Source organism: Streptococcus sp. 2018037, assembly GCF_019754195.1.
In the GTDB taxonomy this organism is placed as follows: Bacteria; Bacillota; Bacilli; order Lactobacillales; family Streptococcaceae; genus Streptococcus; species Streptococcus hashimotonensis.
Genome location: NZ_JAIJZQ010000005.1, coordinates 1 through 108872, shown reverse-complemented (window position 1 = coordinate 108872; position 108872 = coordinate 1). Strand labels below are relative to the sequence as shown.

The 108872-nt window shown below is 40.8% G+C and carries 119 protein-coding genes, 3 pseudogenes and 1 CRISPR repeat array; of the genes and pseudogenes, 104 read left to right on the top strand and 18 right to left on the bottom strand.

Annotated elements, in window-relative coordinates; genetic code table 11:
- Nucleotides 1-224: 224 nt before the first annotated feature.
- A complete protein-coding gene (tnpA, locus tag K5Q29_RS03510) occupies nt 225-701 on the top strand; it encodes an IS200/IS605 family transposase (RefSeq protein WP_024400212.1) in 477 nt (158 codons plus the stop codon).
- Nucleotides 702-783: 82 nt separating this feature from the next.
- Here the strand turns inward: tnpA and K5Q29_RS03505 are convergent, their stop codons facing one another.
- From K5Q29_RS03505 to K5Q29_RS03490, 4 genes are all read right to left on the bottom strand, one after another.
- A complete protein-coding gene (locus K5Q29_RS03505; RefSeq protein ID WP_105139750.1) occupies nt 784-2016 on the bottom strand; it encodes a chloride channel protein in 1233 nt (410 codons plus the stop codon).
- Complete coding sequence (locus K5Q29_RS03500; protein WP_024401825.1) at nt 2006-2284, bottom strand: chorismate mutase; 279 nt, start codon at nt 2282-2284, stop codon at nt 2006-2008. The genes K5Q29_RS03505 and K5Q29_RS03500 overlap by 11 nt, the downstream gene beginning before the upstream one ends.
- An 81-nt stretch (nt 2285-2365) precedes the next feature.
- Nucleotides 2366-2635 carry a 30S ribosomal protein S14 gene (rpsN, locus tag K5Q29_RS03495; RefSeq protein ID WP_002940393.1) on the bottom strand — a complete coding sequence of 90 codons (270 nt, stop codon included), beginning with the start codon at nt 2633-2635 and terminating at the stop codon, nt 2366-2368.
- A gap of 138 nt (nt 2636-2773) precedes the next feature.
- A complete protein-coding gene (locus tag K5Q29_RS03490) occupies nt 2774-3235 on the bottom strand; it encodes a flavodoxin (protein ID WP_105139751.1) in 462 nt (153 codons plus the stop codon).
- A 94-nt stretch (nt 3236-3329) separates the two neighbouring features.
- Here K5Q29_RS03490 and K5Q29_RS03485 point away from each other — a divergent pair, with 94 nt between their 5' ends.
- The 8 genes from K5Q29_RS03485 to serB all read left to right on the top strand — a co-directional run bounded on the left by K5Q29_RS03485 (nt 3330) and on the right by serB (nt 12767).
- On the top strand, nt 3330-4274 hold the full coding sequence (locus tag K5Q29_RS03485) for a bifunctional oligoribonuclease/PAP phosphatase NrnA (RefSeq protein WP_105139752.1): 945 nt from the start codon (nt 3330-3332) through the stop codon (nt 4272-4274).
- Nucleotides 4261-5289 (top strand): FAD:protein FMN transferase, encoded by a 1029-nt coding sequence (locus K5Q29_RS03480; protein WP_105139753.1) that lies wholly within the window; start codon nt 4261-4263, stop codon nt 5287-5289. The genes K5Q29_RS03485 and K5Q29_RS03480 overlap by 14 nt, the downstream gene beginning before the upstream one ends.
- Nucleotides 5290-5407: 118 nt before the next feature.
- Nucleotides 5408-5650, top strand: coding sequence for a type B 50S ribosomal protein L31 (locus K5Q29_RS03475; protein WP_012027466.1), 243 nt, complete (start codon nt 5408-5410; stop codon nt 5648-5650).
- A 700-nt stretch (nt 5651-6350) separates the two neighbouring features.
- Entirely contained in the window at nt 6351-7580 is a 1230-nt protein-coding gene (locus K5Q29_RS03470; protein WP_012027447.1) for an FtsW/RodA/SpoVE family cell cycle protein, read from the top strand.
- Between the two features lie 13 nt (nt 7581-7593).
- A complete protein-coding gene (locus K5Q29_RS03465; RefSeq protein ID WP_105153441.1) occupies nt 7594-8133 on the top strand; it encodes a DJ-1 family glyoxalase III in 540 nt (179 codons plus the stop codon).
- Between the two features lie 181 nt (nt 8134-8314).
- The gene (gyrB, locus tag K5Q29_RS03460; RefSeq protein ID WP_002939427.1) at nt 8315-10267 is read left to right on the top strand and encodes a DNA topoisomerase (ATP-hydrolyzing) subunit B; all 1953 of its coding nucleotides are present in this window, start codon (nt 8315-8317) and stop codon (nt 10265-10267) included.
- 88 nt (nt 10268-10355) lie between these two features.
- On the top strand, nt 10356-12080 hold the full coding sequence (gene ezrA / locus K5Q29_RS03455) for a septation ring formation regulator EzrA (RefSeq protein ID WP_105153440.1): 1725 nt from the start codon (nt 10356-10358) through the stop codon (nt 12078-12080).
- Between the two features lie 51 nt (nt 12081-12131).
- A complete protein-coding gene (serB, locus tag K5Q29_RS03450) occupies nt 12132-12767 on the top strand; it encodes a phosphoserine phosphatase SerB (protein WP_105153439.1) in 636 nt (211 codons plus the stop codon).
- Nucleotides 12768-12797: 30 nt separating this feature from the next.
- Here serB and K5Q29_RS03445 read toward each other — a convergent pair whose 3' ends face one another.
- Complete coding sequence (locus tag K5Q29_RS03445; RefSeq protein WP_044694110.1) at nt 12798-13448, bottom strand: HAD family hydrolase; 651 nt, start codon at nt 13446-13448, stop codon at nt 12798-12800.
- A gap of 107 nt (nt 13449-13555) precedes the next feature.
- Here K5Q29_RS03445 and K5Q29_RS03440 point away from each other — a divergent pair, with 107 nt between their 5' ends.
- Both K5Q29_RS03440 and K5Q29_RS03435 read left to right on the top strand, forming a co-directional pair.
- Nucleotides 13556-14683, top strand: coding sequence for a glycerate kinase (locus tag K5Q29_RS03440; protein ID WP_105153438.1), 1128 nt, complete (start codon nt 13556-13558; stop codon nt 14681-14683).
- On the top strand, nt 14674-14904 hold the full coding sequence (locus K5Q29_RS03435) for a hypothetical protein (RefSeq protein ID WP_002939617.1): 231 nt from the start codon (nt 14674-14676) through the stop codon (nt 14902-14904). Before K5Q29_RS03440 ends, K5Q29_RS03435 begins: the two co-directional genes overlap by 10 nt.
- A 6-nt stretch (nt 14905-14910) precedes the next feature.
- Here the strand turns inward: K5Q29_RS03435 and K5Q29_RS03430 are convergent, their stop codons facing one another.
- Nucleotides 14911-15363 carry a DUF1694 domain-containing protein gene (locus tag K5Q29_RS03430; protein WP_105124120.1) on the bottom strand — a complete coding sequence of 151 codons (453 nt, stop codon included), beginning with the start codon at nt 15361-15363 and terminating at the stop codon, nt 14911-14913.
- 149 nt (nt 15364-15512) lie between these two features.
- Here K5Q29_RS03430 and eno point away from each other — a divergent pair, with 149 nt between their 5' ends.
- Together eno and K5Q29_RS10855 are read left to right on the top strand one after the other, a co-directional pair.
- Nucleotides 15513-16820, top strand: coding sequence for a surface-displayed alpha-enolase (gene eno / locus K5Q29_RS03425; RefSeq protein WP_002935704.1), 1308 nt, complete (start codon nt 15513-15515; stop codon nt 16818-16820).
- A 337-nt stretch (nt 16821-17157) separates the two neighbouring features.
- Nucleotides 17158-17805: pseudogene (locus K5Q29_RS10855) on the top strand (HAD family hydrolase).
- Between the two features lie 27 nt (nt 17806-17832).
- Here K5Q29_RS10855 and K5Q29_RS03415 read toward each other — a convergent pair.
- Both K5Q29_RS03415 and K5Q29_RS03410 read right to left on the bottom strand, forming a co-directional pair.
- Nucleotides 17833-18018, bottom strand: coding sequence for a hypothetical protein (locus K5Q29_RS03415; protein ID WP_002935693.1), 186 nt, complete (start codon nt 18016-18018; stop codon nt 17833-17835).
- Nucleotides 18019-18081: 63 nt separating this feature from the next.
- Entirely contained in the window at nt 18082-19086 is a 1005-nt protein-coding gene (locus K5Q29_RS03410) for a lactonase family protein (protein WP_105153437.1), read from the bottom strand.
- Between the two features lie 135 nt (nt 19087-19221).
- Here K5Q29_RS03410 and K5Q29_RS03405 point away from each other — a divergent pair, with 135 nt between their 5' ends.
- The 3 genes from K5Q29_RS03405 to budA are packed head-to-tail and all read left to right on the top strand — an operon-like array spanning nt 19222 to nt 22327.
- Entirely contained in the window at nt 19222-20388 is a 1167-nt protein-coding gene (locus tag K5Q29_RS03405; protein ID WP_105116404.1) for an AI-2E family transporter, read from the top strand.
- Nucleotides 20378-21607, top strand: coding sequence for a tetratricopeptide repeat protein (locus K5Q29_RS03400; protein ID WP_221877005.1), 1230 nt, complete (start codon nt 20378-20380; stop codon nt 21605-21607). Before K5Q29_RS03405 ends, K5Q29_RS03400 begins: the two co-directional genes overlap by 11 nt.
- 3 nt (nt 21608-21610) lie before the next feature.
- Nucleotides 21611-22327, top strand: a complete 717-nt coding sequence (gene budA / locus K5Q29_RS03395) for an acetolactate decarboxylase (protein WP_024385953.1) — start codon at nt 21611-21613, stop codon at nt 22325-22327.
- A gap of 25 nt (nt 22328-22352) precedes the next feature.
- On the opposite strand, the gene K5Q29_RS03390 is transcribed toward budA, so the two are convergent.
- On the bottom strand, nt 22353-24011 hold the full coding sequence (locus tag K5Q29_RS03390; protein ID WP_105122015.1) for an NFACT family protein: 1659 nt from the start codon (nt 24009-24011) through the stop codon (nt 22353-22355).
- A gap of 793 nt (nt 24012-24804) precedes the next feature.
- On the opposite strand from K5Q29_RS03390, the gene trpX reads away from it, so the two are divergent.
- Genes trpX through K5Q29_RS03375 form a run of 3 tightly spaced genes read left to right on the top strand, consistent with a single transcriptional unit; the run spans nt 24805 to nt 27450 of the window.
- Complete coding sequence (gene trpX / locus K5Q29_RS03385; RefSeq protein ID WP_079396498.1) at nt 24805-25806, top strand: tryptophan ABC transporter substrate-binding protein; 1002 nt, start codon at nt 24805-24807, stop codon at nt 25804-25806.
- Nucleotides 25807-25828: 22 nt separating this feature from the next.
- Complete coding sequence (locus tag K5Q29_RS03380) at nt 25829-26695, top strand: ABC transporter permease (RefSeq protein ID WP_105139765.1); 867 nt, start codon at nt 25829-25831, stop codon at nt 26693-26695.
- Nucleotides 26692-27450, top strand: a complete 759-nt coding sequence (locus K5Q29_RS03375; RefSeq protein ID WP_002935681.1) for an ABC transporter ATP-binding protein — start codon at nt 26692-26694, stop codon at nt 27448-27450. Before K5Q29_RS03380 ends, K5Q29_RS03375 begins: the two co-directional genes overlap by 4 nt.
- A 64-nt stretch (nt 27451-27514) precedes the next feature.
- Here the strand turns inward: K5Q29_RS03375 and K5Q29_RS03370 are convergent, their stop codons facing one another.
- On the bottom strand, nt 27515-28750 hold the full coding sequence (locus tag K5Q29_RS03370) for a DNA cytosine methyltransferase (protein ID WP_029186778.1): 1236 nt from the start codon (nt 28748-28750) through the stop codon (nt 27515-27517).
- Nucleotides 28751-28862: 112 nt separating this feature from the next.
- On the opposite strand from K5Q29_RS03370, the gene K5Q29_RS03365 reads away from it, so the two are divergent.
- The 12 genes and pseudogenes from K5Q29_RS03365 to K5Q29_RS03310 all read left to right on the top strand — a co-directional run bounded on the left by K5Q29_RS03365 (nt 28863) and on the right by K5Q29_RS03310 (nt 38659).
- Entirely contained in the window at nt 28863-29045 is a 183-nt protein-coding gene (locus K5Q29_RS03365; protein ID WP_105139766.1) for a hypothetical protein, read from the top strand.
- The gene (locus K5Q29_RS03360; RefSeq protein WP_105139767.1) at nt 29029-29847 is read left to right on the top strand and encodes a HaeIII family restriction endonuclease; all 819 of its coding nucleotides are present in this window, start codon (nt 29029-29031) and stop codon (nt 29845-29847) included. The genes K5Q29_RS03365 and K5Q29_RS03360 overlap by 17 nt, the downstream gene beginning before the upstream one ends.
- Nucleotides 29848-29964: 117 nt before the next feature.
- Entirely contained in the window at nt 29965-30450 is a 486-nt protein-coding gene (locus tag K5Q29_RS03355; RefSeq protein ID WP_105139768.1) for a prolyl-tRNA synthetase associated domain-containing protein, read from the top strand.
- 5 nt (nt 30451-30455) lie between these two features.
- Nucleotides 30456-30860, top strand: coding sequence for a hypothetical protein (locus K5Q29_RS03350; RefSeq protein WP_024410982.1), 405 nt, complete (start codon nt 30456-30458; stop codon nt 30858-30860).
- A gap of 255 nt (nt 30861-31115) precedes the next feature.
- Nucleotides 31116-32777 carry a ribonuclease J gene (locus K5Q29_RS03345; protein WP_024406880.1) on the top strand — a complete coding sequence of 554 codons (1662 nt, stop codon included), beginning with the start codon at nt 31116-31118 and terminating at the stop codon, nt 32775-32777.
- 63 nt (nt 32778-32840) lie between these two features.
- The gene (locus K5Q29_RS03340; RefSeq protein ID WP_105139769.1) at nt 32841-33617 is read left to right on the top strand and encodes an alpha/beta hydrolase family protein; all 777 of its coding nucleotides are present in this window, start codon (nt 32841-32843) and stop codon (nt 33615-33617) included.
- A gap of 65 nt (nt 33618-33682) precedes the next feature.
- Nucleotides 33683-34288, top strand: coding sequence for a protease (locus K5Q29_RS03335; RefSeq protein WP_239515184.1), 606 nt, complete (start codon nt 33683-33685; stop codon nt 34286-34288).
- Nucleotides 34289-34392: 104 nt separating this feature from the next.
- Nucleotides 34393-34530 (top strand): annotated as a pseudogene (locus tag K5Q29_RS03330) (matrixin family metalloprotease); the annotation flags it as partial.
- Nucleotides 34531-34540: 10 nt separating this feature from the next.
- On the top strand, nt 34541-34906 hold the full coding sequence (locus K5Q29_RS03325) for a hypothetical protein (protein ID WP_105139771.1): 366 nt from the start codon (nt 34541-34543) through the stop codon (nt 34904-34906).
- A gap of 100 nt (nt 34907-35006) precedes the next feature.
- On the top strand, nt 35007-36905 hold the full coding sequence (locus K5Q29_RS03320) for an ABC-F family ATP-binding cassette domain-containing protein (RefSeq protein WP_105139772.1): 1899 nt from the start codon (nt 35007-35009) through the stop codon (nt 36903-36905).
- A gap of 448 nt (nt 36906-37353) precedes the next feature.
- Nucleotides 37354-37830 (top strand): DUF3955 domain-containing protein, encoded by a 477-nt coding sequence (locus K5Q29_RS03315; RefSeq protein ID WP_105139773.1) that lies wholly within the window; start codon nt 37354-37356, stop codon nt 37828-37830.
- Between the two features lies 1 nt (nt 37831).
- Complete coding sequence (locus K5Q29_RS03310; protein WP_105139774.1) at nt 37832-38659, top strand: putative RNA methyltransferase; 828 nt, start codon at nt 37832-37834, stop codon at nt 38657-38659.
- Between the two features lie 140 nt (nt 38660-38799).
- Here K5Q29_RS03310 and gatD read toward each other — a convergent pair whose 3' ends face one another.
- A complete protein-coding gene (gene gatD, locus K5Q29_RS03305) occupies nt 38800-39588 on the bottom strand; it encodes a lipid II isoglutaminyl synthase subunit GatD (RefSeq protein WP_105139775.1) in 789 nt (262 codons plus the stop codon).
- Entirely contained in the window at nt 39588-40931 is a 1344-nt protein-coding gene (murT, locus tag K5Q29_RS03300) for a lipid II isoglutaminyl synthase subunit MurT (protein ID WP_205032612.1), read from the bottom strand. Before murT ends, gatD begins: the two co-directional genes overlap by 1 nt.
- Before the next feature lie 181 nt (nt 40932-41112).
- Between murT and cdaA the strand changes: the two genes are divergently transcribed.
- The 12 genes from cdaA to K5Q29_RS03240 all read left to right on the top strand — a co-directional run bounded on the left by cdaA (nt 41113) and on the right by K5Q29_RS03240 (nt 54208).
- Nucleotides 41113-41967, top strand: coding sequence for a diadenylate cyclase CdaA (gene cdaA / locus K5Q29_RS03295; protein WP_024399762.1), 855 nt, complete (start codon nt 41113-41115; stop codon nt 41965-41967).
- Nucleotides 41957-42661, top strand: a complete 705-nt coding sequence (locus K5Q29_RS03290) for a YbbR-like domain-containing protein (protein WP_105139777.1) — start codon at nt 41957-41959, stop codon at nt 42659-42661. Before cdaA ends, K5Q29_RS03290 begins: the two co-directional genes overlap by 11 nt.
- 12 nt (nt 42662-42673) lie before the next feature.
- Nucleotides 42674-44023 carry a phosphoglucosamine mutase gene (gene glmM / locus K5Q29_RS03285; protein WP_024382006.1) on the top strand — a complete coding sequence of 450 codons (1350 nt, stop codon included), beginning with the start codon at nt 42674-42676 and terminating at the stop codon, nt 44021-44023.
- Between the two features lie 163 nt (nt 44024-44186).
- Nucleotides 44187-45731: an ABC-F family ATP-binding cassette domain-containing protein gene (locus K5Q29_RS03280; RefSeq protein ID WP_009910410.1), complete on the top strand. Its 1545-nt coding sequence runs from the start codon at nt 44187-44189 to the stop codon at nt 45729-45731.
- A gap of 131 nt (nt 45732-45862) precedes the next feature.
- Nucleotides 45863-46639: a class I SAM-dependent methyltransferase gene (locus tag K5Q29_RS03275; protein WP_105139778.1), complete on the top strand. Its 777-nt coding sequence runs from the start codon at nt 45863-45865 to the stop codon at nt 46637-46639.
- A gap of 192 nt (nt 46640-46831) precedes the next feature.
- The gene (gene sstT, locus K5Q29_RS03270; RefSeq protein WP_239515183.1) at nt 46832-48007 is read left to right on the top strand and encodes a serine/threonine transporter SstT; all 1176 of its coding nucleotides are present in this window, start codon (nt 46832-46834) and stop codon (nt 48005-48007) included.
- A gap of 314 nt (nt 48008-48321) precedes the next feature.
- Entirely contained in the window at nt 48322-49722 is a 1401-nt protein-coding gene (pepV, locus tag K5Q29_RS03265) for a dipeptidase PepV (RefSeq protein WP_105139780.1), read from the top strand.
- 482 nt (nt 49723-50204) lie between these two features.
- Nucleotides 50205-50663 carry a GNAT family N-acetyltransferase gene (locus K5Q29_RS03260; protein WP_105139781.1) on the top strand — a complete coding sequence of 153 codons (459 nt, stop codon included), beginning with the start codon at nt 50205-50207 and terminating at the stop codon, nt 50661-50663.
- A complete protein-coding gene (locus K5Q29_RS03255) occupies nt 50650-51228 on the top strand; it encodes a uracil-DNA glycosylase family protein (protein ID WP_105139782.1) in 579 nt (192 codons plus the stop codon). Before K5Q29_RS03260 ends, K5Q29_RS03255 begins: the two co-directional genes overlap by 14 nt.
- Before the next feature lie 71 nt (nt 51229-51299).
- Entirely contained in the window at nt 51300-52079 is a 780-nt protein-coding gene (locus K5Q29_RS03250; protein WP_105139783.1) for a YgcG family protein, read from the top strand.
- 72 nt (nt 52080-52151) lie between these two features.
- The gene (locus K5Q29_RS03245) at nt 52152-52733 is read left to right on the top strand and encodes a LemA family protein (protein WP_105139784.1); all 582 of its coding nucleotides are present in this window, start codon (nt 52152-52154) and stop codon (nt 52731-52733) included.
- Between the two features lie 11 nt (nt 52734-52744).
- On the top strand, nt 52745-54208 hold the full coding sequence (locus K5Q29_RS03240; RefSeq protein ID WP_105139785.1) for a flotillin family protein: 1464 nt from the start codon (nt 52745-52747) through the stop codon (nt 54206-54208).
- 507 nt (nt 54209-54715) lie between these two features.
- Here the strand turns inward: K5Q29_RS03240 and K5Q29_RS03235 are convergent.
- The 6 genes from K5Q29_RS03235 to K5Q29_RS03210 form a co-directional block, all read right to left on the bottom strand.
- The gene (locus K5Q29_RS03235) at nt 54716-55792 is read right to left on the bottom strand and encodes a hypothetical protein (RefSeq protein ID WP_105139786.1); all 1077 of its coding nucleotides are present in this window, start codon (nt 55790-55792) and stop codon (nt 54716-54718) included.
- A gap of 202 nt (nt 55793-55994) precedes the next feature.
- Nucleotides 55995-57368: a tRNA uridine-5-carboxymethylaminomethyl(34) synthesis GTPase MnmE gene (gene mnmE / locus K5Q29_RS03230; protein ID WP_221877003.1), complete on the bottom strand. Its 1374-nt coding sequence runs from the start codon at nt 57366-57368 to the stop codon at nt 55995-55997.
- A gap of 58 nt (nt 57369-57426) precedes the next feature.
- A complete protein-coding gene (locus K5Q29_RS03225; protein WP_221877000.1) occupies nt 57427-58485 on the bottom strand; it encodes a site-specific integrase in 1059 nt (352 codons plus the stop codon).
- A 122-nt stretch (nt 58486-58607) separates the two neighbouring features.
- Complete coding sequence (locus K5Q29_RS03220) at nt 58608-59432, bottom strand: hypothetical protein (protein WP_221876998.1); 825 nt, start codon at nt 59430-59432, stop codon at nt 58608-58610.
- 14 nt (nt 59433-59446) lie between these two features.
- Nucleotides 59447-59824: an ImmA/IrrE family metallo-endopeptidase gene (locus tag K5Q29_RS03215; RefSeq protein WP_044768010.1), complete on the bottom strand. Its 378-nt coding sequence runs from the start codon at nt 59822-59824 to the stop codon at nt 59447-59449.
- Nucleotides 59811-60170, bottom strand: coding sequence for a helix-turn-helix domain-containing protein (locus K5Q29_RS03210; protein ID WP_024387645.1), 360 nt, complete (start codon nt 60168-60170; stop codon nt 59811-59813). Before K5Q29_RS03210 ends, K5Q29_RS03215 begins: the two co-directional genes overlap by 14 nt.
- Before the next feature lie 305 nt (nt 60171-60475).
- On the opposite strand from K5Q29_RS03210, the gene K5Q29_RS03205 reads away from it, so the two are divergent.
- From K5Q29_RS03205 to deoD, 61 genes and pseudogenes are all read left to right on the top strand, one after another.
- Entirely contained in the window at nt 60476-60667 is a 192-nt protein-coding gene (locus K5Q29_RS03205; protein ID WP_074412301.1) for a hypothetical protein, read from the top strand.
- Nucleotides 60668-60674: 7 nt separating this feature from the next.
- Complete coding sequence (locus tag K5Q29_RS03200) at nt 60675-61178, top strand: hypothetical protein (RefSeq protein ID WP_221876996.1); 504 nt, start codon at nt 60675-60677, stop codon at nt 61176-61178.
- 14 nt (nt 61179-61192) lie between these two features.
- Nucleotides 61193-61429 (top strand): hypothetical protein, encoded by a 237-nt coding sequence (locus tag K5Q29_RS03195; RefSeq protein ID WP_074389229.1) that lies wholly within the window; start codon nt 61193-61195, stop codon nt 61427-61429.
- Nucleotides 61422-61700: a hypothetical protein gene (locus tag K5Q29_RS03190; RefSeq protein WP_024410610.1), complete on the top strand. Its 279-nt coding sequence runs from the start codon at nt 61422-61424 to the stop codon at nt 61698-61700. The genes K5Q29_RS03195 and K5Q29_RS03190 overlap by 8 nt, the downstream gene beginning before the upstream one ends.
- 42 nt (nt 61701-61742) lie before the next feature.
- On the top strand, nt 61743-62060 hold the full coding sequence (locus K5Q29_RS03185) for a hypothetical protein (protein ID WP_016056209.1): 318 nt from the start codon (nt 61743-61745) through the stop codon (nt 62058-62060).
- Nucleotides 62061-62295: 235 nt separating this feature from the next.
- Nucleotides 62296-63234 carry a polymer-forming cytoskeletal protein gene (locus tag K5Q29_RS03180; protein ID WP_221876994.1) on the top strand — a complete coding sequence of 313 codons (939 nt, stop codon included), beginning with the start codon at nt 62296-62298 and terminating at the stop codon, nt 63232-63234.
- Nucleotides 63235-63237: 3 nt separating this feature from the next.
- The gene (locus K5Q29_RS03175) at nt 63238-63930 is read left to right on the top strand and encodes an ERF family protein (RefSeq protein ID WP_221876992.1); all 693 of its coding nucleotides are present in this window, start codon (nt 63238-63240) and stop codon (nt 63928-63930) included.
- A gap of 3 nt (nt 63931-63933) precedes the next feature.
- A complete protein-coding gene (locus tag K5Q29_RS03170) occupies nt 63934-64956 on the top strand; it encodes a DUF1351 domain-containing protein (protein ID WP_221876990.1) in 1023 nt (340 codons plus the stop codon).
- Nucleotides 64956-65603, top strand: a complete 648-nt coding sequence (locus K5Q29_RS03165; RefSeq protein ID WP_221876988.1) for a hypothetical protein — start codon at nt 64956-64958, stop codon at nt 65601-65603. Before K5Q29_RS03170 ends, K5Q29_RS03165 begins: the two co-directional genes overlap by 1 nt.
- Nucleotide 65604: 1 nt before the next feature.
- Nucleotides 65605-66138, top strand: coding sequence for a MazG-like family protein (locus tag K5Q29_RS03160; RefSeq protein WP_221876986.1), 534 nt, complete (start codon nt 65605-65607; stop codon nt 66136-66138).
- A complete protein-coding gene (locus K5Q29_RS03155) occupies nt 66138-66314 on the top strand; it encodes a hypothetical protein (protein ID WP_170238204.1) in 177 nt (58 codons plus the stop codon). The genes K5Q29_RS03160 and K5Q29_RS03155 overlap by 1 nt, the downstream gene beginning before the upstream one ends.
- The gene (gene ssb, locus K5Q29_RS03150) at nt 66304-66816 is read left to right on the top strand and encodes a single-stranded DNA-binding protein (protein ID WP_221876984.1); all 513 of its coding nucleotides are present in this window, start codon (nt 66304-66306) and stop codon (nt 66814-66816) included. Before K5Q29_RS03155 ends, ssb begins: the two co-directional genes overlap by 11 nt.
- A gap of 15 nt (nt 66817-66831) precedes the next feature.
- Nucleotides 66832-67110: a hypothetical protein gene (locus tag K5Q29_RS03145; protein ID WP_221876982.1), complete on the top strand. Its 279-nt coding sequence runs from the start codon at nt 66832-66834 to the stop codon at nt 67108-67110.
- 13 nt (nt 67111-67123) lie between these two features.
- A pseudogene (locus K5Q29_RS03140) lies at nt 67124-67902 on the top strand (DNA methyltransferase).
- Nucleotides 67899-68102: a hypothetical protein gene (locus tag K5Q29_RS03135; RefSeq protein ID WP_105116283.1), complete on the top strand. Its 204-nt coding sequence runs from the start codon at nt 67899-67901 to the stop codon at nt 68100-68102. Before K5Q29_RS03140 ends, K5Q29_RS03135 begins: the two are co-directional and overlap by 4 nt.
- Nucleotides 68099-68578: a helix-turn-helix domain-containing protein gene (locus K5Q29_RS03130; RefSeq protein WP_105116282.1), complete on the top strand. Its 480-nt coding sequence runs from the start codon at nt 68099-68101 to the stop codon at nt 68576-68578. Before K5Q29_RS03135 ends, K5Q29_RS03130 begins: the two co-directional genes overlap by 4 nt.
- A gap of 11 nt (nt 68579-68589) precedes the next feature.
- Nucleotides 68590-69339 carry a site-specific DNA-methyltransferase gene (locus K5Q29_RS03125; RefSeq protein WP_221876981.1) on the top strand — a complete coding sequence of 250 codons (750 nt, stop codon included), beginning with the start codon at nt 68590-68592 and terminating at the stop codon, nt 69337-69339.
- A 15-nt stretch (nt 69340-69354) separates the two neighbouring features.
- Nucleotides 69355-69792, top strand: a complete 438-nt coding sequence (locus K5Q29_RS03120) for a hypothetical protein (RefSeq protein WP_024383995.1) — start codon at nt 69355-69357, stop codon at nt 69790-69792.
- Nucleotide 69793: 1 nt separating this feature from the next.
- Nucleotides 69794-70528, top strand: a complete 735-nt coding sequence (locus K5Q29_RS03115) for a hypothetical protein (RefSeq protein WP_221876979.1) — start codon at nt 69794-69796, stop codon at nt 70526-70528.
- Nucleotides 70529-70547: 19 nt separating this feature from the next.
- Nucleotides 70548-70928 carry a hypothetical protein gene (locus tag K5Q29_RS03110; protein WP_221876978.1) on the top strand — a complete coding sequence of 127 codons (381 nt, stop codon included), beginning with the start codon at nt 70548-70550 and terminating at the stop codon, nt 70926-70928.
- A 125-nt stretch (nt 70929-71053) separates the two neighbouring features.
- The gene (locus K5Q29_RS03105; protein ID WP_221876976.1) at nt 71054-71356 is read left to right on the top strand and encodes a DUF1372 family protein; all 303 of its coding nucleotides are present in this window, start codon (nt 71054-71056) and stop codon (nt 71354-71356) included.
- Nucleotides 71357-71587, top strand: a complete 231-nt coding sequence (locus K5Q29_RS03100) for a hypothetical protein (protein WP_221876974.1) — start codon at nt 71357-71359, stop codon at nt 71585-71587.
- On the top strand, nt 71580-71816 hold the full coding sequence (locus K5Q29_RS03095) for a hypothetical protein (protein ID WP_221876972.1): 237 nt from the start codon (nt 71580-71582) through the stop codon (nt 71814-71816). The genes K5Q29_RS03100 and K5Q29_RS03095 overlap by 8 nt, the downstream gene beginning before the upstream one ends.
- Nucleotides 71806-72234, top strand: coding sequence for a hypothetical protein (locus K5Q29_RS03090; RefSeq protein WP_221876970.1), 429 nt, complete (start codon nt 71806-71808; stop codon nt 72232-72234). The genes K5Q29_RS03095 and K5Q29_RS03090 overlap by 11 nt, the downstream gene beginning before the upstream one ends.
- The gene (locus K5Q29_RS03085) at nt 72209-72610 is read left to right on the top strand and encodes a hypothetical protein (RefSeq protein ID WP_221876968.1); all 402 of its coding nucleotides are present in this window, start codon (nt 72209-72211) and stop codon (nt 72608-72610) included. Before K5Q29_RS03090 ends, K5Q29_RS03085 begins: the two co-directional genes overlap by 26 nt.
- A 2-nt stretch (nt 72611-72612) precedes the next feature.
- Entirely contained in the window at nt 72613-72993 is a 381-nt protein-coding gene (locus tag K5Q29_RS03080; RefSeq protein ID WP_016056188.1) for a hypothetical protein, read from the top strand.
- 73 nt (nt 72994-73066) lie between these two features.
- Nucleotides 73067-73738 (top strand): DUF4417 domain-containing protein, encoded by a 672-nt coding sequence (locus K5Q29_RS03075; protein ID WP_221876966.1) that lies wholly within the window; start codon nt 73067-73069, stop codon nt 73736-73738.
- Complete coding sequence (locus K5Q29_RS03070; protein WP_050573092.1) at nt 73735-74118, top strand: hypothetical protein; 384 nt, start codon at nt 73735-73737, stop codon at nt 74116-74118. Before K5Q29_RS03075 ends, K5Q29_RS03070 begins: the two co-directional genes overlap by 4 nt.
- 192 nt (nt 74119-74310) lie before the next feature.
- Nucleotides 74311-74790 carry a terminase small subunit gene (locus tag K5Q29_RS03065; RefSeq protein ID WP_044767977.1) on the top strand — a complete coding sequence of 160 codons (480 nt, stop codon included), beginning with the start codon at nt 74311-74313 and terminating at the stop codon, nt 74788-74790.
- On the top strand, nt 74777-76090 hold the full coding sequence (locus tag K5Q29_RS03060; RefSeq protein WP_221876964.1) for a PBSX family phage terminase large subunit: 1314 nt from the start codon (nt 74777-74779) through the stop codon (nt 76088-76090). The genes K5Q29_RS03065 and K5Q29_RS03060 overlap by 14 nt, the downstream gene beginning before the upstream one ends.
- 11 nt (nt 76091-76101) lie before the next feature.
- Entirely contained in the window at nt 76102-77691 is a 1590-nt protein-coding gene (locus tag K5Q29_RS03055) for a phage portal protein (protein ID WP_221876962.1), read from the top strand.
- Nucleotides 77678-77926, top strand: a complete 249-nt coding sequence (locus K5Q29_RS03050; protein WP_221876960.1) for a hypothetical protein — start codon at nt 77678-77680, stop codon at nt 77924-77926. Before K5Q29_RS03055 ends, K5Q29_RS03050 begins: the two co-directional genes overlap by 14 nt.
- A 2-nt stretch (nt 77927-77928) precedes the next feature.
- Complete coding sequence (locus K5Q29_RS03045) at nt 77929-79077, top strand: phage minor capsid protein (protein WP_221876959.1); 1149 nt, start codon at nt 77929-77931, stop codon at nt 79075-79077.
- Between the two features lie 146 nt (nt 79078-79223).
- Nucleotides 79224-79781: a phage scaffolding protein gene (locus K5Q29_RS03040; protein WP_221876958.1), complete on the top strand. Its 558-nt coding sequence runs from the start codon at nt 79224-79226 to the stop codon at nt 79779-79781.
- Between the two features lie 12 nt (nt 79782-79793).
- Nucleotides 79794-80666, top strand: a complete 873-nt coding sequence (locus K5Q29_RS03035) for a hypothetical protein (RefSeq protein WP_221876957.1) — start codon at nt 79794-79796, stop codon at nt 80664-80666.
- A 10-nt stretch (nt 80667-80676) separates the two neighbouring features.
- The gene (locus tag K5Q29_RS03030; RefSeq protein WP_029751991.1) at nt 80677-80919 is read left to right on the top strand and encodes a hypothetical protein; all 243 of its coding nucleotides are present in this window, start codon (nt 80677-80679) and stop codon (nt 80917-80919) included.
- Nucleotides 80912-81139, top strand: a complete 228-nt coding sequence (locus K5Q29_RS03025; protein WP_221876956.1) for a hypothetical protein — start codon at nt 80912-80914, stop codon at nt 81137-81139. Before K5Q29_RS03030 ends, K5Q29_RS03025 begins: the two co-directional genes overlap by 8 nt.
- A 43-nt stretch (nt 81140-81182) precedes the next feature.
- On the top strand, nt 81183-81578 hold the full coding sequence (locus K5Q29_RS03020) for a hypothetical protein (RefSeq protein ID WP_221876955.1): 396 nt from the start codon (nt 81183-81185) through the stop codon (nt 81576-81578).
- The gene (locus K5Q29_RS03015) at nt 81568-81894 is read left to right on the top strand and encodes a putative minor capsid protein (protein ID WP_221876954.1); all 327 of its coding nucleotides are present in this window, start codon (nt 81568-81570) and stop codon (nt 81892-81894) included. Before K5Q29_RS03020 ends, K5Q29_RS03015 begins: the two co-directional genes overlap by 11 nt.
- Complete coding sequence (locus K5Q29_RS03010) at nt 81894-82244, top strand: minor capsid protein (protein ID WP_221876953.1); 351 nt, start codon at nt 81894-81896, stop codon at nt 82242-82244. Before K5Q29_RS03015 ends, K5Q29_RS03010 begins: the two co-directional genes overlap by 1 nt.
- A complete protein-coding gene (locus K5Q29_RS03005; RefSeq protein WP_221876951.1) occupies nt 82244-82651 on the top strand; it encodes a minor capsid protein in 408 nt (135 codons plus the stop codon). Before K5Q29_RS03010 ends, K5Q29_RS03005 begins: the two co-directional genes overlap by 1 nt.
- Nucleotides 82652-82655: 4 nt before the next feature.
- Nucleotides 82656-83114 carry a phage tail tube protein gene (locus K5Q29_RS03000; RefSeq protein WP_014736082.1) on the top strand — a complete coding sequence of 153 codons (459 nt, stop codon included), beginning with the start codon at nt 82656-82658 and terminating at the stop codon, nt 83112-83114.
- A 21-nt stretch (nt 83115-83135) separates the two neighbouring features.
- On the top strand, nt 83136-83504 hold the full coding sequence (locus K5Q29_RS02995; RefSeq protein WP_016056172.1) for a hypothetical protein: 369 nt from the start codon (nt 83136-83138) through the stop codon (nt 83502-83504).
- Nucleotides 83504-84091: a Gp15 family bacteriophage protein gene (locus tag K5Q29_RS02990; RefSeq protein ID WP_105116263.1), complete on the top strand. Its 588-nt coding sequence runs from the start codon at nt 83504-83506 to the stop codon at nt 84089-84091. The genes K5Q29_RS02995 and K5Q29_RS02990 overlap by 1 nt, the downstream gene beginning before the upstream one ends.
- 19 nt (nt 84092-84110) lie before the next feature.
- Nucleotides 84111-87473: a hypothetical protein gene (locus K5Q29_RS02985; RefSeq protein ID WP_221876949.1), complete on the top strand. Its 3363-nt coding sequence runs from the start codon at nt 84111-84113 to the stop codon at nt 87471-87473.
- A complete protein-coding gene (locus K5Q29_RS02980) occupies nt 87470-88972 on the top strand; it encodes a distal tail protein Dit (protein WP_221876947.1) in 1503 nt (500 codons plus the stop codon). The genes K5Q29_RS02985 and K5Q29_RS02980 overlap by 4 nt, the downstream gene beginning before the upstream one ends.
- Complete coding sequence (locus tag K5Q29_RS10650) at nt 88972-92385, top strand: phage tail spike protein (RefSeq protein WP_260619119.1); 3414 nt, start codon at nt 88972-88974, stop codon at nt 92383-92385. Before K5Q29_RS02980 ends, K5Q29_RS10650 begins: the two co-directional genes overlap by 1 nt.
- Nucleotides 92386-92398: 13 nt before the next feature.
- Nucleotides 92399-94444, top strand: a complete 2046-nt coding sequence (locus K5Q29_RS02965; protein WP_221876946.1) for a DUF859 family phage minor structural protein — start codon at nt 92399-92401, stop codon at nt 94442-94444.
- 61 nt (nt 94445-94505) lie between these two features.
- Nucleotides 94506-94769, top strand: coding sequence for a hypothetical protein (locus K5Q29_RS02960; RefSeq protein ID WP_221876945.1), 264 nt, complete (start codon nt 94506-94508; stop codon nt 94767-94769).
- 12 nt (nt 94770-94781) lie between these two features.
- Complete coding sequence (locus tag K5Q29_RS02955; RefSeq protein ID WP_221876944.1) at nt 94782-95237, top strand: hypothetical protein; 456 nt, start codon at nt 94782-94784, stop codon at nt 95235-95237.
- A complete protein-coding gene (locus tag K5Q29_RS02950; RefSeq protein WP_014736074.1) occupies nt 95212-95415 on the top strand; it encodes a phage holin in 204 nt (67 codons plus the stop codon). The genes K5Q29_RS02955 and K5Q29_RS02950 overlap by 26 nt, the downstream gene beginning before the upstream one ends.
- A 129-nt stretch (nt 95416-95544) precedes the next feature.
- The gene (locus K5Q29_RS02945; RefSeq protein ID WP_221876943.1) at nt 95545-96252 is read left to right on the top strand and encodes a CHAP domain-containing protein; all 708 of its coding nucleotides are present in this window, start codon (nt 95545-95547) and stop codon (nt 96250-96252) included.
- A 1162-nt stretch (nt 96253-97414) separates the two neighbouring features.
- Complete coding sequence (cas9, locus tag K5Q29_RS02940) at nt 97415-101518, top strand: type II CRISPR RNA-guided endonuclease Cas9 (RefSeq protein ID WP_105139793.1); 4104 nt, start codon at nt 97415-97417, stop codon at nt 101516-101518.
- Nucleotides 101518-102384 (top strand): type II CRISPR-associated endonuclease Cas1, encoded by an 867-nt coding sequence (gene cas1, locus K5Q29_RS02935; protein ID WP_105139788.1) that lies wholly within the window; start codon nt 101518-101520, stop codon nt 102382-102384. Before cas9 ends, cas1 begins: the two co-directional genes overlap by 1 nt.
- Nucleotides 102381-102713: a CRISPR-associated endonuclease Cas2 gene (cas2, locus tag K5Q29_RS02930; protein ID WP_024381495.1), complete on the top strand. Its 333-nt coding sequence runs from the start codon at nt 102381-102383 to the stop codon at nt 102711-102713. Before cas1 ends, cas2 begins: the two co-directional genes overlap by 4 nt.
- A gap of 1 nt (nt 102714) precedes the next feature.
- Nucleotides 102715-103380, top strand: coding sequence for a type II-A CRISPR-associated protein Csn2 (gene csn2, locus K5Q29_RS02925; protein WP_105139789.1), 666 nt, complete (start codon nt 102715-102717; stop codon nt 103378-103380).
- A gap of 98 nt (nt 103381-103478) precedes the next feature.
- Nucleotides 103479-104241: direct repeats of the CRISPR family, unit length 36 nt; unit sequence GTTTTAGAGCTGTGCTGTTTCGAATGGTTTCAAAAC.
- Between the two features lie 353 nt (nt 104242-104594).
- Complete coding sequence (gene rpiA, locus K5Q29_RS02920) at nt 104595-105269, top strand: ribose-5-phosphate isomerase RpiA (RefSeq protein WP_002935597.1); 675 nt, start codon at nt 104595-104597, stop codon at nt 105267-105269.
- Nucleotides 105270-105597: 328 nt separating this feature from the next.
- Nucleotides 105598-106809, top strand: a complete 1212-nt coding sequence (locus K5Q29_RS02915) for a phosphopentomutase (protein ID WP_012027384.1) — start codon at nt 105598-105600, stop codon at nt 106807-106809.
- On the top strand, nt 106809-107165 hold the full coding sequence (locus K5Q29_RS02910) for an arsenate reductase family protein (protein WP_105139791.1): 357 nt from the start codon (nt 106809-106811) through the stop codon (nt 107163-107165). Before K5Q29_RS02915 ends, K5Q29_RS02910 begins: the two co-directional genes overlap by 1 nt.
- Nucleotides 107166-107176: 11 nt before the next feature.
- Nucleotides 107177-107986: a purine-nucleoside phosphorylase gene (locus K5Q29_RS02905; protein ID WP_105139792.1), complete on the top strand. Its 810-nt coding sequence runs from the start codon at nt 107177-107179 to the stop codon at nt 107984-107986.
- 32 nt (nt 107987-108018) lie between these two features.
- Nucleotides 108019-108732 carry a purine-nucleoside phosphorylase gene (gene deoD / locus K5Q29_RS02900; protein WP_014638302.1) on the top strand — a complete coding sequence of 238 codons (714 nt, stop codon included), beginning with the start codon at nt 108019-108021 and terminating at the stop codon, nt 108730-108732.
- Nucleotides 108733-108872: the final 140 nt, after the last annotated feature.

The window sequence follows — 108872 nt, the reverse complement described above, 5'->3', positions numbered from 1 at the left end:
GGCTAAGAAATTAGTCCAAGATAGTAGAAGCAGAAAGAAAAACACAGACAGTTCGGCTGAATTTCATCAGAATCAGCTTGAATCTATCTGTGTTTTTTATTTACTGGCTAGTTTTTGCCCAGTCTCTCAGTAGAGCTTCTAGCGAGGTATTAAAAAAACCTCCCAAAGTGATAAGATAGAAGTGGTTTCCCCGCCACTACATCAAATCAAATAGGAGGTACCTCATGAGAGAGGATAATGAAAGTTTATCACATACTCGCTGGAATTGTAAATATCATCTAGTTTTTGCGCCTAAATATCGTCGTCAAATCATTTACGGCAAGTATAAGGCTAGTATCGGAAAGATCATCCGAGATTTGTGTGAGCGAAAAGGAGTCACTATCCATGAAGCTAATGCCTGCCCTGATCATATCCACATGTTAGTTAGTATTCCGCCCAAAATGAGTGTTTCCAGTTTTATGGGCTATTTAAAAGGTAAGAGTAGTTTAATGATTTTCGACAAACATGCCAATCTGAAATATAGGTATGGGAATAGAAAGTTTTGGTGCAGAGGCTACTATGTGGATACGGTAGGACGCAATCAAAAAGTGATAGCAGAATACATACAGAACCAATTACAAGAAGACAGGTTAGCGGACCAGCTCACTTTGTTTGAAACGGTTGACCCATTTACAGGGGAAACCAACAGGAAAAAAACCTGATGGTGCTTTAGCACCTGCTCGGGAAAGTGGTGCGCGAGGAAGCTATTTCAGTGGGCCTTTGGCCCTGGCCGGAACAAGCGGCTTATAGCCGTAGAACAAACCACCAGTTCGACTGGTGGTTTTGATTGAATTTCCTCACCTGCACCCCATAAATAGTCTGTTTTCTGTTTATAAGATAAGCTATGGCAAGTACAGGAATAGCATAGGGCAGGATATTAGCTCCGAATACTTCATAACTAATGAAGAGAGGAGCTAGTAAGGTATTGGTGGCTGTTCCAAATACGGCACAATACCCAAGGGCTGCAACAAGTTCAGTTGGTAGACCTAGTAATCCTGCTAAAACAGCCCCAGAACTAGCTCCAATCGCAAAGAGTGGAGTAACTTCGCCTCCTTGAAAACCTGCAGCCAAACAAAGACAGGTTAGTAGGAGTTTTAGTAGCCAATCGTAAGCAAACACCTGTTCCCCAGCTAAACTGGCATCAATCAAATTGGTTCCTAGACCAGTATAACGACCTTGATGGAAGAAAAATAGTAGAACGGTCAGTCCAACTCCCATGATAGCTATTTTAATGTAAGGATTTGGAAGCCATCGAGTTGAGATGCTTTTTGCTTGCGCCAGAAACCAAGCAAATAAATTACCTACAACTCCAAAGCAGATGGCAATTAGAAGCCATTTGAAGCTATCTGTAAAATGGAATGAGGTAGTCGCGATGGCATACGAAAATTTCTCCAATCCCAGTAAATGGGAAGTAGTAGAAGCCGTGAGAGCAGCGACTAGACAATAGGGGAGACTTGTCCAAGAATATTGGCCAACGACTAAAACCTCAATGGCAAAGAAACTAGCAGCCAATGGTGTTTGAAATAGCCCAGCAAAACCTGCGGCCATACCAATCTTTGTTATCATGTCTTTGGGCAAGTGTGTGAAACCATGTTTTTGTAACCAATGCGAGAGACTGGCACCAAGTTGAACAGCTACACCCTCGCGACCAACGGAAGCGCCAAAAAGATGACTGAGCCAAGTTGTAGAGATGATGAGCGGAATGAGAACTGGAGAAATTTGCACATTCTCCCCTTGTCCAGCTTTGAAGACTAAGCCCATACCTGCTTGGACTTCCCTCCCCCATTTTTGATAAATGAAAACAATCATTATCCCTGCAAGTGGCAGAAAAGGAATTAGAAAAGTAAAATATTCAGATCGTAAGTCACTAACCCCTAGTAGAATTTTCCCAAAAAGTGTGGTAATTATTCCTGCACCGACTCCAATTAAGCTGGAAAAGAAAAGGAGTTGGATGGCTTGTTTCATCTTATTCCTCATGATTCGCTAGCTTGGAAGATTGATAGGCTCTTGATTGGGCCATCATATCACTAAAGGTTGCTTGAATGGCAGAGCGGTAATCATCCTTTTGAACTAATTTTCCAACTCTTTCAAGGACAGCATTTTCTCGGCTGGTATCCAAAACAGGCTTACCTGTTGCTCGTTTGTAGGCTGTGACTTGGTCGACCAACTCCATTCGTTTTTCAAGTAGTTCAACCAATTGGCTATCAATCGTGTTGATCTGTTCGCGGATGCAATCCAAATTCATCTTATAGACCTCCGTATATTGTTTCAGTTGTTTTTTAGTATAGCAAAAAACAAGGCAGAATACTAGCCTTGTTTGAGGAAGTTACCAACTTGCTTTTTTTACCCCAGGAAGTTGACCAAGATGGGCTAATTCACGGAAGGTGATCCGACTCACACCGAATTTTCGCATATAAGCATGCGGACGGCCATCGGTCCTGTCACGGTATTTCAGTCGATTTGGATTTGAGTCGCGAGGCAATTTTCGAAGTGCTTGATAGTCACCTTTTTCTTTGAGACTTTTTCGCAAATCTGCATAACGTTCGATTAATTCCAATTGCCTCTGATAGCGTGCCATTTTTGATTTTTTAGCCATAGAATTCTCCTTTTAAAAAAACTTAACTAGTTAATTATATATCAAAACTATTAAGATTGCAAACAATAGGTGTACAATTTTAATAAAATGCTAAAAGAAAACAGACTAGACCTATTGATAAGCCAGTCTGTTTGTCAGTTAATTCATTGTATCTAATTTTGCAACAAGGTCTGTCGCGAATTGCTCAAGGTTAACAATATCCTCATCTTCAGCGGCAAGGTCTACCTTAACATTTTCGGCACCCTTAGTTGCACCACGTGAATCCAACATGACATCAAAGTCATCTACTGCACTACAGAAGTCATCATAGAAGGTATCGCCAGAACCACAAACACCGTAGACCTTACCAGTCAAATCTAAGTCGGCTAGGTCAGCATAGAAATCAACAATTTCATCTGGAAGCTCACCGTCTCCACCGTAAGAATAGGTGTAGCTGGCTACCACGATAAGGTCAGCATCCAAGATTTCTTCTGTTTCAATAGTCGTACATTCGTGAACCTGTACTTCCAAGCCTAACTCTTCTAGCTTACTGGCGACGATGTCAGCAATTTCTTCTGTGTTACCAGTCATACTAGCGTAAACTATTTTTGCTAGTGCCATAATTTCCTCCAAATTACATAGTAATTCCATTATACCACACTCCCATCATTTTCAAAAGGGGAAGTTTATGCTAAAATGATGAAAAGGAGTTGCTATGACAATTTACAGTAAAATTATTGAAAAAATTCACGAATACGACACGATTATTATTCACCGACATAAAAGACCAGATCCGGATGCCATTGGTAGTCAAGTTGGCTTGCAGAAACTCTTGCAGAAGAATTTTCCTGAAAAAACCATCAAGGTAACCGGTTTTGAGGAACCGAATCTTGCTTGTATGGCAGGAATGGACGTAGTTGCAGACCAAGACTATCAAGGAGCCTTGGTTATCGTGACAGACACTGCCAATACGGCGCGTGTGGATGACGACCGCTATACTCAAGGAGATTTCTTGATTAAAATCGATCATCACCCCAATGAAGAGCCTTATGGCGACCTGCTCTGGGTCAATACGGAAGCCAGCTCATGCAGTGAAATGATTGCGGAACTAGCCATCCAATGCCAACTGGAATTAGATGGAGAGATTGCTCGTCTACTCTATGCAGGAATTGTGGGCGATACAGGCCGCTTTCTCTATCCAGCAACCAGCTCGCGCACCTTTGCGATTGTTGCTCGTCTCCGCCAAGAAGATTTTGACTTTGCAAGGATGTCGCGCCAGATGGATACCATTGATTTCAAGATTGCCAAGTTGACAGGTTACGTCTACGACAACTTGGAAGTGGATGAACATGGTGCGGCACGTGTCGTTTTGACACAGGATATTCTCAAAAAATATGGCGTGACCGATGCGGACACTTCCTTTATCGTAGGTGCACCAGGACGGATTGGAATCGTTCAATCTTGGGGGATTTTTGTGGAACAAACTGACGGAAACTATCGAGTACGACTACGCAGTAAGTATCTTCCAATCAACGAGATTGCCAAACGCCACGATGGCGGTGGCCACCCACTAGCAAGTGGTGCTAACTCTTATTCACTCTCCGAAAATGAGCAAATATACCAAGAAATCCAAGAGGTAGTGAGGAATGCAAGCAAGTAGTCGCTCCCTTCGTTTAATGGGCACTGTCATTGAAACAAAAATCTGGCATCCACAGGCAGAACCGATTTTGGATCAGGTAGAAGAGCTTCTCTATCTCTACAAGGATCGGTTTTCTGCCAATGACTTGACTTCTGAATTGATGGAGGTCAACCTCAATGCAGGTGTTCAGGCGGTTCCTGTTGCTGATGACCTGTATGAATTGATTAAGTTGGGCAAAGAACACAGTCTGGCTCAGGGATCTTTTTTGAATATTACCATTGGCCCCCTTGTGCAAAGCTGGCGGATTGGATTTAGCGATGCCAAACTTCCAAACCCAGAAACGATTAGTGAAAAACTCAAACTCATCAATCCAAGGGACATCGAATTAGATGATCAAATGCAGACAGTCTATTTGAGAAAAGAAGGCATGGCGATCGATCTAGGTGCTCTTGCTAAAGGATATGTAGCAGATAAGATTGTCGACTTCTTGAAAAGAATAGGTGTGGAGGCTGGACTGATTAACCTGGGTGGCAACGTCCTGACCTTTGGTCAAGCTCCTCACAATGCCGATGGCTATTGGCGAATTGGTATACAGGATCCTCAGAAGCCACGTGGTGAAAATGCCCTCGTCCTCAAAATTGGAGAAGAATCGGTAGTCACCTCTGGTATTTACGAAAGAACCCTTACCGTGAATGGAAAGACCTATCATCATATTTTGAGTCCTGAGACCGGATATCCAATCGAGTCGCAGCTGGCTAGTTTGACCATTGTGTCCAAACAATCCGTTGATGGTGAGATTTGGACGACTCGACTATTTGGTCAAGACATAAGTCGGATTTATAAGATGGTAGAAGAAACTGATGGTATCGAGGCGGTTCTGATTGGGCTGGATGGCAGTATTCTAGTGACCTCAGGACTTTCTGAGAAAGTTCTTGCTGGTAAAGAAAGGATTTCTGATAGCTTGGGCAGTCCTTCAAGAGGGGGATTTGGCGCCAGAGTAACTTCTGACCTTGCTTCAGGTGCTTCCGTACTATAACTTGAAAAAATATTAAAAAAATAGGTAAAAAGACTTGCCATAAGAACAAACTTTTGGTAAACTTAAATGGTTATAATCTATGGCTCGGAAAGAGTCCATGGCAGAAAGGAATTTTAAAATGAAAAAAGATATCCATCCAGAATATCGCACTGTTGTCTTCATGGACACAACTACTGGCTACAAGTTCCTTAGCGGTTCAACTAAGAAATCTAACGAAACAGTTGAATTCGAAGGTGAAACTTACCCATTGATCCGTGTGGAAATTTCATCAGACTCACACCCATTCTATACTGGACGTCAAAAGTTCACTCAAGCAGATGGACGTGTGGATCGCTTCAACAAAAAATACGGTCTCAAATAATCAGCGTTATAGAAGCGTTAGAAACGTTGATTTTAAGCCATTCCCGAGCTATGGGAATGGTTTTCTTTTTGAAAAAGTAACGGAAATGGTAACGGCTGGGCGTTACCATTCCCAAAAATTGGGCAAATTTTTCATACTCATTTAAAATCAAAAATAGCCACCTACCACTCAAAGTGGATATGGAGCGTTTCGATTTTGTTATTTTTTTAGAAGAAAACAGCTACTTGAAATCCACAATCCTCAACTCAAACTTATAAATTAAGGTTTCACATGTTATAAGTAGCTTAGACTTGCTATTTTTGATTTTTATTGAGTATCAGCCGTTTTTTCTTTACCTCTAGAAATTGGAGAGGGCTTTTTTGGTGCGTGATTGCCAAAATGATTGCCATTGGTTTACTTATTCATGGCTTTGGTAAACTTAGGGGGTGTGTGAAGGTAAAGCGTCATATTTCAGCCTGTTCGAAGGTATGAAGATATACGTATTTTATGATTTGTGCACTAGTAATACTCTTCGAAAATCAAAGTTATCCGTTGTCAACTTGCCTTGATGAACTCCAGTTCTATCTTCGACTTCGTTTCCTAGGCTACTTTTGATTTTCGTTGAGTATAAATCGTATCCCCGCTGATGTAACTAGATTTTTAGTTTCAATGAGAGATGATTTCTGCTATAATGGAACGAGTAAGAATTTGAAGTGAAAGTATGAGGAAATTGATGAAAAACAGGGGAACAATCGATAGTCGAGTAGACTACTCACTTATTTTACCGGTCTTTTTTTTATTAGTTGTGGGGATTATTTCTCTCTACATTGCGGTTAGTCAAGATTATCCGGATAATGTTGTACAGATGGTTGGTCAACAAATTGCTTGGATAGGAATTGGAACAGTAGCAGCTTTTTTGGTCATGTTCTTTTCCACTAAGTTTCTGTGGCAAATCACACCTTACTTGTACGTACTAGGGCTAGGACTTATGGTATTGCCTTTGTTTTTCTACAGTCCAGACTTAGTAGCGTCAACGGGAGCAAAAAACTGGGTAACGATTGGTGGAATGACTCTCTTTCAACCATCCGAATTTATGAAAATAGCCTACATCATTATGTTGTCAAGGGTGATTGTCACCTTTCATAAATATTATCCAAATCGAAAAATTCGTGAGGATTTTATGTTGATTGGTTATATGACACTGTTTACTATCCCTGTCCTGATTTTGTTGGCCTTACAGAAAGATTTAGGAACCTCCTTAGTATTTGTAGCAATCTTTAGCGGAATGCTTCTATTATCAGGAGTTTCTTGGAAAATTCTATTACCGACTGCCTTAACGGGGATCGTTTTGGTTGGTGGATTTATGCTGATTTTTATTTCTCCTGGTGGAACAACATTCCTCCACAATTTGGGGATGGATACTTATAAAATCAATCGTATTGCAGCCTGGCTTGATCCCTTTAAAAATGCCCAATCAACGACCTACCAGCAAGCTCAAAGTTTGATAGCTATCGGAAGTGGTGGCCTAAAAGGACTAGGTTTCAATAAAACAAATCTTCTTATCCCTGTTCGAGAAAGTGATATGATTTTTACGGTGATTGGAGAGGACTTTGGTTTTATTGGTGGGACGGTATTGATTGGACTATACTTGTTGCTCATTTATCGAATGCTGCGGGTAACGTTGAAGTCAAACAATCGATACTACACCTACATATCAACTGGCTATATCATGATGCTCTTGTTCCATGTGTTTGAAAATGTTGGCGCTGCAACGGGTTTGTTACCTTTAACAGGTATTCCTTTGCCGTTTATCTCCCAAGGTGGCTCGTCCATGGTTTCAAATCTGATTGGTGTTGGTCTAGTGCTGTCAATGGGGTATCAGTCACGACTAGCTGATGAGAAGGAAACAAATCGATCACGTCGCTATAGAAAAATTACGATAAAACGTTAGAAAGTTGGTTTATATGACAAGAGTTGCGGTTGTTTTAGCCGATGGTTTTGAAGAAATCGAAGCATTGGCCCCTGTAGATGTATTCCGTCGAGCTCATTTTGACTGTCAGATTGTTGGTTTAGATAGTCATGAAGTGGAGGGATCGCACGGTATTCGTGTTCAAACTGACCAAGTCTTTGATGGGGACATGTCTTCCTTTGATCTGATTGTTTTACCAGGAGGAATGCCAGGTTCTGTTCACCTTAGAGATTCAGAGTCACTGATTACGGAATTGCAAAGAGCGGTTGCATCAGGAAAATCAGTAGCAGCAATCTGTGCGGCTCCAATTGTTCTGGATAAGGCTGGTTTGTTAGATAGTCGTCACTATACATGTTTCCCAGGGAAAGAAAAAGACATTCCGTCAGGTATTCATCTGGAAGAGGATGTGGTCGTTGATGGTCCAATTATCACTAGCCGAGGTGCTGGAACAAGTTTGGATTTCGCCTATAAATTGGTTGATTTATTTGGTGGAGATGGGGAAAGCCTAGCTCAAACAATGGTTTATCATAGTTAAAGTAATGAAGAAGATGGAGCTAATGTTTCCTCTTCTTTTTTCTATCAAAATATTAGAAAATATGGTATAATAAAGGGTATTCGTTAGAATGATTTTTGCTCTAAAAATATGTTTCGCTTTTATCCAGATGGATTGGCTTTTCTATTTTTAAGGAGCAACAAATAGAAAATAAGGAAAAGAAATGACAGAAGAAATCAAAGATTTACAAGAGAAGGCTCAAGAATATGATGCCAGTCAGATTCAAGTCTTGGAAGGTCTTGAAGCTGTTCGAATGCGTCCAGGGATGTATATCGGCTCAACATCTAAAGAAGGTCTCCATCACTTGGTTTGGGAAATTGTCGACAACTCAATCGATGAGGCGCTGGCTGGTTTTGCGGATAAAATTGAAGTTTATATTGAGCCAGATAACTCCATCACGGTTATTGATAATGGACGTGGGATTCCGGTAGATATTCAGGAAAAAACTGGTCGTCCAGCGGTAGAAACTGTCTTTACAGTGCTCCATGCAGGTGGTAAATTTGGCGGAGGCGGTTATAAGGTCTCAGGTGGATTGCACGGCGTAGGTTCATCAGTCGTAAACGCCCTATCTACTCAGCTAGACGTCCATGTCTACAAAAATGGTCAGGTCTATTTCCAAGAGTATAAACGAGGTGAAGTCGTTGCAGATTTGGAGGTTGTTGGAGAAACAGACCGTTCTGGTACAACTGTACACTTTACACCTGATCCAGAAATTTTTACTGAGACGACTGAGTTCGACTTTGCAAAATTAAATAAGCGGATCCAAGAATTGGCCTTCCTAAATCGTGGTTTAAATCTCTCTATTACGGACAAACGTGAGGGAGTGGAGCAAACAAAGGAATATCACTATGAAGGTGGTATTGCTTCCTACGTTGAGTATCTTAATGAGAACAAGGATGTCATTTTTGAGACCCCTATCTATACAGAAGGTGAAATGGATGATATTACCGTTGAGGTTGCCATGCAATATACGACGAGTTATCATGAAAACGTAGTTAGTTTTGCCAACAATATTCACACACATGAAGGTGGTACCCATGAGCAAGGATTCCGTACAGCTCTGACACGTGTTATCAACGACTACGCCAAGAAAAATAAAATTCTCAAAGAAAATGAGGATAATTTGACTGGTGAAGATGTGCGTGAAGGTTTGACAGCGGTCATTTCTGTTAAGCACCCAGGTCCTCAATTTGAGGGACAAACTAAGACAAAACTTGGGAATAGTGAAGTGGTCAAAATTACCAACCGCCTTTTCTCTGATGCCTTTGCAGAATTTCTTTTGGAAAATCCACAGATTGCTAGACGGATTGTTGAAAAAGGGATTTTGGCAAGCAAGGCTCGTATTGCTGCTAAGCGTGCGCGTGAGGTAACTCGTAAGAAATCAGGTCTTGAGATTTCAAACCTCCCAGGTAAGTTAGCAGACTGTTCCTCAAATGATGCAACGAAGACAGAGCTTTTCATCGTTGAGGGGGACTCAGCCGGTGGTTCAGCTAAATCCGGTCGCGACCGTGAATTTCAGGCTATTTTACCGATTCGTGGTAAGATTTTGAACGTAGAAAAAGCCAGCATGGACAAGATTTTGGCCAACGAAGAAATCCGTAGTCTATTTACAGCTATGGGAACTGGTTTTGGTGCGGATTTCGATGTTAGCAAGGCACGTTATCAAAAATTAGTCATTATGACAGATGCCGATGTCGATGGTGCCCATATTCGGACACTCCTTCTGACATTATTTTACCGCTACATGCGTCCTGTTGTAGAAGCGGGATACGTATATATCGCTCAACCACCTATTTACGGTATCAAGGTTGGAAGTGAGATAAAAGAATATATTCAACCTGGGGTTAATCAAGAGCAAGAATTGCAAGATGCCTTAGAAAGACATAGTACGGGACGGTCCAAGCCAACGATCCAACGTTACAAAGGTTTGGGAGAAATGGATGATCATCAGTTGTGGGAAACTACGATGAATCCTGAAAATCGTCTCATGGCACGCGTTTCAGTTGATGATGCGGCAGAAGCCGATAAGATTTTTGACATGCTAATGGGGGATAAGGTTGAACCTCGTCGAGAGTTTATCGAGGAAAATGCTGTTTATTCAACATTGGATGTCTAAAAACTAAAAAAACAAGTGCATATACTAGAGATTTATGGTATAATTAAGCGATATTTTCTAGTAATTACTATGAGCTAAGGAGATTTACATGCCTACAGGAACAATCATCTTAATCGTTTCGATTGTTATTATTTTAATCATTGCCTATGTAGCTTGCCTGATTGTTCGTAAACGAAATGACAACCTTTTGGTTGCATTGGAAGAACGTAAGGAAGAGCTATTTAACCTTCCAGTTAATGAAGAAGTTGAAGCTGTCAAAGCACTTCATTTGATTGGTCAAAGTCAGGTGTCATTCCGTGAATGGAATCAAAAATGGGTTGATTTGTCGCTCAATTCATTTGCCGATATTGAAAATCATATCTTTGAGGCAGAAGGCTATAACAATGCTTTTCGCTTTGTGAGTGCAAAGAATGCTATCGACAGTATCGAAAGCCAAATTGATTTAATTGAAGAAGACATCGCCTCTATCCGTCATGGTTTGATGGAGTTGAAGGAGCAAGAAGAGAAAAACTCTGGTCGCGTAAAACATGCGTTAAACTTGTTCGATAGTTTACAGGAAGCTGTTCGTGAAAATCCAGATAGCTACGGTGAGACACTACCAGAACTTGAGAAACAATTGAAAAATATTGAAGTTGAGTTTTCTGAATTTGTGATGCTCAATTCCTCAGGTGACCCGATTGAAGCTTCTGAAATCCTTGATAAGACTGAAGAGCATATGATTGCTCTCAATCAAATCATGGATCGCATTCCAAGTTTGATTGAACGAGTTACAAAAGATTTCCCAGAGCAATTGGAAGATTTGGAGTCGGGTTATCGTAAACTGGTTGAGCAGAATTATTTGTTCACAGAAGCTAACATCGAGTCACAGTTCCAAAATATTCGTGTTTCAATTCGTGAAAATACTGCTTTGATTGTTTCCTTTGATTTGGATGCGGCAGAAGCTGAAAATGAGGGAATTCAAGCAAAAATTGATCATTTGTATAAAGTCTTCAATCGTGAAATCGAAGCGAATAAGGAAGCTGTTAAGATTAGTAAAAACTTGCCAAAATTCTTGGAGCATGTTGTCCAAAATACACAGCTCTTGGATGAGGAAAGCCAGCGCCTAAACACAACTTACTTGCTGGCAGATAGCAAACTTTCACGGATCAATCAGCTTAAAGCTCGTTTGGAATCGATTGAAATTGTTGTTACAGAAAGTGTGGAAGACATTGAAAATCCACAAGTTGCATATTCTATTCTGGAAGAGCGTTTGGACCATTCATTGGCAAGCTTGAAAGAAATCGAAGAGGATCAGCTTGTTTTAGCTGACTATCTTAAATCACAAGAATTGTCAGAGAACACAGCGCGTAGGAAAGCTACACTTTATATCAATAAATTGCATACCCTTAAGCGTTATATGGAAAAACGAAACCTTCCAGGAATTCCAGCTGAATTTTTAACAAACTTCTTTAGAACGAGCGATCATGTGGAAGCCTTAATTGCCGAGTTAGACTATAAACGAATCAACATCGAAGTTGTTAACCGTTTGTTGGAAAATGCAACGTATGATATGAATCAATTGGAAGAGTTAGCGTATTTGATTGTGCAAAATGCGACTTTAACAGAGCAGTTGCTACAATACTCTAACCGTTATCGTTCATTCGATGAAAGTGTGCAAAAAGCATTTAACCGTTCATTATCAATTTTTGAAAAGGATTTTGATTACCAAGCAGCATTTGAAGAAATTTCATTTGCTTTGGAAACCGTTGAACCTGGTGTAACAGAGCGTTTTGTACGTTCATACGAAAAAACTCGCGAAGCCATTCGCTACTAGATAAAAAGCCATTTGGCTTTTTATTTTTATACTTTGAAAGGAATATCGGAAATGACAACTGGATTATTAGTTATGGATGTTGATTCAACATTAATTTTGGAAGAAGGAATAGATCTACTTGGAGAAGAGGCTGGTTTAGGAGAGAAAGTTGCAGCAATTACCGAACGTGCTATGCGTGGGGAATTGGATTTTGAAGAAGCCTTACGTGAACGTGTGGCGTTGTTAAAGGGACTGCCTGTTTCTGTGTTTGATCGAATTATCAGAAAAATCCACTTTACGCCTGGAGCAGCAGAATTAGTCTCAGAATTAAAAATGCGAGGCTATAAGGTAGCAGTAGTTTCAGGCGGGTTTCATGAAACAGTCGATCGACTAGCTGCACAGTTAGAGTTAGATTATGTTCGGGCTAATCGATTAGAAGTAGTAGATGGAGTATTGACTGGACAAGTGTTGGGGGAAATTGTAACGAAAGATACTAAAAAAGCATGTTTAGAAGAATGGGCGACAGAAAATGGGCTGAGTCTATCTCAAACGATTGCTATGGGGGATGGAGCAAATGATCTACCAATGATTCAACGAGCAGGAATTGGAGTAGCTTTCTGTGCTAAACCGATTGTCCAAGAACAGGCACCCTACCAAATAAATGAAAAAAATCTCTATAAACTAATAGAGATTTTAGATAGTAAATAATGAGAAGTCAGCTGAGTGCTGGCTTTTCTTCTATTCTGTTGTCAGTAAAACCCTTTTCAAATCTTGGACGGTTTCAACTATCATGGTGGCCCCAGCCTTTTCAAATTCCTGCTTGCTCCCATAGCCGTAAAGAACACCGATGGCGGGAAGTTGGTGCCTGCGTGCTCCTTCAATGTCATGTTCCCTATCTCCAATCATCACAGCATTGTTTGGAAATGCTTCTAATTGATTTATAGCATAGCCGATGACGTCCGCCTTACTGATGCGACTACTATCCAGACTAGCACCGGCAATGACATCAAAGTAGTGAGCGATACCAAAATGTTCTAGAATCTGTTTGGCAAATATTTCTGGCTTTGAGGTAGCAATTACTAGTGTTTTTCCAGCTGTTCTCAATTCTTCAAGCAGAGGGATGATTCCAGGATAGAGTTGATTTTCAAACATTCCTTTTTCTTTAAAATAGACACGGAAAGCATCAACTGCACTTTGTGTATCTTCAGGGCTGAGTTGGTAGAATCGTGAAAAAGATTCATAGAGTGGCGGGCCGATGAATCGGTTTAAATTGGCTGTATCTGGTTCTTCGATTCCCATTTTTTCTAGTGCGTAGGCGACGGAGTTTAAGATTCCTTGTCCAGAATCAGTAAGAGTTCCATCTAAGTCAAATAATATAGTTTGATACATACTCATCTCCTTTCTTTCAGTATAACACAGACGATGAAAAACAGAAAAGATTTATTGAAAGCTGAATAGGAGCGTGATATACTAATAATATAAAGGAGGTTAGTACTATGCATATTCTCATTGCTCCGGATTCATTTAAAGAGTCTCTTTCAGCTACAAAGGTTGCTGAAGCGATTAAAAAAGGATTTTCTAAAGTTTACCCACAAGCAGGGTATGACTTAATTCCCCTAGGAGATGGTGGCGAAGGGACAGTTGAGAGTCTAATGCAGGCCTTATCCTTGGATGGAACCCAGACTTGGGTGACAGGTCCATTTGGAGATAAAATTAAGGTTTCCTATGCGGTTAAAGATGATCTTGCGGTTTTTGAAATGGCTGAGATTGTAGGGCTGGCAAGTATCCCGCATGAAAGAAGGAGTCCTCTCTTTATTAAGACACAAGGGGTTGGGGAGCTGATTGTGGAGCTCGTTCAAAATGGTATTAAACGCATATTTATAGGAGTAGGTGGCTCTGCCAGTCATGATGGTGGTATCGGAATGGCGGCAGGTTTAGGAGTGAAATTTTATAATCGAGCTGGAAAAGAAGTAGAGGCAATTGGAGCTCATATCGGGGAGATTGTCAGCTTTTCCACAGAGGATATGTTGGTAGATCTATCTCAGGTCAGGATTGATTTGGTAACGGATGTGGAGAATCCGCTTTGCGGACCAGCGGGTGCCACATTTGTTTTTGCAGGTCAGAAAGGTCTTGCCCCTGCTGAATTTGAACTAGTAGACAAGAAAATGGAGTCCTTTTATAAATTGGTTAATCCAATGCTACTCGATTTGGCAGGAGCGGGTGCTGGAGGAGGTATGGCAGCAGGTCTAGTTCAATTTGCAGGTGCTCGCATTCAAAAAGGCATCGACTTTGTCTTGGATCAGTTGGACTTTGATCATCGCGTCACCAAAGCGGATCTGGTTGTGGTCGGAGAAGGGCGGATGGATGCCCAAAGCTTATCAGGGAAGACTCCGATAGGAGTAGCTAGACGTACGCCGACTGGGATTCCCATCATTGCAATTTGTGGTAGCCTCAAAGACGATCTTCCCGAGTTTCCTTTTGAAAATATCTGTGCCGCTTTTCCGATAATTGCAAGCGTTGAAAGTTTGGAGGACACGCTTCAGAAAGCAGAAAAAAACCTGGTCCGCACGGCAGAGCAGGTGGCAAGAATTCTTCAATTAGGAGGCCAACAAAGATGGAATTAGTGAAATATGTGGCTATTATCTTATTTATTTTTATTTGTCTTGCAAAGCTAGTATCCGTTATGAGACTTTCCGAAAAAGAAAGAGGAACGGAAACGAATGTAATAAAGGCAAACGGAGCAATGTTCTTTTTCAATGAAAAAAATGAAAGAGGCAGATTGCTAGGAATCCTTTGTCTAACCTGTATTATTTTTGCTTTAATATTTATACTGCTTTATCGATAAATAAGTCTAACCAAATAATTTTTTCCAGAAGGAAGGTTTTGCATCTTCCTTTTTTTCTTCTGGTTTTGAGATAAGATTTGGAAATATGGATTCTAAGCTAACTTCTTCATTATCCACAGCGTGATTTGTGTGAAAGACAAGTGCGTAGGGAGACTGTCCTATTTTTTCATCGATGATAGCGGTAGTAATGCCGAAGTTCTGAGCAATTTTTAGTAGTGAAATTTGTTGCTTGTCAGACAGGGCTGGCGAGAGTTTGAGGAATAGAGGAGAGTAGCTGTTTGCTAGTTTTTGGCAAATTGTATCGAACTTATTTCCGACAACTTCATTACTCAAATCGTCAAAGGAAACGAGCAGGACAACCCGTTCGCGATAGGTTCCCATGTATAGACGTTGTTCATCTGGATTCAATCGTGTTTCGCCAGAGGCTTTCTGTAGTATGGTAGTATTTAAATCGTTCATGGTTTCAGTATAACATACTCAGTTAACTTTGAAAAGGAAGGCGTTTACATTATTTCTTTCAGTAAAATAACCTGTTTTTTCTTGAAAAATCCCTTCTTTTAGGGTATGATAGCTATGTAACAATTTTAAACTCAAAGGAGAGTAATATAATGTCAATTATTACTGATGTTTACGCTCGTGAAGTCCTTGACTCACGCGGTAACCCTACACTTGAAGTTGAAGTTTATACTGAATCAGGTGCTTTCGGACGTGGTATGGTTCCTTCAGGAGCTTCTACTGGTGAGCACGAAGCAGTTGAGCTTCGCGACGGTGACAAATCTCGTTACCTTGGTCTTGGTACTCAAAAAGCTGTTGACAACGTGAACAACGTGATTGCTGACGCTATCATCGGTTTTGACGTTCGTGATCAACAAGCTATCGACCGCGCTATGATCGCTCTTGACGGTACTCCTAACAAAGGTAAATTGGGTGCAAACGCAATCCTCGGTGTTTCTATCGCTGTTGCGCGTGCTGCTGCTGACTACCTTGAAGTGCCACTTTACACTTACCTTGGTGGATTCAACACTAAAGTATTGCCAACTCCAATGATGAACATCATCAACGGTGGTTCTCACTCAGACGCTCCAATCGCTTTCCAAGAATTCATGATCTTGCCAGTTGGCGCTCCTTCATTCAAAGAAGGTCTTCGTTGGGGTGCTGAAGTATTCCACGCTTTGAAGAAAATCTTGAAAGCTCGTGGTTTGGTAACAGCTGTTGGTGACGAAGGTGGTTTCGCTCCTAAGTTCGAAGGAACTGAAGACGGTGTTGAAACAATCATCGAAGCTATCGAAGCTGCTGGTTACGAAGCTGGCGAAAACGGCATCATGATCGGTTTCGACTGTGCGTCATCTGAATTCTACGACAAAGAGCGTAAAGTTTACGACTACACTAAATTCGAAGGTGAAGGCGCTGCTGTTCGTACTTCTGCAGAACAAATCGACTACCTTGAAGAATTGGTTAACAAATACCCAATCATCACTATCGAAGATGGTATGGATGAAAACGACTGGGATGGCTGGAAAGCTCTTACTGAGCGTCTTGGCAAACGCGTTCAATTGGTTGGTGACGACTTCTTCGTAACAAACACTGACTACCTTGCACGTGGTATCAAAGAAGGTGCTGCTAACTCAATCCTTATCAAAGTTAACCAAATCGGTACTCTTACTGAAACATTTGAAGCTATCGAAATGGCTAAAGAAGCTGGCTACACTGCCGTTGTATCACACCGTTCAGGTGAAACTGAAGATTCAACAATCGCTGACATCGCAGTTGCAACTAACGCAGGCCAAATCAAGACTGGTTCATTGTCACGTACAGACCGTATCGCTAAATACAACCAATTGCTTCGTATCGAAGATCAACTTGGTGAAGTTGCAGTCTACAAAGGCTTGAACTCATTCTACAACTTGAAAAAATAAAACAGTCTGGGAGACTGTTTTATTCCCGAGCTAGCATAGCGAGGGTTATAGTAAGAACAAGTCCGAAAATTTTCGGACTTGTTTTTCAATGTCTGGTAGACTGTTTTATCCCTGAGCTAGAATAGCGAAGGTTATAATAAGAACAAGTCTGGAAATTTCCAGACTTGTTTTTCGTAGTACAGTGTACTAATTTATCCCCAAGCTAGCATAGCGAGGGATTAGTAAAACTCTCTAGGTTTTCCTAGGGAATTTTCTTTGCCTTGATATTGATAAAATGATATTCTAAAAAGGCGGATCAACTTAAGTATTCTCATTTTGAAAAGAGATGGAGAGCGGGATGATAGAGTGGATATTTTTTGATTTGGGTTCGACGCTTTTAGATGAAGAGGCTGCTTATGGTTATTATATAGACAAGTGTGTGAAGAAGTTAGAGTCTCTGGATATAGAGGTTTCATCAGATTCTTATAAAAAGAAAATGGTGGAGTATGCTCATAAGTCGCTGGATCCCATTCGTGCGACCTAGCACTATTTTGCACCGACCGAGCCACGTCCTTTATGGACAAATGAGGGTGTGAGCCTGTATCCTGAAACAATAGATGTTCTAGAGAAGTTATCACAAAACTATCGATTGGGGATTATTGCCAATCAGTCTAGTAGTATTAGAGAACTACTTAAAGAGTGGAGAATTGAGTCTTATTTTCAACTCATCATCCTCTCTGAAGAGGTTGGTTTATCTAAACCAAATACAGCTATTTTCACACTTGCCTTGCAAAAAACAAATATCCCTGTAGATAGAGTTGTCTATGTCGGGGATAGGTATGATAATGATATTCTGCCTGCTAAATCTTTGGGAATGTGGACTGTACGGATACTGACAGGTTTTGGAAAGCATGCCAGTGAAAATGAAAAATTGAAGAGCGATTGGGTAATTCCTTCATTGCAAGAGATAACAAATATTTTTGAACAAACAAAAAAACTAGACTGAACATTCTCAGCCTAGTTTTTACATGTATTAGAACAAGCCTTTAACTTTATCTAAAAGACCGTTAACACCTTCAGAACCTGATAACAAGCCTTTTGCTTGTTCCAAGTATTCACCGAATTGGTCCTTGTTTTCTTCGATAAATTGTTTTGCACCATCAAAGTCTTTATTTGCAATCAATTCTTTTACTTGGTTAAAAAGATCTACTGGATTCATGTTGAAATCACCTCCTATGAGACTATTAAACCAAAACTGGACGGATTTCACAACTGAAACGACTTATAAAAATGTAACGCAAACTGCTTCAGGAACATAGAAATCGTGTGAAAGCTCAGTCAAACAGCCATTTTCGGCATCTCTCTCAAATATAGTTGCATTGTCAGAATCTTGATGGACAACAATCAAATGCTTTTCATCAGGACTAAGCGTGAAATCGCGAGGAGTTTTTCCATTTGTTGGGATGATTTCAACTAATTCTAAGCTGGCATCAGCAAGCGTTTTGTAGACTGCGATAGAGTCGTTTCCGCGGTTGGATCCATAAATAAATTTACCATCCTTTGTGATGCGAATAGCGGCAGTACCGTTGAAACCAGTATGGTCTTCTGGGAGAGTAGAGACAGTTTGTAGGTGTTCAAATTGTCCCCAGCCGTCATAGATAAGCACCTCAATAGTTGAATTGAGTTCACAGATGAGATAGGCGATTTTTGCGACAGGATGGAAGACAATGTGACGTGGACCACTTCCTGGCGCAGCCTGATAGGTTGCGATTTTCTCTACTTTTCCTTGGTCAGATACCTTATAGGTTACCACTTGATCACATCCTAAATCACAGGTTACTAAAAATTTATCGGGCGTCAAATCAGAAAAGTGAACGTGGGCGGAAGCTTGGTTTTCGTGCGGCCCAGATCCTTCGTGTTGAGCGACATCAGCTAATTCTAGTGAACCATTCACCAAACGTTTATAAACAAGTAGTTGCCCTTTGTGGAAATTGGAGCCATAAACTAAATCTCTTGCTTCATCTACAGCGACATAGCAAAGTGGTGCACCCTCTGATACAACATGGTTGAGTAGAGTATAGTCAGCATTAAAGGCAGCGATACCTCCTAGACCATTTTCAGCGCCAACGGAGTATAGATGTCCGGCCTTATCAAAGGCAAGGTAGGTAGGGTTAGGTTCTTCAGTGACCAATTCTAGATTGCTAAGTTGTCCTGTCTCAGAGTCAAAATTTGCTTTATAAATTCCTTTTGATTCACGTTTTGTGTAGGTACCGAAATAGATAGTCATAGGATTCTCCTTTTTGGAAATGATTGATAAAATTATACCATGTTTTTCTGAGAAAGTCGTATAAATTCTGTAGTTGATTTTTACAAAAATCCTTTCTCCATGTTACAATAGAAAAAAAGACTAGGAGTGTATTAGATGGAGGATAAGCATCAAAAATTTAGTCTGACTTGGTTTTTCCGCTTATTTTTGAATAGCCAAGCGGTGATATTTTTATTAGTAACCTTGCTGACTTTTTTGACCATATTTATTTTTAGTAAAATTAGTTTTTTATTTAGACCAATAGGAAGCTTTTTAGAAATTGTATTGTTACCGATGATTTTAACAGGTCTTTTGTATTACCTGTTAAATCCGATGGTTGACTGGATGGAAAAGCATAAAATTTCTCGTACAGTTGGTATTTCCATTCTATTTGTTTTAATCAGTCTTCTCATTATCTGGGGACTGGCGGTGGCAATTCCGAGTATTCAAGAGCAAGTGACATCTTTTGCGCAAAATCTTCCTTCGAATATCCAGAAAATCGAAGGACAGGTAACTGGGCTCCTACAGGATCAGCGCTTTGAACAATTTAGACCAACAGCTCTGGAGATGTTAAATAAGGTCAATGATCAGGTCGTTGCCTATGCTCAGAAGTTTTCCTCAAGTGCTGTGAATTGGGCAAGTAATTTGATTTCAACCGCTTCGCAGATTATTGTTGCTATTTTGATTATGCCTTTTATTCTCTTTTATCTGTTACGGGATGGTCAGTATTTGAATAAACACATCACCCAATATCTACCAACCAAGTGGAGAGAACCGATTGGAACAGTACTATCAGATGTGAATGGGCAATTATCAAACTATGTTCGTGGTCAGGTGACCGTTGCGATTATTGTTGCCCTGATGTTCTCAGTGATGTTCTCAATCATTGGTCTTAGCTATCCAATAACTTTGGGGGTGATGGCTGGTTTCCTCAATCTAATTCCGTATTTGGGTTCTTTCTTGGCCATGATTCCAGCTGTTATTTTAGGATTGATTGCTGGTCCAATCATGCTGATAAAGGTTTTAGTAGTCTTTATGATTGAGCAGACTATAGAAGGTCGTTTTGTGACACCATTGATTATCGGAAGCTCCCTAAGTATTCATCCGATTACCATTTTATTTGTATTATTGACAGCTGGTCAGATGTACGGTGTCCTAGGAGTTCTTCTGGGAATTCCAATATATGCATCTATTAAGGTTTTAGTGAAAGCGGCATTTGAATGGTACAAGGCACACAGTAGTTTGTATGAAGATGAAGAAAATGAGGTTGTGAATGAACAATAGTGAAAAAATGTTGGTTTGTTTGGATCAACAGGATTTAGACAAGGCAGATAAGTATTTCAAGCGCGCCTTGGCGCAAGATGATAGCGAAACACTTTTGTCCTTGGCAGCCTATTTAGAAGGCATTGGTTTTTTCCCACAGGCTAGACAAATCTATGAACAGGTCAAAGAAGAATTTCCCGAAGTACTGATCAATCTTGCCCAAATAGCATTTGAAGATGGCTTGGTTGAAGAATCTTTCGGATACTTGGAGGAAATTTCGGAAGACAGTTCTGTCTATGTGGAAGCCTTATTGGTTAAGGCGGACCTGTATCAGGCAGAAGGCTTGTCGGAGGTGGCGCGTGAAAAATTGTTAGAAGCAAGTCACTTATCAGATGAACCCATCATCCTCTTTGGCTTAGCAGAATTGGATATGGAACTGGAGCTTTTTAATGAGGCTATTTCCTACTATGCCCAGCTGGATAATCGTGAAATCTACGAATTAACGGGAGTTTCTACCTATCAGCGAATTGGTATTGCCTATGCAAGTTTAGGGAAATTTGAAGCGGCAATTGAATTTTTGGAAAAAGCTGTTGAGTTGGAATACGATGATCAGACGGTCTTTGAATTGGCAGCTCTGCTATTTGAACGAGAAGAATACCAAAAGGCCAATCTCTACTTCAAGCAGCTGGATACCATCAATCCTGATTTTGAGGGCTATGAATATGCCTATGCTCAGTCGCTTCATGCCGAGCATAAGATTGATGATGCCTTGGCTATGACTCAAAAAGGCCTGGCTAAAAATGACTTTGATGCCAATTTATTGCTTCAGGCTTCACAGTATGCCTATGAATTGCATGACGAGGCAGGGGCAGAAGATTATCTTCTACGGGCAAAAGAGGTGGCAGATAATAGTAACGAACTAGCTCTGCGCTTGTCCAATCTGTATCTTGAGCAGGAACGCTATGACGAAGTTCTTGCCCTCGTTGACGAAGAGGTTGAGAATGTTTTGGCTCGATGGAACATGGCCAAGGCCTATCAAGCTCTAGAAAGAGATGATGAAGCGAGTGAGCTTTACGATGAATTGGCTGGAGAATTGGCTGAGAATCCTGAATTTTTGGCTGATTACGTAGCGGTTTTACGTCAACTTGGTCGTTTGGATGAGGCAAAAGAGCAAGCTAGTCGTTATATCCAATTGGTGCCAGACGATTTAGCCATGCAAGAATTTTTGAATGAAGAGTAGGTTATGCAAGTAAATCGATTATTTCAATACAATACCTTAGGTGCCTTGATGGCAGGTCTTTACGGTGGGTCTCTGACAGTAGGTGAATTGTTAGAACATGGTGATTTGGGTTTAGGTACACTGGACTCTATTGATGGTGAGCTGATTGTCTTGGATGGAAAGGCTTATCAGGCCAAGGGAGCAGGGGAGAAACCAGAAGTGGTTGAAGTTCCAGCTGATATGAAGGTTCCCTATGCGGCGGTCATTTTCCATGAGGCAGAAGTGATTTTCAAACAACGCTTTGAAATGACTAGCGATGAATTGCACCAGCGGATTGAATCCTATTATGATGGTGAAAATCTTTTTCGTTCCATCAAAATCAAAGGGGCGTTTTCGCATATGCACGTGCGCATGATTCCAAAATCGGCTTCTGATGTCCGTTTTGCGGAGGTGGCAAGTCGCCAGCCTGAGTATACCGCTGAGAATATTTCAGGTACTATTGTTGGTATTTGGACGCCAGAAATTTTTCACGGGGTCAGTGTAGCTGGCTATCATTTGCATTTTATTTCGGATGATTTGACATTTGGCGGGCATGTCATGGATTATGTTATCTCAGAAGGAATGGTGGAAGTGGGGCCAGTAGATCAACTAGACCAACGTTTTCCTGTTCAAGACCGCCAGTATCTTTTCGCTAAGTTCAATGCTAAGGAAGTTAGAGAAGATATTGATAAGGCGGAGTAGGCTTCAATACAGAAAAATCCATGAACTAGATTTTCATGGATTTTATTTTATCTTCAGTTGGGGTGACACGGAGGGTCTTCTGACCTCGGTAGGTCACAAAACCAGGTTTGCCACCTGTCGGTTTGTGAAGTTTCTTGGCTTCAATCATATCGACTTGGACCAGATTGGAATGTCTGGCCTTAGAGAAGTAGGCTGCTAATTCAGCTGCGTCTGTCTTGACCTCGTCACTTGGGGCCAAGTTATCTGTGATGACCACGTGACTGCCTGGAATGTCTTTGGCATGGAACCAGAGTTCGCCTTTTTTGGCCATTTTAAAGGTCAACTCATCATTTTGTAGGTTATTTTTCCCGACCAGAATAATGGTTTTCCCGTCCGTCGCCAAGTATCGCTCAGGTTTCTGACGCTTATGGATTTTCTCACGGTGGCGACGTTTGAGGTAGCCTGTTTCAATCAATTCCTCACGGATTTCATCGATTTCTGCCAGACTAGCCTGTCCTAGCATGGTGTCAACGGACTCCAGATAGACAATGGTTGCCTTGGTTTCCTCAATCAAGTTGGTCAGGTGCTTGACCGCCTCCTTGAGTTTCTGGTACTTCTTGAAGTACCGCTGGGCATTTTGGCTAGGAGTCAAAGCCACATCCAACTCAATCTCCAGTTCCTTGCCCGTATAGTAGTTGTCTAACCGCACACTCGACTGGTCATTTGGCACTTGATGCAGATAGGTGGTCAGGAGCTCGCCCTTTTGCCGCACCAACTCCGCCGTCTCCGTATCCGCCAATTCCTGCTCCTGCTTGATTAGTTTCTTGCGATTTTTCTCCAACTCACTGGCTACCCGCTTGATCAGCTCATTGGCCTGCTGGGCCACCCGATCCCGCTCCGCCTTATCCTGATAGTAGAAGTCCAGCAGACTGCTCAGGCTCTCAAAGTGTGGCTGGTTTTCAGGGCTATTGGCAAATGGCAGAGCAGCATAGGATTTGTCTGTCAGGCTAGGCTGAGTTGCCTGGTCAAAAAAGGCACGGAAGTTCTTCAGGCGGTCTATCTGCAAATGATTGGCCAGTTCAGAAGCCGTATCCCGACCCAAACCTTGAAAGACCTGTTGGAGATTTTTTGGACTCAGTTCCTGAGTCGATAAGATTTCAAACAATTTCTCGTCAGACACCGTATAAGGATTGAGAGAATGCGTCTCCGGTGGACGAATATAGGTGGAGCCTGGCAAGATGGTTCGGTAGGAATTTTGCGAGAAACCAACGTGCTTGATAGCCTCAATAATCTTCTGTTCAGACTTATCTACCAAGATGATATTGCTGTGCTTGCCCATGATTTCCACAATCAAGGTTGCTTGGATATGGTCGCCAATCTCGTCCTTGTTGGACACCGAAAATTCTAAGATACGGTCATTGTCCAACTGACGAATCTCCTCGATAATGGCTCCCTGCAAGTATTTCCGCAGAATCATGGTAAAGGTATTGGGCACTTTTGGATTGGTAAAGTCCGACTGGGTCAGCTGAACCCGACCGAAAACCGAATGGGCGGACAGAAGCAATTTATGGCTCTGACGGTTGCTGCGGATGTTGAGGACAATCTCTTGTTCAAAGGGCTGGTTGATTTTCTGAATCCGCCCACCTTCTAAATTGGCCCTTAACTCAGCCGTCATGTGATGTAAAAAAAATCCGTCAAAAGACATGTTTTTCCTCTTTCTAATAGCTATAACTCAGTCTAGTATATCATATTTTGATGTTTTTTGATGAGACTGGTAGTCCCTACTGACATAAAAAGTTTTCAGAAAATTTAATCAAAAGTATTGACAAAGATTGATGGATGCCGTATAATCGTCTGTAATCAGAAGAAGTAGTAAAGCAGAAGTCTTCAGGAAGCCTGTGGTACTGGGAACAGGTGGCGGAGTTTTATGAAATGGGCTGATGTGCATTTATGTCTATTTTATGATGTCGTTAGTCGGTCTTGCCGTACCACCAGTACTGCCTTCACCCGACTGCCTAGTCCTAAAATGCCCTAAATTCACAAGGATTGTTTGGCATAGCATACTTTGCGTAGACTGTTTTGGCCGAGTACGAGGCAGGTCGTCGCAGCTTATACTGGCGGTATAGCAAGGAGAGTTAACGAAGTAACTAGCCCAAACAGTCACGCAAATGAACTTAAAACAATGATAGTTCGGTCCGCACACCTTACAGTGCAACTCCTTGTTAGAGGAGATGAGATATGGGAGGATTCTAGACAATTCCCATAAGTGAGGTGGCACCGTGTCATTGACGCCCTCGCGTACTGTTTTTCAGTATGCGGGGGCTTTTTCCTTGTCTTTGTAGATTGTAGTTTAATTGAAAAAATGAAATGCCGATAATTCATTCTACTTTGACAACGATAGATAATACGAGGTAATCAAGATGAAACGATGGCGATGGTGGGATAATATATTGATGATATAGAGATTGAATATTGTGTATTTTTAAAGGAGAATGAATATGTTGAAAAATAAAAATTTACTTGCTACGATTGTTGCCCTCACTGTTATGGTAATTGCTGCCCTGTTTTTGACGCAAAAAGAACAGAACAATTCATCTAATAGCACAGAAAAAGTTAAAATTGGAGTTCTGCAATTTGTGACACATGATTCATTAGATGAGATTTATAAGGGAATCAAGGCAGGTCTTAAAGAAGGTGGCTATTCTACAACAGACAATCTGGAGATTGATTTTATGAATGCTGAGGGTGATCAATCCCAAGTTCAAACCATGAGTAAAAAACTGGTGGACAATGGCAATGAATTATTGATTGGTATCGCAACAGCTGCTGCACAAGGTCTTGCCAATGCAACCACAGAATTACCCATTATCATGGGAGCTGTGACAGATCCAGTCGGAGCCAACCTGGTGACGGATTTGAAAAATCCTGGTGGAAATATCACAGGGGTATCTGACCAAACACCAGTAGCAGATGCAGTTTCTCTCATTAAAGAAATTACACCAGACGCTAAAACTATCGGTGTCCTCTATTCTTCAAACGAGGACAATTCAAAAATTCAAGTAGCGGAATTTAAGACTGCGGCGGAAGAGGCTGGCTATACTGTTCTTGAATATGCAGTTGCTTCTAGTAATGAAATTGCAGCGACAGTAGAGGTCGCAAGTAGTAAAGCAGATGTTCTCTTTACACCAGTAGACAACACAGTTGCTTCAGCATTTTCAACTGTCGTATCTGTGGCAAATAAAACCAAAACTCCGATTTTCACCAGCGTAGAAGACATGGTAGAAGGTGGAGGTATCGCATCTGTTACCCTTAGCCAATATGACTTGGGTGTGGCAACTGGTAAGATGGCTGCGAAAATTCTTGACGGTGCCAATCCAGCGGATACACCTGTACAAATCTTTAACGAAGGAACCGTTGTCGTTAACCAAAAAGTTGCTAAAGAATTAGGAATTACCTTGTCAGATGATGTGATTAGTAAAGCAAGCAAGGTTATCGAATAAGAGATAAGAGAAAAGGAAAAATATGATTGTATCAACAGTTTCACAGGCTCTTTTATGGGCTGTACTAGGTTTGGGAATATTCGTTACCTTTCGGATTCTGAATTTTCCTGATATGACGACAGAGGGCTCTTTCCCGCTTGGAGGAGCGGTTGCTGTTACCTTATTGACGCAAGGAGTTCATCCTGTCTTGGCAACGCTGGCAGCCGTTTTAGCAGGTTGCTTGGCGGGCTTTGTCACAGGCTTGCTTTATACCAAGGGGAAAATTCCCACTCTCCTGGCTGGTATCTTGGTCATGTCTTCCTGTCACTCTGTCATTCTATTTATCATGGGTAGGGCAAATTTAGGCTTACTGAATACCAAACGTTTACAAGATTTCCTTCCTTTTTCTGAGCAAATTAATGGTCTCTTGCTAGGTCTAGGTAGCCTAGTGGTGGTGATTGGTGCCTTGATGTTCTTCCTCTATACTCGCCTTGGACAGGCCTTTATTGCAACAGGGGATAATCCAGATATGGCACGTAGTTTTGGTATCAATACAAGTCGAATGGAGTTGCTAGGCCTTGTTCTTTCAAATGGTATCATCGCTCTTGCAGGTGCCTTGATTGCACAACAAGAAGGCTATGCGGATGTGTCGCGTGGTATCGGTGTCATTGTAGTCGGTATGGCTAGTCTGATTATCGGTGAGGTAATTTATGGTAACCTTACTATGTTAGAACGATTCTTGGCCATTGTTGTCGGAGCGATTTTCTATCAGTTCTTAATTTTGGTGGTCATTTCCCTCGGTATCAATACCAGCTACCTCCGTATCTTCTCGGCCATGATTTTGGCGGTCTGCCTCATGGTTCCTGAGTTGAAAAATAAACTTCTGAAAGGAGCCAGTCTGTCACGATGAAAGCAATTGTTGAATTAAAAAATGCCACCAAGGTGGTGACAAACGGTTTTGATGAAGAACGTGTGATTTTGGACAATGTCAATCTGACCATCTATCAGGGTGATTTTATTACCATTTTGGGTGGAAATGGGGCTGGGAAGTCAACCCTCTTTAATGTCATTGCTGGAACCCTACCCTTGACCAGTGGTTCAGTCCATATTCTTGGAGAGGATGTGACCAATTGGCCTGCAGAAAAGCGTGCCAAGTATCTGGCCCGTGTTTTCCAAGATCCTAAAATGGGAACAGCACCACGGATGACGGTAGCAGAAAACCTACTTATAGCTAAGTACCGTGGCGAGGGGCGGGGCTTAGTGCCACGCAGATTGGCCCAACAGACCGAAGAATTTGCCCAGCTTTTGCCGAGAGTGGGAAATGGTCTAGAAAAACATCTGGACACGCCAGCAGGGCTCTTATCAGGTGGTCAACGCCAGGCATTGAGTTTGTTGATGGCGAGTTTGAAACAGCCTGAACTTTTACTCTTGGATGAGCATACTGCAGCCCTCGACCCTAAAACTAGCCAATCCTTGATGCAGTTAACAGATGAATTGATTGAGACCAAGGGAATGACGGCCCTCATGGTCACTCACCAGATGGAAGATGCGTTGCGTCACGGTAATCGCTTGATTGTCATGAAAAATGGTCAGATTATTCAGGACCAAACAGCTGAAGAAAAATCCAAGATGAAACTGGAAGATTATTATAAGTTGTTTGATTAGTTTGAGGTTTATGTGTCAATAAAGATAAAGAAAGAATCCTGTGTTTGGTCAGGATTCTTGTTTTTTATAGTAGATTTTTGTAGTAAAATTCGACAATAGGTCTGGCAATTTTTTCAGCCAGCATAACAGGTACAGCATTTCCTATTTGCTTATATTGTTCATTTAATCGATGGTTCTCTGTCACATTTCCTTTATTTCCGTTAGAAAATTCAAACCAATCCGGAAAGGTTTGAATGCGGGCACATTCTCTGACAGATAGTCTACGATTATGGTTTCCTTGAAATACCCATGTTTCCTTGTCTATTTTTTTCATAGGTAATCCGTGGGGATGCTGGGGTGCCTGTCTAGCGCTGGCTTGGATTGTAAAGCTTTGCTCTTCCCATGTTTTCTTACGGTTTCGGCTCATGTACATAGAAGAATATGTTGAATCGAAGACATCGCTCGGCTCAAGAGGTAAATCTCCGATGGCATCTTTGAGTGTGACATATGCTTCTTTATCTGGACCGTGTGTTGCTGGTGGCAGTTGATAGACATAGTTGAATTTTTTCTGAATATCTTTTCTTACACCAATAATGAAAACACGTTCTCTTAATTGTGGAACTCCATAATCTCGTGCGTTTACAAGGTGAGCAGTAACGACATAGCCAGCGGCTGCAAAGTCTTCTGTAATTTGTTCTAGCACTTTTCCTTTTCCGAGTGTCATTAGACCTTTAACATTTTCTGCAATAAAGAACTCAGGTTTTGACTGCATGAGTGCACGGATGTAATGAATGTATAAGAAGTTACGCTCATCATCAAGCAAGCGTGGACCTGCAACACTAAAGCCTGGACAAGGAAATCCTCCAAGAATGATATTGGATTTTGGAAAAAGGGAAACTTTTTGGATATTTTTAGAACTTTTGTAAGTCGTATCAGGGAAGTTTTTTAGGTAAGACTGATTTGCTGATTCAAATAAATCATTTGAAAAAATGAAATTGATAAGCTTGTTTCTGTGACTATCATAGGACAACTTTGATTGGAACAGTTGATAAGCTTTTTCTTGACCGTACTGAGCAACAAGACCAGCTAATTCGACACCTAAATCAAGTCCACCACAGCCACTAAAGAGGGAAACAATATTGATTTTGCTTTCATCGTATTGAATAGTATCAATAACAGCTTGTTCCTTATCTTTTTCCTCTTGAGTAATGGCATCTTCGACTTTTTGAGTTTCTTCTTTGATTTTAGCTTGTAATATTTCTTCAATCTCTTCTACAGTGAAGGTGGATGAAGATATAAATTGCTTGTTTGTTTTTTTCATAAGAACTCCCAACTGAATATATACTTTACAAGTATAACAAAAAAAAATAAACTTGGCCAGTAGAAACTATTGTGGGATAATAAAGGTAGTAAAAATATATAGGAGTAGTAGAATGGCTAAGCAGACAGTACAAGGAAAAGGATTTGAATATGCTTGTATTACAACTTTTTACAAGGCTTTGACAGAATTGGGGATGAGATGTGAAATTGAAGAGAGCAAGGCCTATCTAACTGCACAAGATAATTTCCAAAAATTAGATGGCATTTTAGCAGGAAGACATGTTTCAAGCAGCTAAGGCGAGTCTAAATACTATTTTAAAGGCAGAACCAAATCTTTCTAATGGACAGGAATTAGTGACCTTATCCATTTTAGTTGATAAAAGTGGTGGAGATGGTGATGTTAGGGATATTGTATTTATCAAAGGGGAAACTGATTGGGAGATTGGAATTTCTTGTAAACATAATCATCACGCCCTAAAACATTCTAGGCTATCCAATGACATAGATTTTGGTTTGAAATGGTTGGGGCTTCCAGTTTCTAACGATTACTTTGAAGCCATCAAGCCTGTATTCACTAGGTTAGCAACTTTGAGGGATGAAACCAAGCACCTTGATAAAGCCGAGCAACATAAGTGGACTATGTTTGAAAATAAAGAGGTGGAGATTTATTTACCTGTTCTTGAAGCTTTTAAATTTGAGTTGCTTCGTCTATACGAGCAACATCAGGAAGTCCCCAAACTTCTAATTGAGTATCTACTAGGGCGAAAAGATTTTTATAAAGTCATCGCAAAGGATAAGGAACGGAAAACGATTGTTCAGGCATTCAACTTAAACGATACCTTATCTATCAATTATCAAACCATTCGTCCAAAGACAAAAATCAAGGGATTATCGACAGTTTTACCAACAAGAATTTTCTCTTTAGACTACAAGAGAGGTTCTAAAAATACTCTGGAGTTGATTATGGATAATGGTTGGTCCATCAGTTTCCGTATTCATAATGCCTCTTCAAGAGTGGAACCTTCCTTAAAATTTGATATTCAGCTAATTGGTATCCCTCAGAGTGTGACAAATATTGAAGAGTATTGGGAAGATTGATTATCGACATACGGCAATCTGTTTGTCTAAAGTCTGGAGTAATCCAGGCTTTTCTTATCCTTTGAATTTTTAGTTATAAAGAAGTATAATATACTAAATATATCAAGAGGTGCTGTCATGGATAAATTGGTTTTTGAAAGCTTAGCTGACTTGGGAATGGACTACACCATTGTAGAGCATCCACCAGCTCTGACAACTGAGGAAGCAGACCGTTACATTGAAGGGGTAGAAGGAGTACGGACCAAGTCCATGTTTCTGACTAATAAGAAAAAGACTGCATTTTATTTACTGATCATGGATGACCAGAAGCAGTTGGATATGGACCAGTTTCGTGATTTGGTGGGAGCCAATCGTATTCGCATGGCCTCAAGTGAAAGCTTGATGGAAAAAATGCACTTGCCTGCGGGTGTGGTATCTGTTTTTGGCTTGTTACATAATGTTGATAAGGATATTCAAGTCTTTTTTGATAAAGAAATCCTTTCTAAACCCATTCTAACCTTCCACGCCAATGTTAATACGAAAACAATTTTTGTAAAGACAGAGGATATTTTACGTTTTGTCGAAGAGATTGGCTTTTCAGCAACGATTGTTGACTTGGGGTAACAAAGATGAGAAAATGTTTAGCTATTTGTAGTCTGTTGTGTTGTCTCTTTTTGGTAGGATGTCGGACAGGAACAGCTTCTCAGGCAGAGATTGAACCGATGGAACAGTCAGAATTGTATACGGAAAAAGAGATTGAGGCGGCTATTCTTGTAGTTGAAGATTACTTTGATCACCATTTTAAAAGTTGTAAATTGCTGACTATCGGTTATAGTGGTGATAATGAAAAGGAATTTGATGAGTGGGCGGAGCACTATGGTGCAGAGGAAGCTATTATCCTAACTTCGTCTTTTAAGGTAGCAGCTGAGGGGGCAGAGCCCACCTTAGAGCCTAATAGTACCCATACGGATTGGAAATGGATTTTAGTGCGGAATGTTGGTGGTAAGTGGGAACATAAGGGACATGGTTACTAATGTATATGTAGAACTTCGTTGATTTTCAGCGGAGTTTTTTGTAAATTTTCTTGAAAAAATGTATAATAGAAGTGATAGCTATTTAGGAATTTCTATTTAAAAGTTGCTTTGATGGATGAATATAATGTTGAACCAAAGTGTGTCTTTTGCAAATAGAGCTCCGACATAGCAGACTGTAATTCGACTTGGAATTCCCAAGGACCGTTGGTAAGAAAAATAAAATGGACACCTGTGGGATGTCCAAAAGGAGTAAAGATGAGTACAATTAAAATTATGGCTCTTGGGGGTGTGCGGGAAAACGGAAAAAACCTGTACATTGCCGAAGTGAATGAACATATTTTTGTTTTGGATGCAGGGGCAAAGTATCCTGAGAATGAACAGTTAGGTGTGGATGTAGTCGTCCCTAATTTCGATTATTTGGAAGAAAATAAGCACCGTGTAGCAGGGGTCTTTTTATCTCACGGGCATGCGGATGCTATTGGAGCGCTTCCTTATCTCTTGGAGAAAGTGAAAGTGCCAGTATTTGGTTCGCACTTGACTATCGAATTGGCTAAGCTACTTGTCAAGGGGAATAATGCTACTAAGAAATTTAATGATTTCCATGTTATCAATGCTGATACTGAAATTGATTTCGGGGATTCAGTGGTATCTTTCTTTCAGACGACCCACTCTATTCCAGAGAGTTTAGGAATTGTCGTTAAGACGGATGAAGGAAATATTGTCTACACAGGTGACTTTAAGTTTGACCAAGCAGCAGATAAGTTTTATCGTACGGATTTTGGGCGATTGGCTGAAATCGGTAACGAAGGTGTGTTGGCCCTCTTGTCAGACTCAGCTAACGCAGATAGCAATGTTCAAGTAGCGAGCATGCATGAGGCTGGGGAGGAAATTCTCAATACGATTGCTGACTGTGATGGGCGTGTTATTGTGGCAGCAGTTGCCAGTAATATTGTACGTATTCAACAGATTTTTGATGCGGCAGAAGCAACTGGTCGTCGTGTCGTATTGACAGGACATGATGTGGAAAACATTGTCCGAACAGCGATTCAATTGAAAAAACTTCGTTTGGTCAGCGAACGCCTGTTGGTAAAACCAAAGGATATGAACAAGTATGAAGACCATGAATTGATTATTTTAGAAACTGGTCGTATGGGCGAGCCGTTAAATGGATTGCGTAAAATGTCTATCGGTAGACATCGCTACGTTGAAATCAAAGAAGGTGATCTAGTTTATATTGTTACCACTCCAAGTATTTCAAAAGAAGCGGTTGTTGCTCGTGTGGAGAACTTGATTTACAAGGCTGGTGGTACCGTAAAATCTATCACAAAGAATCTTCGCGTATCTGGGCATGGGAATGCGCGTGATTTGCAGCTTATGCTCAACATCATGAAACCTAAATATCTTTTCCCAGTTCAAGGGGAGTATCGTCAATTGGATGCTCACGCTAAGGCTGCGCTTGAAATCGGTATGTATCCAGAAAACATTATCATCGTTAAGCGTGGAGATGTCATGGCTTTTGAAGAGGGGGATTTTGTCCATAGCGGAGCGGTTCCTGCTGGTGATGTCATGATTGACGGAAATGCCATGGGCGATGTTGGAAATATCGTCCTTCGTGACCGTAAGATCCTCTCAGAAGACGGTATCTTTATCGTGGCTATCACTGTCAACCGCCGTGAGAAAAAAATCATTTCTAAAGCCAAGGTCAATACTCGTGGTTTTGTCTACGTGAAAAAGAGCAAGGATATCTTGCGTGAGGCATCAGAATTGGTGAATACAACGGTGGAAAATTACTTTACAAAGGATAGCTTTGACTGGACAGAGCTTAAGAGTGCTGTTCGCGATGATTTAGCAAAATTCCTCTTTGACCAAACCAAACGTCGCCCAGCTATTTTACCGGTAATTATGGAAGTCAAGTAAGCTGATTTATATACATAAGAAGAGCCGAGGAAACTCAGGCTCTTTACCATAAGGAGAAGATTTATGGCAATAATGAAAATTGAATACCACTCAGAAGCTCTAGATATGTCTAGACAGGTTACGGTTTTATATCCAGATCGCAATCGTGTGGAAAATCCTGATGACAACGACATTCCTGTCCTATATCTTTTGCACGGTATGGGAGGAAATCAGGATTCCTGGCTGAATCGTTCTACAGTGGAACGGTTGGTTCGTTATACCAATCTTATCGTGGTTATGGTCAATACAGATAAAGGCTGGTATACCAATACCACCTATGGCATGAATTATTATGATGCTATTGCAATAGAGTTGCCTCAAATTCTCAAACGATTTTTCCCAAATATGTCTGACAAGCGGGAGAAGAATTTTATCGCTGGTTTGTCTATGGGTGGTTATGGGACCTTCAAGATTGCTATGATGACCAATCGTTTTTCACACGCAGCTTCGCTTTCAGGCGCATTGTATTTTGATTTTGATAATCCAGCGGCAGCAGAATTGGGAAGTCTTTCGTATTGGCGAGGAGTATTTGGTGATATTTCTGATAAACAGAATCCAAATAATTTGTTAGAAATTGCTAAACAATCCGATAAAAAGACCAAATTTTATGCCTGGTGTGGTGAGGAAGATTTTCTCTTTGAAGGGCATCAAAAGGCAGTTGGAGAGTTAAAAGAGCTGGGATTTGATATAGAGGCAAGTTTCGGACCTGGTAAACATGAGTGGTACTACTGGAATCAGCAGATTGAGAAGGTATTGGCTTGGTTGCCAATTGATTTCAAATTGGAAGAAAGACTGTCCTAGTTTTTAAGAAAAGTTTCAGAAATTATGGCTATACTAAAACCTATTTCTAGAAAGAGGTATAGTCTATGAAACTTATTGGAAATATTCTACGGTGGATTTGGCGGATATTTTGGGGTCTGATTTGGTTATCAATGGTGTTATTGGCTTGTGGTCTAGGTCTGTTATTCTATTTTCAACAGGAAGCAGCGCCTCAGATGTTACAAACTCTAGCTCAAGAAGTGCAATTGATGGTCAAAGGGCAGTCTGAAGTGACGATTGAAGAAGGTGTTAATACCATTAAACACCTGACTACTGATACGGTCAATACAGCCGATCATGGTCGATGGGAAAGCAATACTGCGACTGTTTACCTTGAAACCCAGAATCCAACATTTGTAGCTGCCTATGAAACAGCCATTGCAAATTGGAATGCGACAGGGGCCTTCACTTTTGTGATGACAAGTGATCCAAATCAGGCTGATATTATTGCGACTGAGATGAATGATGGAAATACCCAGGCAGCAGGTGAGGTCAATTCAACGACTAACTTATTGACCAATTATTATAGCTCTGTAACGGTGCGTCTGAATAGTTTTTATTTATTAAACGACCAATATGGTTATGATGAGGCTGGGCAAAAAGCCCAGCACCGCTTCTCAAAGTTAGTGTCAACATCTCAGCGCAGTGGTTGATTGGCAGATTTGTTCGTGTTTTACACTCCAAATCTAACCTAATCAACTGTGCGGGGGTGGGAAAACGAACTCTTCTATGAATGGTTGAGTTCTTTCCCGCTCCCACAGCTGAGCATGAATTGGGTCATGCTATTGGTCTAGATCATGAAGATAGTCAGACCTCCGTTATGGAATCGGCAGGTTCTAATCATGGTATTCAGCAGGCAGATATTGATGCGGTCCTTGCCTTGTATTCAGAATAGAAGGGAAAATATGCTTCGAATAATTACAAACACAATAAAATGTTATCCTGAGCAAGCTCTGCTCTTTCTCTATAATGCTGGGATTTTTGCATGGATGCAGTCTACCAGCCATTCGATTATGGAACAAATCGGTATAGATAGCAACTGGTTTGATAAAATCCCCGCACCTATCAAGGCCTGGACAGGTGCAAGTCTAGAGAGTATGCAAACCTTACTCAATTCTTCCGCTTGGGGATGGCTGATTGTATCTATGATATTGATGTTGGTCATCCGCTTTGTCAAGGGCTTGATTAAGTTTGTCATCATGCTGATTATTATCGGCGGTGGTCTTTATCTACTCTGGCAGAATAGGGAATTGCTTAGCGGTTTGGTCTAAATATTTTTTGAGAAGGACAGTGACGGGAAAGTCGCTGTTTTTTGTTGAAATCAGAAAAAGGATTCCGCACTGTTACCCTAAATTATGGTACAATATTTTTATGATTATTCTAAGCGGAAACAAGATTGAACGCTCTTTTGCGGGCGAAGTTTTATTTAACAATATCAACATTCAAGTGGACAAGCGAGATCGGATTGCCCTTGTCGGAAAAAATGGGGCAGGCAAGTCCACCCTGCTCAAAATCCTTGTCGGAGAAGAAGCAGCGACTAGCGGTGACATCTCAACCAAGCGTGATTTGTCCCTTTCTTATCTGGCACAGGATAGCCGTTTTGAGTCGGAAAATACCATTTATGATGAAATGCTCCATGTCTTTGATGACCTGCGGATGACGGAGAAACGCCTGCGGTCTATGGAAGAGCAAATGGGCAGTTTGTCTGGTAATGAACTCGACCAGCTCATGAAGACCTACGATAGTCTGTCGGAAGAATTTCGTCTGGCAGGTGGTTTTAACTATGAGGCAGACATCCGTGCTATTTTGAACGGCTTTAAGTTTGACCAGACCATGTGGGACATGAAAATCTCCGAACTCTCTGGCGGTCAGAATACTCGACTTGCACTGGCAAAAATGCTTCTTGAAAGCCCAGAATTATTGGTGCTGGATGAGCCCACCAACCACCTGGACATTGACACGATTGCCTGGCTGGAAAACTACCTAGTACATTACAAGGGAGCCTTGATTATCGTCAGCCATGACCGCTATTTCTTGGACAAGGTGGCGACACTGACACTGGATTTGACCAAGCATTCCTTGGATCGCTATGTGGGCAATTATTCTCAGTTTGTCGAGCTCAAAGAGCAGAAGTTGCAAACGGAGTTGCAAAACTATGAAAAGCAGCAGAAGGAAATTGCCAAACTAGAAGACTTTGTCCAGAAAAATATTGTCCGTGCTTCGACCACCAAGCGTGCTCAGGCTAGACGCAAGCAGTTGGAAAAGATGGAGCGACTGGATAAGCCAACAACTGGTCAGAAGTCTGCCAACATGACCTTCCAGTCAGACAAGACTTCAGGAAATATCGTCTTGACAGTGGAAAATGCTGCGGTGGGCTACGATGGAGAAATACTTTCTCAGCCTATTTCCATTGACCAACGAAAGCTGGATGCCATTGCCATTGTCGGTCCGAATGGAATCGGAAAAACAACCCTGCTCAAATCCATCATCGGAGCTCTGCCATTTATCAAAGGGGAAGCCAAGCTCGGTGCCAATGTGGAAGTGGGCTACTATGACCAGACCCAGTCGGCCCTGACGCCTTCCAACACTGTCTTGGAGGAGCTCTGGTCAGCCTTTCCGACCACACCTGAAGTGGAAATCCGCAACCGCCTGGGAGCCTTCCTCTTCTCAGGTGATGATGTCAAAAAGTCCGTCTCCATGCTATCTGGTGGGGAAAAAGCCCGCCTGCTCCTCGCCAAGCTGTCCATGGAAAACAACAACTTCCTCATCCTCGACGAGCCGACCAACCACCTGGACATCGACAGCAAGGAGGTCCTGGAAAATGCCCTGATCGACTTTGACGGCACCCTGCTCTTTGTCAGCCACGACCGCTATTTCATCAACCGCGTAGCCACAAAGGTGCTAGAAATCTCGGAAACGGGCTCCACGCTCTACTTGGGCGACTATGATTATTATTTAGAGAAAAAGGCAGAGCTGGAAGTAGAATCCCAGCCTGACCAGCTAGAAAGTACCAGCCAATCAGTCGGAGCCATGGACTACCAAGCCCAAAAGGAAAACCAAAAAGAGCAACGCAAACTGGCCCGCCGCATCGAGCAAATCGAGGCAGAAATTGACAACATCGAAAACCGCCTAAGCGAGCTCAACCAAGCCATGCTAGAAACAAACGATATCGCCCGGCTGACCGATTACCAGAAAGAAATCGACCAACTGACAGTCCAACAAGAAAGCCTCATGGAAGAATGGGAAGCCCTATCCGAGCAGATGGGCTAGGTTGACAGGGAGTTGACAGTCTGTCAGAAACGCTATCAAATCAAGCCTGCAAGCAGGTCTTGCGAGGAAAAAAGTCTGCCGCAAAATTCTCTTGCGGTCAAAAATGTTATTTGCAAGCCAGCCTTTCTTGGCAAATGATTAGCGTCAGACTAAGATAAGTATAGAGATTAGCATCACTTCTCGAAGTTGGTGTCAACATCTCAGCGCAGTGGTTGATTGGCAGATTTGTTCGTGTTGCACACTTCAAATCTGACCTAACGAATGTTGCGAACTTTGTTCGCTTTATTCCCAACCTTAAACTGTCCCCCAGACAGTTTAAGCTGTGCGGGGACGGGAGTAAAACGGGCTGGGGATAGACCGTTTTAGCTCAACAACTAGAAATAAAGACTTGTTGACGAACTCTTTCTCATTTTTTGAGTTCTGTCCCGCTCCCGGAAAGGAGAAAGAAATGAACTTTGGACAACAAATCAAAGACTTACGGAAGAAGGAAGGTTTGACCCAGGAGCAGTTTGCTCTCAAGCTCAATGTGACACGGCAGGCTGTTTCCAACTGGGAAAATGACAAAAACCTACCCGACTTGGAACTCTTGATTCTCATGTCCTCTGTCTTTTCAATCTCCCTAGATCAACTTATCTTAGGAGGAACTGACATGAACAACATGACAGAAAAACTAGTCAAGGACGGTCGCGAAGGTCGCCGTACCCAGATGCACCTGACCATTACCATTATCGGAAGCTTTCTCATGGTCTTAGGCTTTGTTTGCTTTATCATCAAGGCCAATTCCGTCGAATATGTCGATGCCAAGGGTATCCTGCATGAAAATTTCTACCTGCTCCCAGTTGGATATTTGCTAGTTTTTACAGGAGCCATTGCCACGCTCCTATCCGGACTAGCCCTCCACCGCTTTAGAAAAGAAAACAAGTAACATGACCAAACACCCACGTTTCCTTAATAGCGACCAATTTTTCACCTGTCCACATTGTGGGCAGGCTCTTGGTCTTGACCTAAACAGCCTCCGTTGCCCCAACCGCCACACCTTCGACATCGCCAAGCAGGGCTATGTCAATCTGGCGCCCCAGGTCAAGCAGTCCGCCAACTACCACAAGTCTAGCTTTGAAAACCGCCAGGCCTTTTTGGAGGCGGGCTATTACGATCATCTCTATGAGGCTTTGGAGGGGAAAATAGCAGAGCTGGGCTTGCAGTCTGTCTTGGACATCGGCTGTGGGGAGGGCTTTTATTCCCGTAAGTTAGCCGAGAAAATGGACTTGGACATTCTTGCTTTTGACATTTCCAAGGATTCCATACTCCTAGCAGCTAGATCTGACAGCAGCAAGTCGGTCAAATGGTTTGTCGGTGACTTGACCAAGTTGCCTATTCAAGACAAGACCATTGACGGCATCTTGGACATCTTTTCCCCAGCCAATTATCAGGAGTTTGCCAGAGTACTGAAAGCTGATGGGGCTATTCTCAAGCTGGTCCCAGGTCCCAATCACCTCAAGGAGCTCCGCCATTTAGCCAAGGACCAACTCCGCAAGGAAGCCTATGATAACCAGGATATCGTGGACCATTTCAAGTCTTACCTAGGGCAGGTGGAGCAGGTGATGGTCAGTCGGACTCTGCCGATTACAGCCACCCATGCTCAAGTCCTGGCAGACATGACGCCTCTCTTTTTCCAAGTGGACCAGTCCAAGTTGGATTTGAGCCAGTTGACCGAGATTACGGTTGAGGGAGTGCTTTTGGTTGGAACGATATAAAAAATGAAACCGCCTCTGATTTCAGAAGCGGTTTTGCTTTATTTCTCATACTCTTCGAAAATCAAAGTCAGACGTTGTTGACTTGATTTGATGAACTTCAGTTCTATCTGCATCTGCGTCGCCTAGTCTGATTCTGATTTTCATTGAGTATCAAATTCTGCCTTGCTTTTTACATCGCCGTATTCTTCAGCGACTTCTTTGCTGAGGATGTTAGCGTAGCTGGCTAGTTGGATGTCTTGTCCGTATTTTTTGCGGAGGGCAGTTGTGACCAAGCGATAGGCTAGGTTGGCGTTGCGGGACAGGATTGGTCCGTGGAAGTAGCTGCCGAAGGTGTTTTTGTAGTGCAGACCTTCGCCGCCGTCTTCCTTGTTGTTGCCATTACCATAGATGACCTTGCCCAGCGGTTTTTGGTTGTCAGCTAAGAAGGTACGGCCTTGGTGGTTTTCAAAACCGTAGTAGGTTTCCTTGAATTCATCATTGTGAATTTTGATGTCACCGATGTAGCGGTTATTGGTCTGGTTGAGGGTGTAGTGGCCCATGATACCCAGTCCGTCAATCTTGCGGCCGCCAGCTTCGATGTAGTATTGACCAAGCAATTGGAAGCCACCGCAGATAGCCAGCATGACACCGTCATTTTCGATGAAGTCTGCTAGGCTGTCTTTTTTAGTTGGTAAATCCTTAGCTAGAATGGATTGTTCATAGTCCTGTCCACCGCCGAAAAAGGCGATGTCGTAGAAATTTTTATCAAATTCATCTGTCAGTGAAACGATGTCCACCTGAACACGAGCACCGAGCTTTTCAGCTACATACTTGAGCATGAGGATATTGCCATTGTCACCGTAGGTATTCATCAAATCACCGTAGAGGTGAGCGATGTGGAGATCATAAGCGTAGTCTTTTTCAGGACTTTTTAATGATGTATAGACCATTATTTCATCTCCTTTCCAACGGCTTGGCGTTGAGCCAGCAAGTCACGGAATTCCAGCATAGCCGTATAGGTTGCGAGGATATAGGCATGCTGACTGCTGGACTGCTCAATCAAGGTCATGATGTCTTCCAGTTTTGGTGTTTCAGTAATCTGGTCCTCTGGATAGCCAGTCACACGGAGGCGACGGGCAATTTCAGACGAGCGAACACCGCCTGCAAAGACTTGTGGAATGTCCATTTGAGTGATTTGTTCAAAGTCGGCGTCCCAAATCCAGCTGGTATCAATTCCGTCAGCGTAGTTGGCATTGAGAAGGACGGACAGGCTAAAATCGTAAGGAGCCAGTTTCATCATTTCAATGGCCTGGGTTGCACCGACAGGATTTTTAATCAAGACCAGAGTACAATCTTTATCGCCCAATTTAAAGGTTTCTTGGCGACCGAAAACTGCCTTAGACTTGTCAAAACCAGCCTTGATTTTCTCAGGAGATACGCCGAAAAATTCTGCTACGCTGACAGCTGCTAGGGCATTGTAGATATTGTAAAGTCCACCGATGTTGATTTTGTAATCCTGACCGTCAATGGCAAAGGTAGAAGAAGTATTGGTAATTTCCTTCAACTCTGTTAACTTGTAGTCCAGCTCAGGTCGGCTAAAGTCACAGTTGTTACAGATATAGCTACCCAAGTTAGCGTAGGTATTGAGCTTGTATTGGATAATCTGGTGGCAATGCGGGCAGAGAACGCCTTCGGTATTGTAGTGGGCCAGACGTGGCTCATGCTCTTCCGTCGCAAAACCGTAGTATTTAACTGGATTGATAATGCTCGTCGAGTTGAAAAGCGGGCTGTCACCGTTGGCGAGAATGGTCGCCTGAGGTGCCTTGGCAGCCCCGTCCAAAATCATCTGGTAGGTGGTATAAATCTCGCCGTAACGGTCCATTTGGTCGCGGAAGATATTGGTGAAGACAATCAGGTTAGGCTTGATAAAGTCGGTCACACGGGCCAGGCTGGCTTCGTCAATCTCCAAGACGGCAATCTTCTTGCCATTTTTATTTTTCTTGGCAGACAGGAAAGTAGCCGTAATCCCTGTTATCATATTGGCACCGCTGGTATTGGTTGTAATTTCTCCAAAGGCTTCCTGAAGGATACCGACTGTCAGGGCGGTGGTCAGAGTCTTACCGTTAGTACCTGTCACCACAACGACTTCATAATCCTTAGCCAAACTATCTAAAATATGTTTATCGAATTTGAGGGCAATTTTTCCAGGCAGGGTAGTACCACGTCCTAGTTTTTTCAAAATGAACTGGGAACTTTTTCCTGCTAGAATACCCAAAGCTGTATTTATTTTCATGGGACTATTTTATCATAAAGGTCACTGATTTTCTAGAATGGAGTGTGTTGGAATGTGATATATTCCTGCAGTAAATCTGTAATATTTTTAACAGGAAGGTCACTATTTTCTAAAGAAAAGGGGAAAAAATATGGTATAATGAGTACATTACTATGTATGAGTTAGAAAGTATGAGAATGATATGTTAAACCTAAACCAGTTACTGGATACAGGGTATTGGTCGAGTTTGATAGCCAGTCCTTGGACCGCACTGTTGCACCTAATTGATATTAGTATAGTTGTTTATTTGATTTATAATTTTAGTAAGGCTATTGCAGGTACTAAAATTATGACATTGATTCGAGGGGTTTTTCTCTTCATTATTGTCCAGATTATAGCTAGTTTATTCGGTCTGCAGACGATTGCTTGGCTGATTAATCAAGTAATCACGTATGGAGTTATTGCAGCAGTAGTTATTTTTGCACCAGAGTTGCGTGCCATGCTTGAAAAACTCGGCAGGACAACTCAGATTTTTGGGGCAAATACTGTGAGTGCAGAAGAAAAGCTAATTGTTGCTTTTCTCAAATCTGTTGCTTATATGTCTCCGCGTAAAATTGGTGCACTTGTGGCAGTAGAACAAGCCCAAACATTACAGGAATATAGAGCAACGGGGATTCCTCTCAATGCGGATATATCTCAGGAATTGTTAATAAATATTTTCATCCCGAATACACCGTTACACGATGGGGCCGTAATTGTCAAGGAAGACAAGGTAGCGGTTGCTTGTGCTTATTTGCCCCTGTCAGAGAGCGCAGGAATTTCAAAGGAATTTGGAACACGACACCGTGCAGCCATTGGCTTATCGGAGGTATCTGATGCGTTTGTGTTTATTGTTTCTGAAGAAACTGGCAGTATCTCTATTGCACGAAACGGGATATTCAAACATGACTTGACTTTGGATGAGTTTGAAGCAGAGTTGCGAGCGACTTTTATTTCTGAAAATGTAGAGAAAAAGTCCATCTGGAAGCGATTAGGAGGTGGCAAACATGAACGATAAGTTTAAAGCTGTAGGTCACTTAGCCCTATCTATTTTTCTAGCATTGTTGCTCTTTTTCTATGCAACAACCACCAACTATAAAAATTCAGAATCAGCTGCACAGAACACGGAGTCAGAAACCTATGTTCACACACTTAACAATGTACCGATTGAGATTGAATATGATACAAATAAGTATTTTATTTCCGGATTTTCTTCGACAGTGGCAGTTGAATTAAGGGGCTCTAATCGTGTTCTCCTACAGAGAGAATCAGATGAGTCAACTCGGACTTTTCAAGTGACTGCGGATTTGAGAGAGTTGAGTGATGGGACACAAACTGTCAAGCTACAATTGACCAATTTGCCGGCAGGAGTGAGTGCGACACTGGCACCTGATGCGATTACTGTCAAGATTGGTAAAAAAGTTAGCAAGGCATTCCCAGTAGCAGGTCGAGTCTATAGTAATCAATTGGCAGAAGGTTACAGTCTGTCTAAGGTTTCAGTCAACCTAGACACCGTTAAAGTGACAACGGATGAAGAAACAATGGCTAAGATTGATCGAGTCGAAGCTGTTGCGATGGATGTGAGCAATCTGTCTGAGAATTATAGTGGCACAGCTAAATTACAGGCTGTAGACAGCGATGGCAATGTCTTGCCAGTTGTACTGTCTCAGACGGAAGCAAATATGCAAATTATACTTACAAAAACAAAATAAGAGGTTATGAAAATGGGTAAATATTTTGGGACAGATGGTGTCCGTGGAGAAGCAAACGTAGAATTAACGCCAGAATTAGCATTCAAATTGGGTCGTTTTGGTGGTTATGTCCTTAGCCAGCATGAGACGGATGTTCCTCGTGTCTTTGTGGCGCGTGACACACGTATCTCAGGTCAAATGTTAGAGGCTGCCTTGATTGCAGGGCTTCTATCAGTAGGGATTCATGTGTATAAATTGGGAGTTTTAGCGACACCGGGTGTTGCTCACCTAGTCAAAACTGAAAAAGCAAGTGCAGGTGTCATGATTTCTGCAAGTCATAACCCAGCGCAAGATAACGGTATCAAATTCTTTGCTGGTGATGGTTTCAAATTGGATGATGCATTGGAAGCGGAAATTGAGGCTCTTCTTGATGCTGAGGAAGACACATTGCCACGCCCATCTGCTCAAGGTTTAGGAGATGTGGTAGAATATCCAGAAGGTCTACGTAAGTACCAGCAATTCTTGGTGTCAACTGGTACAGATTTGGACGGTATGAAAGTTGCACTCGATACAGCCAATGGTGCTGCAGCAACATCTGCACGTCAAATTTTTGTAGATTTGGGAGCAGATTTGACAGTAATGGCTGAAAAGCCAGACGGCTTGAATATCAATGAGGGCGTTGGTTCAACTCATCCTGAAAAATTGCAAGAACTGGTCAAGGAAACAGGTAGTCAAATCGGTCTTGCCTTTGATGGTGACAGTGACCGCTTGATTGCTGTCGATGAAAATGGTGATTTGGTAGACGGTGACCGTATCATGTACATCGTTGGTAAATACCTTGCTGATCGAGGTCTATTGGCCAAAAATACAATTGTGACCACAGTTATGTCCAACCTTGGTTTCCATAAGGCTTTGGATCGTGAGGGTATTGAAAAAGCTGTGACCGCAGTTGGTGACCGTTATGTGGTTGAAGAAATGCGCAAGGAAGGCTACAATGTCGGTGGTGAGCAGTCAGGACATGTGATTCTGATGGATTATAACACCACAGGTGACGGCCAGTTGACCGCTGTGCAATTGACCAAAATCATGAAAGAAACTGGTAAGAAGTTATCAGAATTGGCAGCAGAAGTGACCATTTACCCACAAAAATTGGTCAATATCCGTGTGGAAAACAGCATGAAAGACAAGGCAATGGAAGTGCCTGCTATTGCAGCTATTATTGAAAAAATGGAAGCAGAAATGGCTGGCAATGGTCGTATCTTGGTTCGCCCAAGTGGTACTGAGCCTCTCTTGCGTGTTATGGCAGAAGCACCAACGGATACTGAAGTCGATTACTACGTGGACACTATTGCCGATGTGGTCCGTGCGGAAATCGGGAGTTAGACAGAAATCAGTAACTCGTAGAGTTTGATTTCGTTGTCTAACCCCCGCAAGGTTGAGTAGGAATTTCACAGCTGATAGGCGAAGAAATTCCACTCAACTACTGCGAAAATAAAAGTAAAAACTGGGGTTTGTTACTCCAGTTCTTTGATGTTATGAGGAAATTATGAGTATTTTAGAAGTAAAGAATTTGAGTCATGGTTTTGGTGACCGCGCGATTTTTGAGAATGTCTCCTTCCGTCTCTTGAAAGGGGAGCATATCGGTCTTGTCGGTGCCAATGGTGAAGGGAAATCGACCTTCATGTCTATCGTGACAGGTCAGTTGCAGCCAGATGAAGGCAAGGTTGAATGGTCACGTTATGTAACAGCAGGTTATTTAGACCAGCATGCTAAACTAGAAAAAGGTCAATCAGTCCGTGATGTCTTGCGGACAGCATTCGATGAACTCTTCAAGACAGAAGCTCGTATCAATGATATTTATATGTCTATGGCAGAAGAGGGAGCCGATATGGATGCCCTCATGGAAGAGGTTGGCGAATTGCAAGACCGTCTGGAAAGCCGTGATTTCTATACGCTTGATGCCAAGATTGACGAAGTAGCGCGTGCCCTTGGTGTCATGGACTATGGCATGGACAAGGACGTGACGGAGTTATCAGGTGGCCAACGGACTAAAGTTCTTTTGGCAAAATTGCTCTTGGAAAAGCCTGACATCTTGCTACTGGATGAGCCGACTAACTATCTAGATGCCGAACATATCGACTGGCTCAAACGCTACTTGCAGAACTATGAGAATGCCTTTGTCTTGATTTCGCACGACATTCCTTTCTTGAATGATGTGATTAACATTGTCTACCATGTGGAAAATCAGCTTTTGACTCGCTACACAGGTGATTACTACCAATTCCAAGAAGTCCATGCTATGAAGCGGGCTCAGTTGGAGGCTGCCTATGAGCGCCAGCAGAAGGAGATCGCAGATTTGCAGGACTTCGTTAACCGTAACAAGGCCCGAGTTGCAACTCGAAACATGGCCATGTCTCGTCAGAAGAAGCTGGACAAGATGGAGATTATTGAGCTTCAAGCAGAGAAACCAAAGCCATCATTTGATTTCAAAATGGCTCGAACTCCAAGTCGCTTTATCTTCCAAACGACTGATTTGGAAATTGGTTATGACCGTGTATTGACACGTAAACCGCTCAATTTGACCTTTGAACGCAACCAGAAGATTGCCATTGTCGGTGCCAACGGTATCGGTAAATCTACTCTTCTTAAAAGTTTGCTGGGGATTATTCCACCGCTGGGCGGTTCTGTGGAGCGCGGGGAGTATCTGGAACTAGGCTATTTCGAGCAAGAAGTAGCTGGCGGCAATCGTCAGACCCCGCTGGAAGCCGTTTGGGATGCCTTTCCAGCCCTTAACCAGGCAGAAGTACGAGCCGCCTTGGCTCGTTGTGGTCTGACTTCCAAGCATATCGAAAGCCAAATTCAAGTTCTTTCAGGTGGTGAACAGGCAAAAGTTCGCTTCTGTCTGCTCATGAACCGTGAAAATAATGTCCTGGTCCTTGACGAGCCGACTAACCACTTGGATGTGGATGCCAAGGATGAACTCAAACGTGCCCTTCAAGCCTACAAGGGCTCCATCCTCATGGTCTGCCACGAGCCTGATTTCTATGAAGGCTGGGTGGACGATGTATGGGATTTTAATGAATTGACTTAAGGAACAAGCTATCGAAAGGTAGCTTTTTCTTTGTGCTTATACTATAATAGAATGAGCATGGTAAAGGAGGTAAAAATATGAAAAGAATAGAACGAGGTCAGATTTGCTAGGCCTCTCCAGAGGAGATAAGAATGACAGATTATGTAAACTACAATCAAGAACGTTGGAATCGAGTTTCAGCTAGGCAGGGAAATGGCTATACAATTCCGCTCAGTCCTGAGGAATTTGAAAAGTCAAAAGCAAATCCCCTGGCAGTTTCCCTGACGGTTGGAAAGATGGTGCCGCTTGACTGGTTTGAAAAGGCCCAAGGCAAGAAATTGTTGGGTCTGGCCTGTGGTGGCGGGCAACAGGGGCCGATATTTGCGGCTCACGGTTACCAAACGACCATTATGGATTTTTCCAAGGAACAGCTAGAAAAGGATCGGCTGATTGCGGAGCGGGAAAATCTGGATTTGGAAATTATTCAGGCAGATATGACCCAAGCCTTTCCCTTTGAAGACGAGAGTTTTGACATCATTTTTTGCCCTGTTTCAAATGTTTATATCGAAGACTTAGAAACTATGTGGCGGGAATCCTATCGGGTCTTGAAAAAAGGTGGACTGCTCATGGTCGGTTACATGAACCCTTGGATTTATATCTTTGATGCTGATGATGTTTGGGAGCATCCAGACAGAGCATTGGTTCCAATGTACAGCCTACCTTTCAATGCACGACAATTAGAAGAAACAGGACAAATTACAATTGACCCAGAATATGGCTATGAATTTAGCCACACCTTAGAAGAACAGATTGCTGGGCAATTACGAGCTGGTTTTGCCATGATTGATTTTTATGAATCCAAAGACAGTCGCAATCGCTTGACTCAATTTGCCTCAGATTACATAGCGAATTTATCGATAAAGTGGTAGAAACAAGCCACCGAAAGATGTCCTTTTTAACTCAGTAGGTAAAGTTGAAATGATTGTGCAAGATTTTTCAGGCTTCCGCTGTGTAATATCTCATTTTTTATGCTATTGACCAACCTTCGTTTTTCTGCTATGATTGAAAAATGTTTGTTTGGAGGTAAATGAGTGAATAAAATAATATCTGTATGGAAAAAAATGAATTTAATCCGAAAAATCGGAATTGGTGTTGTTTTGGGAGTGTTACTAGGCTTAATTGCTCCAAAAATAACGGTCATTGCTCTCTTTGGTAGTCTATTTGTAGGAGCATTGAAGGCTATAGCCCCTCTTTTGGTTCTGACACTAGTTGCACATGCTCTATCACAAGCTCCTGCTGGTCAAAAATCGAATATGAGGACAGTTATCTGCCTGTATCTATTTGGCACTTTTGCTGCGGCCTTCATTGCTGTAGGAGCAAGCTATTTATTCCCTATTAAATTGGTTCTTTCTACTACAACGACTACGGACATTACTCCTCCACAAGGGATTGCTGAAGTATTCCAAGACCTCTTGTTGAAGGTCGTTGACAATCCAATCAATGCACTTGCAACGGCTAATTATATTGGTGTTTTGACATGGGCGGCAGTGTTTGGCTTGGCCTTTCGTCATGCAAGCAAGACAACCAAAGATTTATTGCAATCTGCTGCGGAAGTGACTTCTAAAGTTGTAGGCTGGATTATTAGTCTGGCACCATTTGGTATCATGGGCTTGGTTTTCGATACCATTGCAAATAATGGTCTGACAGCTTTAAAAGACTATGGTTTACTGCTCTTACTTTTGGTTGGAAGCATGATTTTTGTCGCGCTTGTTGTCAATCCCTTGATTGCTTTTCTTGTAATGAAGAAAAATCCTTACCCGCTGGTATTTGAATGTCTTCGGGTTAGTGGGGTTACGGCGTTTTTTACAAGAAGTTCAGCAGCTAATATCCCTGTCAATATGCAGCTCTGCAAACGTTTAGGAGTGGATCCAGATACATACTCAGTATCTATTCCGCTCGGTGCCACAATTAATATGGCTGGCGCGGCTATTACGATTAATATTTTAACAATGGCAGCTGTTCATACACTTGGCATCAGTGTTGATTTCAGCTCAGCTCTTCTTTTATCCGTTGTTGCATCACTATCAGCAGCAGGAGCATCTGGGGTAGCAGGTGGCTCGCTTCTCCTCATCCCAGTAGCATGTAGTCTTTTTGGCATTCCAAATGAGTTAGCCATGCAAGTAGTTGGAGTCGGATTTGTGGTCGGAGTGATTCAGGACTCTTGTGAAACAGCCCTCAACTCATCAACCGATGTTTTGTTTACAGTTGTAGCAGAACGATCTGCTTGGAAAAAATAGAAAGAAGTTGGGAGACCAACTTTTTTTCTTCGCTTTACTTCTGAAATCTCTTTCATTTTGTGATAAAATAGACTTACTTTAATCTAGTCTTTTGGTTCACTTTTATTACTAGCTTCAAAGGTTCGGGGAACCTTTGAAGGTCGGAGATGAAACAAACGAAGTTTGTGTCAACAGCCGCAGGCATAACTGAAGTACGGCAAAACGAGTTCAAATAATGATGAAATTATTTGAAGTTGGAAATAGGGAAACGAAGTTTCCACTTGCGTCGACGTAATAAAAGATAAACCAAATGACGATACTGAAAAGGAGAAATTATGACAGTAAATTTTAGAGCAGAGTTTGACAAACGCAAAGATGAGTTTCTTGCGGACCTCTTTGACCTCCTCCGCATCAATTCCGAGCGTGACGACAGCCAGGCAGATGCCCAGCATCCATTTGGACCAGGACCAGTGCGTGCCTTGGACAAGTTCCTGGAAATCGCTCAGCGTGATGGTTACCCAACCAAGAACGTTGACAACTACGCAGGTCACTTTGAGTTTGGCGAGGGCGAAGAAGTCCTCGGTATCTTCGGTCACTTGGACGTGGTGCCAGCAGGTAGCGGTTGGAACACCGACCCGTACGAGCCGCAAATCATCGACGGCAAGCTCTTTGCCCGCGGATCCTCTGACGATAAGGGACCGACCATGGCTTGTTACTACGGCTTGAAAATCATCAAGGAGCTGGGTCTTCCGACTTCGAAAAAAGTCCGCTTCATCGTCGGTACCGACGAAGAGTCGGGCTGGGCAGACATGGATTACTACTTCGAGCATGTCGGCCTACCCCTGCCAGATTTCGGATTTTCTCCAGATGCTGAGTTCCCGATTATCAACGGCGAAAAGGGCAATATCACAGCTTATCTTCATTTTGCGGGGGAAAATAGCGGAGCTGCTAAGCTGCATTCCTTCGCAGGCGGTTTGCGTGAGAACATGGTGCCTGAGTCTGCGACAGCGATTATCTCTGGCGACCTAGCAGACCTGGACAGCAAGTTGGCAGCATTCACAGCCACTTACGGCCTAAAAGCTGACGCGGAAAAACTTGAAAACGGACAAGTACAAGTGACCGTCATCGGAAAATCAGCCCACGGTTCAACCCCAGAAGAAGGTGTCAACGGAGCAACCTACTTGGCAAAATTCCTCAGCCAATTCGCCTTTGACGGAGCAGCCAAAGCCTATCTTGACTTGGCAGGACAATTCCTTCTGGAAGACCATGACGCTAAGAAACTCGGCGTAGCCATTTACGATGAGCAAATGGGTGCCCTTTCTATGAACGCAGGTGTCTTTAAGTTTGATGAAACCTCATCTGACAACACCATTGCCCTCAACTTCCGTTATCCAAAAAATACCAACCCAGAAACCATCAAGGCTGGTTTGGAAAAACTGGGCGTGGAAGCTGTCAGCCTGTCTGAGCATGGTCATACTCCACATTATTGCCCAATCGATGACCCAATGGTTGCGACCCTCTTGTCTGTTTATGAAAAACACACAGGTTTGAAAGGTCACGAACAAGTGATCGGTGGCGGAACATTCGGACGCTTGCTCAAACGTGGTGTTGCCTACGGAGCTATGTTCCCAGGCGATGTCAACACTATGCACCAAGCCAACGAATTTATCGAAGTCGAGCAACTCTACCGCGCCGCTGCCATTTACGCAGAAGCTATTTATGAATTGATCAAATAGTACGAACCCATATTTACAGTACAGCACTTTTATCTAAGGCTAGTTTTTCAGCTACTCATCGTTCGTTTTTTGGGAGTGAGAAAGAACTCGATTGGTCTCAAAACGAGTTCGTCAACAAATTTTCGTTTCAAGTTGTTGACCTGAAACAGTCTATCACCAGACTGTTTCACTCCCACCCCCGCACAGCTCCAACAGTCAGAGTAGTGACTGTCGTAGAGGTCGGATTTGGAGTGTAAAACACGGAGTGCAGAGATTTGCTTCACAAATCCTATCTCCAACCTTTAACAGTCCACTGGACTGTTAAACCCAATCAACCACTGCGCTGAGATGTTGATACAAACTCTGAGAAGTGGGGCTGGTCTTGAGCCCAGCCCCAAAAAACTGCCTTGATTAGCGAAAAACTATCTCTTATATCAAAGTACTTTACTTGTGAATACGGGTTCATATCAAGACGGGGATGCCCGTCTTTTTTAGGAGGAAATATGGAACTGAAAGAACTCACACTTGCAGATATGGAAATGGTCAAAGAGTTGTTCTTATCTGTATTTAGTCAGGAGCCTTGGAATGATGACTGGTTTGATAAGGGACAATTAGACCGTTACATAGGTGATTTACTAGAGCACCCCAGAGCACTTTGTTTTGGATTGCTTGACCAAGGTAGCCTCATTGCCCTTTCTCTAGGGCACATTCGCTACTGGTATGAGGGGACCGAATACCGTATTGAAGAGCTCTGTATTGCTCGCAACGACCAAGGACGAGGAATTGGTAAGGACTTTCTAAAAAGAATTGAGGAGCAGTTGATTGAGAGAAAGATTGTTCATATTCTCCCGCAAACTGAACGCAATGTACCAGCTTTTTCCTTCTATAAAAAATGTGGTTTTCATGCCCTGGAAGAAGATGTGACGATGTTCAAGAAAGTAGGACGTCATGGAACTTGCTGATATTCGTCAGGCGATTATGAAGGATGCAGCTAATCAAGCTTTTACGAATCAGGGAATAGTTCCGCTTTTCCAAGCACCGTCTACTGCAAAAATCCTCATTATTGGACAGGCACCGGGATTAAAAACACAAGAAAAAGGTCGCTTATTTGATGATGCTAGTGGAGAGAATCTTCGCAAATGGTTGGGAGTAGATAGGGAATTCTTCTATGAATCTCGCTATTTTGCTATTCTTCCTATGGATTTCTATTATCCAGGAAAAGGGAAGTCTGGGGATTTGCCGCCTCGTAAGGATTTTGCGCCCAAATGGCACCCGCTCATTATGAAGCAACTACCCCAGATTGAGCTGACCTTGTTGATTGGTAAGTATGCCCAGGACTATTATTTAGGAGAATCCCATAGGACTGTGACCGAGAGAGTGGAGAATGCAGGTGTTTACCTACCCACCTATTTTCCCCTACCTCATCCATCGCCAAGGAACAATATCTGGCAAGCTAAACATCCTTGGTTTGTTGAACAGACTCTACCGTTACTGAAAAACAACATAAATATATTGTTGGGAAAATGATAATATGATATAATTGTATATATATACCTAACAAATTTTTCTTATCTTTGTTCATCGAAGGAGGTGTTCTGATGAGAAAATGGAAAAAAATTATCATCGGCTGTTTCGCTATTCTAACGGTTTGCTTGCTATTTGCACCCACACTAGCTAGAGCAAATCAGATTCCAGACCGACCCACAGGTACAACGGTAGTGGATGAGACGCAGTTACTCTCGAGTGAGACCATTGCAGAAATTGATCAACTCAATCGAAATTGGGCAAGCACCGAGCAAGCTTTACAGGTTGGTGTTTATGTAACAGAAAGTCTGTCCAGTGATATTGAAAGTTTGGCTAATGAAACCTTTCGTCACTGGCAGGTCGGTTTTGCAGGAACGGACAATGGAGTTCTTTTAGTGGTTGCCATAGCTGACAGAGCATTTCGGATAGAAACCTCAGACAATGCTGCCACAGTCATCACGGATGTAGAAGCCAAGGATATTCTAGAGAATGCAAGAGAATTCTTTCGACAGGAAGACTACAGTAGAGGAATTTCCTATATCGTCAACTCCATTGGGGATAGATTTTATGGCACAAGCATTGGTAAAAATCAGTTAGCTGCTATAGAAGAAGGTACAAGTGAGGAGGGTGACGGATTCTGGCTGTTTCTCGTAGTTATTCTGATCGCTATCCTATTTGGTATCATTGACAAATCTAGTCGTGGTGGTGGACCAGGTAATCTACTCTGGATGCTGGTTGATGACCATCATCACTATCACAATCATCACTCGTCTAATTCCTCATCGTCTAGTTTTGGCGGAGGTAGTTGGTCAGGTGGTGGAGGCGGCGGTGGCGGAGCCTCTTCTGGATGGTAAGGCATCGTATAGGGCTTCTGATAGTTGTTTGCTTTTTTACGAATATTTAATCGTAGTTAGAAAGGAAATCTTATGAAAAAGAAATGGTTGGTCATCCTCATACCAGTCCTAGCTCTGCTGTTTTTAGGAATGGGAGCAGTTGGGCAATACAATGGCTTAGTTGACAGTTATGCTGAGGTTGAAAATGCGCAAGCCAATGTAGACACACAGTTGCAACGTCGCTATGACTTGATACCTAATGTAGTCACAGCTGTCAAAGGCGCCATGGAACACGAGGAAGAAATATTTACTGCTATTGCAGAAGCGCGTGCTAAAATTGGTTCCAGTCAACAGGGAACGAGTGACTATAATCAAGCTCAAAGTCAGCTAGATGCTGCAGTATCTAGATTGTTGGTAGTGGCTGAGAATTATCCTCAATTGACAGCCAACCAACAGGTATCAGACCTGATTACAGAGCTTGAAGGTACGGAAAATCGGATACTGGTAGCCCGTAAAGACTATAATGCGGTGGCAACTACCTACAATAAAAAAATCAAGCGGTTCCCGACCTCCATCTATGCAGGTCTATTCGGATATGAAAAAGTAGAGCTCTTCCAAGCAACAAATGATGCAGCGACGACTGTACCAAGTGTTGATTTGAGTGATAAGGAATGAAGGAGATAAATATGGACTTTGGATTTGATATATTGGCAATTATGATACCAATTATTGTTGTTGTACTATTTGTTTTATTGTTTGTATGTGGTTATGTGTCGGCTAAGCCTAACGAAGCGATTGTCATTACCGGCTTGGGTAAACCTCGGACCTTAATTGGCCGTTCTGGTTTTATGATTCCCTTTATTGAAAAACGCTCCTATATCTCTATTGAGCAGTTTTCAACAGATGTGCAGACCACAGATTTTGTACCAACTCTTGATTTTATCAACGTAAAAGCTGATGCGGTCGTAAAAGTAAAGGTTGGGGTATCCGATGAATTGCTCAATGCGGCAGCTCAAAACTTCCTTAACTGGAAAACTGCAGATATTTCTGCCTCTATTCAAGATGTCTTGGAAGGAAATCTGCGTGAAATCATTGGCCAGATGGAACTGCGTGACATGGTCAATAACCGCCAGGCTTTTGCAGAAAAAGTCCAATCCAACGCGGCTCCTGACTTGGCTAAAATGGGGCTGGAAATCATTGCCTTTACGGTTCAATCCTTCACAGATGACAACGATGTCATTAAAAACCTAGGTATTGACAATATTGTGACCATCCAGAAGGATGCCGCAAATGCTCGTGCCAAAGCAGAGCGGGAACAAGCAGAAGTCCGTGCCCGTGAGGATAAGGCGGCTAATGATGCGCGTGTTGCTGCAGACTTAGAAATCGCCAAGAAACAGAATGAACTAGCTATTGAGCAAGCTAATCTAAAACGTCAGTCAGATGTCCAACTGGCACAGGCAAACGCAGCCTATGGCATTGAGGAGCAAGCTCAACGGAAAGAAATCGAGCGTGCAACTGCTGAAGCCAATATTGTCAAGCAACAAAAAGAAGCAGAAGTAAAAGCAGAGGAAGTTAAGGTCCGTGAACAAGAGCTCTCAGCTACTATCCGCAAACAGGCAGAGGCAGAAAAATATGCTCGCCAGCAAGCTGCAGAAGCAGATTTGATTGAACGTCAACGCAAGGCAGAAGCAGAACTCTACGAAACGCAGCGTGAGGCGGAAGCTCAAAAAGCGCGTGCAGAAGCTGCTAAGTATGCTGCGGAGCAAGAAGCGGCAGGTATTGAGGCTAAAGGACGTGCCGAAGCAGAAGCCATCCGTTTGAAACTCGAAGCAGAGGCAGAAGGTCTTAGCAAGAAGGCGGATGCCATGGCCAAGTTCAACGATGCAGCGGTGACTGAAATGGTGGTTAATGTTCTTCCAGAAATCGCCAAGAATATTGCAGCACCACTTGGAAATGTTGATAAGATTACCATGTACGGCGAAGGGAATACCTCAAAAATGGTAGGAGACCTGATGACGACCATGGACAAGACAACAGAAGGTCTAGGCCTCAATGTCCGTGATTTAATCAGCGCAACCCTAACTGGTCGTGCTATGTCAACAGGTTTACTGGCTGCCCAAGAAACAAAAGAAGCGGAAGGGGACAAATAAAAATAATAAGCAGTTGGAAGAGATGGGTGACTGAGTAGGTTTACACCATCATTTCCATCGCATGATTGTTTTTAGAAATGAAAATGTTTAGAAACAGTAAAAAAAGTAAGTTGTTTATACAAAAAATAAATGAACTATTATCTGATTCAGAATTAAAGTTGAGCAAAGCATTGAAATTCCAGTTGTTGGAAGCAATGGAGTTGTGTGAAAAAGGAGTAAGATTAGCTATCTTTCCTATAAAATTTATCCATTGGTATTGGAAGAACTAGCTTTGAGTAGGATTCAATCGGATAAATTAAAGATGTTTAAGCGCTATTTAGAGCAAGAAAGGTGGAAATATTATTTTGGTTCTGCTTTGGGAATGGCGTTTACTTCGATTAGATAGTGGTTCCGAGGATTTGTAAGTACATTGATTGTGCTATGCAACTTCGATAGAATATGCGAAAGTCCCAAGAAAGAGTAATCTTGGGACTTTTACAATCTTTGATTGAGATTCGTTTTTGTTTATCAGTCATTTACCCACACCCCGCTGACATAATCCTCAGATAGAATGGTTTGACTTAAAACTTTTTTTGCTTGCCAGTCATAGATGAGTGCCTTACCAGCCAGAATCAATAATAATCTATTACCGTCTAGTTGGCGGACATGGTCAATATAATAAGGACGAGGATTAAGCTCGTCTAGACGATGATAGCTCTCTTGACCTGTTTGGGTATTATAAATGGTGAAAGAGATTGCGGATAGCCAATCACTTTCGTGCTCAATGAATAATAGGTTATCTTCCTTGAGTGGTTGGATGCTTCCTGGTGTAGGCTGTGATAAGGTTATGGAGGAAAATGTACGTGTCTTTGTATTAAAGGTCAAAATATCATAGGAAGTCTCAATATCCTTGTAATCTAAAGCATGGTGACTAGTGATTGGAAGATAGAGTGTACCCTTTGCAAGGAGTCCTTCATGAGTTACTAGATTTTTGTCATATTCGACTATATCTGATGTTGTAAAGCTTGTTTTATCAATGATATAGAGAACATTTTTTTGAGAATCTGATTGACCAGTGGTTATTTGATTGCCGTTTAAATAAATGAATGTATCATCTGCATAGACATATGGAAGTGGGAAAAAATCATCATCTAGTTTTAATTGATTTTTTAATTTGAACGTATTATCAAACTGCGATAAGGCATGGAAAGGACCTGCTGTATAAAAATGTTGCCCATCAGCTCCGCTGATGTAGGTAGCGTATTTGCTTGGCTTACGAAGAATTTCTCCTGTTTTGAAATCAATAGAAACCAAATTGTCATTGGTAAATTTCTGCTGGTCATTGGCAAAAACTAAAGATTGATTGTCTAGAATGTGGTTTTTTCCAGAGCCGAAATAGTTGTCCGAATTCATTTTTTGAGTGTGAATGAGCTTTGGTTGGTCATTAGATAATTGAAAGGCTTCGATTTTACCTGGATAAACGAGATAGAAGTCAGCATTTGAATCGAGTTCTACTTTGGCGTGCTGATAGGTTTCCAATTTCCAAGCGATAAAGGAAAAAATAAGGCAAAAAGCGGCAAGTAAAGCGATTATCATTTTTTTCATAGGGTAAGCCTCCTTTCTATTCATAGTATAGTTTATTTTTTAGAGAAGGACAAGTTTTAATCTGTTAATATACAAAAAGTGTGCAAAAACTGAACCTTTCATCTTCAATCACAATTTGAATCATTAAAAATAGCTTAGAATCACGGTTTCTTACGACGTAATTCTAAGCTATTTTCTATTTTTAAGACTTGCTAGCCTCTTCTTATTTTCCAAGACAGAATTGGCTAAAGAGTTGGGTGATGAGTTCATCTGGAGCAGCATCACCAGTGATTTCTCCTAAAATCTGCCAACAGCGTGTCAGGTCAACCTGTAACAAGTCTACTGGCATGCCCATTTCCAGCCCATCGTTGACAGCTTGTAGGCTTTGGACGGCTTGCTCAATCAGGGAAATATGACGAGAATTGGAGAGGTAGGTGGCATCTTGCTCTACCAGACCAGCATTTTCAAAGAAGAGCTGGTTGATTTTTTCTTCGATTTGGTCGATATTCTGGTTTTTCAAGACGGAAATGCGAATGACATCCTCGGGCAGTTGGTCTGCTTCAATCTGCTCTTCCAGGTCGGTCTTGTTGAGTAGGACGATACGGTTGGCCAAATCGGAAATGGCTAGGAGATTGCGGTCTTGCTCGGTCAGTGGTTCGGATGCGTTGAGGACTAGCAGGATGAGGTCGGCCTCCTCAAGGGCTTTTTTAGACCGTTCCACACCGATTTTTTCAACGATGTCATCTGTTTCACGGATACCTGCGGTATCAATCAGCTTGAGGGGGACACCTTTGATGTTGACGTATTCTTCGATAATGTCGCGGGTTGTTCCTGCGATGTCTGTAACGATGGCTTTCTCTTCGCGGAGAAGATTATTGAGCAGGCTGGATTTTCCCACATTTGGACGACCGATAATAGCGGTCGCGATGCCTTCACGCAGGATTTTTCCACGGCGGGCAGTGCGGAGGAGATTTTCCAAAAGGGCTTGGAACTGGAGGGTTTTCTCGCGGACCAGCTCTGTCGTCGCCTCCTCGACGTCGTCGTACTCAGGGTAGTCGATGTTGACCTCGACCTGTGCCAGTGTGTTGAGAATCTCCTGACGGGTGTCGTTGATGAGCTGGGAAAGGGAGCCGTCAAGCTGGCGGACGGCATTGTGCATGGCCTTGTCGGTCTTGGCACGGATGACATCCATGACGGCCTCGGCCTGGGTCAAATCCACACGGTCGTTGAGAAAGGCACGCTTGGTAAACTCGCCTGGCTCAGCCATTCGAGCACCTTGGCGAATCAGGAGCTGGAGGATTTCGTTGGTAACGGCGATGCCTCCGTGGGTGTTAATCTCAATGATATCTTCGCGGGTGAAGGTCTTTGGGGAACGCATGACACCCAGCATGACCTCGTCAAGCACTTGCCCTGTCGCAGGGTCAATAATGTGGCCATAGTTGAGGCTGTGGCTAGGAACAGTCGCCAAATCCTTGCCCTTGAAAACCTTGCTGGCAATAGCAAATGCATCCGTCCCAGACAGGCGGACAATCCCGATAGCCCCCTCACCGAGAGGAGTTGAAATGGCAGTTATTGTATCGAATTCTTTGGTAATCATTTTAGTCCTTTTATATAGCGTATTTACAAGGCTTTGCCCCAAATTCGCCCCAATTTTTTTAAAAAAGTGTTTTGATTTTGTCGAAATCAGCAATCTCTTTTTCTTTGAGTAAGTGCGAATATGTGTTGAGTGTGATGGTCGGGTCTTTATGTCCGATTAACTTTGATATAGTCAGTACCTCAATGCCGTTCGTTAGCAGGTAGCTTACATAGGTATGGCGGAGGGAATGGATATGGACAGACCTACCGATGAGGGTTTTTAATCGCTTGTTTAGGTATACATGGGCATTGGCTGGAAACAAACGGTTAAATTCATTCTCTTGCCATCGGTGGGCTTTATAATCTTGTAGCAGTTCTATTGTACCATTATCTAACGGAACTGTCCTAACAGACTGCTGATTTTTTGTGGGAGCAAATCCGTCTTGATTGTATATGTTCCAAGTCTTGTTTATTGACAATTGGCAGTTTTCAAAATCAATATCGTCCCAGGTTAAGCCCATTGATTCGCCGACCCGCATACCCGTTACTGCTAGTAAGTATATTTGTAACTGACGGTGTTCGTAGGGGTTTTCTTTGGTATACTCAATGAGATTTAGATACTCTGTTTGAGTCAGGAATTTCTTATCCAGCGGGCTTGGCTCGATGTCAGAGTTTACCTTTGCCAATTCAGCAAAGTTGATTTTTATCAATCTATCCATGACAGCATACTTGGCACAGGATTTGATTTTAGCGTGTATCAGTCGCAGTGTGGACTTGCGGTAGTGTTTGCCCATCTCATTCAATGTGGCTTGATAGCTGGATGGTGTGATGTCGATGATTTTGATTTCTTGGAAGTAGCGATTGATTGCAGCGGTGGCAGTTTCATAGTGTTTGAGCGTACCAGCAGATACAGATGGTGCTCGGTGGATTTTGTACCACTTTTCAAAGTATGCGACAAGGGTAATCTGCTTATCTTCCACAATTCCGTCAGATAGTTCCATTTCGGTTTGGGATGCCGCTTGTACAGCCTCCGCCTTAGTTCTATACCCCGACTTGGATTTCTGCTTATATGAGCCGTCTGGAGCTTTGTAGGAGATACGATATTCCCAGCCATTTTCTCTCTTTCGGAAATATGCCATGTTGATTTTACCCCTTTCTTTTGATAAAATGGGCATAAGAAAAGACTTGCCCAAAAAGGCAATTTTTCTTATACGGTTTGCCTCATGCTCTCCAGTCGCCAAACACGGAGCGTGAGGTTTTTTTATTTTAGTTTCTTTCTAGCGTACTCTATTCGCTTGTAAAATACATCTTTCCACATATCACCGCCATAGAGTGGCTGTTTATCTTTGAGGAAACGCTCGCAGATTTCAATCTCTTTTTCGTATTCTTTCAAACCTCGATAGTTTATGGCGATTCTTTCAAATAACGGGGCAGACCCCATAAACTCATCATTTTCAGATAGTGGCAGTAGCAGTGAATTTGAGTCCAGGTATTTCTTTTCCTTGGATAACTTTTCCCCAGCATTGAAAATGGTATTTAGTTTCTTTGCTTTGTCATCTACTGACATTCTTTGTCTGAGTTCCTTAGCACCTTCGGTATCACCTATTTTTTTGAGATATTCAGCATACTCATTTTGCCATAATCGGTGATTTTCAAGATTTTGTTTGCTATCCTCATCACTTACCCACCCTTTTTTGTGTAGCTCAATGATATGTCGGTTTTGGGAGATAGTATCTTTACCTAATTCAGTAACAGTATAGTTTGCCGTGGCTAGTGAAACCTTAATTAGTTTGGTAATTCTCAAATCGGGTCTATCAACACCATAATTTCTTGATAGATGAATTGGGTACTTTTTGACATCACCACCTAATCTATCAACAACCCATAGAAAAATTAAATCTGAGATAAGTATCTCCGTTCCAGGTACAGGGTCATTTGCCCACTCATACACATCATCATAGCTAAAGTTTGGATAGTACCTGCCGTTGACTCTGTAAGGTTTCTTCATCGGTGGTTGTGGTACAGCTTTTTGGATTGATGGCTTTGAAGTTGGTGTGAGTTTTTTGAACAAGCTAAAAATTCCCATATTATATCCTTTCCTTATCCAACTAAATTATAAAACTCTTCAATAATCATCTCTTGTCCCCACGAAGTAGAGATATTATGAAGTTGTGCAAATTGCAACCAATTAAAACTATACACATCATTATCATTTAGATAATCTTTTATCAGTTCACGAACCATAAATCTATCAGCTTCATTTTCATATTGCAATAGCAATCTATGGTAGTGTTCTGGATTGTGATTGATATGTCCCAATTCGTGTAAAATAACCTTTTCGCGCTCTTTTGTAGATAGATTAGCGTTGACATATATTGTCCGTAAATCTGGAAAATATAAGCCATCACGTTCCCACATATCTCCATGAAAAACAAAAAGGGTGACCTGAAATTCATCTAGTAGTTCATTTATTTTCACCGCCAGTCACTCCTATTGACAATTTTATAATCTGTTCAATTTTATACACATCTTCATCTGATAATGGTTTTCCATCAAACAACACAACGCGATTTTGTAAATTAGATAAATCTACTTCTTTTCCATCTGGAGTTGTATAGAGTTTTGGATTGTCAGTCCTGCCTAATAAATAATCAGTGGATACGTTGAAGTAGTCAGCTATCTCAGCTAATCGTTCAGCATTAGGTTTTTTGGTTTTTAAGTTATAGATGGTATTTCGGCTGTATCCTAGTCTTTCTTCTAATTTATTGATTGAAATACCTTGCTTATCGGCTAATTCCTTTATCTTTTCAAACGTTGGAAACATTGTTTTATCAACCTTTCTAAGAGATTGACAAAAAATATTGAAACAAATTGATTAAAATTCTTGACAAAATTTAATCAATAGATTACAATAGTTTTTGTAAATGATTGAGTTAGTGAAAAACGAAGTCAAAAACATTCTAAAATTAAATATAACACGGTCGCCAAACTGTATTAATAAATGATTAGAAGTGTTCTAAACGTTGTTTTTATTATGCTTATATTTTAATCAATAGATTGTTAGATGTCAAGCATTTTATAAAAAATTCTAACTCTTTCACTTACACGTTGAGAGAAAGGAGATAATATATGCCAAATTCAAATAGCGGACGTCAAAAAATCTTGGATTATCTAGACGAAAACAATATCACTATGACGACGCTTGCTGTCCAGTATGGGATGGTACGTCAGGATGTCACTAATATCTTGAACGGTAAGCTAAAAAATCCACAAGCAAATCGTTTCATTGCTCGTGTGATTGAAGATTTTAAGATTAGGTAGGAGGTTAATGATGGAGGAAACAATAACCATTTCAAGAACGGAGTTAGAATTGATGATTGCAGATGCGATTGCTAGAAATACTCTTCCAAGGAAAAAGAAAGATTACAGAGATGTTCATATTACATATTCTGACATAGAGAAAGTTAACAAACAATTTCCAAATATTTCTAAATTGCTAAGTCGTAGATTTTCTTCTCAAATTACAGATTTACCATCTAAAGAAGAGATACGTTTTGGCTTGAGTGTTCCAAATTATATTTATACAAGACGTAGATTTTCAAGTGGAATTGAAAACTATGTACATCATAAGCTCTATATATCTTCTGTTCAAGAATTACTTAGAGGCCTATCGTTAGCGATTATGGGAGCATCAATAATTAAGGATTTAGATGATGATGAGTTCGAATATTCATTAGAAATTTATAATGAATTTAAAAATCTATTTCTTAAACTATATGAGGAACGATTGGTAGCTGAAGAAAGTATCTTGGAAAATATGAAAGAAAATTAGGTAGGAGGCAGTTTTTGAGTGAATCAAAAAAAGCACCTAGGGCGGCAACCCGTAAGGTACTTGCTAAAAATTATTTACTCAATTATACCATAAAAATGAATGATTTAGATGATATTCAAGAACTTTTATTAGCAAATTGGCAACGGAAGTTTCACCCATTAAGTGAGGTATTGATTAACAGCCTAGTCGGGCTAAGTCTATATGATACGCTTACGGTTTTGGCTATGGCTAGAAAGGGACATTATGGATGACATTGCTGAAAGCCTCATTTCACGGTTTATCAGTCAGCTCAAAGCACGGTTGATAGAAGTGTTTGAGGTATTTGATATTGAAATGGCACTACCATTGGTACTCAATGGCAAACAGTGCAAGAAGTTGCTGGGGATTTACAACGATGATAAGTTCCAAGAAGTGACCAACTTGCCAGGTTTTCCAAAAATTGCTGAAAGAGGCAAACACCCACGCTATCCAAGGGATGCCGTTCGTGAATGGGTCAAAGAAAATTGGAGGTTATTGGCTTAATGAAATATATCTTTCACAAATACGCATGAAAATTATACCTCGATGAACAATGCTTTTTTGCAAGATGATAGGTTGAGCTTGCAGGCAAAAGGATTGCTTGCGACTATACTAACCAATAAATCAGACTGGCGTATCTATGTTGGAGAACTTGAAAAAAGGTCAACCAACGGTAGGGATGCTCACAGAAAAGCATACCGAGAGTTACAGAATACAGGTTATATACGAGTTGTTAAAAAAAGTGATGGGAAACACGGTGTACAAACTTTCGTATTTGCTCAAGATACCCCTATCACAGATAGCTATTTTGAGTATATCAAGGATAGGTTAGAAAAAGAGTTATCCACAACTGAAAAAGAGTAAAAACCCTTTTTACTGAAAATCCAAAAGTTGGAAAACCCTTTTTACTGAAAATCCATTTTATGGAAAAACCAAAAGTTGGAAAACCCACCACTAATAAATACTAACTATATAACAAGTACTAATATTAAACAATCTAAGCCTTACGGCACTAACAGTCAATAATGACTAATTAACAACAAACTAATAGTAAATATAAATAAAAAGACAAGAGAGTTATCCACAGGAGGAAATCAAAATGACAAAAAAATATGAACTTGTCCTAGACGATACAATCAGCTTTTGGGGCTGGAAATTATTTCGTATTCGTGCCTTGATTAGCTTTGGCAGTGTTGAGGTAGGCGATTTAGGCGGATATATCCAAAAAGAGGAAAATTTAAGCCATGATGACAATGCCTGGGTATCGGGCAATGCCGAAGTATGGGGCAATGCCAAAGTATGGGGCGATGCCAAAGTATGGGGCGATGCCAAAGTATCGGGCAATGCCAAAGTATCGGGCAATGCCTGGGTATCGGGCAATGCCGAAGTATGGGGCAATGCCAAAGTATGGGGCGATGCCAAAGTATGGGGCGATGCCAAAGTATCGGGCAATGCCAAAGTATCGGGCAATGCCTGGGTATCGGGCAATGCCAAAGTATGGGGCAATGCCAAAGTATGGGGCGATGCCAAAGTATGGGGCGATGCCAAAGTATCGGGCAATGCCGAAGTATGGGGCGATGCCAAAGTATCGGGCAATGCCGAAGTATGGGGCAATGCCAAAGTATGGGGCGATGCCAAAGTATCGGGCAATGCCGAAGTATGGGGCAATGCCGAAGTATGGGGCGATGCCAAAGTATCGGGCAATGCCGAAGTATGGGGCGATGCCAAAGTATCGGGCAATGCCAAAGTATGGGGCGATGCCAAAGTATGGGGCGATGCCAAAGTATGGGGCGATGCCTGGGTATCGGGTAATGCCGAAGTATCGGAGCTAGGCGATATTATTGTTTTTAAAAATCATTGGTCAAGCGGTCGTCACTTTACTTATACAAAATCCAACAAAATGTGGAAAGTTGGCTGCTTTCATGGTACAGGTCAAGAATTGATTGAAAAAGCATACCATGATAGTGAGAAATCAGGCAATTATTATAAGGCTTATGTTGATTTTGTAGAAACACTAGAACGATTAAGCGAGGAGTAAATTATGGCTGATTTAACTTTTTCAGAGTTGCAACAGAAGATGCAACTAGAAAAAGAACAAAAACAAGGCGTAAAATATCCTTTTCGTACAGCGGAGGACATTTACAACAAATTCAAAAAGCTAGATAGCGGCTGGAGCGTGTCTTTTCCAGAGGATGATATACAGGTCATCAAGGATAAGATTTACTACAAGGCGGTAGCGGTTGCTAGGAGAGAGAGCGACGGCATCGAGCAAAAAGCTGTTGGATGGGCTAGGGAGGAAGATGTACCAGTTTTTCACACTCAAAAAGGGGATGTGAAACAGATGCAAGACCCCCAATGGACTGGAGCGGTTGGCTCTTATGCTAGGAAATATGCCTTACAAGGTCTATTTGCCATAGGTGGTGAAGATGTTGACGAACACCCAGTAGATGAAAATCAAGAACAAGGTCAATCTAACCAGCAACAGCAGCCAACACAGCAGACACAGCAACCTAATCAAGTAAAGTACATTGATAATATCCAGTATCAAGAAATCCTTAAAACTGTTGAAGAATTTGCGACAGTTAAGGGAGCGCCATTTGATACAGTTGCTAATTTTGTATTAAACAAATATCAAATTCAAGATTTCCATCAAGTACCAGTTGATGGCTATAACGTAGTGATGGAATATCTCAACACACAATTTCAAAAAGTGTACCAAAAACAAGGAGTATAGGATATGAAAGATGTAACTTTAAGTGAATTAGATAATATTAAGCCAATTTATGTACCAGGTAAAATCACTCTTGACTTTGAAAGTCTTGACAAAGCAATTACCCTTGCTGTTGCACAGTTGGAAGATAAAAAGATTGATGAGCTTGATTATAAAGAAATCAAGGCACAAATCACACGATATAAAGCCCTTGATGATGGATTAGACGCTGAGCGTAAAAAGATTGCTAAGAATTTCAAAAATCCACTTGATGAATTCGAAGAAAGACTTGAAAAAGCACGCATCCCATTGGGTGTGCTACTAACCAAACTTAGAAAAGTCAGAGATGATATTGATGAGCATAAGCGACAATTACGTTTGGATGTTGTTCGTGCGACATTTGAAAGTAAATGTTATGAGGTGGGTCTTGAAAAGACAACATTCGAGGATAAATACAATAATTTCTCTAATGCTGGACTTTTCAAGACAGGTAAGTATGAACTCAAGAAAGCAACTCTTGATGAAATGGATGCTTTGGTACTTGCGGAATTTGATGCACTTGAGCAGCATAAGGCTAATAAGCAAGCAATCGAGGAACAAGCTCAAGAGTACGATTTGCCAGCAGATGGGTATATCAGACATCTTGAGGATGGTAAGTCACTTGTTGATGTCCTGAAAATCATGAAAACAGACCGTGATGCCATTGCTTTACGCAAAGAGCAACAAGAGGCGCAAGCTAAAGCAGAGGAGGAGCGCAAGGTAGAAATTGAGCGCTTGGCAAAAGAGCAAGCTAACGAAAACATCAAAGCTATTGATACAGAAACTGGGGAAATCATTGAAAATTACCCACCAGAGATTGAGAGTGGAGCAAGATGGGTAGATAGACCACAGACTCAAAACACAGTCCCAGAAGTAGCAAAATTTGAGCCTAGCGAGCCAATAAAAGTCACAATGCTATTAACTTTGCACGGTGGCAAACCGCAACTTGAACAACTCAAAGAGTATCTGGAGGATAACTTTATTAGTTTTGAAACTTTAGGAGGCATCTAATGACATATAAAAAAAGTAATTTGCTTAATTATAGGCAACTTTGGTGGCTTGATAAATTTCTAGCTGGACATAAGGGGTTTATTGCTGGTGGTTGTTTCAAAAATATTTTTAATAATGAGCGTGTTAAAGACTTAGATATTTTCTTTGAAAGCGAAAAAGATTTTTTGGAGGCAAAAAGTTACTATAAGAAACAATTGAAAGAAAATCCTACTGATTGGAGATTTTCTTATGAGAATAAAAGTTGTTGGTCAATCTATTCAGTCAAAGAAAAAGTCCGTCTTGAACTTATTAGAAAAACATACGGAACACCCAAAAATGTTATTTCAAATTTTGATTTTACAATTACAAAATTTGCTTACTACAAGAACTATGAAAATGTAGATGAAGATGATTATATGGCTGTTTTTGAAGTATTATTTCATGAAGATTTTTTTGAGCATCTACACACAAAAAGATTAGTTGTAGATGATAGATTACCTTATCCAGTCAGCACTTTTAACAGACTAATGAGATATGCAAAGTATGGCTATCAACCATGTAGAGAAACAAAAATAAAAATAGTTACAAGTTTAGCAGAGTTGAATCCAGATAATCAAGAGGATTTTGAGGAACAACTAGGCAAAAGCTTATATGAAGGGTTAGATTGATATGACATTTAATGAATTGATTGAAAATGTAAAAGGTTTGTCAACAGCTAAAGGACTTGACAAAGCTGAGCCATTAAAACAGATGTTGAAACTATTTGAAGAATTTGGAGAGTTAAACGCTGGTATTGCCAAAAACAATACTACATTGATAAAAGATAGTATTGGCGATGTGATGGTTGTATTGACGATACTCTGTCAGCAACTTAATCTTGATGCTCGAGAAATATTTTTAACAGCAGACAGCCTTACAATACATCATCCAAAAACACTAGAAGTTGAAGTATTGAGCTTAATAACTGGAGGTTTAATAGGAAAGCTATCGACAGCAATTCTAAATAGAACAAATAGAACTCATGGAATCAAATCAAACTTGATTATACGAGAAATTGTATTAAAGTTACATTTCATATCAAAGTATTACGATTTCACAAAGGAACAATGCTTTGAGACAGCTTGGAATGAAATCAAAGACCGTCAAGGGAAAATGGTGGATGGTGTATTTGTTAAAGCAGCTGACTTAGAGGAGGGGCAATAATGAAAAAGGAGATGTACTATGTATCTGCAAACCATGACAACCTAGATTTGGGCATGAAAATTGAGGCTGAAAATCCTTATATGGCAGCTGTATATTTTGTGTCTAAAATATGGAATGATTTCAGTCTTGATGATGTGATTGTTACAGAAGTTGAGGAGGTAGCAGATGATAAATAACGTTGTTTTAGTAGGGCGACTGACTAGAGATGCTGAATTAAGATATACACCATCAAATGTTGCAGTTGCCACTTTTACCCTTGCAGTAAATCGCCCATTCAAAAATGAAAATGGAGAGCGTGAGGCTGATTTTATTAATTGTGTTATTTGGAGACAAGCGGCAGAAAATCTTGCTAATTGGGCTAAGAAAGGCGCATTGATTGGTATTACAGGCAACATCCAAACACGCCACTATGACAATCAACAAGGGCAGCGCGTGCATGTGACAGAAGTTGTTGTAAGTAGTTTTCAATTATTGGAGAGTCGCAATAGTCAACAAAACCAACAAGGTAATTACCAAAATCAAGGCAACAATTTCCAAAATAGAAACAACCAAGGTTATCAGTCTCCATTTGGAAATCAACAACAAACACCAGATTTTAGCCGTAGCAACCAACAATCATTTTTCCAAGGACAAACTACAAATCCTATGGATATTTCAGATGATGATTTACCTTTCTAGGATTGGAGATTTGAGATGAACAAAGTAAAAGTTGATTTACAATGTCCATATTGTGGGTTTTGTAAGGTTTTGAAAACAGCATCATATAGAAAAGGCATCACATGCCCTACTTGCAAACAGGCAATATTTTTAAGTTGGGCAACTGGTATTGAGGGTGAACTTGACAATCATGGATGTTATTTTCATGCTTACGAGCCTTTCAATATCCGAAAAATCAATCAAGAATTTCAAGATGCTTTTGATGATGCACCATCTAGACACCCTTTTACCATCAGAAATAAGATGAGAGGGTGATAGTGTGCAGAAAATGATAGTATGGGCGCTGTTTGATAGTGGGAATGGCTCATACACTAAAGCTATCAACACGCTTAATAGTTCGGGGGGGCGAAGATTGAAGTATATCCGATAGGAATAGACATCGAAAATAAGAACAATCATTTTATTCCCCTCAATCTTGCTGATTACTCAAGGTTATTTGGAGATAATAAGCTGTTTGATACGCTTGACAAGCTACCAAAGCCAGATTTGATTATTGCTAGCCCGCCTTGTGAAAGTTGGTCGAATGCTAGTGCAATGGCAAATGGTAACGCTTGTTGGAAACAGGAAGATTTATCAGATAGCTTATTTGAGCCTCAAATACCACCTAGCATGTTTACCATTAGGGCGAACAAAGACTATGAGGATGCATATAACAATTATCGGTATGATAGACAATTTATGAAACGTGTGAATGGAGAGCTATGTGCCTTTAACACCATTGAAATTATCAAGCGTTATCAACCTAAATATTGGATAATTGAAAATCCAGCCACAGGGCGATTGTGGAAATATATTGAGGAAATCATAGGATTTCATTTACCCCACAAAAACCCAACACGTTACAACAATTATGATTACCCATTGCAAAAGCCAACCAAGTTTGCAAGCAACCTTTTTCTAAATCTCAATAATGAGATAAATCCAGCAGAGGTTGAGTGGGGTAAATTCTCAAAATCATACAATGAGAGGTCGAACATACCTCAAAAACTACTTTTAGAGATATTTCAGACCGTACTAAACCAATTTGAAAAGGAAAAACAACCATGACATTACTTGAATTAACATTTTTGACCATCGCCCTATTATCTGTTACTTGGATGGCAGTAATTTGGGTTTGGGCTTTGCGACTTGTACGCAAATACAGGGAGCAGGTGGAATACTACCAGCATCCAAATGTACAATGCCAGATTGCACACCATGTACTCAAGCATGACTGGTACAGTAAAGGTAGCGAGGTGTTTAGATGAAACTATTTGACGGTGCAAAACTAAAGCAGATGCGGCTAGATGCCAAACTAACACAGTATGACCTAGCCCCTCTGACCAATATCACACAGACCAGGATAAGTGATATTGAAAGAAATGTGAGGCAGCCATTGCCAAAAGAAGTTGATGCCTTTATGGCAGTATTTGGCAAAACTAAGGCAGATTTTTTATCTGATGAAAGAGAGATAGTCGTTATCTCTGGCACATTCACAAAGACTAAAAAGGATGGAAAGCCACCACATCTCCCTGAATTTCTAGCGGAAACAAGACCCGCTGGCGACCGTGGGGCTACTGGAGCGCTTATTGATACAAAATCAGAACAGCTAGAGCTATTCTCTGGTACAGATGTCCAGCTTGGTAGCGATTTGGCAGGATTTGTACTGATTAGGGCTGATACATACAATGAACTTGTTGAAAGCCAAGCAAAATTGCGACAGTTGCAGTCACTTTTGAAATAGTGGGGTGTTGTATGAAATGTGAATTATATAATGACCACTTTGAAAATGCCAAACGGTATCAAATACCAAGGGCACAGCTGATTATAGCTGATATTCCTTATAATCTGGGCAACAACGCTTACGCCTCTGACCCTAGATGGTATAAAGACGGCGATAATAAGAAAGGTGAGAGCAAGTTAGCTGGAAAATCCTTCTTTGATACGGATAATGATTTCAAAATTAACAACTTTTTTGACTTTTGTAGTCGTCTGTTAAGGAAAGAGCCGAAAGAAAAAGGCAAAGCTCCAGCGATGATTGTATTTCATGCCTGGCAACAACGGGATATAGTAATCGAGTGTGGGAAAAAGCACGGTTTCAACAATGCCTATCCACTCTATTTCACGAAGAAATCAAGCCCTCAAGTATTGAAAGCCAATATGAAGATTGTTGGTGCAGTTGAGGAGGCAACGGTTTTGTATCGTGACAAGTTACCAAAATTCAATAATGGTGGGGCTATGATACTAAACCATGCCCCATGGGAAAAAGATAGCTCCTATCCGACTATCCACCCGACCCAAAAACCAGTACCAGTTTTGAAACGACTGATTGAAATTTTTACAGATGAGGGGGATGTTGTTATTGACCCCGTAGCAGGTAGTGGCTCAACACTAAGGGCGGCTATTGAAATGAATAGAAATGCCTACGGCTTTGAAATTAAGAAAGATTTTTACAAAAAAGCTAAGGAACAAATGCTTTCTACCTATCAACCCAGTTTATTTTAATATTGGAGGAAAAATATGCAGAAAAAACTAATCGGGTTAGACTTATCACATATTGCAGATGGAGGATTGCAAGAGAAGTTAGACCATGAACTTGAAAAAGTCTTTGATAACATCCTCGACCTCAACACAGAGGCTAAAGCCAAGCGGAAAGTCACAATCACACTAACTATGTCCGCCAACGAGGAGAGGACAGTAGTAGATACCGTGATGGATGTTAAATCCAAACTAGCACCACAAAATGGCGTTGCTACGACAATCCTTGTTGGACGTGACTATGATACAGGGCGGGTACATGCTAACGAACTAAAAAGCAGTGTACCAGGTCAAATGTATTTTGATGATGATGCACAGTTGCGAACTGATACAGGTCAGCCAGTAGAAGAAGTGGAGCAACAAAGTGCACCAGCCACACCAGATATTATTGATTTCAAAAAGAAAGTAGGAGGACAATAACATGACTGAAAACATTAAGGCAGCATTGGAGTATGCAGTAGAATTAAACCAACACGGGTTGGAAATCGTAACAGCAGGCGATGGCACAGAGTATTATGATGCTAACAAGACACGTATGGTAGAACTTGACCCTAAACGTTATCCAAGAACTCTTGAATTATCAACATTGACAAGTCTTGTTGATTATCTAAAAACTGACCTTAACAAATTGAAAGACCAACGCTTGATTGTGGCAGTTGAGAAAAATGATGAAGTTTGTGTTTGGTCTGAAAATGATGAGTTAGAGCACCGCACATTACTTGTTGCTGTTAAAGCACGCATCCCAGAGCTATCTTTTGGGCGTTTCCTATCATCAGAGCAATTTAATATCATGTTGCAGTCAAACTTTATTGATGATAATGACCGTAGTGCGCTACTAGAATTTGCAAGTGCTTTGAGAATTGAAAATGGTGCAGAAATAGAGGACAATGGTGTATCTCAAGTTGCAACTGTTAAAACTGGAGTGGCTAGTCTTGCTAAGGGCAAAGCGCCTAATCCAGTTCTCTTACGCCCATATCGCACCTTTGGAGAGGTTGAACAACCAGCAAGCCTGTTTGTTTTTAGAATTGACAAGCAAGCCCAGATGGCATTATTTGAGGCAGATGGCAAGCGTTGGGTAGCTGATGCAGTAGGAAACATTGCAGCCTATCTGAAAGAGCAACTAGCAGACCAAGAACACATCACAGTATTAGCTTAAAATTTGGAGGAAACAAACAATGACTAAAGAAACTAAAAACACAGTATCAGCTGAAACCATCGTAGAGAACTTGAAAGAGTTTGCTATGGAGTTACATCAACAGGCTAAGGATGGTATGATTGATAGCGTGTTTGAAAAAGATGAGGATGCCTTTGTACTAGCGAAAATCGCCCATGATATTTCCCATGGTTTAATTGATATTTTACAAGGGAAATCAGCAGATGAGGCGCTTGAAAATGTCTTTAGTGATGATGAAGATGATATACCAGTTGTTGGCTCAATCGCTGTAAATCTAAAAACTGGGCATGTCAAAGGTATCGAGGACATCAAAAATCCAAAACTAAAAGAACAGATTACAAAAGCAATTAGCAAGATAGCTGATAAGTTAGGTGGTAAGTAATGGGATGTGTATTACTTATATTTGCATTTTGGATTTTATCGAAAAATGCAGAATTAGGAGTAGCAGCATTATACATTTTGTGTGTTGCGGCATGGATAAAGGATGGCACAGATGAGAGGTAGTTTATGAAAGAGGCCATAAAATTCTTAATGGTAATGCTAGTTTTGACTTTTGCAATAAGCATGAGTGCTATCTATAAGTTACAAAAACAAGTTGATGAACTGGAGGCACGAAAACCGATTATCATCTATGATGTGGATAGTGCGGATGACTCCATTGTTGGTACTGTTACTGAAAAAGCAATCGTTGATGGGCATTATACAGTAACCATTGGTGCTTATGGCAAGTTTCTTGTCACTAAAGAACAATTTGACAGTATCAAAATTGGGGATGATGCACCAGACTATTTGAGACAGAGAGGTAGATAGATGGCATTTCTTAAAAAAATAACCAATAAGCATTTTTTCAAAAAAATCATTGCACAACATCAAGGAATCCTTGAGCCTGGATTTGGCGTTATGCGAATCCATAGTGGAGAGATTATTGTGTTTCAAGCCAATAGTTATACTAAAGACAGCAGAATAATATTCGGTGGAAAATCTGACAAAATCAACATCGATGGAGTAATACTTAATTTGGAGGAGGTAAGGTATGAATAAACGCCAAAAGAAAAAACGCCTTAAGCGTGAGAAAAAACAACTAATCAATGCTATTGATTTCTTGGAAAATAGTTTTACAAAGGCAGCCCAACAGATGCGGTTGGAATACGATAAAATGCCTTCTAGCAATGACAAAATTTATCATGATTTCTTTATCGCAGGGTTTGAGCTTTGTGTCGAGCAACTAGCCAATGTCAAAGACCTTGTAAGTAAATTCGATGAAGTTTGAATTTGTTTTACCAAGGAACACACGGCATAAAGCTCAAAACATGGTTATCAATAGCAATGACAGGTTTCATCCTCAAATAAAGGGTAAGATGACTAAACGCATCAGAGCTTTTGCCAACTATCAGACTTTTGCAACCAAGGATAAAAAGAGAGCTGCTTTTAATCCCTCAAATCCTTGTGAGGTTACAGTTACAATTTACAGCCCTACCAAATCTAAATTAGACCCACCTAATTTATACCCTACTGTCAAAGCTATTATTGATGGCATGACCGATGCGGGTATTTGGACAGATGATAATCACAAGGTTATTAAAAAGCTGTCATTTGTTTATGGTGGTTTGAGTAAAGAAAAAGGACACTATCGGTTGGTATTTGATATAGAGGAGGAAAAACATGAATTACAAAGTAATCGTAAATAGCACAGAGATTGAGTATGGGGCATTGATTGAAAAATCAAATTTTACAGAAACTGAGTGGGCGGCAATCTATGCAGAGATTGTAAAACAAAATCAGCCAGAAGTTTTTGAGAAGAAGAAAAACGATGTTGACTATATCAATGCTTTTGGCGCTCTAATTGCGCTTGAAGAACGTTATGAGGCTTTGTTGGAGTTGCTACCACAAGAAGAATTTTCATACGCTGGAACTCATCCGAAATGGGTAGCCGATGCGGTGGAAGAAAACACTTTGAGTAAAGAAACAACAATGTGGGATGTTTCGGCTATACTTGAAAATTGTGATACTTTGGATGAGCTAAAAGAGGAATTAACAAGTTATTTTAAACTTGATGAGTTGTAATTATGACTAAAAAGAAAATAGAGCGCTTATCAGTCATACACCGCAGGGAAATCACATGGCTCAAGTGGTATTTTTTGAGGGATAAGAAAAATCCTAAAAAGACCGTACTAGAGCAGATGATACATGATAGTTTCGTTAAGAATGACACAGACCAGGCAACATTTTTGGTCAATCTAAAGTTGGTGACATCTGAACATGTGGAAAATTCAGAAGAAAAGCTGATTGAGACTATAAAAGAGGTCTATGTTTATGAAAATATCAATGTCATTGGAGCGTGCCAAAAGATTTTATTCCTAAGTCCCAGCCCAGCCTATACCCACCTCAATAAATGGTTTGATGCCTATTTCTACGCCACTTATAAATACCTCCCTTTGGAAAGATAACAGTAAAAATTCCCTAGCCTATGTATCTATAATCAAGGTACATAGGCTTTTTTGCTAGGATAGGAGGAGAAACATGGGGACATTAAAACCACATCACAGGAAAAACACATTGAGCCAGTACAACCTATTAGATTATGATGCCACGCGCACAGCTGGCAAGTATAATATCCCTACTCTTGAGCCAGTAGACCATGTGCCAACCAAACTACAAGGGTTTAACTATGTTTTGAACAAGCCTAACTATTCGGCGGGTGTCCACTTCTTTTTGGATGATTACCAGTTTGAACGGGTTTGGAAACGCCCAGATTTTTATATTGATAAACTAGCTGACTTTGATTGTGTGCTTACACCAGATTTTAGCCTTTATACAGATATGCCACTTGCAATGCAGGTATGGAATGTGTATCGGTCAAGATTGATTGGTCAGATGATGCAGAACTGGGGCTATACGGTTATCCCTACGGTGTCTTGGTCACTCAAAGAAAGCTATGAGTTTTGTTTTGATGGCATACCTACAAAAAGCATTGTTGCAGTTAGTACAATTGGTATTAAAAAAAGCAAAGACCGCATAAAGGTATGGCAAGATGGCATGGATGCTATGATTGATAAATTGAAACCAAAGAAAATTTTGGTTTATGGCGGTCACATTGATTATGACTATAAAGGTATCGAGGTCTATTATTTTGCTAACGATACAACAGAAAGGATGGACAAATGGGAGGCAGAGGGGCAAGCTCTGGAATGAGCGAAAAGCAAAAGAAATATGGTACAGAGTATAGCACGGTGCATCAATCGGGTAATATAAAATACGTTACCCAAAATGCAGGTGGGTCGCAGAAAACCCCCATGGAAACCATGACCAAGGGGCGTGTGTATGTGCTTATTGACAAAAACAAGAATGCCCCTAAAAGTATTGTTTATTTTGATAAGGACAATAAGCGGAGCAAGCAGGTTGACCTAGACCATGAGCATCAGAAAATGAGACCTCACACGCATCACGGGTACAACCATGCTGAATATGAAATCAGCAAAAAAGGAGCAAGCAAACTTACCACGAAAGAGGTAAAGCTAGTTGAAAAAGTACATACAGAGTGGTATAATTATCTTAAGAAACGTAGGGAGTAGTATATAGGGATTACGCCTTGATGGAGGAGATTCCGGTTCGAATCCGGGCTACTACGTTACTTCCTAGCCCCTTAATTGGGGCTTTTTTGTTTTCTCTAGCAAAGAATATGGTAAAACATCCCCTTTTTGTGAATATACAATGAAATCATGAGTAGTTGCTACTTGTGATTTTTTTGTTGGAAAGGAGAGAGAATGAATGACAAGCAAATTCGCTTTGCGGATGAGTTTATCAAACTCGGAAACGCCACACAGGCAGCCTTAAATGCAGGGTATTCAGAAAAGACATCTTACAGTCAAGGACAGCGATTGTTGAAAAATGTTGAAGTAAAAGAGTACATCAACAAACAGATGCAAGAGTTACATAAGAGTAATATCATGCAGGCAGAAGAAGCCCTATCCATCCTATCTGACATTGCTAGAGGTAAACGAGATGAGGAGGTGTTGATACTTAACCCAACAACAGGGAAAGTTGAGAGGCACACCAAGAAAGCTGATAATGCAACAGTTATTAAAGCCATTACTGAAATTCTGAAACGCTATCCAACGGCTAAACAGTCTGAAAAACTAGAGCTTGAGATTGAGAAATTAAAATCACAATTGACAGAGGCACAGATTGAAGATGATACCATCACAATTATTGATAGTTGGGAGGTAGAGGATGAAAGTAATTGATATTCAGAAGAATGTAAATCCACACTTTAAGAGCGTTTGGTTGTCTAAGAAACCTTATAACATCCTCAAAGGTGGGCGTAACTCATTCAAATCATCAGTTATTACCCTAAAGCTAATTATCATGATGATTTGGTACATCGTTAGGGGAGAAACAGCAAACATTGTTATTATCCGTAAGGTTGCAAATACAATCCGTGATAGTGTCTATAATCAAATTCAATGGGGGCTAGGTCTATTTGGTCTTACCAGTCGCTTTAAGATGACAGTAAGCCCATTTAAGATAACTCATAAAAAAACAGGCTCAACCTTTTATTTTTACGGTCTGGATGATTATCAAAAGTTGAAATCAAACAACATTGGTAATATCATTGCTGTTTGGTATGAGGAGGCTGCCGAGTTTTCAAGTGCAGAGGAATTTGACCAAACCAACATTACTTTTATGCGGCAGAAACACCCTCTTGCCCCCTTTGTACAGATTTTTTGGTCTTATAATCCACCTATCAATCCATATAGTTGGATAAATGAGTGGTATGAAAGAATGAACACAATGGATAATTACTTGTGTCATTCTAGTACATATCTAGATGATGAGTTAGGTTTTGTAAATGAGCAAATGCTGGCTGATATAGAGCGTATAAAAGAAAATGACTACGACTATTACAGGTATGTCTATTTAGGCGAGCCAGTAGGGCTTGGTAATAATATCTATAACATGAGCACATTTCACCCATTAGATGCCTTGCCTAGTGATGATAGGCTGATTGGTATTTCCTTTGCGCTAGATGGTGGACATCAGCAATCAGCCACCGCTTGTTGTGCTTTTGGTATCACAGCTAAAGGCAAGGTAATCTTACTTGATACTTGGTATTACAGTCCAGCAGGGCAAGCAGTAAAGAAAGCACCTTCCCAATTATCACAGGACATTTACTATTTCACAACAAAGGTAGTTAGTAAGTATAAAGTCCCTATCTTGCAGTACACCATAGATAGTGCAGAGGGTGCTTTGAGAAACCAGATGTATCTTGATTTTGCTATTAGGTGGCATCCAGTAGCTAAATTAAAGAAAGTGACAATGATTGACACATTTCAGTCCCTCTTAGCACAAGGTCGGTTTTACTACCTGGACACAGACAACAATAAGGTATTTATCGAAGAACACAAGATGTATAGATGGGATGAAAAGACAATCCAATCTGATAACCCAAATGTCATTAAAGACGATGACCACACATGCGACGTTGCACAGTATTTTGTATTAGACAATGCAAAGATACTTGGTTTGCGTGTTGGTAATTCATAAGGAGGGCAAACATGAGCCTAATTCAAAAAGTAAAGGACTTTTTCAACCGTGGGAGGTATAACATGACGACATCACATTTAAGTAGCATCCTAGACCATCCAAAGGTAGCTGTTACACAAGCAGAATTTAGCAGAATACAACACAATCTATCTTACTATCAGTCTAAGTTTGATGATATTGAGTACATCAACACAGATGGCGATAGAAAGCGTAGAAAGATGCAACATTTGCCTATTGCACGTACAGCAGCTAAAAAGATTGCCAGCCTTGTTTACAACGAACAAGCAGAGATTTCAGCAGAGGATGAAACACTTAATGATTTCTTGAGTGATATGCTAGGTAATGACCGCTTTAATAAGAATTTTGAACGTTATTTAGAGAGTGCATTGGCACTTGGTGGACTTGCTATGCGCCCTTATGTTGATGGCGATAAAATCCGTGTGGCATTTATTCAAGCACCAGTTTTTTTGCCATTACAAAGCAATACGCAGGATGTATCGAGTGCTGCTATCTTAACCAAGACTATCAAAACCGAGAACAGAAAGAATGTGTATTATACCCTTGTTGAGTTCCATGAGTGGGTAACACCAGATGGAAAAGAAGTAGGTAGCACAAAAGATAAGAGCCTATACCGTATCACCAACGAGCTATATAAATCAACATCAGACGGCACATTAGGGGAGCGTGTGAATTTGAGTGAGTTATACCCAGATTTGCAACCAGTAACACCAATACAAGGGTTGTCACGCCCATTGTTTACCTACTTGAAGACCCCAGGGATGAACAATAAAGACATCAATAGCCCATTGGGGCTATCCATTTTTGATAACGCCAAAACAACCATTGATTTCATCAATCGTACCTATGATGAATTTATGTGGGAGATTAAGATGGGGCAAAGGCGCGTGATTGTGCCAGAGCAAATGACACAATTAAAGGTGCAGGATAACCATGGAGAAATTACATTCAAGCGCCGCTTTGAAGTGGAGCAAAATGTGTATATGCAAGTTGGAGCAGGTAATATGGATAGCGGGGGGATTGTTGACCTTACAACACCTATCCGCTCAAGTGATTACATTTCAGCTATTTCAGAGGGGCTTAAACTGTTTGAAATGCAGATAGGTGTATCTAGTGGCATGTTTACCTTTGATGGTCAAGGAGTTAAGACGGCAACAGAGATTGTAAGTGAAAACTCTGATACATACCAAATGCGTAATAGCATTGTTGCATTGGTGGAGCAATCCATCAAAGAGCTTTGTGTGTCCATGTGTGAACTTGGCAAGGCTGTTGGTTTGTATAGTGGTAAGATACCAGAACTTGATGATATTTCTGTAAATCTTGATGACGGGGTATTTACTGACCGTCATGCAGAACTTGATTACTGGATGAAAATGGTAGCTGCTGGATTTGCCACACAGAAACGAGGTATTGCGAAAACCCTAGGCATCACAGAAGATGAGGCAGCCAAAGAACTTGCTGAAATCAATGGAGAATTACCACCAGAGAGCGATGCAGAGCTTGCTTTATACAGTAAAGGTCAACAAAACACAGTAGGAAACAGTAAAGATACAGTAGAGGGAGAAGATGATGGCGAAGTATAAGAAAAAACCAGTTGTAATCGAGGCTATTAGATTTACAGGCTCAAATTATGAAGAAATTAGAGAATTTATTGGAAAAAATACTTTATGCTCTGATTTAAGTATCATAATACCAACACTTGAGGGAGATATGGTAGCCCAAAAGGGTGATTATATTATTAAAGGAGTGCATGGTGAGTTTTACCCATGCAAACCAGATATTTTTAATGAAACCTATGAGGTAGTTAGCGAGGCTTAATCATGAGCGATACAAAGAAATGCCCAACTATCAATGACCAGCAACTATCATTACAGATGCAAGCCGTGAGTGATATTTATGCCCAGATGCAAATAGAGTTGTTTGATAGTATGATTGAACGACTGATAAGGCGTGGCAGTGCAGACCTAGCAGAAAATCCCTATATTTGGCAACTGGAAAAGCTAAATGATATGTATATGCTAAATGAGGACAATCTAAAAATCATTGTCAAGCGTACAGGCATTGCAGAGGAGCTTTTACGGGAGGTTATAGCTAATGAGGGGCTAAAGGTTTATAAGGATACCAAAGAACAGCTAGAGGAGGATATGGGCAAGTTTCCAGATGGCAAAATCAGAAACGGTGTAACAGATGCCCTAGAAGCTTACACACAACAAGCTATAAATGACCTCAATCTTATCAATTCAACCCTACCAGCAAGCATACAGGCTGTTTTTAAGTCGGTAGTAGAGCAGACAGTAGCACAAGTGGTGGCTGGTACAAAGACTGGTGATAGAGCCTTAAATGATACAATCATGGCATGGCAGAAAAAGGGATTTACTGGTTTCAAGGATAGTGCTGGCAGGGAGTGGAGAGCGGATAGCTATGCTAGGGCAATCATTAAAACAACAACATACAGGGTCTATAATGACATGCGTACTAGACCAGCAGAAGAACTAGGCATAGATACTTTCTATTATTCAATAAAAGCAAGTGCTAGAGCTGCTTGCGCCCCATTACAGGGTAAGATTGTCACAAAAGGGATGGGTAGAGTAGAAAATGGCATAACAATTTACTCTTTGCTAGATTATGGCTTTGGTACTGCTGGTGGTTGTCTAGGTGTCCATTGTGGACATTATCTGACACCGTTTATTGTTGGAGTAAATACTATTCCAGACTTACCAGAACATCTTAAAGACCTAACACCAGAACAAGCAGAAGAAAATGCACGTATCGAGGCTAAACAAAGAGCATTAGAGCGTACCATTAAGAACCATAAAGAAAGGTTACATTACGCCCACACAATGGGGGATGATGAGCTGATACAAGCTGAAAGGCTTAAAGTTAGAGCTTATCAAGGTAAAATCAGAGTTCTTATTGATAACCATGACTTTTTAAGCCGTGATTACACTAGAGAGCGTATATACGTTTAGTTATCAAAAGGGTTACTTTTAGTAGCCCTTTTTTTGTGGCTAAAACCGTAAAAAATCCCATTTCATCCAAAGTAAACTGAAATAGTAAATAATATTTTGCTTTTTGGTGGGAGTTGTCCACCTAAAAAAGAACTAAGGAGGTACAAATGGCATTTACAACAGAGGAACTACTCAAACTTGGATTGACAGAGGAGCAGGCTAAAGATGTATTTGCTTTGCATGGCAAAGACTTAAATGCTAATAAATCAGCCTTGGAAACTATCACACAAGAGCGAGATAGCCTTAAATCACAATTGCAGAACACAGAGGCACAGATAGAAAAGTTGAAAGCTGATGCAAGCATGAGTGCTGAACAACAAAAGGAAATCAAGACCTTGCAAGCAGAATACGACAAATTCAAAACCGATGCAGCTGCTGAACTTGCACAAACCAAAAAGGTCAGCGCTATCAATCTTGCATTGAAAGATACCACCGCACACAATCCATCAACCTTGATGAAGTTCATTGATGTTGATGCCATCGAACTTGACGAAAATGGCAACCCCAAACTAGATGAAATTCTCAACGGTCTAAAGGAAAGTGACCCCTATCTTTTCAAAGCAGATGATGGCAAACCTAACCCAAACATCGTTGCTACTGGAAATCCAGCAGCGACTGACCCAGCACCAGATGCCTTTGCACAGGCTCTAGGGCTAACAGAATAAAAGGAGGAAGTTATGTCAATTAACTACATTACTAAACATGAGGGAGCGTTTGAAAAACGACTAATGCAGGGCTCTTTAACGGCAATCCTTGAAACCCCTAAAGTCAACTGGCTTGGCGCACGTTCTTTTGAACTCCCAACCATTTCAGTAACAGGCTATAAAGCCCATACACGTTCTAAAGGTTACAACGCTGGAACAGTATCAAATGACAAGAATGTTTACACTCTTGGTTTTGACCGTGATGTTGAGTTCTTTGTTGATTCAGCAGATGTTGATGAAACAAATCAAGAGCTTTCAGCGGCTAATATCTCAAACACTTTCATTTCAGAACATGCAACACCAGAAGTTGATGCGTACCGTTTTTCTAAGATTGCAACAGCAGCAATCAATGGTAGCCATTTCAAGCAAGAGGATAGCATTACCCCAGAAAGTGTTTATAGCATTTTGAAAGCTGCTATCTTGCCAATGCGTAAATTTGGTGCATCTAACCTTGTAATGTATGTTTCTAGTGAGGTAATGGATGCCCTAGAGCGTTCTAAAGATTTTACACGTTCAATTGCTACTACATCACCGCAAGGGATTGATACCCGTGTTACATCACTAGACGGAGTGCAACTTATCGAGGTTTGGGATGATGCACGTTTCAAAACTCAATTTGATTTCACAACAGGGTTTGTTAAAGCTGGTGGAGGCAAAGACATCAATTTCTTGATTGTCGCTAAGACAGCTATTGTTGCCAAAGCTAAATTTAACTCTATCTATCTCTTTGCACCGGGTCAACATACAGAGGGTGATGGATACTTGTACCAAAACCGTTTGTATCATGATTTGTTTGTCCTGAAATCACAAGAAGATGGGGTTTACGTTTCACATAAATCAGCGTAGGAGGTAACGGATGAAAAAGTACATCAAAGAAAACCAAGTCTATACTGTCCAAGAGGGTAGCGAACTTGAGGTACAGCTTATTGCGGATGGTTTTGAGGAACTGGTAGAAGATACAAAATCAGATTTGAGCAAACTAAAAATCAAAGAACTTGTTGAGATTGCACAGGCGCACGGTCTAGAAGTACCAAACAATGCCAAAAAGCCAGAAGTCCTTGAATTGCTTGAGAGTAACGGAGTAACTATTGATGAATAAATACAAAGCTACCAAAAACCTCACTCTAAAAACACCGGGTATCCATGTGGCAGAGGGAGAAGTTGTTGAACTTGAACCAGCTTATGCTGAACAAGTCAATAAAGACCTCAAGCTAACATTCCCTGATGTTGATGCCGTTTTAGAGTTGGTGGAGGAAACAAAACCAGCCTCACGCAATAAAAAAGCTAATACTAAAGCATCAGAAGATGCTGCTGAATAGATAAGGGGTGGCAACACCCTTTATTTTCAAAGGGAGGTGGCACATGCCTTATTTAACTAAAGATGAGTTTGTTAAAGATTTAGGCTTTGATGATGTGACTGACTTTGACAAGCTGGCTAAAAGAGCAGAAATTGCTATCAATCTCTATACTCAAGGTATTTACCAAAAGTACATTGACTTTGATAAAGAGATTGAGTATCGCAAATCTGCTGTCAAGATGGCTATGGCATTTCAGATTGCTTATCTGGATAGTTCTGGCATCATGACAGCCGATGAAAAACAAGCTATGACAAGTGTTTCTATTGGTCGCACAAAAATTGATTATGGTGGTCAACATCGTATTTCAGCAGGTCAGCAATTTAACCTCTGCTTGGATGCTGAAAACGCCCTAAAACAAGCTGGCTTTAGCCTAGTTGTAGGAGTTGATTATGATAGATAAACGCTTATTACAAGACGTTGTTAAAGTCCGTAAGGTTGAGGGCAAAAATGATTTTGGAGATGTAACATATTCTGACCCATTGGATATTAAGCCAGTAAGGTTTGATAGGTCGGTGGCAATTATAGGTACTAACAACTCTAAAACCAGACAGAAAGTAGGCGTTGTTTACATTTACCCTAAGTTTGCAAATGTGACAGTTGATGATAGTTGGCTGGGTGCGATTGTAAATGATGGGGAGCGTGATTACCTTGTAACAGGTTATCAACCTAATTACCTTAATGGTAAAGTCTTTAGTTATGAGATAGAGGTTATCTGATGGCTGATGTCAAAGTAACAGTAAACCTTGATGGTGTAGAGAGAAAAGTGTCGCCTCAAGCTATGCAACGTGGCAAGATTGCCGCAGGTAGCGAGGCTTTGCTTATTATGGATAGCTCAGTGCCTCTTAGGGCAGGTGGAGGGGCTTTAAGAGCCTCTGGGCGTGTAGAGCCTAACGGAGATGCGAGCTATAACACGGTCTATGCTAGAGCACAATTTCATGGCACTAATGGGATTGTTGTATTTAGAAAGTACACCACGCCAGGTACTGGTAGCCGATGGGATAAGCCATTAAAAGCAAACATAGAAAGACTGAAAAAGGCAGCTATTAAAGGAATGGGTATAAGGTAATGCAAAACAACCAAAACTTTCAAATTGTGCTATTGGCACACATTAACAACATCAAGGATATACCACTAAAGGCAAGGCTAGATTATTTTGAAGATGATAAAGATGATTTAGTTATCAATGCTTTAAGTGGTGGAGTTGTTGATAAAGAGTACATGGATGGTACTAGAGAGGTATCACTACCATTTGAAATTGCTGTAAAGAGTAAATCAAACGCAGTAGCAATTGATACTATCTGGCTTATCAACGGTGACCTATCATCATTTGATATTGACTTACCCAGTACAGACAACTCTTATACTTTCTTATCGTTGAAAGTAGATAAACCCGGTATCAACGGTAAGGATGAACAAGGTTACTTTGTTTATTCCATGCAAGTAACCGCCAAACTAGAAATCACAGGAGGATGACACAATGGTACGAAATAAAAACGCCAAGCGCAAACATGAGATTGCGCCATTTGACCCCCAAAATCCAACTAAAGTACCAGACGAGAGTGCTTGGAAACGACTAGCCAAGTACATTGAAACTATCGATGATGAAACAGATGAAGAAACGGATGATACTGGTTACTATGACGGTGATGGGACTCCAGAAGAAACCGTCATTAGTGTCTCTGGCGCATATTCTGTTTCTGGGTCATACGACCCAGATGATGCCGCTCAAGCTATGATTGCAGCGATGAAGTACGAAACTGGTGATGCACGTCGTGTATGGCATCGTGTGACAGAGTCAAATGAGAAAAAAACTTATACCCAAGTCGCAAATGTTTCTGAAATCAAAGCTGGTTCTGGAGATGCAACAAGCTACGAAGAGTTTGGTTGCACACTTAAGTGGATTAAGAAACCAATTATTGCAGGTGTGGGTGGATAAGAATTTTTGGAGGAAATAGAAATGGCAAATACTTTTAATCTGTTAGGAAATGATGAAAGTATCATTTTCAACATCGGTGAGCTTTCTTTGAAGTTCGTTCCAACCGACGCAAAATCACAAGAAGTGTCTGAAAAAGCTATCGAGTTGCAGACTAAAGCTGACAACATAAAAGAGGGCGATGAGTGGGAAAATCGTAAGAACATCAAAGAGTTGCTGGATGAATACTTTAGCACAATGTTTGATGCGGATGCCCCAGCCAAAATCTACCAAGAAGCAAGTGAAAACACTTGGGCTTATCTCAAGGTATTCTTGCAGATTTCAGAGGCTATCATGGAAACTAAGAAAAAACAAGAAAACGATGAAACATTTAAGAAGTATCTTGCTGAATAATGTTTGATATTTCCAAAAAAATGGATGACAAGCTGGTACTCAACAACATAGAGTATCAGCTTTTATTATCGTTTGATAGGGTCTTATGGGTCTTTGATATGTGGGGAAATAAAGAAATACCACCACAATTAAAACCTAAGTTAGCGCTGGCAAAACTAACTGATGATGTGACTTTTAAAGATATGGATACAGAAGAGGCTTTAGCAATTTATGCAGAAATATTTGAAAAGCACATACAAGTCACTAGAGCTATTGATGAGGTTGATAGATATGACATTGAGGGAAATGTGATGCCTAAAAAACCAAAAGATGACCTAGAAAGCGATGATAAACCCTTGTTTAGCATCAAATATGATGGCGAGTACATTTTTTCATCGTTTATGCAAGCCTATAATATTGATTTGATTGAGGAACAAGGTAAGCTGCATTGGAAAAAATTCAATGCTTTACTATCTGGATTGCCAGATGGCACAAAGTTTGTTGAAGTGATGAAAATTAGGGCTTGGAAACCCTCAAAAGGGGATAGCACTAAGGAAAAACAAAGGATGCGTGAACTGCAAGAAGAATACGCATTACCCGATATTTAACAGGGAAAGGAGGTAACACATGGCAGATGGAAAAGTAACCATTTCGGTTGACCTAGACGGTAAACAAGCACAGGGAGGCATTGAAAAGTTAAAAGGTGCATTAGGTGGGCTTGGCTCAACATTCAAATCAATGTTGGGTGCAAATCTAGTTAGCGGTGCTTTAATGGGTGGATTTACAGCCCTTGGCGGAGCTGTCAAAAGTGTTTTCTCATCAGCTATTGATGAGGGAGCGAAACTGCAACAGTCTCTTGGAGGTATCGATACTCTTTTCAAGAACTCAGCAGATACCGTAAAGAACTATGCAAGCAATGCCTATAAGACAGCAGGGCTTTCAGCAAATGAGTACATGGAAAACGTAACCTCGTTCTCTGCTAGTTTGATTTCTTCTTTAGGCGGAGATACGGCGGCAGCTGCTGAATTGGCAAACAGAGCCATGACAGACATGTCCGATAACGCAAACAAGATGGGTACTGATATGCAGGCTATTACTGGCACATATCAATCTTTGGCTCGTGGTAACTACGCTATGCTAGACAACTTAAAACTAGGGTATGGTGGTACTAAGGCAGAAATGGAAAGGCTTATTAAGGATGCCTCCTCTTATAAAGATATACAAGATGAGCTTGGTATATCGGTTGAAGAAGGCAATATGTCTTTCGCCAACATGGTAAAGGCTATCTCTGTTGTCCAGAAAAAACTTGATATTACAGGTACAACAATGAAAGAAGCCTCCACAACATTTTCTGGCTCTTTGTCAATGATGAAAGGGGCTTTTAACGATTTCCTCGGAAACTTGACAACAGGCGGTGATATTACTAAGCCATTGCAGGCATTGGCAGAAAGTGCCTCAACGTTTTTCTTTGGGAACTTTATCCCAATGATTGCTAATGTTTTTAAAGGTCTCCCAACGGCTCTGTCTACCTTTATAGCCAGCGCTAAGCCTGCTCTTGTTAACGGTTTAAAAGGTCTATTACAAGAAGATGCTTTAAATAGCGTTACAAAGGTCATTGACCTAATCACTTTTTCGATTAGTGACATGGTGATGGCTTTTCAAGGCTTTTACCAAGGTTTTGAGAAAACGGGGGCTATCAAGGCGGTATCAAGCGCCTTGTCAGAGTTACTAACAGCAGGGCTAGATTTGTCAGAAAAACTATCTGGCATTATTCCGTGGGAAACCATCGGAGTAGCCGCTGGGCATGTTGTTAAGTTTATCGCTCAAATCATCCAGGCAGTAGCTAAATTCTCCCAATCCATGAGTGGCGACACTTGGCGTGGTGTTGTAACTGGTATCGGTGGTGCATTGGTAGCCTTTAAGGCTTTTAACTTCCTAAAAACTTTCAATCCATTCAGCTTTTTCAAAAAAGGAGCAGAAGAGGCGATAGATGGTGCAACAGGCGGTATCAAGAGAGCCAAAAGTACTATTTCACAGGTTTTTAGCGGCATCTCTAATGTCATTAAGACCGCAGGAAATGCCCTAAAGTCCACTTTTCAAGGTATGGGTAAGATGTTTCAGGGGTTGGGTAAAACCTTTGAGGGTGTCGGGAAAGGGATAGGAGCAGTTCTAAAAGGTTTGATGCAAGGGTTGAGAGGTCTAAACCCAGCAACTCTATTATCATTTGGCGCAGCAGTTGGTATAGCCGCAGTTGGTATCGGTGCAGGTATAGCTATCATTGCAGCAGGTTTTGCCCTACTGGCAAGTCAAGGAGAGGGTGTAGCTATCATCATTGAGGCAGTTGGAACAGCCTTTGGCACATTTGCCAGCATGGTCATAGGGGCTTTTGCAGAGGCGATTGTTACCGTTGCAGGGGTGCTACCGATTATTGCTCAGTCATTTAACATGATGACCCCAGCCATCATTGCGGTTGGGTCAGCAATTAGTATGATTATCCGAGCTTTTAGCTCACTTGCTCCCGTGATTACAGCACTAGGTACAGCGATTAGTGAGATTGTAACAGCAATCACAACAGGCGTGGCAAATATTGTTACAGCAGTTACACCGATGGTTGAAATCCTTTCAAGTGCCTTTGTACAGGTCGTAACAGTTGTATCACAATCTATTGTGGAGATTATACAGGCTCTTTCTCCATTTATCCCAGCAGTTAGTGAGATGGTGCAGGCGGTAGCGCCAGTGTTGCAAGCATTGGTTGAGGCATTCAACAATCTCATTAGTCAGATTAGCCCAATCATTGACAGCATCGCAAACCTATTCAAAACACTTGGTGAACAAATCACATCTATCTTAGATAGCGTTGGTGGGGTTGTGGAGTCATTTGGCTCTGCCATTCGTAATGTCTTGGATGGCATTGCAGGTATCTTTGACAGTATTGGCAATGCAGCTCTAAATGCAGGTAAAGGTTTCAATCAATTAGCGCAGGGGATAGAACGTATAACCAAACTTAATCTACTTGATATGGGAGCAAGTTTAGCTGCGGTTGCCGCTGGATTGGGGGCTATCGGAGCAACATCTGGCGGACTTACTAGCGCTGGTTCGTCTTTGAGTGTTATTGTTCAAGGTTTGGTGACAGTGCAATCAGTAAGTGCTATTGCTTCTGGTTCTTTAGCATCTTTAGGAAATGTTGCGGTTAGCGCAATGTCTATGCTTGTCGCAGGAGTTCAACTGGCGGTATCAGGTACAAAAAGTGGCATGACACAGATAGTAAATGCAATAAGTTTATCCGCCAATCAGATGATACAGGCTGGTAAACAAGCAGGGGACGGTACAACCAAAGGTGTTGTTACAGGTATTCGGTCTGGAATCGGTCAAGCTGGCGGTGCTATGCGTGCTATGATGATTGCAATCCGTGACACAGGTATGCAGGGCGTGAGTTCTATGCGTGTGGTAGGTAGCATGATAAGTCAAGGTTTAGCGCAGGGGATGATGTTATCTATCGGTTCTGTTACCGCTGCTGCAAATGCATTGGTAGCACAAGCGGAGCGAGCAGCAAAAGCCAAGGCGCAAATCCACTCACCATCAAGACTTTTCCGTGATGCAATTGGTCGTTTCTTGCCGATGGGTGTTGCTGTTGGTATCGAGAAAAATACTAAGTATGTTGACAAAGCTATGGATGGTATGTATGAGCATATTAACGCCTTTAATTACAAGGCAGAGGATGTGATAGGTGTTGGTAAAACGAAACTATCTAAGGTTGTACAGGTCAAATCAGACCTTGAGAGTGCTATTAAAGCTACCGTTGAGGTTGCTAAAGAAAAGAGTAATGAACTTTTGGCGAAAGCTCTAGATGTTGCAGAAAAAGCTGTAGAACGACCAGCAGAAATGAGACTTGATGACGGCACTCTGGTTGCAAAAACAGGGGATAAGTTTAGTAGTTATCAAGCTGAGCAACTACGCAGAGAGAACAGAATGAAAGGAATAATCACATGACAGCAATAATGACATTCAACGGTGTTGATTTGTCGCGCTACTTGCGAATTACAGAGATTATCCGCCCAATTGGAAACAAAAGGAGCGTAACAACTGATGACGCTCCTTCTTTAGGGGTTAATATCCAGCAAGTGAAACGTGGAGCTAAAGAACACATCATCAAATTTGACATGAAAAATAGCGATGTAATGATTTTAGAACAACTAAAGCATGAGTTAGCTGGTGTGCTTGATGTGACAGAGCCAGTAAGAATTGTTTATGGGGATGAGCCAGATAAATATTATATGGGAATACCTGTGGATGATATTACACCAGATAACCTAACACGTTGGTTTCAGCGCTCAGAATTTAAGTTACTCATACCAGATGGCGTTGCTCATAGTTCAACTTATCGTAAGTTTGATAATGCAACTGTAACAGGCGAAAAGATGGTGCTTAACTTACGAAATGATGGAAATGTGCCAGCAAATCCAATCATTACTGTTAAGCATAATGCAGAAAATGGTTATATCGGCATTGTTAATAGTACTGGTGCAATTGAGCTAGGTAATATCGAGGAGGATGATAGCCAGACTTACCAACAGTCAGAAATCTTATTTGATTATGTTTCCAATAATGGAATTATCAAGGGTTTTGCTGATGGGAAGAAAAATGTGGCTATTTTAAATGACAACTCACAATCGTTTGATACCCAACTATATATAAAAAATGAATTTGGTCGTCCGCATTTAGCTTTGGGTAATCGTGGAGCTGGTGTCGGACCTAACCATGCTGGTTCGATTAGTTGGGATATACCATTGGATAGCGCGGGTCAAACTGGGGCGCTTAATGAATATATCTGGTGGAGGCAGATATTTTGGGCTGGTGCCGTCAATCAATACGGCTTTATTAAAGTTATGGTATCTGACGAAAAAGGACAGTTTTTATATGGAGTTGAGACATATAAACGCTCTATTGGTGTAGAAAGTGAGTACAACTTTTTGGCATCAGATGGTAAGGGAGGATTTAATGTATTAAAACGTTGGACTTTTAATGCTACTCATCTTGATAGTGATAACCCGTTTAATGCCGAAAGAGGGTGGTCAGATATAAAACGAAATGATGACCAAGTGCAGGTTTTTTGGTGGGGTAGTTATCCAGTATTTACCATACCAGAAATAAAAGGTAAAAAGTCCGCTAAGATACATGTTTCAATAGGTGCAGTAGGAGGAAAACCAGCCATCCATCATGCTTATATTGATAGTATCGTTTATCGTAAAGATTTTGTACAGGGAACAAAGGATATTCCTAATCGCTATATGATAGGGTCTAATGTCGTTGTTAATTGTGAGAACGATAGTGTAACTGTCGATGGGTTGTCTAAATCTTCTGATTTAGTTGATGGGTCTAGTTGGAGACTGTCTATACCAAAAGGAGAGTCACAGTTGGAAATTTATTGCTCGAGCTGGGTAAAAAATAAACCGACTGTAAAAGTAGAATTTGAAGAAAGGTGGTTGTGATGCTATTAACAATTCATGATGCAAATCTAAGAAAAGTAGCATTTATTGATAACGATAAACAAGAAACTTTAAACTACTATGATGACACTTGGACACGCAGCCTAGAAACAGGTTCATCAACTTTTGAATTTACAGTATACAAGAAAGCTATAAAGTCTGATACAGCGATAAATAAAACATATAACTTACTGAATGAGCGTGCTTTTGTCTCATTTAGATACCTCGGCAAAAGCTATGTATTTAATGTGATGACTGTTGAGGAAAATGAGCAAACCATCAAATGCTATTGTGAAAACCTAAATCTTGAGCTTATCAATGAATATGCTAACCCATACAAGGCTACTAAAGCCATGTCTTTTGTTGAGTATTGTAATGCAATGGATTTGTTAAATTTTACCCATCTTTCCGTTGGTATCAATGAAATTTCAGACCAAAAACGCACGCTTGAATGGGATGGGCAAGATACCAAACTTGCCCGCTTACTAAGTCTTGCCAAAAAGTTTGATGCAGAGATTGATTTTGATACTTACCTAAACGCAGATAGCTCTATCAAAGCCTTTAAGGTCAATGTTTATCATGAAAACGATGCAACCCATCAAGGGGTAGGACGTGTTAGAAATGACATCCAGCTTACTTATGGGAAAAATCTCAAATCAATCAAGCGTAAGATTGATAAAACAGGTGTCTATAATGCTATCCGTCCAACAGGGAAACGAACGGTAAAAAATGGTAAAGGGGAAGAAGTAGAGGAAATTGTAACCATCGGTAGCCTTGGGGAATGGTCTGAAAATAACAAGGATGGGGTGCGTGAGTTTTACCAGCAAGGAGATATGCTCTACGCTCCATTGTCAATGCAGATGTATCCATCAACTTTTACCAGTTCTACCACAAATGACCAATGGATTAGGAAAGATATGGAGGTTGATAGTGATAGTCCATCAGTTATTAGGGCATCAGCTATTGCAAATCTTAGAAAAAACGCCTATCCTGCATTGACCTATGAAGTGGATGGTTTTATTGATGTTGAAATTGGTGATACTATCAGGATTTATGATGAGGGCTTTACTCCTATTTTGCTTGTACAAGCAAGGGTATCACATCAAAAAATCAGTTTTACCAATCCAGCAAGCAACCAAACAACCTTTGCCAACTTCAAGGCACTTGAAAACAATCTATCTGATGGGATACAGGCAGCTTTTGAGCGCTTATTTGAGGCATCTAAGCCCTACCTTATTAAGTTATCCACAGACAACGGTGTTATCTTTAAAAACCAAATTGGTCAGAGCGTTGTCGCTCCTACCCTGTACAAGGGTGGCAAGCCTCTGACTGCCAACGTGACTTGGCGCTGGTCTTTGGATGGCGCTGTTAAAACGGGGATGACATATACCGTCCGTGGTGCAGATGTTACAGATACATCTACTTTGACGGTAGCGGCATACATAGGTAACGATGAGGTAGCTGTTGATGAGCTGACGTTTGTAAACGTATTGGATGGTCGAGATGGTGGAGTCGGGCCCAAAGGAGACCCTGGCAATGATGGTGTCGCTGGGCGTGATGGAAATAAGGTTTATACCTCAATATATGAAATGAGTGCCAACCAATCCGGTATTTATTTATCCGATTTGACACCTACCGCAAACCCTGCCAATCTCCCTCCAATAGGTTCAATAGTTATAGCACCGTCTGGGAAAATGTATCCCATTATTGCATTGAATCCAACTAGTACTCCTCCGTCGTACACAGCTGGAGCGCTAGTAGGGAATATTAAAGGACCGCAAGGCGATAATGGTCAAACACCCGTAGTTCATTGGGCTTATTCTGATAATGCAGATGGTACAGGTCTGACCACGTCTGATAATGGTCAGCGGTACATTGGACACTATTCGGACTATGACCAAATTGATAGCACGGACAAGACCAAGTATCGCTGGGCGGATAGATGGGCGAAGATTGAAGTTGGTGGTATTAATTTACTGACGGATACAGATGAGGAGACCGTTTATATCAGTAAAGACCCTGCTGCTATGGAATTTTTGCGAACGCCTTATGACTTGGCAAAGGTTTTTGATAAGCATGGTCTGGCGACATATACTCTGAGCTTTGATTTAAAGGCAGATAAGGATGGAGCGGTCCATGTGTATATGCAAAATGGGTCGGGGTCTCGCTATGGCGGTCTCCATGCGGACATCGGTGTTACGACGGAATGGAAGAGGTATCATGTGACCTTTACCCCGACAGAAGGAAATATGGAACTAAGCGAAAGCTTTTTGGCTTTCTACGGTGTTTATGGGACTGGTGTAGTGCCATATGCAAGAAAATTTCAACTGGAAAAAGGGACTGTCCCGACGGATTACGGTCTGAATCCAAATAGTATGCGAGTTGGCGGACGGAACTATCTCCGAAACAGCAGTTTTGTAGATGGTGTGTCCTATTGGCAAAATAATTCGGGAGCTGAACAATTTTCTTGGCGGTCCGTCCCAGAATTTGCAACACAGTTAGGGCGAAAGGGGTGTATCCATCTCTACAGTAATGGTCTTCCGCTTGATTCTTTAGGTATTTTCCAAGTAATACAAGATATGCAGTTATCGGAACAGGAAAAAATTACTCTGTCATTTGATGTAGTGGGGCGAGAGGGGAACGATAGCGGATTGATGGTGATTATAAACAATCATTTGTTTGATGTTAGACAGATTATTCCTGCTAGTTCCATACGCACCTACAGTAAATTTACTAAGACTAGCCTTGAGAGAAAAGCATTGACCTTCACAATCCCCAAAGCTTGTGATGCCATTAGTGTCATTATCATCTTCCATGGCGGTATAACAGGGGATGTCGTCCTAACAGATTTAATGTTGGAGAGAGGGTTAGTGGCAACAAGCCACCAGGAGTCACCTTCGGATATTGCAGACCGCATTGGTGTAAAAGCCGACCAAGCATTGACCCAAGAGCAACTCAATTTACTAAACGAGCGGGCGCAGATACTTGATGCAGAGCTTAAAGCAAAGGCGTCTATGGATGCGCTTAGTGACCTCGAGAAAGCTTATCAATCATTTGTAAAATCAAATGCAGATAGCCAAGCGAAAGCAGAAGCGGATTTGGCAGAGGCTGGTAGACGGATTGAGTTGTTGGTCACGCAGTTTGGAGGTTTTAAAGAGCTGAAGACCTTTATTGATACTTATATGACTAGCTCTAACGAGGGCTTGATTATCGGTAAGAATGATGCAAGCTCAACCATTAAAGTGTCAAGCGATAGAATTTCTATGTTTTCGGCAGGTAAAGAAGTTATGTACATTTCGCAAGGTGTTATTCATATAGACAATGGTATCTTTACTGCCTCTGTACAGATTGGTAAATTTAGGACTGAACAATATCATCTCAATGTCGACATGAATGTCATACGGTATGTTGGGTAGAAAGGGATAGATAATGGCAAAATTTAGTAATGCGAGTGGGTCTTTGTACTTAAATGTGTATATTGAGCCAGGCGCACAAAATATAGCTGCTAACACAACTGTTGTCAATTGGCGAATAACTGTAAGTCGTACAGGTGCTTACTTGACACGCAATGAGCAAGGAGATAGTACACTTAGTCTCGATTTAAATGGTGGCAGAGTACACACTTCAAACCCTCGTTGGCGAACATCTGGTGAGGAATTTCTGATGGCTAGTGGTTCGACAACTGTTGGACACAACGCAGACGGCACAAAGAGTTTTCCGTTTTTGGCAACATTTAACCCTAACAACGGCTTTCACGGTGTTATCACTGTATCGGGAAATATTGGTCTGGCAACTATCCCACGTTCCAGCTCTGTATCTGTTGGTACGGGAACTATTGGTAGTGCACTTACTATTAATATCAACCGTCAAAGCTCTAGTTTTAAACATACTGTTAGATATGCGTGGGGCAATAAACAAGGAACAATCGCAAGCAATGTAGATACGTCTACAAGTTGGACTATCCCACTCGATTTTGCGAATGACATTCCTAACACAACAAGTGGCACAGGGACAATCTTTGTTGACACATATTCTGGTAGCACCAAGACAGGTACACAACAGGTCACATTTACAGCAAATGTGCCAGCAAGCATGAAACCTACATTTTCTGGTGTTACTCTGACAGACACTAATGGAGTGGCGAGAAGTCTATTGTCTGGCAACAATTTCTTGCAAATTATTTCTAATATCCAAGTAACATTTAATGGACATGCTGGTACGTATGGTTCAACCATCACAGGTTTTAGGGCTGAATTGGTCAATAAAAACCAGGTCACGAACTCAAACGGTGGCAATCTCGGCATCATGAATTTTAATGGCTCAGCAACAATCAGAGCTAGTGTGCTTGATAGTCGAGGTAGATGGTCAGATACAAGAGATATTACTATTAATGTCATAGAGTATTTTGCCCCTGTTCTGAGCTTTACAGCACAGCGAACGAGACAGACACCCAATATCATCCAGATAGTTAGAAACGCTAAGATAGCACCAATTACGCTATCTGGTAGTCAAAAGAACATTATGACCTTGACTTTTAAGGTTGCGCCTCTTGGTAGTACGAGTTACACCGCTGACAATGGTAGTGCGTCTGGCAGTTGGACAACTCAACACACTCTAAGTAATTCAGCGGCTAATATGGCAGGTAATTATCCAGCTAATAAGTCATTTACTATCATAGGTACGTTGTCTGATAAATTTACAAGTGTCGAATTTTCAGCAACCGTAGCAACAGAGAGTGTTGTGATGAGTTATGACAAAGATAACCGCTTTGCGATTGGTAAAATCGTTGATACGAACCTTCCGGGAGGGTCTGTAGAGTCAACTGGCGGATATTACTTAAACGGTAAGTCGATTCAAAATCATCGATTGACAGAGAACACCGGTCAAGCTATACCGGCTTTTAGTGATTGGAATAATTACGTTGATACTGGCTTTTACTACGGAGAACGTATGGCAAATCAGCCTCCATTTGATGGGCAGAATCAATGGAAGTACATCAAAGTAAGCAAGCACGATAATGATTGGGTACTCCAGGAGTCGATTGACTTTAGTGGTATAATGTCTTGCTATCGAGTTAAGGTAGCCGGCAGTTGGCAACCGTGGAAAATTGTGGTGACAGAAGACCATCCACTCTTACAAGAAAAGCCACTCAAGACATTGACGATGGGATTTCCGTATGGGCTTAATGTAACGATGACAAGAAAAGATAATTTTGTTACCGTTACATTAAACAGACGTATCACAAACATTGATGTCTTTGAGAATAGAAGAATGATAGAAACAATACCAGCAGGATACCGCCCAACAGCTCAAGTTCATTTAGTATTTGTCCCAAACTCAGGTACTATAACTAAAGCACCATCTATTCTGCATCTAAATGCAGATGGGACAATAGATATGACAAATGGAACAAGTGGACAACACGTTTATACAGGTACAATTAGTTACGTGACTAATGACCCATATCCAAACTAAGAATACGTAAAAAATCCCTAGAAATCTATCAGATAATGAAATCATGAAGGAGGTAAAGACTATGTTAAAAGTTACCAAAACACGCCAAACAACGGTAGAATTTATTGTAATTGAGGACAAGCAAGAGAAACTTGTCAAAACCACAGTAATCAACACGGGTGCCGATGCGGTTTCGACTGTTTATGAAACATTACATGAACCAGAACTCTATGCCAAAAATCGTCGAGATATGCGCAAGCATGAGCAAGAGTTGCGAGAGTTACGCTATAAAATTGAGGATGAGATTTTAGCTGAACTTGAAGCAGAGAATGCTGAAACAGACTGAGGGGGTGAATGAGTGCTACCTTGGTTGAAAGATAGTGCTGTCTTGGTCGCAATTGTCACGGTGTCTGGTGGGGTCATTGGTACTTTAATTAGTACAGTAGCTGACTTTTTCATCAAACGCCGTGACAACGAGGTCAAGCGAGGACAAAAAGAAATCATCCAGTCGTTGGATGTCTTAAAAAACGACAATATAAAAATAAAGGCAGACTTAGCTAGTAATGCAGAGGAACTTGACAAGCTAAAAAAGAACTCTAAGGACATCACTAGATACCGCTTGTATCACGACATGACAAAAGACATTCTAAATGGCTATACCACATTAGAAAACAAGCGTGAAATAGCTAAACTATTTGACTCTTACAAAATGTTGGATGGAAATGGTGAGATTGAAATGATGTATAAAGAGGAGTTTGTTGACTTGCCTTTGCGAAAGGAGAAGAAAGATGAAATTGACAAACAAGCAATATGACGTTGCCAAAACAACGGTAACCATCGTAGCACCAGCTGCAATCACTTTAATTTCTGCTTTGGGTGCTTTGTATGGATTTGATGCAACAGTAATCAACGGAACTATTGCAGCCGTGGCGACTTTTGCGGGTACTGTACTTGGTGTCTCTAGCAAAAATTACCATCAAGAAAATAATTAGGGAGGCATATCATGAAAGCAATAGGGAAAATTCTACTGATTTTGGTCTTGATACCGCTATTTATTGTGATTAGCTTTGTTGTTTTCTTGGTTAGCCCGTTTTTAGAATTATTAATAAAGGGGGATTGACATGCTAAATCAGATTGTTTTGTATTCCAAGAATTTAGCCAATGCTAGAGCAGGTGTTGATAAAGACGGTGCATGGGGTTACCAATGCGCAGATTTATCTTGTTTTATTGTAAAAAATTGGCGTGGTGTTGACCTTTGGGGGAATGCTATTAATTTGTTAAATAGTGCAAAAGCGCAGGGCATTAAGGTTGTGCCGTATACGCCTGGTCTCAAACCTAAGGCAGGGTGGATTTTTGTTATGCACTACGTTGCAGGAGATGGTATTGATTATGGTCACACTGGCGTAGTTGTCGAGGACAGCGATGGCAACAGTATGCGTACCGTTGAACAAAACCTTGCGGGTAATCTTAACGTTGGCAGTCCAGCACAATATCATGTCCGTAGTATGAATGGTATGGTTGGCTTTATTGTGTTGGCAGATTCTCCAGATTCAGAACCAGCCAAACAAATAGAAACCGGTCGTATTGCTGAAACTGGGGTATTTACTTTGAACAGTACAGCAATCAATGTACGCCGACAGCCCCACCTTTCTGGCGAAATTGTCGCAACATATCAGATTGGCGAAAGTGTAACCTATGATAGCTATCTAACTGCTGCTGGTTACCGTTGGATTAGTTGGATTGGTCGTAGTGGCAAGCGTAGTTATATGGCTATTGGTCAAGTCGATGCTAACGGTCGCCGTATAAGTTTGTGGGGGACATTAAAATAGCCCATAACAGCCCAGATTTGGCTTTCAAATTGCAAGGGGTATGATTTACCCTATAATACAAAAATAATCGCTCCAGGGTAAAATCTGGGGCGATTATTTGTAAGTATTGAAGATGTGTCAAGAGTTTCTGCCCCAAATCCGCCCCAAAAGTTTATTTTTAGGAGGTTTTATACGAGGCGAAAAAGTAGTAAAACGGCGAAAGAATAGGCTTTTTGTCAACTAGTAAAAACCTATATACCTTTGTTTAATTCTTTGGTGATCATAATAATGTGCTTTCTAACAAGAATCTGTATTCACAAGTAAAGTGTTTTAATATAAGAGATAGTTTGTCGCTAATCAAGACAGTTTTTTGGGGGATGGGCTCAAGCCCAGCGCCACTTCTCAGAGTTCGTGTCAACATCTCAGCGCAGTGGTTGATTGGGTTTAACAGTCACTACTCTGACTGTTGGAGCTGTGCGGGAGTGGGAGTAAAATAGGCCGGTGGAGTGAAACAGTTTGGGGAACTGTTTCAGCTGGTCACCTTAAAACTAGAAAGTGATCATAGAAGTCGAACCTACGGTATTGGAAGTGAGGGAAACTCGTTTTGAGATCAATCGAGTTCTTTCTCACTCCCAAAAAACTAACGATGAATAGCTGATAAACTAGCCTTAGATGGAAGTGCTGAACTGTGAATACAGGTTCTTAAATCTTACTTATTAGTTTAACATGGAAAGACAAAAAAAGCATGTTTGAAAGATGAGATAACATAAATAGATATTGAAAACGGTTTAAAATTTGATATAATAAAAACAAAAAAGCACCGAATCGGTGCGCAAAATTGTGTACGGACAAAGCCTTATTTTAACTCGCTGTGTTGTTTCGAATGGTTTCAACAAAATCATTATATAGCATCTTATAGATATTTGCAAGAGTTTTTATAAAAAATTGTTGCACTCTAAACTAACATAGCGCTAAAACTAAATATAAATCTCCATAAGTATAACAAATCTTTCAAGAATGATAAAATTTTTGTTCTAAAAATAGCTAATTTCTTGAAATACCCCATCGAAAGTTTTATATTTTATTTATATTTAGGGATGTTATATTTGAGAGACTCATTAATCTCATAAATTTCACAAAAGCATCAAAATATAATAATCAAATTATAAGGAGTAAAACTATGATGAAGAAAAGTTACGCTATAGGAATAGATATAGGTACGAACAGCGTTGGGCACTGTGTTATGTATACAGAGAACTACAAAGTACCTTCCAAGAAAATGAAGGTATTTGGAAATACCGAAAAGCAGTACATAAAGAAAAACTTACTTGGCACCTTGCTGTTTGATGAGGGCAATACAGCAGAAAGTCGCAGACTAAAGCGAACAGCTCGCAGACGTTACACACGCCGCAGAAATCGTATGTTATACTTGCAAGAAATATTTGCAGAAGAAATCAATAAGATTGATGACAGTTTTTTCCAACGTCTTGACGATTCGTTTCTTATTGTTGAGGATAAACAAGGAAGCAAGCACCCTATTTTCGGGACCTTGCAGGAAGAAAAAGAGTACCACAAACAGTTTCCAACTATTTATCATTTAAGAAAACAATTAGCAGATTCTTCTCAAAAAGCTGATATTCGATTGATTTATCTTGCTTTGGCTCACATTATTAAGTATAGAGGGCACTTTTTATTTGAAGGGGATTTAAAATCTGAAAATAAAGATGTTCAACATTTATTTAATGACTTCGTTGAGATATTCGACAAAACTGTTGAAGGTAGCTATTTATCAGAGAATCTACCAAATGTTGCAGATGTTTTAGTTGAAAAAGTCAGTAAGTCTAGACGTTTAGAAAATATTCTTCATTATTTTCCAAATGAAAAGAAAAATGGACTGTTTGGTAATTTTCTTGCACTTGCCCTAGGGCTACAGCCTAATTTTAAAACAAATTTCGAGCTGGCTGAAGATGCAAAAATCCAATTTTCTAAAGAAACGTACGAAGAAGATTTGGAGGAGTTATTAGGTAAAATCGGGGATGATTATGCTGACCTATTTATCGCGACAAAATCCTTATACGATGGGATATTGCTGGCAGGGATCTTGTCAACAACTGATTCTATAACAAAAGCTCCGCTTTCTAGTTCAATGGTTAATAGATATGAGGAGCATCAAAAGGATTTAGCTTTACTAAAGAACTTTATTCATCAGAATTTGTCCGATTCCTATAAAGAATTTTTCAATGATACTCTAAAAGATGGTTACGCGGGTTATATTGAGGGTAAAACTACCCAAGAAGATTTTTATAAATTCGTTAAAAAAACAATAGAGAAGATTGAGGGAAGCGATTATTTCATTGATAAAATCGACAGAGAAGATTTTTTAAGAAAACAACGTACCTTTGATAATGGCTCTATTCCTCATCAAATTCATCTTCAAGAAATGCATGCTATCATCCGCAGACAGGCTGAATTTTATCCGTTTCTAGCAGAGAATCATGATAAGATTGAAAAAATACTAACTTTCCGTATTCCTTATTATGTAGGCCCGTTGGCACGTGGAAAGAGTGAGTTTGCTTGGTTAAATCGTAAATCAGACGAGAAGATTAGGCCTTGGAATTTTGATGAAATGGTTGATAAGGAAACTTCCGCCGAAAACTTCATCACTCGTATGACAAACTATGATCAATACTTGCCGGATCAAAAGGTTCTTCCAAAACATAGTCTGCTATATGAAAAGTTTGCTGTATATAACGAACTGACCAAGGTAAGGTATGTAACAGAACAAGGTAAGTCATTCTTCTTTGATGCCAATATGAAGCAAGAAATTTTTGATGGCGTATTTAAGGTTTATCGAAAAGTTACAAAGGAAAAATTAATGGATTTCCTTGGTAAGGAATTTGATGAATTCCGCATCGTAGACTTGATGGGTTTGGATAAGGACAATAAGAGTTTTAATGCCTCGCTCGGTACTTACCATGACTTGAAAAAAATAGTATCTAAAGATTTACTTGATAATCCAGAAAATGAAGACGTTTTGGAAAATGTTGTGTTAACTCTAACTCTATTTGAAGATAGAGAAATGATAAGAAAACGACTAGAGAAGTATAAGGATGTATTGTCAGAAGAACAACGCAAAAAACTGGAACGTCGCCATTATACTGGTTGGGGTCGGTTGTCTGCTAAGTTAATTAACGGCATTCGGAATAAAACTACGAGAAAAACGATTTTGGATTATCTAATAGATGACGGAACCAGTAATCGTAATTTTATGCAACTGATAAACGATGATACTCTATCATTTGTAGATGAAATCAGACTAGCACAAGGTTCTGGAGAAGCAAAAGATTATCGCGCAGAGGTGCAAAATCTTGCCGGAAGTCCAGCCATTAAAAAAGGAATCCTACAAAGTTTAAAAATTGTGGATGAATTGATAGAGGTTATGGGATATGATCCTGAGCATATCGTTGTTGAAATGGCTCGTGAAAATCAGTTTACGAATCAAGGTCGCCGTAATTCGCAACAGCGCTATAAGAAAATAGAGAATGCGATTAAGAATTTAGACCGCAACTTGAATTCAAAAATTCTTAAAGAATATCCAACAAATAATCAAGCGTTGCAGAATGATCGACTTTTTCTCTATTATCTTCAAAATGGAAAGGATATGTATACTGATGAAGAGTTAGATATTGATCAGCTCAGTCAATATGATATTGATCATATCATCCCACAAGCATTTATTAAAGATGACTCATTAGATAATAAGGTATTGACTAAATCTGCTAAAAACCGAGGTAAGTCTGATGATGTGCCAAGCCTCGAAATTGTTCATAAAAAGAAAAACTTCTGGAAACAGTTATTAGATTCTCAACTTATTTCACAACGTAAATTTGATAACCTGACCAAGGCGGAGCGAGGTGGGTTGACCAATGAGGATAAGGCAAGGTTTATCCAGAGACAATTAGTGGAAACTAGACAAATCACAAAGCATGTGGCTAGAATTTTGGATACGCGCTTTAATACGAAGTTGGATGACACTGGAAATAGAATTCGTGATCCGAAAGTCAATATTATTACCTTAAAATCAAGCTTAGTATCCCAATTTAGAAAAGACTATCAATTGTATAAAGTACGTGAAATCAACAATTACCATCACGCTCATGATGCCTATCTGAATGCAGTAGTAGCAACAGCTTTATTGAAAAAGTACCCTCAGTTAGCACCAGAATTTGTTTATGGAGACTATCCAAAATACAATAGCTATAAATCTCGTAAATCGGCAACCGAGAGGGTCTTATTTTATTCTAATATCATGAACTTTTTCAAGCGAGTTGTGAAGTCTTCCAAAACAGGGACGGTAAAAATTAGACCTATTATTGAGGTAAACAAGGAAACCGGGGAAATTGTTTGGGACAAAAAGTCGGACTTTAGAACGGTTAGAAAAGTCTTATCTTATCCGCAAGTGAATGTTGTGAAAAAAGTAGAGATGCAGACTGGCGGATTTTCTAAGGAATCCATTTTACCACATGGTAATTCGAACAAACTCATTCCTCGAAAAACCGAAAAATTCTATCTTGATACAAAAAAATATGGTGGATTTGATAGCCCAACAATTGCTTATTCAATTTTACTAATTGCAGATATTGAAAAAGGGAAGGCCAAGAAACTAAAGAAGGTCAAAGAACTCATTGGTATCACCATTATGGAGAGAATGGCATTTGAAAAAAATCCTATTGAGTTTCTTGAACATAAGGGGTATAAGAATATTCAAGAAAGGAATATTATAAAACTACCTAAATACAGTCTATTTGAATTAGAAAATGGACGGCGAAGACTTCTAGCTAGTGCGAAGGAGTTGCAGAAGGGAAATGAAATAGTTTTACCACCTCACTTGGTGACACTGCTATATCATTCAAGTAATATTCACAAAATCACTGAGCCCATTCACTTAAACTATGTTAATAAAAATAAACATGAGTTTAAAGAACTTTTGAGACATATATCAGATTTCTCTACTAGATACATTTTGGCTCAAGATCGTCTGAGTAAAATAGAAGAATTGTATGATAAAAATGATGGAGATGATATTAGTGATTTGACGAGTTCATTTGTAAATCTGCTAACCTTTACGGCTATTGGGGCTCCAGCTGCATTCAAATTTTTAGGTTCCGTTATTGATCGTAAACGTTACACTTCAATCGCTGAGATTTTAGAAGCTACCCTCATTCATCAGTCTGTGACTGGTCTCTACGAAACACGTATTGATTTGAGCAAATTAGGAGGAGACTAATGGGCTGGCGGACTGTTATTGTAAATACACACTCCAAACTATCATATAAAAATAATCATTTAATTTTTAAAGATGCAACTCGGACAGAAATGATTCATCTGTCCGAGGTTGACATCTTATTGCTGGAAACAACTGATATTGTGCTGTCTACGATGTTGATCAAGCGATTAGTAGATGAAAATATTCTGGTTATTTTTTGTGATGATAAGCGACTACCAACAGCACACTTGATGCCTTATTATGCTCGGCATGATTCCAGTTTGCAGCTTTCGAGGCAAATTGACTGGGAAGAAGCAGTCAAAGCTGAAGTTTGGACACATATCATTTCCCAGAAAATACTAAACCAAAGTATCTATCTCAGTGCGTGTGGTTTCATTGAAAAATCTCAATCCGTCATGAATTTGTACCATAGCTTGGAGCTCTTTGACCCTAGTAATCGTGAAGGACATTCTGCGAGGATTTACTTTAATACTTTGTTTGGAAACGATTTTAATCGAGAACTTGATAATGACATCAACGCAAGTCTAGATTATGGCTATACCCTGTTACTTAGTATGTTTGCGCGTGAGGTTGTTCTTTCTGGCTGCATGACACAATTTGGTTTAAAACACGCTAACCAATTCAATCAATTCAACCTTGCTAGCGACATCATGGAACCTTTTCGGCCTATCATAGATCAGATTGTTTACGAAAATCGAAATCATAGTTTTGTTAAAATTAAGCGTGAATTGTTTACAATTTTCTCAGATACATTTCAATACAACAATAAGGAAATGTACCTGACTAATATTGTTAGCGATTATACGAAGAAAGTGATTAAGGCGCTCAATAATAAAGGGAAAGGAGTTCCTGAATTTAGGATATGAGTTACCGGTATATGAGAATGCTATTGATGTTTGATATGCCTACAGAAACAGTTGATGAAAGAAAGGCATATCGTAAATTCCGTAAATTTTTAATCAACGAAGGGTTTATTATGCATCAATTTTCAGTCTATAGCAAGTTACTCCTGAACAATTCAGCCAGTAATGCTATGTTGGAGCGACTAAAGGCAAATAATCCCAAGAAAGGTAATATCACACTTCTGACAGTTACAGAAAAACAATTTGCTCGTATGATTTATCTCCATGGTCAGCGAGATGACTGTATAGGAAATACGGACTCTCGAATAGTCTTTTTAGGAGAGGAGATTTGATATGAAATTGAACTTTCCGTTACTAGACGAAGCTCTGACGGTCGAGAAAGCAACTATTTTTGTTGTAGAGGATACGACAGTATTTTCTCGACTGGTTAGGAATTTATATCAATATCAAGATGGATCAGAATTAAAAATTTTCGACGAACAATTTAGGTCCATAAAAGATTCCGAGCTGATGGTGGTGACAGATATTTTAGGATATGACATTAATGCTGCACCAATACTGAAGCTCATCCATGCTGATTTAGAAAATCAATTAAATGAAAAAACAGAAGTGAAATCAATTATTGAAAAATTAGCAAATTCTATTACTGAACTAATCTCTTATGAATGTTTAGAGAATGAGCTTGATTTGGAGTATGATGAGATTACGGTTTTGGAGTTGATAAAGGCGTTAGGGGTCAAAATTGAAACTATCAGTGATACGATTTTTGATAAAATTTTCGAGATTTTACAAGTTTATCAATTTTTGAATAAGAAGAGATTTCTTGTCTTTATCAATGTGTTATCTTATTTGACAGTGGATGAAATTCAGAAAACTAGGGAGTATATTGAACTTTCCAATATGGATGTTCTTTTTCTAGAACCGAGAAAAAGAAAAGATTTCCCTCAGTATGTTTTGGATAAAGACTATTTCTTACTATCGGAAAATATGGTAAAATAAATACATACAGTACAAATATTAGAAATTATTCGAAACTGAAGTCTGGCTGAGACGAATGGCGCGATTACGAGATTTTGTGACAAAAAATAGTCTACGAGGTTTTAGAGCTGTGCTGTTTCGAATGGTTTCAAAACAAATGCTATCATAGTATTAACCTAAACGAAGTTTTAGAGCTGTGCTGTTTCGAATGGTTTCAAAACATAGAAACTTTAAAATCCGAGCTTGGTACGGTTTTAGAGCTGTGCTGTTTCGAATGGTTTCAAAACGGACGAGAGGTATTTTACAAAATTGTCAGAGTTTTAGAGCTGTGCTGTTTCGAATGGTTTCAAAACGTAGCTGTGCTAGTTAATCCGATGACCTACGTTTTAGAGCTGTGCTGTTTCGAATGGTTTCAAAACAAAACATTTACAAGTATTTATTCGGTGTTAAGTTTTAGAGCTGTGCTGTTTCGAATGGTTTCAAAACCCAATTGAGCCAAAAGCACAGTCACGTCCTGTTTTAGAGCTGTGCTGTTTCGAATGGTTTCAAAACCTATCACAGTTGACGTAGGCATACTGTGCTGTTTTAGAGCTGTGCTGTTTCGAATGGTTTCAAAACTCTACTTTAGCGGAGTGATAGACGCTATTGGTTTTAGAGCTGTGCTGTTTCGAATGGTTTCAAAACTAAAATTGGACCACATCTCACGACCAGTCTGTTTTAGAGCTGTGCTGTTTCGAATGGTTTCAAAACATTGTTTCATTTTTTGTTTACCTCCTAGACGTTTTAGAGCTGTGCTGTTTCGAATGGTTTCAAAACTGCCGGTGCATGGTAATGTATTAAAGTTATGTTTTAGAGCTGTGCTGTTTCGAATAGTACAATAAGCAGTAAGTTTATAAAGGAGGGGAGTAATTGGATGTCAAAACTGTTATTTTTTAATACTTCTATTTCTAACAGTAGTAGTGAATATTGTAACTTTAATTATCAAAAAAATCACTAAAGAGATCGAAAGAAATAAGTGGGGATGAAATTGATAAAGAGCTTAATTTGATAGGTCTTCCTGATTAAATTCTACTTTATATCACTGTTTTAATTTTTTCTAGTTTTTACGATAGCCTAGAAAATACTGTCGAAATTAATTCCCCTCCATTTTCCTCCAAGATTTCTAACTCGCCCTTGTCCCATCTCCCTCTCCATGCTATACTATATATAATCGTTTTACTTCAAAGGAGACAAAGATGACAAACCTAAAAGAGCAGGTTGGGATTAAGGCGGCGGAATTTGTGACGGACGGGATGATTGTTGGGCTGGGAACTGGTTCGACGGCATACTATTTCGTGCAGGAGATTGGCCGCCGGGTTGCAGAAGAAGGGCTACAGATCACAGGCGTAACGACCTCTCATGCTACGGCAGAACATGCTGCGTCCCTTGGGATTCCCCTGAAAAATATCGACGAAGTCGAGTATGTGGACTTGACGGTGGATGGAGCAGATGAGGTTGATGGAGACTTCAATGGGATTAAAGGCGGTGGTGCAGCGCTTCTCATGGAGAAGGTGGTCGCGGTCAACAGTAAGGACTGCATCTGGATTGTGGATGAGTCTAAGGTGGTTCAAACCCTAGGAGCTTTCAAGTTGCCGGTAGAAGTTGTACAGTACGGTGCGGAAAATCTTTTCCGACTATTTGAGAAAAAAGGGTATCGTCCAAGTTTCCGTATGCGTAATGGAGAAAAACATATCACGGATATGCAGAACTTTATCATTGACCTTGATTTGCGCAGAATAGAAGACACATATGCATTGGCGGAAGAATTGGATCGGACCGTCGGTGTTGTAGAACACGGTCTCTTTATTGGATTGATTTCCAAGGTAATTGTTGGTACACCAGAAGGACCGAACATCATCGAAAAGAAATAAATTGAAAACGCTTCTCATTTTGGTACAATGAGAGGCTTTTTTATGATATAATGAAAACACGAACGTTTAGACTCTTCAAAAATCTATCCCCTTACCTCGTAGCAGTCAGACGATAGGTACTGAAAAAGCGATAGCTGAACAGCAGGCAGTGAAGCGAGTAACAGTATCTAGTTTTGATGGTTAGGAAGTTTGATACCGAGAGCTGTGACTGTATAAGTATTGCACCCCATTAAAATGTTTAGATGTGGTAACGATAATTTCCAGTCTAGCAACTTGGTTGGACGCTGATTTTGGTTGAATCTAACTATATCAAATAAAGGAGACAATTATGCCTAAATTTAAACGTGTTCACTTGGTAGTTATGGACTCTGTCGGAATCGGCGCAGCACCAGACTCAGATAAATTTTTCAATGCGGGTGTAGCAGATACAGAATCTGACACTCTCGGTCACATTTCTGAAAAAGCTGGGCTTGAGGTGCCTAATATGACCAAGATTGGTCTTGGAAATATCCCTCGAGATACAGCGCTTGCGACAGTTCCTGCTGAAAGCCATCCAACTGGTTACGTGACCAAGTTGGAAGAAGTATCGCTTGGTAAGGATACCATGACTGGACACTGGGAAATTATGGGTCTCAATATTACTGAGCCATTTGATACATTCTGGGATGGTTTCCCTGAAGAGATTTTGACAAAAATCGAAGAATTCTCAGGTCGTAAAATCATCCGCGAAGCAAACAAGCCGTATTCAGGTACAGCTGTCATTGATGACTTTGGCCCTCGCCAAATGGAAACAGGAGAGTTGATCGTCTATACCTCCGCAGACCCTGTGCTTCAGATTGCGGCCCATGAAGACATTATTCCACTTGATGAGTTGTATCGTATCTGTGAATACGCTCGTTCCATTACCCTTGAACGCCCAGCTCTTCTAGGCCGTATCATCGCCCGTCCATACGTTGGTGAGCCAGGCAATTTCTCACGAACTGCCAACCGTCACGACTATGCAGTATCACCGTTTGAAGCAACAGTACTCAACAAACTGGCAGATGCGGGTGTACCAACTTACTCAGTTGGTAAAATCAGTGATATTTTCAATGGTTCAGGTATTACAAATGATATGGGTCACACCAAGTCCAACATGCACGGTGTCGATGTGTTGATTGATACTCTGAAGTTATCAGACTTCGAGGAAGGTTTCTCCTTTACAAACTTAGTTGACTTTGATGCTGTGTATGGTCACCGTCGCAATATCGAAGGCTACCGCGATTGTTTGCAAGAGTTTGATGCACGTATTCCAGAGATTATTGACAATATGCGTGAAGATGACCTGCTCTTGATTACTGCAGACCACGGCAATGATCCATCCTATGCTGGAACAGACCATACACGTGAATATGTGCCACTCTTGGCATACAGCAAGGCTTTCAAAGGTAGTGGTGTCTTGCCAGTAGGTCATTTTGCGGACATTTCAGCAACCGTTGCGGAAAACTTCGGAGTGGACACAGCCATGATTGGCGAAAGCTTCTTATCACAATTGGTTTAATGGAGAAGCTAACGGTCTATTACAATCCTGACTGTAGCAAGTGTAAAAAATTAAGAATATTGCTGTCCAGTCAGGATATGGAAGTCAAGTGGGTTAATTATTTGGAAACGCCATTAAGGGGAGCTGAATTGACAGCTCTCTTGGAAAAAATGGGCAGTCAGCCTTCAGCAGTTATTCGGTTGACAGAAGAAGAGCGAGCAGGTTTGTCAGAAGAAGAAATCTTTGAGCGTTTAGTGGAAGAGCCTGCTCTTCTCAACCGTCCCATTATCGAGCGAGAACAGACAGCCTTCCTCTGTCGTCCGCTTGAAATCATTAAAGAAAAAATGCCAGAATATGACTGGTCAGCTTATTTATAAAAGGAGAAAATATGAGTTTACTTGCAAAAATCAATGAAACAAAAACGTTCTTGGAAGAAAAAGGTTTGGTAAAACCTGAATTCGGTTTGATTTTGGGTTCTGGCTTGGGTGAATTGGCCCAAGAAGTTGAAAACGCCATTGTCATCGACTATGCAGATATTCCAAACTGGGGTAAGTCAACAGTTGTAGGTCATGCTGGTAAGTTGGTTTACGGTGATTTGGCAGGACGTAAGGTCTTAGCTCTTCAAGGTCGTTTCCATTTCTACGAAGGAAATCCGATGGAAGTTGTGACCTTCCCAGTCCGTGTTATGAAAGCCCTTGGTTGTGAAGGCGTGATTGTAACTAATGCTGCAGGTGGTATCGGCTACGGTCCAGGTACCCTTATGGCCATTACCGACCACATCAACATGACTGGTCAAAATCCATTGATTGGCGAAAATTTGGAAGAATTTGGTCTACGTTTCCCAGATATGTCAAATGCCTACACTAAAGAATACCGTGAAAAAGCCCATGCCATTGCGGAAAAATTGGGTATCAAGTTGGACGATGGTGTCTATCTCGGTGTGACAGGTCCTACCTATGAAACACCTGCTGAAATTTTGGCCTTCAAGACCATGGGTGCCCATGCAGTCGGTATGTCAACTGTGCCAGAAGTTATCGTGGCAGCTCACTCAGGTATGAAAGTCTTGGGTATTTCTGCTATCACAAACTTTGCGGCTGGTTTCCAATCTGAACTCAACCACGAAGAAGTTGTAGAAGTAACCGAGCAAATCAAGGGCAACTTCAAAGGCTTGGTCAAAGCTATCTTGGCTGAGTTGTAAGCATTCGAAAATAGAACAAAGAGGTACATTACATGTCTATCCATATTTCCGCAAAACCAGGCGAAATTGCTGATAAGATTTTGCTTCCTGGTGATCCACTCCGTGCTAAATTTATCGCTGAAAACTTCCTTGAAGATGCAGTTTGCTTCAACGAAGTTCGCAATATGTTCGGCTACACAGGTACCTACAAGGGTCATCGTGTCTCTGTCATGGGAACAGGTATGGGAATGCCATCCATCTCTATCTATGCCCATGAATTGATTAACGAATATGGTGTGAAAAAACTAATTCGTGTGGGAACAGCAGGTTCTTTGAACGAGGATGTTCATGTCCGTGAATTGGTCTTGGCACAGGCAGCTGCGACCAACTCTCGTATGATCAATATTGACTGGCCAGAGTACGATTTGCCACAAATCGCTGATTTTGATCTTTTAGATAAGGCTTATCATATCGCCAAAGAACTCAACATGACAACGCATGTTGGCAATGTTTTATCATCAGATAGTTTCTATTCTCCAAAATTGTTTAGTCGCAACTTAGAATTAGGTCAACTAGGTGTCAAGGCTGTAGAAATGGAAGCAGCTGCACTTTATTACCTAGGTGCTAAGTTTGGCGTTCAAACGCTTGCCATTATGACGATTTCAGATAGCTTGGTTAATCCAGAGGAAGACACCACAGCAGAAGAGCGTCAAAATACTTTCACGGATATGATGAAAGTTGGTTTGGAAACTCTGATTGCAGAATAATTAAGAATAATTCTGGGAGTGGGAAAGACATCCATGATGGCTCCGCCTTCACCCACAGAATAATGAAAACGAACACAAAGCCCTCACTAGGTGTATAATCTTAGTGAGGGCTTTGTGGTTGACGAGTTAATGATGTTAGT

Bases quoted from the DNA above. Each gene is read 5' to 3' on its own strand.
- tnpA (WP_024400212.1), top strand. From the start codon at position 225: ATGAGAGAGGATAATGAAAGTTTATCACATACTCGCTGGAATTGTAAA.
- K5Q29_RS03505 (WP_105139750.1), bottom strand. From the start codon at position 2,016: ATGAGGAATAAGATGAAACAAGCCATCCAACTCCTTTTCTTTTCCAGC.
- K5Q29_RS03500 (WP_024401825.1), bottom strand. From the start codon at position 2,284: ATGAATTTGGATTGCATCCGCGAACAGATCAACACGATTGATAGCCAA.
- rpsN (WP_002940393.1), bottom strand. From the start codon at position 2,635: ATGGCTAAAAAATCAAAAATGGCACGCTATCAGAGGCAATTGGAATTA.
- K5Q29_RS03490 (WP_105139751.1), bottom strand. From the start codon at position 3,235: ATGGCACTAGCAAAAATAGTTTACGCTAGTATGACTGGTAACACAGAA.
- K5Q29_RS03485 (WP_105139752.1), top strand. From the start codon at position 3,330: ATGACAATTTACAGTAAAATTATTGAAAAAATTCACGAATACGACACG.
- K5Q29_RS03480 (WP_105139753.1), top strand. From the start codon at position 4,261: ATGCAAGCAAGTAGTCGCTCCCTTCGTTTAATGGGCACTGTCATTGAA.
- K5Q29_RS03475 (WP_012027466.1), top strand. From the start codon at position 5,408: ATGAAAAAAGATATCCATCCAGAATATCGCACTGTTGTCTTCATGGAC.
- K5Q29_RS03470 (WP_012027447.1), top strand. From the start codon at position 6,351: ATGAGGAAATTGATGAAAAACAGGGGAACAATCGATAGTCGAGTAGAC.
- K5Q29_RS03465 (WP_105153441.1), top strand. From the start codon at position 7,594: ATGACAAGAGTTGCGGTTGTTTTAGCCGATGGTTTTGAAGAAATCGAA.
- gyrB (WP_002939427.1), top strand. From the start codon at position 8,315: ATGACAGAAGAAATCAAAGATTTACAAGAGAAGGCTCAAGAATATGAT.
- ezrA (WP_105153440.1), top strand. From the start codon at position 10,356: ATGCCTACAGGAACAATCATCTTAATCGTTTCGATTGTTATTATTTTA.
- serB (WP_105153439.1), top strand. From the start codon at position 12,132: ATGACAACTGGATTATTAGTTATGGATGTTGATTCAACATTAATTTTG.
- K5Q29_RS03445 (WP_044694110.1), bottom strand. From the start codon at position 13,448: ATGTATCAAACTATATTATTTGACTTAGATGGAACTCTTACTGATTCT.
- K5Q29_RS03440 (WP_105153438.1), top strand. From the start codon at position 13,556: ATGCATATTCTCATTGCTCCGGATTCATTTAAAGAGTCTCTTTCAGCT.
- K5Q29_RS03435 (WP_002939617.1), top strand. From the start codon at position 14,674: ATGGAATTAGTGAAATATGTGGCTATTATCTTATTTATTTTTATTTGT.
- K5Q29_RS03430 (WP_105124120.1), bottom strand. From the start codon at position 15,363: ATGAACGATTTAAATACTACCATACTACAGAAAGCCTCTGGCGAAACA.
- eno (WP_002935704.1), top strand. From the start codon at position 15,513: ATGTCAATTATTACTGATGTTTACGCTCGTGAAGTCCTTGACTCACGC.
- K5Q29_RS03415 (WP_002935693.1), bottom strand. From the start codon at position 18,018: ATGAATCCAGTAGATCTTTTTAACCAAGTAAAAGAATTGATTGCAAAT.
- K5Q29_RS03410 (WP_105153437.1), bottom strand. From the start codon at position 19,086: ATGACTATCTATTTCGGTACCTACACAAAACGTGAATCAAAAGGAATT.
- K5Q29_RS03405 (WP_105116404.1), top strand. From the start codon at position 19,222: ATGGAGGATAAGCATCAAAAATTTAGTCTGACTTGGTTTTTCCGCTTA.
- K5Q29_RS03400 (WP_221877005.1), top strand. From the start codon at position 20,378: ATGAACAATAGTGAAAAAATGTTGGTTTGTTTGGATCAACAGGATTTA.
- budA (WP_024385953.1), top strand. From the start codon at position 21,611: ATGCAAGTAAATCGATTATTTCAATACAATACCTTAGGTGCCTTGATG.
- K5Q29_RS03390 (WP_105122015.1), bottom strand. From the start codon at position 24,011: ATGTCTTTTGACGGATTTTTTTTACATCACATGACGGCTGAGTTAAGG.
- trpX (WP_079396498.1), top strand. From the start codon at position 24,805: ATGTTGAAAAATAAAAATTTACTTGCTACGATTGTTGCCCTCACTGTT.
- K5Q29_RS03380 (WP_105139765.1), top strand. From the start codon at position 25,829: ATGATTGTATCAACAGTTTCACAGGCTCTTTTATGGGCTGTACTAGGT.
- K5Q29_RS03375 (WP_002935681.1), top strand. From the start codon at position 26,692: ATGAAAGCAATTGTTGAATTAAAAAATGCCACCAAGGTGGTGACAAAC.
- K5Q29_RS03370 (WP_029186778.1), bottom strand. From the start codon at position 28,750: ATGAAAAAAACAAACAAGCAATTTATATCTTCATCCACCTTCACTGTA.
- K5Q29_RS03365 (WP_105139766.1), top strand. From the start codon at position 28,863: ATGGCTAAGCAGACAGTACAAGGAAAAGGATTTGAATATGCTTGTATT.
- K5Q29_RS03360 (WP_105139767.1), top strand. From the start codon at position 29,029: ATGTTTCAAGCAGCTAAGGCGAGTCTAAATACTATTTTAAAGGCAGAA.
- K5Q29_RS03355 (WP_105139768.1), top strand. From the start codon at position 29,965: ATGGATAAATTGGTTTTTGAAAGCTTAGCTGACTTGGGAATGGACTAC.
- K5Q29_RS03350 (WP_024410982.1), top strand. From the start codon at position 30,456: ATGAGAAAATGTTTAGCTATTTGTAGTCTGTTGTGTTGTCTCTTTTTG.
- K5Q29_RS03345 (WP_024406880.1), top strand. From the start codon at position 31,116: ATGAGTACAATTAAAATTATGGCTCTTGGGGGTGTGCGGGAAAACGGA.
- K5Q29_RS03340 (WP_105139769.1), top strand. From the start codon at position 32,841: ATGGCAATAATGAAAATTGAATACCACTCAGAAGCTCTAGATATGTCT.
- K5Q29_RS03335 (WP_239515184.1), top strand. From the start codon at position 33,683: ATGAAACTTATTGGAAATATTCTACGGTGGATTTGGCGGATATTTTGG.
- K5Q29_RS03325 (WP_105139771.1), top strand. From the start codon at position 34,541: ATGCTTCGAATAATTACAAACACAATAAAATGTTATCCTGAGCAAGCT.
- K5Q29_RS03320 (WP_105139772.1), top strand. From the start codon at position 35,007: ATGATTATTCTAAGCGGAAACAAGATTGAACGCTCTTTTGCGGGCGAA.
- K5Q29_RS03315 (WP_105139773.1), top strand. From the start codon at position 37,354: ATGAACTTTGGACAACAAATCAAAGACTTACGGAAGAAGGAAGGTTTG.
- K5Q29_RS03310 (WP_105139774.1), top strand. From the start codon at position 37,832: ATGACCAAACACCCACGTTTCCTTAATAGCGACCAATTTTTCACCTGT.
- gatD (WP_105139775.1), bottom strand. From the start codon at position 39,588: ATGGTCTATACATCATTAAAAAGTCCTGAAAAAGACTACGCTTATGAT.
- murT (WP_205032612.1), bottom strand. From the start codon at position 40,931: ATGAAAATAAATACAGCTTTGGGTATTCTAGCAGGAAAAAGTTCCCAG.
- cdaA (WP_024399762.1), top strand. From the start codon at position 41,113: ATGTTAAACCTAAACCAGTTACTGGATACAGGGTATTGGTCGAGTTTG.
- K5Q29_RS03290 (WP_105139777.1), top strand. From the start codon at position 41,957: ATGAACGATAAGTTTAAAGCTGTAGGTCACTTAGCCCTATCTATTTTT.
- glmM (WP_024382006.1), top strand. From the start codon at position 42,674: ATGGGTAAATATTTTGGGACAGATGGTGTCCGTGGAGAAGCAAACGTA.
- K5Q29_RS03280 (WP_009910410.1), top strand. From the start codon at position 44,187: ATGAGTATTTTAGAAGTAAAGAATTTGAGTCATGGTTTTGGTGACCGC.
- K5Q29_RS03275 (WP_105139778.1), top strand. From the start codon at position 45,863: ATGACAGATTATGTAAACTACAATCAAGAACGTTGGAATCGAGTTTCA.
- sstT (WP_239515183.1), top strand. From the start codon at position 46,832: ATGAATTTAATCCGAAAAATCGGAATTGGTGTTGTTTTGGGAGTGTTA.
- pepV (WP_105139780.1), top strand. From the start codon at position 48,322: ATGACAGTAAATTTTAGAGCAGAGTTTGACAAACGCAAAGATGAGTTT.
- K5Q29_RS03260 (WP_105139781.1), top strand. From the start codon at position 50,205: ATGGAACTGAAAGAACTCACACTTGCAGATATGGAAATGGTCAAAGAG.
- K5Q29_RS03255 (WP_105139782.1), top strand. From the start codon at position 50,650: ATGGAACTTGCTGATATTCGTCAGGCGATTATGAAGGATGCAGCTAAT.
- K5Q29_RS03250 (WP_105139783.1), top strand. From the start codon at position 51,300: ATGAGAAAATGGAAAAAAATTATCATCGGCTGTTTCGCTATTCTAACG.
- K5Q29_RS03245 (WP_105139784.1), top strand. From the start codon at position 52,152: ATGAAAAAGAAATGGTTGGTCATCCTCATACCAGTCCTAGCTCTGCTG.
- K5Q29_RS03240 (WP_105139785.1), top strand. From the start codon at position 52,745: ATGGACTTTGGATTTGATATATTGGCAATTATGATACCAATTATTGTT.
- K5Q29_RS03235 (WP_105139786.1), bottom strand. From the start codon at position 55,792: ATGAAAAAAATGATAATCGCTTTACTTGCCGCTTTTTGCCTTATTTTT.
- mnmE (WP_221877003.1), bottom strand. From the start codon at position 57,368: ATGATTACCAAAGAATTCGATACAATAACTGCCATTTCAACTCCTCTC.
- K5Q29_RS03225 (WP_221877000.1), bottom strand. From the start codon at position 58,485: ATGGCATATTTCCGAAAGAGAGAAAATGGCTGGGAATATCGTATCTCC.
- K5Q29_RS03220 (WP_221876998.1), bottom strand. From the start codon at position 59,432: ATGGGAATTTTTAGCTTGTTCAAAAAACTCACACCAACTTCAAAGCCA.
- K5Q29_RS03210 (WP_024387645.1), bottom strand. From the start codon at position 60,170: ATGTTTCCAACGTTTGAAAAGATAAAGGAATTAGCCGATAAGCAAGGT.
- K5Q29_RS03205 (WP_074412301.1), top strand. From the start codon at position 60,476: ATGCCAAATTCAAATAGCGGACGTCAAAAAATCTTGGATTATCTAGAC.
- K5Q29_RS03200 (WP_221876996.1), top strand. From the start codon at position 60,675: ATGATGGAGGAAACAATAACCATTTCAAGAACGGAGTTAGAATTGATG.
- K5Q29_RS03190 (WP_024410610.1), top strand. From the start codon at position 61,422: ATGGATGACATTGCTGAAAGCCTCATTTCACGGTTTATCAGTCAGCTC.
- K5Q29_RS03185 (WP_016056209.1), top strand. From the start codon at position 61,743: ATGAACAATGCTTTTTTGCAAGATGATAGGTTGAGCTTGCAGGCAAAA.
- K5Q29_RS03180 (WP_221876994.1), top strand. From the start codon at position 62,296: ATGACAAAAAAATATGAACTTGTCCTAGACGATACAATCAGCTTTTGG.
- K5Q29_RS03175 (WP_221876992.1), top strand. From the start codon at position 63,238: ATGGCTGATTTAACTTTTTCAGAGTTGCAACAGAAGATGCAACTAGAA.
- K5Q29_RS03170 (WP_221876990.1), top strand. From the start codon at position 63,934: ATGAAAGATGTAACTTTAAGTGAATTAGATAATATTAAGCCAATTTAT.
- K5Q29_RS03165 (WP_221876988.1), top strand. From the start codon at position 64,956: ATGACATATAAAAAAAGTAATTTGCTTAATTATAGGCAACTTTGGTGG.
- K5Q29_RS03160 (WP_221876986.1), top strand. From the start codon at position 65,605: ATGACATTTAATGAATTGATTGAAAATGTAAAAGGTTTGTCAACAGCT.
- K5Q29_RS03155 (WP_170238204.1), top strand. From the start codon at position 66,138: ATGAAAAAGGAGATGTACTATGTATCTGCAAACCATGACAACCTAGAT.
- ssb (WP_221876984.1), top strand. From the start codon at position 66,304: ATGATAAATAACGTTGTTTTAGTAGGGCGACTGACTAGAGATGCTGAA.
- K5Q29_RS03145 (WP_221876982.1), top strand. From the start codon at position 66,832: ATGAACAAAGTAAAAGTTGATTTACAATGTCCATATTGTGGGTTTTGT.
- K5Q29_RS03135 (WP_105116283.1), top strand. From the start codon at position 67,899: ATGACATTACTTGAATTAACATTTTTGACCATCGCCCTATTATCTGTT.
- K5Q29_RS03130 (WP_105116282.1), top strand. From the start codon at position 68,099: ATGAAACTATTTGACGGTGCAAAACTAAAGCAGATGCGGCTAGATGCC.
- K5Q29_RS03125 (WP_221876981.1), top strand. From the start codon at position 68,590: ATGAAATGTGAATTATATAATGACCACTTTGAAAATGCCAAACGGTAT.
- K5Q29_RS03120 (WP_024383995.1), top strand. From the start codon at position 69,355: ATGCAGAAAAAACTAATCGGGTTAGACTTATCACATATTGCAGATGGA.
- K5Q29_RS03115 (WP_221876979.1), top strand. From the start codon at position 69,794: ATGACTGAAAACATTAAGGCAGCATTGGAGTATGCAGTAGAATTAAAC.
- K5Q29_RS03110 (WP_221876978.1), top strand. From the start codon at position 70,548: ATGACTAAAGAAACTAAAAACACAGTATCAGCTGAAACCATCGTAGAG.
- K5Q29_RS03105 (WP_221876976.1), top strand. From the start codon at position 71,054: ATGAAAGAGGCCATAAAATTCTTAATGGTAATGCTAGTTTTGACTTTT.
- K5Q29_RS03100 (WP_221876974.1), top strand. From the start codon at position 71,357: ATGGCATTTCTTAAAAAAATAACCAATAAGCATTTTTTCAAAAAAATC.
- K5Q29_RS03095 (WP_221876972.1), top strand. From the start codon at position 71,580: ATGAATAAACGCCAAAAGAAAAAACGCCTTAAGCGTGAGAAAAAACAA.
- K5Q29_RS03090 (WP_221876970.1), top strand. From the start codon at position 71,806: ATGAAGTTTGAATTTGTTTTACCAAGGAACACACGGCATAAAGCTCAA.
- K5Q29_RS03085 (WP_221876968.1), top strand. From the start codon at position 72,209: ATGAATTACAAAGTAATCGTAAATAGCACAGAGATTGAGTATGGGGCA.
- K5Q29_RS03080 (WP_016056188.1), top strand. From the start codon at position 72,613: ATGACTAAAAAGAAAATAGAGCGCTTATCAGTCATACACCGCAGGGAA.
- K5Q29_RS03075 (WP_221876966.1), top strand. From the start codon at position 73,067: ATGGGGACATTAAAACCACATCACAGGAAAAACACATTGAGCCAGTAC.
- K5Q29_RS03070 (WP_050573092.1), top strand. From the start codon at position 73,735: ATGAGCGAAAAGCAAAAGAAATATGGTACAGAGTATAGCACGGTGCAT.
- K5Q29_RS03065 (WP_044767977.1), top strand. From the start codon at position 74,311: ATGAATGACAAGCAAATTCGCTTTGCGGATGAGTTTATCAAACTCGGA.
- K5Q29_RS03060 (WP_221876964.1), top strand. From the start codon at position 74,777: ATGAAAGTAATTGATATTCAGAAGAATGTAAATCCACACTTTAAGAGC.
- K5Q29_RS03055 (WP_221876962.1), top strand. From the start codon at position 76,102: ATGAGCCTAATTCAAAAAGTAAAGGACTTTTTCAACCGTGGGAGGTAT.
- K5Q29_RS03050 (WP_221876960.1), top strand. From the start codon at position 77,678: ATGGCGAAGTATAAGAAAAAACCAGTTGTAATCGAGGCTATTAGATTT.
- K5Q29_RS03045 (WP_221876959.1), top strand. From the start codon at position 77,929: ATGAGCGATACAAAGAAATGCCCAACTATCAATGACCAGCAACTATCA.
- K5Q29_RS03040 (WP_221876958.1), top strand. From the start codon at position 79,224: ATGGCATTTACAACAGAGGAACTACTCAAACTTGGATTGACAGAGGAG.
- K5Q29_RS03035 (WP_221876957.1), top strand. From the start codon at position 79,794: ATGTCAATTAACTACATTACTAAACATGAGGGAGCGTTTGAAAAACGA.
- K5Q29_RS03030 (WP_029751991.1), top strand. From the start codon at position 80,677: ATGAAAAAGTACATCAAAGAAAACCAAGTCTATACTGTCCAAGAGGGT.
- K5Q29_RS03025 (WP_221876956.1), top strand. From the start codon at position 80,912: ATGAATAAATACAAAGCTACCAAAAACCTCACTCTAAAAACACCGGGT.
- K5Q29_RS03020 (WP_221876955.1), top strand. From the start codon at position 81,183: ATGCCTTATTTAACTAAAGATGAGTTTGTTAAAGATTTAGGCTTTGAT.
- K5Q29_RS03015 (WP_221876954.1), top strand. From the start codon at position 81,568: ATGATAGATAAACGCTTATTACAAGACGTTGTTAAAGTCCGTAAGGTT.
- K5Q29_RS03010 (WP_221876953.1), top strand. From the start codon at position 81,894: ATGGCTGATGTCAAAGTAACAGTAAACCTTGATGGTGTAGAGAGAAAA.
- K5Q29_RS03005 (WP_221876951.1), top strand. From the start codon at position 82,244: ATGCAAAACAACCAAAACTTTCAAATTGTGCTATTGGCACACATTAAC.
- K5Q29_RS03000 (WP_014736082.1), top strand. From the start codon at position 82,656: ATGGTACGAAATAAAAACGCCAAGCGCAAACATGAGATTGCGCCATTT.
- K5Q29_RS02995 (WP_016056172.1), top strand. From the start codon at position 83,136: ATGGCAAATACTTTTAATCTGTTAGGAAATGATGAAAGTATCATTTTC.
- K5Q29_RS02990 (WP_105116263.1), top strand. From the start codon at position 83,504: ATGTTTGATATTTCCAAAAAAATGGATGACAAGCTGGTACTCAACAAC.
- K5Q29_RS02985 (WP_221876949.1), top strand. From the start codon at position 84,111: ATGGCAGATGGAAAAGTAACCATTTCGGTTGACCTAGACGGTAAACAA.
- K5Q29_RS02980 (WP_221876947.1), top strand. From the start codon at position 87,470: ATGACAGCAATAATGACATTCAACGGTGTTGATTTGTCGCGCTACTTG.
- K5Q29_RS10650 (WP_260619119.1), top strand. From the start codon at position 88,972: ATGCTATTAACAATTCATGATGCAAATCTAAGAAAAGTAGCATTTATT.
- K5Q29_RS02965 (WP_221876946.1), top strand. From the start codon at position 92,399: ATGGCAAAATTTAGTAATGCGAGTGGGTCTTTGTACTTAAATGTGTAT.
- K5Q29_RS02960 (WP_221876945.1), top strand. From the start codon at position 94,506: ATGTTAAAAGTTACCAAAACACGCCAAACAACGGTAGAATTTATTGTA.
- K5Q29_RS02950 (WP_014736074.1), top strand. From the start codon at position 95,212: ATGAAATTGACAAACAAGCAATATGACGTTGCCAAAACAACGGTAACC.
- K5Q29_RS02945 (WP_221876943.1), top strand. From the start codon at position 95,545: ATGCTAAATCAGATTGTTTTGTATTCCAAGAATTTAGCCAATGCTAGA.
- cas9 (WP_105139793.1), top strand. From the start codon at position 97,415: ATGAAGAAAAGTTACGCTATAGGAATAGATATAGGTACGAACAGCGTT.
- cas1 (WP_105139788.1), top strand. From the start codon at position 101,518: ATGGGCTGGCGGACTGTTATTGTAAATACACACTCCAAACTATCATAT.
- cas2 (WP_024381495.1), top strand. From the start codon at position 102,381: ATGAGTTACCGGTATATGAGAATGCTATTGATGTTTGATATGCCTACA.
- csn2 (WP_105139789.1), top strand. From the start codon at position 102,715: ATGAAATTGAACTTTCCGTTACTAGACGAAGCTCTGACGGTCGAGAAA.
- rpiA (WP_002935597.1), top strand. From the start codon at position 104,595: ATGACAAACCTAAAAGAGCAGGTTGGGATTAAGGCGGCGGAATTTGTG.
- K5Q29_RS02915 (WP_012027384.1), top strand. From the start codon at position 105,598: ATGCCTAAATTTAAACGTGTTCACTTGGTAGTTATGGACTCTGTCGGA.
- K5Q29_RS02910 (WP_105139791.1), top strand. From the start codon at position 106,809: ATGGAGAAGCTAACGGTCTATTACAATCCTGACTGTAGCAAGTGTAAA.
- K5Q29_RS02905 (WP_105139792.1), top strand. From the start codon at position 107,177: ATGAGTTTACTTGCAAAAATCAATGAAACAAAAACGTTCTTGGAAGAA.
- deoD (WP_014638302.1), top strand. From the start codon at position 108,019: ATGTCTATCCATATTTCCGCAAAACCAGGCGAAATTGCTGATAAGATT.